This window comes from Vreelandella arcis (assembly GCF_900103865.1).
GTDB classification, from domain to species: Bacteria; Pseudomonadota; Gammaproteobacteria; order Pseudomonadales; family Halomonadaceae; genus Vreelandella; species Vreelandella arcis.
In genome coordinates this window covers 57672-158758 of record NZ_FNII01000010.1, presented here as the reverse complement: position 1 = coordinate 158758, position 101087 = coordinate 57672, and the positions used below count along the sequence as shown (strand labels likewise).

The 101087-nt window shown below is 57.1% G+C and carries 94 protein-coding genes, 5 pseudogenes and 1 riboswitch (1 of these 100 only partly in view); of the genes and pseudogenes, 59 read left to right on the top strand and 40 right to left on the bottom strand.

The window, feature by feature from the left end:
- The 4 genes from BLR97_RS13495 to BLR97_RS13480 form a co-directional block, all read right to left on the bottom strand.
- Positions 1-233, bottom strand: a 233-nt coding sequence (locus BLR97_RS13495; RefSeq protein WP_139172950.1) for a helix-turn-helix domain-containing protein, incomplete at its 3' end; no start/stop codon positions are given.
- An 84-nt stretch (positions 234-317) separates the two neighbouring features.
- Positions 318-800 carry a Tar ligand binding domain-containing protein gene (locus BLR97_RS13490; RefSeq protein WP_089707047.1) on the bottom strand — a complete coding sequence of 161 codons (483 nt, stop codon included), beginning with the start codon at positions 798-800 and terminating at the stop codon, positions 318-320.
- Positions 801-1292: 492 nt separating this feature from the next.
- Positions 1293-4340 (bottom strand): efflux RND transporter permease subunit, encoded by a 3048-nt coding sequence (locus BLR97_RS13485; RefSeq protein ID WP_089707046.1) that lies wholly within the window; start codon positions 4338-4340, stop codon positions 1293-1295.
- A gap of 1 nt (position 4341) precedes the next feature.
- Positions 4342-5436: an efflux RND transporter periplasmic adaptor subunit gene (locus tag BLR97_RS13480; protein WP_089707045.1), complete on the bottom strand. Its 1095-nt coding sequence runs from the start codon at positions 5434-5436 to the stop codon at positions 4342-4344.
- A gap of 185 nt (positions 5437-5621) precedes the next feature.
- Here BLR97_RS13480 and BLR97_RS13475 point away from each other — a divergent pair, with 185 nt between their 5' ends.
- The 12 genes and pseudogenes from BLR97_RS13475 (at position 5622) to BLR97_RS13420 (ending at position 17147) form a co-directional block, all read left to right on the top strand.
- A complete protein-coding gene (locus tag BLR97_RS13475) occupies positions 5622-6251 on the top strand; it encodes a TetR family transcriptional regulator (RefSeq protein WP_089707044.1) in 630 nt (209 codons plus the stop codon).
- A gap of 70 nt (positions 6252-6321) precedes the next feature.
- Positions 6322-6570 (top strand): annotated as a pseudogene (locus tag BLR97_RS13470) (cytosine permease); the annotation flags it as partial.
- Between the two features lie 188 nt (positions 6571-6758).
- On the top strand, positions 6759-7643 hold the full coding sequence (locus tag BLR97_RS13465; protein WP_089707043.1) for a LysR family transcriptional regulator: 885 nt from the start codon (positions 6759-6761) through the stop codon (positions 7641-7643).
- Between the two features lie 268 nt (positions 7644-7911).
- Complete coding sequence (locus BLR97_RS13460) at positions 7912-9066, top strand: ABC transporter substrate-binding protein (RefSeq protein WP_089707042.1); 1155 nt, start codon at positions 7912-7914, stop codon at positions 9064-9066.
- 57 nt (positions 9067-9123) lie between these two features.
- Positions 9124-10206: an ABC transporter ATP-binding protein gene (locus BLR97_RS13455; RefSeq protein ID WP_244511309.1), complete on the top strand. Its 1083-nt coding sequence runs from the start codon at positions 9124-9126 to the stop codon at positions 10204-10206.
- On the top strand, positions 10203-11150 hold the full coding sequence (locus BLR97_RS13450) for an ABC transporter permease (RefSeq protein ID WP_089707041.1): 948 nt from the start codon (positions 10203-10205) through the stop codon (positions 11148-11150). Before BLR97_RS13455 ends, BLR97_RS13450 begins: the two co-directional genes overlap by 4 nt.
- Entirely contained in the window at positions 11140-11952 is an 813-nt protein-coding gene (locus BLR97_RS13445) for an ABC transporter permease (RefSeq protein ID WP_089707040.1), read from the top strand. The genes BLR97_RS13450 and BLR97_RS13445 overlap by 11 nt, the downstream gene beginning before the upstream one ends.
- A 29-nt stretch (positions 11953-11981) precedes the next feature.
- Entirely contained in the window at positions 11982-13457 is a 1476-nt protein-coding gene (locus tag BLR97_RS13440) for a gamma-aminobutyraldehyde dehydrogenase (RefSeq protein WP_340147941.1), read from the top strand.
- A gap of 203 nt (positions 13458-13660) precedes the next feature.
- A complete protein-coding gene (locus tag BLR97_RS20195) occupies positions 13661-13897 on the top strand; it encodes an MFS transporter (RefSeq protein ID WP_211605148.1) in 237 nt (78 codons plus the stop codon).
- A gap of 108 nt (positions 13898-14005) precedes the next feature.
- Entirely contained in the window at positions 14006-15271 is a 1266-nt protein-coding gene (gene codB / locus BLR97_RS13430) for a cytosine permease (RefSeq protein ID WP_089707038.1), read from the top strand.
- 17 nt (positions 15272-15288) lie between these two features.
- Complete coding sequence (gene codA / locus BLR97_RS13425; protein WP_089707037.1) at positions 15289-16542, top strand: cytosine deaminase; 1254 nt, start codon at positions 15289-15291, stop codon at positions 16540-16542.
- 50 nt (positions 16543-16592) lie between these two features.
- Positions 16593-17147: a YbaK/EbsC family protein gene (locus BLR97_RS13420; protein WP_244511308.1), complete on the top strand. Its 555-nt coding sequence runs from the start codon at positions 16593-16595 to the stop codon at positions 17145-17147.
- A gap of 39 nt (positions 17148-17186) precedes the next feature.
- On the opposite strand, the gene BLR97_RS20190 is transcribed toward BLR97_RS13420, so the two are convergent.
- The 3 genes from BLR97_RS20190 to BLR97_RS13405 form a co-directional block, all read right to left on the bottom strand.
- A complete protein-coding gene (locus tag BLR97_RS20190; protein ID WP_211605144.1) occupies positions 17187-17642 on the bottom strand; it encodes a LysE family translocator in 456 nt (151 codons plus the stop codon).
- 231 nt (positions 17643-17873) lie between these two features.
- Positions 17874-18329, bottom strand: coding sequence for a rhodanese-like domain-containing protein (locus tag BLR97_RS13410; protein WP_089707036.1), 456 nt, complete (start codon positions 18327-18329; stop codon positions 17874-17876).
- A gap of 10 nt (positions 18330-18339) precedes the next feature.
- On the bottom strand, positions 18340-18789 hold the full coding sequence (locus BLR97_RS13405) for a GNAT family N-acetyltransferase (protein WP_089707035.1): 450 nt from the start codon (positions 18787-18789) through the stop codon (positions 18340-18342).
- 92 nt (positions 18790-18881) lie between these two features.
- Here BLR97_RS13405 and pdxR point away from each other — a divergent pair, with 92 nt between their 5' ends.
- From pdxR to BLR97_RS13390, 3 genes are all read left to right on the top strand, one after another.
- On the top strand, positions 18882-20372 hold the full coding sequence (gene pdxR / locus BLR97_RS13400; protein WP_089707034.1) for a MocR-like pyridoxine biosynthesis transcription factor PdxR: 1491 nt from the start codon (positions 18882-18884) through the stop codon (positions 20370-20372).
- A 188-nt stretch (positions 20373-20560) separates the two neighbouring features.
- A complete protein-coding gene (gene pcsA, locus BLR97_RS13395; protein WP_422821925.1) occupies positions 20561-21244 on the top strand; it encodes a phosphatidylcholine synthase in 684 nt (227 codons plus the stop codon).
- A gap of 10 nt (positions 21245-21254) precedes the next feature.
- The gene (locus tag BLR97_RS13390; RefSeq protein WP_089707032.1) at positions 21255-21869 is read left to right on the top strand and encodes a DNA-3-methyladenine glycosylase I; all 615 of its coding nucleotides are present in this window, start codon (positions 21255-21257) and stop codon (positions 21867-21869) included.
- 82 nt (positions 21870-21951) lie between these two features.
- Here BLR97_RS13390 and BLR97_RS13385 read toward each other — a convergent pair whose 3' ends face one another.
- A complete protein-coding gene (locus BLR97_RS13385) occupies positions 21952-22503 on the bottom strand; it encodes a fasciclin domain-containing protein (protein ID WP_089707031.1) in 552 nt (183 codons plus the stop codon).
- Positions 22504-22688: 185 nt separating this feature from the next.
- On the opposite strand from BLR97_RS13385, the gene BLR97_RS13380 reads away from it, so the two are divergent.
- From BLR97_RS13380 to BLR97_RS13370, 3 genes and pseudogenes are all read left to right on the top strand, one after another.
- Positions 22689-23252, top strand: coding sequence for a sigma-70 family RNA polymerase sigma factor (locus tag BLR97_RS13380; RefSeq protein WP_089707030.1), 564 nt, complete (start codon positions 22689-22691; stop codon positions 23250-23252).
- Positions 23231-23941: an anti-sigma factor gene (locus tag BLR97_RS13375; RefSeq protein WP_089707029.1), complete on the top strand. Its 711-nt coding sequence runs from the start codon at positions 23231-23233 to the stop codon at positions 23939-23941. Before BLR97_RS13380 ends, BLR97_RS13375 begins: the two co-directional genes overlap by 22 nt.
- Before the next feature lie 81 nt (positions 23942-24022).
- Positions 24023-24223, top strand: a pseudogene (locus tag BLR97_RS13370) (DNA-3-methyladenine glycosylase I); the annotation flags it as partial.
- Positions 24224-24231: 8 nt separating this feature from the next.
- Here BLR97_RS13370 and BLR97_RS13365 read toward each other — a convergent pair.
- Together BLR97_RS13365 and BLR97_RS13360 are read right to left on the bottom strand one after the other, a co-directional pair.
- Entirely contained in the window at positions 24232-24849 is a 618-nt protein-coding gene (locus tag BLR97_RS13365; RefSeq protein ID WP_089707028.1) for a class I SAM-dependent methyltransferase, read from the bottom strand.
- 40 nt (positions 24850-24889) lie between these two features.
- Positions 24890-26332 carry an aminotransferase-like domain-containing protein gene (locus tag BLR97_RS13360; protein WP_089707027.1) on the bottom strand — a complete coding sequence of 481 codons (1443 nt, stop codon included), beginning with the start codon at positions 26330-26332 and terminating at the stop codon, positions 24890-24892.
- A gap of 168 nt (positions 26333-26500) precedes the next feature.
- Here BLR97_RS13360 and BLR97_RS13355 point away from each other — a divergent pair, with 168 nt between their 5' ends.
- On the top strand, positions 26501-26701 hold the full coding sequence (locus BLR97_RS13355; protein ID WP_089707026.1) for a DUF1127 domain-containing protein: 201 nt from the start codon (positions 26501-26503) through the stop codon (positions 26699-26701).
- Positions 26688-27560 (top strand): PhzF family phenazine biosynthesis protein, encoded by an 873-nt coding sequence (locus BLR97_RS13350; protein WP_089707025.1) that lies wholly within the window; start codon positions 26688-26690, stop codon positions 27558-27560. Before BLR97_RS13355 ends, BLR97_RS13350 begins: the two co-directional genes overlap by 14 nt.
- Positions 27561-27640: 80 nt before the next feature.
- On the opposite strand, the gene BLR97_RS13345 is transcribed toward BLR97_RS13350, so the two are convergent.
- The 3 genes from BLR97_RS13345 to BLR97_RS13335 form a co-directional block, all read right to left on the bottom strand.
- On the bottom strand, positions 27641-28045 hold the full coding sequence (locus BLR97_RS13345) for an Hsp20/alpha crystallin family protein (RefSeq protein ID WP_089707024.1): 405 nt from the start codon (positions 28043-28045) through the stop codon (positions 27641-27643).
- A 36-nt stretch (positions 28046-28081) separates the two neighbouring features.
- On the bottom strand, positions 28082-28543 hold the full coding sequence (locus tag BLR97_RS13340) for an Hsp20/alpha crystallin family protein (protein ID WP_089707023.1): 462 nt from the start codon (positions 28541-28543) through the stop codon (positions 28082-28084).
- Between the two features lie 188 nt (positions 28544-28731).
- Positions 28732-29784, bottom strand: a complete 1053-nt coding sequence (locus BLR97_RS13335; protein ID WP_089707022.1) for a class I fructose-bisphosphate aldolase — start codon at positions 29782-29784, stop codon at positions 28732-28734.
- A gap of 232 nt (positions 29785-30016) precedes the next feature.
- Here BLR97_RS13335 and BLR97_RS13330 point away from each other — a divergent pair, with 232 nt between their 5' ends.
- Both BLR97_RS13330 and BLR97_RS13325 read left to right on the top strand, forming a co-directional pair.
- Entirely contained in the window at positions 30017-30592 is a 576-nt protein-coding gene (locus tag BLR97_RS13330; protein WP_089707021.1) for a histidine phosphatase family protein, read from the top strand.
- Between the two features lie 172 nt (positions 30593-30764).
- Positions 30765-31391, top strand: a complete 627-nt coding sequence (locus tag BLR97_RS13325; protein WP_089707020.1) for a LysE family translocator — start codon at positions 30765-30767, stop codon at positions 31389-31391.
- A gap of 4 nt (positions 31392-31395) precedes the next feature.
- Here BLR97_RS13325 and BLR97_RS13320 read toward each other — a convergent pair whose 3' ends face one another.
- Positions 31396-32343 (bottom strand): nucleoside recognition domain-containing protein, encoded by a 948-nt coding sequence (locus BLR97_RS13320; RefSeq protein WP_089707057.1) that lies wholly within the window; start codon positions 32341-32343, stop codon positions 31396-31398.
- A 125-nt stretch (positions 32344-32468) separates the two neighbouring features.
- On the opposite strand from BLR97_RS13320, the gene BLR97_RS13315 reads away from it, so the two are divergent.
- Positions 32469-32939 (top strand): Lrp/AsnC family transcriptional regulator, encoded by a 471-nt coding sequence (locus BLR97_RS13315; protein WP_089707019.1) that lies wholly within the window; start codon positions 32469-32471, stop codon positions 32937-32939.
- A 6-nt stretch (positions 32940-32945) separates the two neighbouring features.
- Here BLR97_RS13315 and BLR97_RS13310 read toward each other — a convergent pair whose 3' ends face one another.
- The 5 genes from BLR97_RS13310 to hmuQ all read right to left on the bottom strand — a co-directional run bounded on the left by BLR97_RS13310 (position 32946) and on the right by hmuQ (position 37452).
- Positions 32946-33401 (bottom strand): nucleotide triphosphate diphosphatase NUDT15, encoded by a 456-nt coding sequence (locus tag BLR97_RS13310; RefSeq protein ID WP_089707018.1) that lies wholly within the window; start codon positions 33399-33401, stop codon positions 32946-32948.
- 26 nt (positions 33402-33427) lie between these two features.
- Positions 33428-34048 (bottom strand): TetR/AcrR family transcriptional regulator, encoded by a 621-nt coding sequence (locus tag BLR97_RS13305; RefSeq protein WP_089707017.1) that lies wholly within the window; start codon positions 34046-34048, stop codon positions 33428-33430.
- Positions 34049-34144: 96 nt separating this feature from the next.
- The gene (locus tag BLR97_RS13300; RefSeq protein WP_089707016.1) at positions 34145-35641 is read right to left on the bottom strand and encodes a CoA-acylating methylmalonate-semialdehyde dehydrogenase; all 1497 of its coding nucleotides are present in this window, start codon (positions 35639-35641) and stop codon (positions 34145-34147) included.
- Positions 35642-35661: 20 nt separating this feature from the next.
- On the bottom strand, positions 35662-37035 hold the full coding sequence (aptA, locus tag BLR97_RS13295) for an omega-aminotransferase AptA (RefSeq protein WP_089707015.1): 1374 nt from the start codon (positions 37033-37035) through the stop codon (positions 35662-35664).
- Between the two features lie 114 nt (positions 37036-37149).
- Positions 37150-37452, bottom strand: coding sequence for a heme-degrading protein HmuQ (gene hmuQ / locus BLR97_RS13290; RefSeq protein WP_089707014.1), 303 nt, complete (start codon positions 37450-37452; stop codon positions 37150-37152).
- A gap of 117 nt (positions 37453-37569) precedes the next feature.
- Between hmuQ and BLR97_RS13285 the strand changes: the two genes are divergently transcribed.
- Entirely contained in the window at positions 37570-39150 is a 1581-nt protein-coding gene (locus BLR97_RS13285; RefSeq protein ID WP_089707013.1) for an FAD-binding domain-containing protein, read from the top strand.
- A gap of 868 nt (positions 39151-40018) precedes the next feature.
- On the opposite strand, the gene BLR97_RS13275 is transcribed toward BLR97_RS13285, so the two are convergent.
- The 3 genes from BLR97_RS13275 to BLR97_RS13265 all read right to left on the bottom strand — a co-directional run bounded on the left by BLR97_RS13275 (position 40019) and on the right by BLR97_RS13265 (position 44125).
- Positions 40019-41020, bottom strand: a complete 1002-nt coding sequence (locus tag BLR97_RS13275) for a hypothetical protein (RefSeq protein ID WP_089707011.1) — start codon at positions 41018-41020, stop codon at positions 40019-40021.
- A gap of 366 nt (positions 41021-41386) precedes the next feature.
- The gene (gene gabT, locus BLR97_RS13270; RefSeq protein WP_089707010.1) at positions 41387-42661 is read right to left on the bottom strand and encodes a 4-aminobutyrate--2-oxoglutarate transaminase; all 1275 of its coding nucleotides are present in this window, start codon (positions 42659-42661) and stop codon (positions 41387-41389) included.
- Positions 42662-42673: 12 nt separating this feature from the next.
- A complete protein-coding gene (locus BLR97_RS13265; protein ID WP_089707009.1) occupies positions 42674-44125 on the bottom strand; it encodes an NAD-dependent succinate-semialdehyde dehydrogenase in 1452 nt (483 codons plus the stop codon).
- Between the two features lie 140 nt (positions 44126-44265).
- Between BLR97_RS13265 and BLR97_RS19970 the strand changes: the two are divergent.
- The 9 genes and pseudogenes from BLR97_RS19970 to BLR97_RS13225 all read left to right on the top strand — a co-directional run.
- Positions 44266-44502, top strand: a pseudogene (locus BLR97_RS19970) (GntR family transcriptional regulator); the annotation flags it as partial.
- An 84-nt stretch (positions 44503-44586) separates the two neighbouring features.
- Positions 44587-45684: an aminotransferase-like domain-containing protein gene (locus tag BLR97_RS13260; RefSeq protein ID WP_244511310.1), complete on the top strand. Its 1098-nt coding sequence runs from the start codon at positions 44587-44589 to the stop codon at positions 45682-45684.
- 62 nt (positions 45685-45746) lie between these two features.
- On the top strand, positions 45747-46427 hold the full coding sequence (locus BLR97_RS13255; protein WP_170833029.1) for a transglycosylase SLT domain-containing protein: 681 nt from the start codon (positions 45747-45749) through the stop codon (positions 46425-46427).
- Between the two features lie 11 nt (positions 46428-46438).
- Positions 46439-47179, top strand: a complete 741-nt coding sequence (locus BLR97_RS13250) for a sulfite exporter TauE/SafE family protein (protein WP_089707007.1) — start codon at positions 46439-46441, stop codon at positions 47177-47179.
- 69 nt (positions 47180-47248) lie between these two features.
- On the top strand, positions 47249-48442 hold the full coding sequence (locus BLR97_RS13245; protein WP_089707006.1) for a M24 family metallopeptidase: 1194 nt from the start codon (positions 47249-47251) through the stop codon (positions 48440-48442).
- Between the two features lie 120 nt (positions 48443-48562).
- Positions 48563-48934, top strand: coding sequence for a hypothetical protein (locus BLR97_RS13240; protein ID WP_089707005.1), 372 nt, complete (start codon positions 48563-48565; stop codon positions 48932-48934).
- 179 nt (positions 48935-49113) lie between these two features.
- A complete protein-coding gene (locus tag BLR97_RS13235) occupies positions 49114-50232 on the top strand; it encodes an alkene reductase (RefSeq protein ID WP_089707004.1) in 1119 nt (372 codons plus the stop codon).
- 123 nt (positions 50233-50355) lie between these two features.
- Entirely contained in the window at positions 50356-50817 is a 462-nt protein-coding gene (locus BLR97_RS13230) for a TspO/MBR family protein (RefSeq protein WP_089707003.1), read from the top strand.
- A 39-nt stretch (positions 50818-50856) separates the two neighbouring features.
- Entirely contained in the window at positions 50857-51459 is a 603-nt protein-coding gene (locus BLR97_RS13225) for a cell division protein ZipA C-terminal FtsZ-binding domain-containing protein (protein ID WP_089707002.1), read from the top strand.
- Between the two features lie 15 nt (positions 51460-51474).
- On the opposite strand, the gene BLR97_RS13220 is transcribed toward BLR97_RS13225, so the two are convergent.
- Together BLR97_RS13220 and BLR97_RS13215 are read right to left on the bottom strand one after the other, a co-directional pair.
- Positions 51475-53064 (bottom strand): ABC-F family ATPase, encoded by a 1590-nt coding sequence (locus tag BLR97_RS13220; RefSeq protein ID WP_089707001.1) that lies wholly within the window; start codon positions 53062-53064, stop codon positions 51475-51477.
- A 122-nt stretch (positions 53065-53186) separates the two neighbouring features.
- Positions 53187-54053, bottom strand: coding sequence for a sirohydrochlorin chelatase (locus BLR97_RS13215; protein WP_089707000.1), 867 nt, complete (start codon positions 54051-54053; stop codon positions 53187-53189).
- A gap of 106 nt (positions 54054-54159) precedes the next feature.
- Here BLR97_RS13215 and BLR97_RS13210 point away from each other — a divergent pair, with 106 nt between their 5' ends.
- Entirely contained in the window at positions 54160-54732 is a 573-nt protein-coding gene (locus BLR97_RS13210; protein WP_089706999.1) for a gamma-glutamylcyclotransferase, read from the top strand.
- Between the two features lie 89 nt (positions 54733-54821).
- On the opposite strand, the gene BLR97_RS13205 is transcribed toward BLR97_RS13210, so the two are convergent.
- Complete coding sequence (locus tag BLR97_RS13205; protein ID WP_089706998.1) at positions 54822-55115, bottom strand: hypothetical protein; 294 nt, start codon at positions 55113-55115, stop codon at positions 54822-54824.
- 188 nt (positions 55116-55303) lie between these two features.
- Between BLR97_RS13205 and BLR97_RS13200 the strand changes: the two genes are divergently transcribed.
- From BLR97_RS13200 to BLR97_RS13170, 7 genes are all read left to right on the top strand, one after another.
- Entirely contained in the window at positions 55304-56974 is a 1671-nt protein-coding gene (locus BLR97_RS13200) for an isovaleryl-CoA dehydrogenase (protein WP_089706997.1), read from the top strand.
- Between the two features lie 98 nt (positions 56975-57072).
- A riboswitch (glycine riboswitch) is annotated at positions 57073-57174 on the top strand.
- A 164-nt stretch (positions 57175-57338) separates the two neighbouring features.
- Complete coding sequence (locus tag BLR97_RS13195) at positions 57339-58601, top strand: D-amino acid dehydrogenase (protein WP_089706996.1); 1263 nt, start codon at positions 57339-57341, stop codon at positions 58599-58601.
- A 74-nt stretch (positions 58602-58675) separates the two neighbouring features.
- Positions 58676-59602: a LysR family transcriptional regulator gene (locus tag BLR97_RS13190; protein ID WP_089706995.1), complete on the top strand. Its 927-nt coding sequence runs from the start codon at positions 58676-58678 to the stop codon at positions 59600-59602.
- 142 nt (positions 59603-59744) lie between these two features.
- Positions 59745-60779: a TRAP transporter substrate-binding protein DctP gene (gene dctP, locus BLR97_RS13185; RefSeq protein WP_089707055.1), complete on the top strand. Its 1035-nt coding sequence runs from the start codon at positions 59745-59747 to the stop codon at positions 60777-60779.
- Positions 60780-60920: 141 nt separating this feature from the next.
- Positions 60921-61412, top strand: a complete 492-nt coding sequence (locus BLR97_RS13180; protein ID WP_089706994.1) for a TRAP transporter small permease — start codon at positions 60921-60923, stop codon at positions 61410-61412.
- Positions 61409-62683 carry a TRAP transporter large permease gene (locus BLR97_RS13175; protein ID WP_089706993.1) on the top strand — a complete coding sequence of 425 codons (1275 nt, stop codon included), beginning with the start codon at positions 61409-61411 and terminating at the stop codon, positions 62681-62683. Before BLR97_RS13180 ends, BLR97_RS13175 begins: the two co-directional genes overlap by 4 nt.
- A 20-nt stretch (positions 62684-62703) precedes the next feature.
- Positions 62704-63465, top strand: a complete 762-nt coding sequence (locus BLR97_RS13170; RefSeq protein WP_211605142.1) for a M15 family metallopeptidase — start codon at positions 62704-62706, stop codon at positions 63463-63465.
- A gap of 7 nt (positions 63466-63472) precedes the next feature.
- Here the strand turns inward: BLR97_RS13170 and BLR97_RS20185 are convergent, their stop codons facing one another.
- On the bottom strand, positions 63473-63667 hold the full coding sequence (locus BLR97_RS20185; protein WP_089706992.1) for a type II toxin-antitoxin system RelE/ParE family toxin: 195 nt from the start codon (positions 63665-63667) through the stop codon (positions 63473-63475).
- Between the two features lie 177 nt (positions 63668-63844).
- Between BLR97_RS20185 and BLR97_RS13160 the strand changes: the two are divergent.
- Positions 63845-64613 (top strand): annotated as a pseudogene (locus BLR97_RS13160) (SDR family NAD(P)-dependent oxidoreductase).
- Here BLR97_RS13160 and BLR97_RS13155 read toward each other — a convergent pair.
- Together BLR97_RS13155 and BLR97_RS13150 are read right to left on the bottom strand one after the other, a co-directional pair.
- Positions 64562-67651, bottom strand: coding sequence for an efflux RND transporter permease subunit (locus tag BLR97_RS13155; protein WP_089706991.1), 3090 nt, complete (start codon positions 67649-67651; stop codon positions 64562-64564). The pseudogene BLR97_RS13160 and the gene BLR97_RS13155 sit on opposite strands and share 52 nt — an antisense overlap.
- Complete coding sequence (locus BLR97_RS13150) at positions 67638-68798, bottom strand: efflux RND transporter periplasmic adaptor subunit (RefSeq protein WP_089706990.1); 1161 nt, start codon at positions 68796-68798, stop codon at positions 67638-67640. The genes BLR97_RS13155 and BLR97_RS13150 overlap by 14 nt, the downstream gene beginning before the upstream one ends.
- A gap of 101 nt (positions 68799-68899) precedes the next feature.
- Here BLR97_RS13150 and BLR97_RS13145 point away from each other — a divergent pair, with 101 nt between their 5' ends.
- Positions 68900-69556, top strand: coding sequence for a TetR/AcrR family transcriptional regulator (locus BLR97_RS13145; RefSeq protein WP_089706989.1), 657 nt, complete (start codon positions 68900-68902; stop codon positions 69554-69556).
- 125 nt (positions 69557-69681) lie between these two features.
- Here the strand turns inward: BLR97_RS13145 and BLR97_RS13140 are convergent, their stop codons facing one another.
- Complete coding sequence (locus BLR97_RS13140) at positions 69682-70575, bottom strand: LysR substrate-binding domain-containing protein (protein ID WP_089706988.1); 894 nt, start codon at positions 70573-70575, stop codon at positions 69682-69684.
- A 184-nt stretch (positions 70576-70759) separates the two neighbouring features.
- Between BLR97_RS13140 and BLR97_RS13135 the strand changes: the two genes are divergently transcribed.
- Complete coding sequence (locus tag BLR97_RS13135; RefSeq protein ID WP_089706987.1) at positions 70760-71095, top strand: hypothetical protein; 336 nt, start codon at positions 70760-70762, stop codon at positions 71093-71095.
- A gap of 111 nt (positions 71096-71206) precedes the next feature.
- Here the strand turns inward: BLR97_RS13135 and BLR97_RS13130 are convergent, their stop codons facing one another.
- Positions 71207-73342 carry a PhoX family protein gene (locus BLR97_RS13130; protein WP_089706986.1) on the bottom strand — a complete coding sequence of 712 codons (2136 nt, stop codon included), beginning with the start codon at positions 73340-73342 and terminating at the stop codon, positions 71207-71209.
- A 210-nt stretch (positions 73343-73552) separates the two neighbouring features.
- Between BLR97_RS13130 and hemP the strand changes: the two genes are divergently transcribed.
- The 10 genes and pseudogenes from hemP (at position 73553) to BLR97_RS13080 (ending at position 82767) form a co-directional block, all read left to right on the top strand.
- Entirely contained in the window at positions 73553-73717 is a 165-nt protein-coding gene (gene hemP, locus BLR97_RS13125) for a hemin uptake protein HemP (protein ID WP_089706985.1), read from the top strand.
- Between the two features lie 107 nt (positions 73718-73824).
- On the top strand, positions 73825-75795 hold the full coding sequence (locus tag BLR97_RS13120) for a TonB-dependent receptor domain-containing protein (protein WP_089706984.1): 1971 nt from the start codon (positions 73825-73827) through the stop codon (positions 75793-75795).
- 31 nt (positions 75796-75826) lie between these two features.
- Positions 75827-76882 (top strand): ChuX/HutX family heme-like substrate-binding protein, encoded by a 1056-nt coding sequence (locus tag BLR97_RS13115; RefSeq protein WP_089706983.1) that lies wholly within the window; start codon positions 75827-75829, stop codon positions 76880-76882.
- Complete coding sequence (locus tag BLR97_RS13110) at positions 76879-77790, top strand: heme/hemin ABC transporter substrate-binding protein (protein WP_244511307.1); 912 nt, start codon at positions 76879-76881, stop codon at positions 77788-77790. The genes BLR97_RS13115 and BLR97_RS13110 overlap by 4 nt, the downstream gene beginning before the upstream one ends.
- Positions 77787-78827 (top strand): FecCD family ABC transporter permease, encoded by a 1041-nt coding sequence (locus BLR97_RS13105; protein WP_244511306.1) that lies wholly within the window; start codon positions 77787-77789, stop codon positions 78825-78827. The genes BLR97_RS13110 and BLR97_RS13105 overlap by 4 nt, the downstream gene beginning before the upstream one ends.
- A gap of 53 nt (positions 78828-78880) precedes the next feature.
- Positions 78881-79582: pseudogene (locus BLR97_RS13100) on the top strand (ATP-binding cassette domain-containing protein); the annotation flags it as partial.
- 126 nt (positions 79583-79708) lie between these two features.
- Entirely contained in the window at positions 79709-80083 is a 375-nt protein-coding gene (locus tag BLR97_RS13095) for a YbaN family protein (RefSeq protein WP_089706981.1), read from the top strand.
- A gap of 143 nt (positions 80084-80226) precedes the next feature.
- On the top strand, positions 80227-80424 hold the full coding sequence (locus BLR97_RS13090; protein ID WP_089706980.1) for a hypothetical protein: 198 nt from the start codon (positions 80227-80229) through the stop codon (positions 80422-80424).
- A gap of 77 nt (positions 80425-80501) precedes the next feature.
- A complete protein-coding gene (gene mgtE, locus BLR97_RS13085) occupies positions 80502-81857 on the top strand; it encodes a magnesium transporter (RefSeq protein ID WP_089706979.1) in 1356 nt (451 codons plus the stop codon).
- A 169-nt stretch (positions 81858-82026) separates the two neighbouring features.
- A complete protein-coding gene (locus BLR97_RS13080) occupies positions 82027-82767 on the top strand; it encodes a sulfite exporter TauE/SafE family protein (protein WP_089706978.1) in 741 nt (246 codons plus the stop codon).
- Positions 82768-82771: 4 nt separating this feature from the next.
- Here BLR97_RS13080 and BLR97_RS13075 read toward each other — a convergent pair whose 3' ends face one another.
- A complete protein-coding gene (locus BLR97_RS13075) occupies positions 82772-83464 on the bottom strand; it encodes an HAD family hydrolase (protein WP_089706977.1) in 693 nt (230 codons plus the stop codon).
- A 328-nt stretch (positions 83465-83792) separates the two neighbouring features.
- Between BLR97_RS13075 and BLR97_RS13070 the strand changes: the two genes are divergently transcribed.
- Positions 83793-85322, top strand: coding sequence for a sensor domain-containing diguanylate cyclase (locus BLR97_RS13070; RefSeq protein WP_089706976.1), 1530 nt, complete (start codon positions 83793-83795; stop codon positions 85320-85322).
- Positions 85323-85366: 44 nt separating this feature from the next.
- Here BLR97_RS13070 and BLR97_RS13065 read toward each other — a convergent pair whose 3' ends face one another.
- From BLR97_RS13065 to BLR97_RS13055, 3 genes are all read right to left on the bottom strand, one after another.
- On the bottom strand, positions 85367-86671 hold the full coding sequence (locus BLR97_RS13065) for a TRAP transporter large permease (RefSeq protein ID WP_089706975.1): 1305 nt from the start codon (positions 86669-86671) through the stop codon (positions 85367-85369).
- Between the two features lie 24 nt (positions 86672-86695).
- Entirely contained in the window at positions 86696-87259 is a 564-nt protein-coding gene (locus BLR97_RS13060) for a TRAP transporter small permease (RefSeq protein WP_089706974.1), read from the bottom strand.
- Positions 87260-87323: 64 nt separating this feature from the next.
- The gene (locus BLR97_RS13055; protein WP_089706973.1) at positions 87324-88307 is read right to left on the bottom strand and encodes a TRAP transporter substrate-binding protein; all 984 of its coding nucleotides are present in this window, start codon (positions 88305-88307) and stop codon (positions 87324-87326) included.
- 297 nt (positions 88308-88604) lie between these two features.
- Between BLR97_RS13055 and BLR97_RS13050 the strand changes: the two genes are divergently transcribed.
- The 3 genes from BLR97_RS13050 to BLR97_RS13040 are packed head-to-tail and all read left to right on the top strand — an operon-like array spanning position 88605 to position 90990.
- Positions 88605-89357 (top strand): 5-oxoprolinase subunit PxpA, encoded by a 753-nt coding sequence (locus BLR97_RS13050; RefSeq protein WP_089706972.1) that lies wholly within the window; start codon positions 88605-88607, stop codon positions 89355-89357.
- Entirely contained in the window at positions 89354-90058 is a 705-nt protein-coding gene (pxpB, locus tag BLR97_RS13045) for a 5-oxoprolinase subunit PxpB (protein ID WP_089706971.1), read from the top strand. The genes BLR97_RS13050 and pxpB overlap by 4 nt, the downstream gene beginning before the upstream one ends.
- Positions 90055-90990, top strand: coding sequence for a 5-oxoprolinase subunit C family protein (locus tag BLR97_RS13040; RefSeq protein ID WP_089706970.1), 936 nt, complete (start codon positions 90055-90057; stop codon positions 90988-90990). Before pxpB ends, BLR97_RS13040 begins: the two co-directional genes overlap by 4 nt.
- Here the strand turns inward: BLR97_RS13040 and hmpA are convergent.
- Positions 90987-92156 carry an NO-inducible flavohemoprotein gene (gene hmpA, locus BLR97_RS13035; protein WP_089706969.1) on the bottom strand — a complete coding sequence of 390 codons (1170 nt, stop codon included), beginning with the start codon at positions 92154-92156 and terminating at the stop codon, positions 90987-90989. The two genes, BLR97_RS13040 and hmpA, sit on opposite strands and share 4 nt — an antisense overlap.
- 224 nt (positions 92157-92380) lie before the next feature.
- Between hmpA and BLR97_RS13030 the strand changes: the two genes are divergently transcribed.
- The gene (locus BLR97_RS13030) at positions 92381-92833 is read left to right on the top strand and encodes an Rrf2 family transcriptional regulator (protein WP_089706968.1); all 453 of its coding nucleotides are present in this window, start codon (positions 92381-92383) and stop codon (positions 92831-92833) included.
- Positions 92834-92937: 104 nt separating this feature from the next.
- Here BLR97_RS13030 and katG read toward each other — a convergent pair whose 3' ends face one another.
- The 5 genes from katG to BLR97_RS13005 form a co-directional block, all read right to left on the bottom strand.
- Positions 92938-95094: a catalase/peroxidase HPI gene (katG, locus tag BLR97_RS13025; protein WP_089706967.1), complete on the bottom strand. Its 2157-nt coding sequence runs from the start codon at positions 95092-95094 to the stop codon at positions 92938-92940.
- Between the two features lie 306 nt (positions 95095-95400).
- The gene (locus BLR97_RS13020) at positions 95401-96411 is read right to left on the bottom strand and encodes an aldo/keto reductase (protein ID WP_089706966.1); all 1011 of its coding nucleotides are present in this window, start codon (positions 96409-96411) and stop codon (positions 95401-95403) included.
- A 27-nt stretch (positions 96412-96438) separates the two neighbouring features.
- Complete coding sequence (locus BLR97_RS13015; RefSeq protein WP_089706965.1) at positions 96439-98205, bottom strand: ABC transporter transmembrane domain-containing protein; 1767 nt, start codon at positions 98203-98205, stop codon at positions 96439-96441.
- Between the two features lie 149 nt (positions 98206-98354).
- On the bottom strand, positions 98355-99797 hold the full coding sequence (locus BLR97_RS13010; RefSeq protein ID WP_089706964.1) for an NAD(P)(+) transhydrogenase (Re/Si-specific) subunit beta: 1443 nt from the start codon (positions 99795-99797) through the stop codon (positions 98355-98357).
- Positions 99798-99813: 16 nt separating this feature from the next.
- Positions 99814-101087: the 3' portion of a Re/Si-specific NAD(P)(+) transhydrogenase subunit alpha gene (locus BLR97_RS13005; protein ID WP_089706963.1), read on the bottom strand. The gene runs 298 nt beyond the window's last position; 1274 of the gene's 1572 nt are visible here — the last part of the coding sequence; the start codon falls outside the window, past its right edge — the gene reads right to left on this strand; it ends in the stop codon at positions 99814-99816.

Sequence of the window (101087 nt, the reverse complement as noted above, 5' to 3'; positions counted from 1 at the left end):
ATCAGGCTTGGCAGGCGCTTCGTCACTTTCCAGGCGCTGCGTCGGCGCTGATCACTTCTCGATTGCGCCTGCTCGGGCGCATAGCCAGTCGTAAGCCCATTGCGCTTTATCTCCCGGCTAATGGTGCTGCTGTGCACCCCAATAGCCTTGGCTATTTGTCGCTGGCTGATGCCGGTCTCAAGATAAGCAAAAATTTGGTATCGTTGGGCTTGGGTCAGCTGTCGGTATCCCATGCTCTGCTTCACTTTGGTCGGTAAAGTCGAGAGGGTACCGGCGCTGGCCCTCCTTCCTCTACTGTGTGATCCAAAGTGCTGCGGTTATTCTATGAATCCAGGATCACTGGCTACGTCCCTCGCATTGTTAAACTCAACTTCATCGTCCGTCTCTAACGACTCCTCTAGCGGTATAAGCCCCTGCTGTACCAAGCTTTCATAGTTTGCCATCACCGTTTCCGCAAGCGCTGACTCGGGGCTGGTTGCTTGAAACTCTGCAAAGTAATCTTGCGCAACCTGTTGAGCGGTTTGCGCCTGGCTTAAGTATTCTTGAGCTGAACGGTCATTACCTTTTTCCGCTTCTTCGAAACTACTGACATAAAAAAGCTGCGCATAGGCAATGGATCGCTGGCTTCGGCTGAGTGCCAAGGTTCGATCACCTGTAAGGTCAAACTGTTGAAGCGAAGTGCTGCCCTCTTCGCCCGCCCGATAACCAAGAAACGCAATAATTATTATTAACAATGAAAAAATGACTAAAACAAGGGTTAACCCCATTTTGACTGAGATATTACTAAGTACACGGTTCATAGTGCGGAATGCCTCCAGGCTACATCCATTAGCTACTGGTAATTTATGTAATCTAGCTAGAAACAGACTAGCGACTTTAGATTACTTAAACTTACCGATATTTTTTAGAGCAAGGTATGTATCGGCCTGAAATGAATAGACTTTAGTCTGAGGTAAAAAAATTATTTTCATTAATTATGCTAATGAAAAATAATCCTTATATAAATTAAAAGCTTATAAAAAATACCTATGTGAAAAATGATAAAAACCCCAAAACTTAACATGAGTTATCGTCTTAAATGATTTTTCTGAATTGTATTCTGATCATAACCCTCCAATTTCTGCCCGATCACTCATTCCTTAAGCGTAGGAAACGTTCTTGGATGTCTAATAGGGAGAGTGATTAGGTGCAGTGAATCTTGGCGGGCAAGGAGCAGTATCGAGCCTGCGATGATCATCACCGCCGTGGCTTGGTTAAGCCACGGCGGTGATGAAAGAGGTAATCTCGGGGGGTTATTTATCCGCGTGAATCTTAATCCGGTAGAGTACGCAGTAAACCACCGGCAACACCACCAGGGTTAACAGGGTGGCGACGCCAAGGCCACCGATCAGCGCGACCGCCATGCTGGCGAAGAAGGCATCGCTGATCAGCGGGATCATGCCCAGCATGGTGGTCAAGGCGGCCATGGCGACCGGGCGAACGCGGCTGACGGCCGCTCGCACCACCGCGTGGTAACGGTCCTGATGCAGCGGCAGCTGTACGTTGATTTCCTCCACCAGCACGATGGCGTTCTTGATTACCATCCCGATCAAGCTCAGCGTGCCGAGCAGCGCCATGAACGAGAACGGCAAGCCGGTCAGCAGCAGCGCGCCCACCACGCCGATAATCGTCAGCGGCACCAGCGACCAGATGGCCAGCGGCTGGCGGAAGTTGTTGAACAGCACCACGGTGATAATAAACATCATCACCAGCCCCAGCGGCAGCGAGGAGAACAATCCACTTTGCGCCTCGCCAGCGGTTTCATACTCGCCGCCCCACTCCAACCGGTACCCCGGTGGTAGATCCAACGCTTCCACCTCCGGACGGATCTCGGCCAGTACGCTCGCCGCCGTTACGCCGCTTAACGGGTGCGGTTCGCCATATACCGCCAGCATACGTTCCCGGTTACGGCGCTTGATCAGCGGGTCAGCCACCTGGGTCGTGATATCGTTGATCACCTGGTCAGCGGTAATATAGCGCCCCAGTTCCTGGCTCCATACGTTGAGCGAGCCAAGGTTATCCGCGTCGTGGCGCTGCTCGGGGATCGCCCGCGCCACCATGGGAATCAAATCGCTGCCATCCCGATAAACGCCCACCTGACTGCCGCTGGTACTCAAGGCGAGTGTGGCGGCCAGGTCTTCGCGGGTGACGCCCAGCCGCCGCGCAGTGTCTTCCATAAATATCGGCTCAATCACCTGCACGCGGTTACGCCAGCTAGTGCGCACGCTGGTCATGTGCGGCGTAGCGCGGAACATGGCTTCAACCTTGTCGCCCAACTGGCGCAGCACCTCGGGGTCGCTACCGTAAAAGCGCGCCTCCAACTTGGCTTTGGGTGCGGGACCGACTTCCAGCGGGGCGATTTTATAGTCGATATCGCTGTGGTCGCGCTCCAGCTCTTTCTCCACCTCGGCCATGCGTGCACGCTGAGTGGCTTTATCATCGGTTTCGACTATCAGTTGCGCATAGCTGGCGTAGCGGTCTTCGGGCGAATAGGTCAGGGTAAAGCGCTGCGCGCCTCCGCCCACCGTGGTGGTCAAATGGCGAACACCTTCCATCTGCATGACGGTGTCTTCCAACTCGCTAATCCGGCGCTGGGTTTCGAGAATATCCGTGCCTTCCGGCGTGCGGTAATCGACAAAAAAGATCGGTGTGTTCGACGCAGGGAAGAAGGCATTTTTAACCGAGCCAAAGCCGACCACTGCGCTCGCTAATATCGCCGCGACCAGCAAAAGCGTGACCCAGCGCCAACGAATGCCGGTAATAATGACGCGGCTAAAAGCGCGGTACACGATGCCTTTATAGGGGTCATCCTGACCATCACCGGGGGCGACGTTGCGGAAAAACAGCTTGAAGTAGAAGGGGGTGAGCGTCAGCGCAGTAATCCAGCTCAGCAGCAACGAGTAGAGCAGCACAAAAAACAGCGAGCCGATAAACTCACCGGTGGTATCCGGCGATAGACCAATGGGCGCAAAGGCCGCAATCGCAATCAGCGTGGCCGCCAGCAACGGCCAGGCGTTTTGGCGGATCACCTGGTGGGCCGAGTCGCGAATCGTGTTGCCGCGTTTTAAGCCCACCAGCATGCCTTCGGTCACCACAATGGCGTTATCCACCAGCATGCCGAGGGCGATGATGAGCGCCCCCAGCGAGATTTTTTCCAGTTGCAGGCCGTGGATACGCATTAGCATAAAGGTGCCGATGATGGTGATCAGCAGGATAAAGCCCATCAACAGGCCGCTGCGCCAGCCCATGAACAGCATCAGCACCACAATCACGATGGCCACCGCCTGTATCAAGCTGACCAAAAAGCCCGATACCGCTTCATCGACCACCTGAGGCTGGTCGTAGACCACGTTCAGTTCCATGCCCAGCGGCGTGCGAGTTTCCAGCTCCGCCAAGCGCTGTTGCAGCCGTTCACCAACCTCGACCACGTTAACGCCGCTTTCAAAGGAGATGCCCAGCGAGATCGCTGGTCTGCCCATATCGCGGTACAGCTGCTGGGGTTGCTCCGCCAGTTCGCGGCTTATATCGGCAATATCGCTGAGCCGCACTAACTCGCCATCGCCTTCGCTGACAATCAGCGCGCGCAGATCATCAATATTCGCCGCGCTGCCGGTAGGCGTAATGCGAAAGCGACGACCATCCTGTTTAAGGTGCCCTGAGTCGGCCACCGCATTTTGCGTGTCGAGCAGCTGTTGCAACCGGGTAAGCGGAATATTCAGCGCGCGCAGCCGTTCGCGGTCTACCTCGATATAAATGCGTTCTGGGTGCTCGCCGCCCAGCGACACCTTCTCGACACCTTCGACCAGCGCCAACTCACGCTTGAGGAAATCAGCATGGTCGGCCAGGTCGGGCATGGAGTAGCCTTCGCCGGTCAGGTTGACCATGAAGCCAAACACATCGCCGAAATCGTCGTTAATGCGCGACTGCCTGGCCCCCGGGGGGAGCGCTGCCTGGGCATCCTCGACCTTGCGGCGCAGCGAATCCCATAGCTGCTCCAGCTCTTCGTTTTGCACCGTGCTTTCAAGCTCGACGGTAATCTGCGAGAGGCCGTCGGAGCTCACCGAGCTGACGCGTTTGATCGACGACATCTCCTGGATCGACTCTTCCAGTGTCGAGGTGACTTCCTGCTCCACCTCCTCCGGCGTCGCGCCAGGGTATTGGGTGGTGATCAGGGCGTTACGGATGGTGAACTCGGGGAACTCCAACTGCCCCATGCCCAGAAACGCCAGCGCGCCGCCCGCGAGCAGCACCACCGTCATTAAATAGCTGGCCGCCCGGTGACGTAAGAAGTAGTCGACCATATTAAAGCCCCTGCTCTTTTACCCACGGGGTGACTTGGGTGTCTGCGGTTAGGCGGTGAGCACCGGCGGCCACGATACGATCTCCCGCTGACAGGTCACCGCTGACCTGCAGACCGTTTGAGGTTAGTGGCCCAACGTCTACCGGCACTGCCTCAAGGTGGTCTGTATCGTCATAGCGCCATACCTGGGCCTGGTCAGGGTCATCGCCGGCGTAGCTCACCGCCTCTGGTGGGAGGTGCCATGCTGGCTGAGTCGCATCGGATTGCAACGCACTCAAATCCAGGCGCACATTGGCGCTCATGCCATCGAGTAGCGTGATGTCATCGGGTTGGGGAAGCGTCAGCGTGATTTCGTAGGCCAGGCTCTGCGCGCTGGCTTGAGTGGTGTAAGACGCAAGTTGGGCAAGGTAGGGGGTATTGCTTCCGCCAAAGCGCACTTCAAACGCCAAGGCGTCGCCGAAGGGCTTGCCGTTGTTGCGCGGCATGCGCTGAACGATCTGCTCGGGCAGGTGAAACACCACGTCTAACTGCCCCGGTTGCTGGATAACCGCGACGGTTTGCTGCACTTGGACAATCTGGCGGTTATCCACCGGCACCTGGGCAATCACACCGTCGTAGGGCGCGCGAAGCTGCGTATGGGTGACCTGCTCTTGGGCTTGCTCAAAAGTGGCGCGGGCCGCCCGCCACTCACTCTCTGCCTCATCAAACCGGGCTTGACTCACCGCCCCGCGCTCCAGTGTATAGCGCATGCGCTCTAACATCGCCTTGGCTAACTCTAAGCGTGAACGGGCGCTATCTAGTTCGCTTTGCGCATTGCGGTCATCAATACGCGCAATCACCTCACCCTCGCTTACCCGTTGGCCGGGGCTGACGTTGAGTTCGAGTAATTCACCCCCCATGCGAAACGACAAATTGCTGCGCGTAGTGGCTTCCACCCGCGCCGGGAACTGCCGCAGCGCCGACGCATTCGCCGCTTCCAGGGTCATCAATTTGACCGGTCGTGCCGAATCGTCGGGCGCTGCCGGGGGTTGCTCACAGCCAACGAGCCATAACAAGGCGATAAGGCCCGGCAGCACACGGATAAAGGTAACTGGCACGAAGAGCTCCTTGCGGGGGTTCAGCGTTGTATCAAAAAATGCTTAAGCGCATTGAGTTGAAATGAGTCAACCGACACTTTCACTGACATACATGAATGTCAGTTACAGTGTAGAATAATCACCCAACGGCGACTTTGCCAGCCATAAATGCCAGAATCCGTATAATTTCAAGGTAAGGAATCGCTATGTCTCGTCGTAAGGCCGATGCCGAACGCACCCGAGAAACGATACTCGACGCCGCAGAGTCCACCTTTCTCGCCCAGGGCGTTTCGCGCACCACGTTAGCGCATATTGCCCAGGCAGCGGGGGTTACCCGCGGCGCGATCTATTGGCATTTTGAAGATAAAGCCGCCTTGTTCGATGCGCTGCTTGAACGGGTGCGACTCCCGCTGGATGAGATTGTCGATGACGCCGCACTTCGCCTCGGCGCAACGCCGATCGACTGCTTGCGTGAGATCGCTCAGCGCTCGCTGGCAGGCATCTGCCACGACCTACCGCTTCAGCGAGCCGCCACCATCGTGCTGCACCGCTGCGAAAAACTCGAAGACGACCACCCCAAAATCTGCATGATCACGCGGCTTTCCGAGCACGCTGAAGCCCAAGTAGAGCAGCTATTTGAACAGATCCAACTCGCCGACAACTTGCGTGCCGACCTCACTCCTGCCAGCGCTCGCCGTCAGTTTCATGGCTTTTTGATTGGTGTCTGCTTTGATTGGCTACAGGATCCCCAGCAATATTCATTGGCGGATGAATACAACGGCGTTGTCGAAACGTTAATACGCGGATTAATCGTCGACAGCCCTTTAAACCACTAAATAATCACTTGGCACGAGGTTTGCCTATATTAAGAGAATAGAGGAGACACTCATCCATTAGGAGCCTGCCATGAACCCCTCTGATTATCCGCTCAGTGAAGTCCCCTTCAGCGCCCGCAAGGGCCTACTGTCCACGTCTGCCGTCCTACTGGGCTTTACGTTTTTTACCGCCACCATGTGGGCAGGGGGCACCCTGGGTCAGGCCTTCTCGATAGGCCAACTGTTGTGGATTATCGTCATCGGCAACCTGCTGCTGGGGGCTTACGCGGCGGCACTGGCCTATATCGCCTGTCAAAGCGGTCTCACCTCGGTGCTGATGGCCATTGTTCTGATGGATCATTATTTGCGGCATCGGGGCAAAATGGGGATGTTTCGGTCGCTAAGCCCATCATTGGCCAGCTCTGATTTCGTTTTAGTTCGGAGTAACGTCGTTGACATTGGCAAGCGGCTGGTCGGCTAAGAGAAAACAGCGCCAGTGAACGGCACGATTCGGAAAAGGCCTGTGACATGAGCTTCTCATTTCGGCAATTGCGCTATTTCGTGGCGGTTTCGGAGGTCGGCTCGATTTCCGGCGCCGCCAGGGATTTGTCCGTGTCCCAGTCAACGGTCACCGAAGCAATCAAGGACTTGGAGGCAGACCTGGGGGTGGTGCTTCTGGAGCGTCATGCCCGGGGCATGGGGCTCACTCACAAGGGTCATGCCTTTCTCCGCCATGCAAATCGGATTCTGGCGGAGGTCAGCTACGCCAGGGGCGTTTTTGAAGATCAGGTTCAGGTCTCCGGCACGCTCAATGTCGGAGTAACTTCCATTGTTGCCGGTTACGCCCTGCCGGATTTGCTGGCCCGTTATCGGCGGGCTTTTGGTGCCACCGCGGTGCGAGTAGTGGAGGACGCGCCCGAATACCTGGAACATTACCTGCTCAGTGGTGAACTGGACGTGGCTATCTTGATCCTTTCGGCCCTGTCTGAGCGCGGTGCCCTCAATACCGCGGTGATGGAAACCTCGCCTTTTCGTGCTTGGCTGCCCAATGGGCACCGGCTGTCGGGTTCCGCTGCGGTTTCCCGGGAAGCTCTGCTGGAAGAACGCTTTATTCTCCTCAATACCGATGAGATCCGTCTTGCCACTGCTGACTTATGGACGGCCGCCAGCCACAAGACGGGGATGGCCATGCGCACCTCCTCCGTGGAAGCGGTGCGCAGCCTGGTGGCTACCGGGGCCGGAGTGTCGGTGCTACCTGATCTGGTCTACCGACCCTGGTCCCTGGAGGGAGACCGCATTGATGGTGTTGCGCTGGCCGAGCCGCTGCCGCCGGTAGAAGTGGGGTTGGCCTGGCGCCGTGGTGCCGCGGTCAGCGAGCCGGCGCGGGCATTTATCGACCTGGCCCTGGAGTAGCCGCCGCTGCAGCACCGTTAAGACACCTGTCCGGGCGATGTGTCACGCCGCTTCCCCAGACTCATCGGATTCCCCGCGATTACTCTCCCTGCCTTGGCTCTGTTATTCGCTGAATTTCTTCTCCTCCCATAATATCGGAAATACCGATATATGTTTTCTGTTTTTATATGTGGCGATATGAGGGTCTCTACCTATAATCAAAAAATTACATGTTGCATGGCATTAGAAGGGCCGATAGCGGCCAGATATTCTGAGCAGGAGAATAATCATGAGAAATGCTTGCACTTCCCTGGTGACGGCTGCCTTTATGGTGACAACGATGACAGCAGCGGCCGATATGAAAAAGTCTGTTGGTTCTGGTGAAGGTCAGGTCAATATTGTGGCCTGGCCGGGTTACATCGAACGGGGCCAGACAGACGAAAACTATGACTGGGTGACTGGTTTTGAGCAGGAGACCGGCTGCAAGGTGCAGGTCAAGACCGCAAGTACCTCGGACGAGATGGTTGCACTGATGAACGAGGGTGGTTTTGACCTGGTCACCGCCTCCGGGGATGCCTCCCTGCGCATCATCATGGGTGAACGTGTTCAGCCCATCAACATCGATCTGATACCCAGTTGGGACACCATCGATGAGCGCCTGAAGGAATCTCCCTGGCACACCTTGGATGGTGCCCACTACGGAGTGCCTTATCAGTGGGGCGCCAATGTACTGATGTACAACACCGAGACTTTCAAGGACAAGCCACCCACAAGTTGGCGCGTGGTATTTGAAGAAATGACACTGCCGGATGGCACATCCAACGTAGGCCGGGTACAGGCGTTCGATGGTGCTATCTACATTGCCGATGCCGCTCTGTATCTGAAGTATCATCAGCCTGAGTTGGGTATCGACGACCCCTATGAGCTCAACCCGGAGCAGTACAAGGCGGCACTCGATCTGCTAAGAGAGCAACGTAAACTCGTGGGCCGCTACTGGCATGATGCTTTTGTGCAGATTGATGACTTCACCAACGAGGGCGTGATCGCCTCCTCCGCCTGGCCCTTCCAGGCAAACATCCTCAAGGCTCAGGGTGAGCCCGTGGCCACGGTGATCCCGAAAGAGGGCGCCACTGGCTGGGCCGACACCACCATGATGCACGCCGAAGCTGCCAACCCCAACTGCGCCTACATGTGGATGGAGCATTCCCTGAACCCGAAACTGCAGGGGGATCTGGCGTCCTGGTTCGGCTCAGTGCCTGTGGTTCTGGAAGCTTGCAAAGACAACGAGTTGCTGGGCGAGAACGGTTGCGAGAACAACGGCCTGCAGAACTTTGACCGTATTAGCTTCTGGCGTACTCCTGTCTCCAACTGCAGTGACCCTGCCGGCTGTGTCCCTTACTACCGCTGGGTGACGGATTACATTGCTATTCTCGGCGGCCGCTAGAAAACAGAGCCCAGCCTCCCGGCAGCACCGCTGTGGTGCCGGCACAGGGAGTTCATTATGCAACAGAATACGGTGTTGATCGCCATGCCAGAAAATGCCCGCCAAGTGTCATCAAGCCAAGAGGCATCGTTTCCAGCCGCAGTTAGTCTGGCAAGTGTTAGCCGGCACTTTGATGCGGTCAAGGCAGTGGATCAGGTGGATCTGACCGTTCATGAAGGGGAGTTCTTCGGAATGCTGGGACCGTCTGGCTCCGGCAAGACTACCTGTCTGCGGCTGGTGGCAGGCTTCGAACAGCCTACCGCCGGACACATTGCCATTTTCGGGGAGCAGGTGGACGGGATTCCCCCCTATCGCCGTTCGGTCAATACAGTGTTTCAGGATTACGCTCTGTTTCCCCATATGAATGTTGTGGACAACGTTGCCTACGGTCTGATGATTCGTGGTGTCGGCAAAAAGGAACGCCGTCGCCAAGCGGAAGAGACACTTGAACTGGTGCGGCTGTCGGAATTCGTCGATCGGGAACCAGGCCAGCTGTCCGGGGGGCAGCGCCAGCGTGTTGCCCTGGCCCGGGCGTTGATCAACCGCCCCAAGGTGCTGTTGCTGGATGAGCCCCTGGGGGCCCTGGATTTGAAACTGCGGGAGCAGATGCAAGTTGAACTCAAGTCCCTGCAACGGGAGCTGGGAATTACCTTCGTGTTTGTCACTCATGATCAGAGTGAGGCCCTTTCCATGAGTGACCGGGTGGCAGTGTTCAATCAGGGTAGGGTGGTACAGGTGGGAACTCCCGTGGATATCTATGAGCGTCCCGAGACCCGCTTTGTTGCTGATTTCGTGGGCTCCTCGAATATCCTGGAGCCGGCTTTCTGTGAGCGCATTGGCGCGCCCTCCGGACTTTGGAGCCTGCGTCCCGAGAAGATACGTCTTGCGCCAGAGGGCCTTTCGGATGAAGCGGGCACCATTGATGTAACGGGCGAAGTGCGCCACGTGCAGTATCAGGGTGCCACCCGCCGCTGTGTTCTCGCGGTCAAGGACACCGAACTGGCCTTGGCGATGCCGGCTGTGGGCGTCGAGCCCGTGGTGGGCAGGACGGCACATGTTCGCTGGCGTCTGGATGACATGCACGGGATGAAGCAGGTATGAACACCCGGGATGCGAGCGTAACCCCGGCTCGCGGCGGGGTTTGGGGGCGTCTGTCGGATCTGTTCTATCGCCGCCCGGCGATTCTGCTAGCGCTGTTGCTGGGCCCGCCCTTGTTCTGGATCGGAGTGGTGTACGTGGGCTCGCTGCTGGCCCTGCTGGTGCAGAGCTTCTATTCCATCGACGAGTTTTCCGGGCGGATCGTCAGGGAGTTCACCTTCAAAACCTATCTGGAGCTGCTGCGGCCATCGAACCTGGACATTGTGCTGCGCACTGTGCTGATGGCGGCGACAGTGACGGTGACTTCCGCCATAATCGCTTTCCCCATAGCCTACTATGCTGCCCGCTATGCCCGGGGCTGGGTGAAGGCACTGTTCTTTATTGCGGTGATGCTGCCGCTGTGGTCCAGCTATCTGGTGCGGGTGTACGCCTGGAAACTGATCCTGGCCAACGAGGGAGTCCTCAACTGGGGTGTCAGTAAGGTTGGTCTCAGTCCACTGATCGAGGCGCTGTTGTCGCTGCCGGTCATTGGTGGGCCGTCGCTAGCCTTCAGTTATATTGGCACCTTTCTGGTATTCCTGTATCTATGGCTACCATTCATGATCCTGCCGATACAGGCAGCACTGGAGCGGGTACCCGTTTCCATGCTGGATGCCTCCAGTGACCTGGGCGCCCGTCCCGGTCAGACCTTCCGCAAGATTATTTTCCCGCTTGCGCTTCCGGGCATTGTTGCCGGCTCCATTTTCACCTTCTCACTGACGCTGGGGGACTACATTGCACCCCAGATCGTCGGATCGTCACGCCTGTTCATCGGTCAGGCGGTGTATGTGCACCAGGGCACGGCGGGCAACCTGCCCATGGCCGCAGCCTTCTCCATGGTGCCTATCGTGGTGATGGCCATCTATCTTTGGATTGCCAAACGTATGGGGGCCTTTAATGCGCTTTAACCGTTCCGGTGCACCCCGGCGCCTGAAACTAGCGGCGATCGCAGGTCTGCTATTTCTGCACCTGCCACTGTTGCTGATTTTTCTCTATGCTTTCACCACGGAAGAAAAAAGCTATCAGTTTCCGCCCCCAGGCTACACCCTGAAATGGTTCTCCGTGGCGTGGGAGCGCCAGGATATCTGGGATGCTTTCATGCTGTCCCTTAAGATCGCCTGCATTGCCACCGGCGCGGCTATTGTACTGGGAACCCTGGCCGCGGCCGCCGTTGCTCGTACCCGTTTCTTCGGACGGGAAGTTCTATCACTGCTGATAATCCTGCCTATTGCACTGCCGGGCGTGGTGACTGGCATTGCCCTGCGTTCGGCCTTCGATATTGCCAGTATTCCTTTCTCTTTCTGGACCATAGTGCTGGGGCACGCCACCTTCTGCGTGGTAGTGGTCTACAACAATGCCGTGGCGCGCCTGCGGCGAACCTCGTCATCCTTGCTGGAGGCGTCTCTGGATCTGGGCGCCAACAGCTTCCAGACGTTTCGCCACGTATTGCTGCCCAATCTGGCAACCGCACTGCTGGCAGGAGGCATGCTCGCCTTTGCTCTGTCCTTTGACGAGGTCATTGTCACCACTTTCACTGCCGGTCAGCAGGAAACCCTGCCCATCTGGATGCTCAGCGAACTGGTGCGCCCAAGGCAACGGCCGGTCACCAACGTGGTGGCAGTATTTGTAGTTATTATAACCTTTCTACCCATTCTGATGGCCTACTACTTCACTCGCGGCAGCGAAACCATCGCTGGCCAAGGCAAGTAGGACGGGGCGGAGACAACGACGAGGAAACCATGATGTCCAATACAACTGGTCAGTTCCGGGGACAGTCTCCCCAAGATATCCGGATGCTCATCGGCAACTCGCTGGTGCACGGAGTCGGTCCCGAGGAACCCATACTCAATCCGCGCACCGGCACCAGAATCCTAGGACTGCAGGAGGCCACCGACGAGCAGGTACACCAGGCTGTGACTGCTGCCCGCAAGGCGTTTCCGGGTTGGTCCAGAAGCACCCCGGGCGAACGTTCCACTCTGCTGCTGCGGCTGGCGGACCGGATTGAGCAGATGAGTGAGGAATTTGCCGCACTCGAGGCCCTCAACTGCGGCAAGCCTTACCACATCGTGCTGGCAGAGGAAATTCCGGCGGTGGTGGATTGCCTGCGTTACTTCGCCGGGGCCGCGCGATGCCTGCAGGGCAGCGCGGCCGGTGAGTACATGGAAGGTCATACCTCCATGATCCGCCGCGAGGCCATAGGGGTGGTGGGATCCATCGCGCCCTGGAACTATCCATTGATGATGGCGGCGTGGAAGATCAGCCCCGCCCTGGCCGCCGGCAACACGGTGGTACTCAAGCCCTCGGAGCAGACCCCGCTGACTTCCCTTCTGCTGGCCCGGGTGGCCGCTGAAGAGCTGCCTCCGGGAGTGTTGAATATTGTGCTGGGGCGGGGGGAAAGCGTGGGCAATGCCCTGGTAACCCACCCCGAGGTGGACATGGTGTCATTGACCGGGGATATTGCCACCGGCAAGAAGATTCTCACGAACGCCGCGAAGAGCGTAAAGCGGACTCACCTCGAGCTGGGAGGTAAGGCCCCCGTCATTGTCTATGACGATGCTGACCTCGATGCGGTAATCGAGGGCGTGCGTACCTTTGGTTACTTCAATGCCGGCCAGGACTGCACCGCCGCCTGCCGGGTCTACGCCGGCGCCGGCATCTACGATCGTCTGGTAGCGGAGCTGACTGACGCCGCTGCCAGCATCGCCTACAATCGCAGCAATGATGACGAAAACGAGATTCCGCCGCTGATTTCTCAACGCCAACGGGAACGCGTGGCAAGTTTTGTGGAGCGGGCGGCGGAGCAGCCTCATATGGAAGTCACCACCGGCGGTGGCAATGGCAAGCCAGAGGGGTCGGGATTCTACTACCGGCCCACAGTCATTGCCGGCGCCCGCCAGAACGATGAAATTGTGCGGCGTGAGGTTTTCGGCCCTGTGGTCTCGGTGACCCGCTTTGATGAGTCCGATGATGTGGTGGCTTGGGCCAACAACTCGGAATACGGGTTGGCCTCATCCATCTGGACCAATGACGTCAGCCGCGCCATGGATGTGTCGTCACGATTGCGCTATGGCTGTACCTGGGTTAACTGCCATTTTATGCTGGTTAACGAAATGCCTCATGGAGGTATGAAGCAATCCGGCTACGGTAAGGACATGTCCATGTACTCACTAGAAGACTACACTACTGTGCGCCATGTGATGATAAAGTACGCCTGACAACACCACCCATTGCATGGAAGTTGGTTACTCCTAGGGTCTAACGGCTGGAGTAAGCCCTCCGGGGGAAGTAGGGCCTTTTAAAATTGGCCATGAATCATCCCTGTAGGGCTTGATAACGCCGCCTCTGGCGCTCCATGTTTTTGTGCGCCCTGCCCAACGCCTGACGCCATGGCTTTTCGATAGTCTGAAAGAGGCTTGCCATTTACTTTCGACTTTTCAATCTCTATTTCTGGTTATTCGCTCTCCTTGGCGGTTTTTTGCCTTATTGCCCCCTGTATCTCGAAGGACAGGGATTTTCCTACCTGCAAATTACCACGTTAATGGCGACCATTCAGGTGACCAAGATCGTTGCGCCAAATGTCTGGGGCTGGCTCGGCGACTGGATCCCAAGCAATATTCATTGGCGGATGGATACAACGGCGTTGTCGAAACGTTAATACGCGGATTAATCGTCGACAGCCCTTTAAACCACTAAATAATCACTTGGCACGAGGTTTGCCTATATTAAGAGAATAGAGGAAACACTCATCCATTAGGAGCCTGCCATGAACCCCTCTGATTATCCGCTCAGTGAAGTCCCTGCCAGGGCCCGCAAGGGCCTGCTTTCCACGTCTGCCGTTCTGCTGGGCTTTACGTTTTTTACTGCCACCATGTGGGCAGGGGGCACCCTGGGGCAGGCCTTCTCGATTGGCCAACTGCTGTGGATTATCGTCATCGGCAACCTGCTGCTGGGGGCTTACGCAGCAGCGCTCGCCTATATCGCCTGTCAAAGCGGTCTCACCTCGGTGCTGATGGGGCGTTTCTGCTTTGGCGAGAAAGGCAGCAAGCTGTCCGATTTTATTCTCGGTTTTACCCAGATTGGCTGGTACGCCTGGGGCACCGCCACCGTCGCCCTGGTGTTGGTGCGCACCACTGGGATGCCGGAATGGCTGGAAATCCCCTTAATGGTGCTATTTGGGTTCGGTTTTTGCGTAACCGCCATGATTGGCTACAAGGGCATGGACTGGCTGTCGCGCTTTGCCGTCCCGGTCATGATGCTGTTTATCGTCATCAGCCTGTTTACCGGTCTGGTCGATGTGCGCGGGTTTGCCGGGCTAAGCCAACAAACGCCTACGGAAAGCATGAGCGTGGCGGCGGCGATTACCGTAATTATCGGCACCTTTATTAGCGGCGGCACCCAAGCGACCAACTGGAGCCGCTTCGCTAAAACACCCAAAATTGCTGTGGTTGCAACATTAGCGGCGTTTTTTGTGGGTAACGGCCTGATGGTGCTCACCGGGGCGCTGGGCACCATGATTTATCAACAGGCAGATATCGTCGATGTGCTCATCGCCCAAGGATTTGTCACCATCGCCGTGCTAATGCTGTTTCTGAATATTTGGACCACCCAAGACAACACCATCTATAACTTCGCCGTGGCGGGCTGTAATTTGCTGCGCACCGAAAAGCGCCGTTTGGTGACGGTAGGCGGTGCAGCCATTGGCACCGTGCTGGCGGTATGCGGCATGTACAACCTACTGATTCCTTTCTTAGTGTTACTGGGCACCTTTATTCCGCCCATGGGCGGGGTGATCATGGCGGACTTCTGGCTCAAACATAAAGGCCGCTACCCCGCGCTGGACTCCGCGGCACTCCCTGACTTTAATCGCCGTGGGTTAGCCGCCTATGCATTAGGCGCCGGGGCGGCCTACTTTTCACCGTTATTGCCCCCGCTGGTGGGTGTTGCGGTGGCGGCAGCCAGCTACGGCGTGCTACTGCGCGTCAAGCACGCTACGCTTGGCGATACGCTTCCTTCCCCCGCTAAACAATAAGTGAGCCCCTTTTTTATATGAGCATGCAGATCATAAACGCCCGTTTGCGCCAATCCCCAGAGCTTTACCGCGTCGAGATAGACAGCGGCACGTTCAGCGCGATTACCGCCCAGGACGCCCCGCAAACCGCAAGCGAAGGACAAATCGACGCGGGGGGCAAATTACTCTGCGCGCCGTTTGTTGAGCCGCATATTCATTTGGACGCGGCACTGACGGCAGGGGATCCCAACTGGAATCAGAGCGGCACACTGTTTGAAGGCATCGAACGCTGGGGCGAGCGCAAGCCCATGCTTACCGAAGCGGATATTCGCGAGCGTGCGCTGAAAACGCTTAATTTGCTGATCGGTAACGGCGTTCAGTTTGTGCGCACCCATGCGGATACCAGCGATCCTAGCCTGGTGGGGATCAAAACGCTGTGCGCCCTGCGCGATGAACTGAAAGATAAGATCGACATCCAGGTCGTCGCCTTTCCGCAAGACGGCCTGCTCTCCTACCCCGGCGGTGACAAACTGTTGGAAGAAGCGCTGGAGATCGGCGCCGATGTGGTCGGCGGCATCCCCCACTTTGAATACACCCGCGAGCTGGGCGTGGCCTCCATGGAGAGGGTAATAGAACTGGCGATCAAGTACGACCGCTTGGTGGACGTACACTGCGACGAAATCGACGACCCCAACTCGCGGTTTCTTGAAGTTCTGGCTTATGAAGCACTGCGTCACGACTTGGGTAGCCGCGTGACCGCCAGCCATACCACCGCCATGCACTCCTACAATAACGCCTACTGCTCCAAGCTGTTTCTGTTGCTTAAACGCTCGGGCATCAACTTTGTCTCCTGCCCGACCGAAAGCATCCACCTGCAAGGTCGCTTCGACAGCTACCCCAAACGCCGCGGCGTGACCCGCGTGAAAGAGCTCAACGACGCAGGCATCAACGTGTGTTTGGCCGAAGATTCCATCGTCGACCCCTGGTACTCGCTGGGTAACGGCAAGCTGCTGCGCACGCTAGATTTTGGCCTGCATATCTGCCATATGATGGGCTATCAGGACTTCAGCCAGGCACTTTCGCTGATTACTGATAACAGCGCCCGCACGCTCAATATTGAGGAGCACTACGGCATTGAGGTGGGCAAACCCGCCAGCTTCAACCTGCTGGACGGCGAGGACGATTACAGCGTGTTGCGCACCCAGGGCGACGTACTACTCTCGGTACGCCACGGCGAGATCATCATGCAGCTCGAACCCGCCAGGATCACCACGCCCCCGTGGCTTGGCTAATGTTCAAGTCCACGTTAGGTTAGTTATTTCGCCGACTTAAAGGAGCCACGATGAGCGTCGAGACCGTTCGCCAGTTTTTTGCCGAGCATGCACCGGATGTGACCATCGAGGAGCTTGAAGCCAGCACCGCCACGGTGCAGCTCGCCGCCGACGCCCACGGCGTAGAACCTGGTCAAATTGCCAAAACCCTGGCGTTTCGAGTGGGTGAAAAGCCGCTGCTGATTGTCGCTAGCGGCAACGCGCGTATCGATAACCGCAAGATTCGCGAGACCTTTGGTGGCAAAGCCAAAATGCTCGACGCCGAGACGGTGATGGAACTCACCAGTCACCCGGTGGGCGGGGTTTGTCCGTTTGGCCTCGCCACCGACCTGCCGGTGTACTGCGATGAATCGCTCCACGCCTTTGACGAAGTGCTCCCCGCCGCCGGCTCGCCCAATAGCGCCGTGCGCCTAAGCCCCAAGCGACTGGCCGAGCTGGTCAATGGCCAGTGGGTGGATGTGTGCAAGCTGCCGGAGAGTGATTACTTACTCTGCTCTCAAGCCAACGCAAAACATTTAGAGACATCAATTGAGCAGTACCATTCTGGGCAGGAAAAGCCACGTTAACTATTTGAAACTACACTCCAACACTGTCACTTAAAGTTATTAAATAATATGATAAATATTCTGCATTGCAAATAAAACCAAGAACAAAGACAACCCCCTATCTATTGAAACCCTGTAACGATTAAACACACCTCTAACCAATGAACTACCGAACAACAAAGCAACCAGAAAATACCAAATGAACTCTAAGCTACTGCAAACAACCACAATGAAAATTTGCTCAAAAATAGAACGAGGAACCGCAAGAAAACCGGAGTAAATGCTTACCATAAACGCTATGGTTTTCATGTTAAATAAATTCGTCAAAACACCGACGCGATACGAATTAAAAAATTTAAAGGAATCTTTCTCAGACACCCGAGCCTCTCCGTCCGTTGACCTTTCATCCTCAAGAGTTCCCTTAAATATAACGCATGCTATAAATATCAAATAACCAGCGCCTAAGACCACAGATACATTAGTAAAATACGGAAAAGCGCGAAGAACACTAGCCAAGCCTAATAACTAGATTACCGAGAAGAAAATACTGACAGTACAAATACCTAAAGTGACTGCAAAACCGTACTTAACGTTTCCCAAAGAAGAATAACGGCTAACCAACACAAAATTAGGGCCTGGACTAATCACAGCCAACAAATAGATAAAAGATGCATAAATCATTGAAATGCGGATTCCAAATTCACTTTTCCCAACATAGAAAAGTCTATTTTAAATAATTTTAATTACCTAACACCCACATTTCGCCGGCTCTGTATTGACTAAACTTCCTCGTTGCTCACCTGCTTGGATGGGATGCTGGTCACGACGCCAAAAATCCAACCCGCCCAACAGCTCTTTTGCCTGAAGCCCTGCACTTGCCAGCTTCCACGCGCCTTTGGTAGAGCCGTTACAGCCAATACCATCGCAGTAAGTGATATAAACATGGGTATTATCCAGCTCTGCCAAGCGCTCTGGTGTCATTTCCTTATGCGGCAAGCTGATCGCCCCTGGAATATGCCCGGCACAGTAGTGCTCAAAGCTGCGTGTATCGATCACCACAATAGCTGCAATACCATTAGCCAAATCCTGCGCCACGTCCCAGGCATCCGTGTGGTAGCAAAGCTTGTCATACATTGCCGCGGCCATGGCGGCGGGCTTCGCGGGAGGAAATGCCAGCACCGCAGATTGATCATCGTTAGTCATCGCTTGCCCCTTATTTGATATCGAGTAAATAGCCGTAAAAAGCGGTGTTACGCTGCCAGCCCAATGACTCATAAAGGTGCTGGGCGCGCTCGTTCTCTACTTGCGTCATTAATATCAAACGTGCCACACCATGCTCTTGAGCCAGTTGTGTAGCGGCTTCCATTAATGCCCTTCCGGTGCCTTTATCACGACAATCGGGCAGCACAAAGAGGTCATTCAGCGTCCAGCGGGCATTTAAGCCCACCGTGGAAACCCCAGGGTAGAGCTGTACAAAACCGGTGAGCGCTCCTCCACTGTTTTCGCTAACCAGAATAAATGAATCTCCGAGCCCCATGCGCTGATCTAAAAAATCACGCGCCGCGTCTATATCACTCGGTTGTTTATAAAACTGACGATAGCCATCGAGTAAACCACTGAGTGGTTCCAGGTCATTGAGTACCGCCGAACGAATGTTAACCATAACGATTGCTCCAACTGGGTGGTGATTCAACACAGATTGCCGCTATAGTGGTCTACGATAAAGAGCCAATTAACGCTAATTTGAGGGAACCAGTGAAACGACATGATGCGGCTGGCGACTGGATTGCGGAGGCGCTAGCGCTAAGGCTAAACCCGCACGAAGCGGCTACGCTGGTTCAGCAGCTGTACCGCTCGCTAAAGGAGTGGATCCAACACGGTGAGTTGACGGCTGACGATGCGCTTCCTTCTTCCCGCTACTTGGCCCGCACTTTGGGCATTAGTCGTAACACGGTACTGGCTGCCATGGATCGGCTACTCGCGGAGGGATTGCTGGTTGCCCGACAGGGAGCAGGGCTCTACGTGGCGGCGCTACCCACGCTGTTAACCAGGGAAGCGCTTCCACCCCCGCCGCCCGTTCGCTACTCAAACCGTGGCAACAAACTATTAACGCTAAGCGGAACGTTAAGCCACGGTCATCGCGCCTTTGCGCCTGGCGTCCCTGCGCTCGACCTGTTTCCCCGCGAGCAGTGGCAGCGGCTGTTACGGCGACACTATTATCAGGCGGAACTGTCATGGATGGATTATCAAACCAGCGGTGGGCTACCTGCACTCAAAGCGGCCCTTTGTGACTATCTGCGGCTTTCCCGAGCGGTGCGTTGCCGGCCAGAGCAGATCGTCATCACCCAAGGCGCCCAGCAAGCGTTTGAACTGATTACCCAGCTCTTCACCGATCATGGGGATTCGGTTTGGATGGAGGAGCCGGGATACGGCGGCGCCCAGGCCTGCTTTCTGGCGTCAGGTTTAGCGGTCACGCCCATACCCGTCGACCAACAAGGACTCAACCAGTCGCTCGCCCCGGAGGATGCGCCAGCACCTCGGCTAATTTACGTTACACCCTCTCACCAGTATCCCAGTGGCGTTACCATGCCAGTGCCCCGGCGACTGGCGTTACTTGAGCATGCGTCTCGCACTGGCAGTTGGATCATTGAAGACGATTACGACAGTGAATTTCGTTACGACACGCCACCAACGCCCTCGCTCCAGGGCCTCGATGAACAGGCATCGGTTATTTATGTAGGCACCTTCAGTAAAGTGCTCTATCCCGGCTTACGCCTGGGCTATCTGGTCGTGCCTGAAGCGCTTGCCGAAGACGTCAGACTGGCCCACGCACGCCTGCACCGAGAGGGTAACTACCCTGTACAGTCGGCCCTCGCCGAATTCATTGCCAACGGGCACTTTACTCGCCACATCGCCCGGATGCGGGCCGCTTACCGCCAGCGCCAAGCCTGCTTGCGAGCAGTATTAGCGCCTGCAGTGGCCGCAGGGCTTCGGCTTTCTGACGGCCATGCGGGCATGCACCTGTTAGCCGAACTCGACACCATCGAAGAAGAAAACATGCTTGTAAGACGCGCCGAGGAACAAGGTATTACGCTTTCGCCACTTTCCCGCTATTACCTCGCCGAGAACAGGCGCCCTGGTTTAGTGCTCGGCTATGCGGGCTCAACGGAAAGCGAGCTTACCAATGCCGGTGCATGGCTTAGCGATGCTTACATGGCCCTAAAGCAATCGGTGACCATTACCTAGCAGTGCATGACAGCAAATGTCGCCCTCCATCAATAGATGGCCTGCCGCGTATTCTCCGAGTACCTTCCTGTAGTAGGGTAATGCTCTTTACGCACGCATCTTTCTATCAACCAGCAAGGGGACAACGCGTTCCCGATGGGGTCAACGTGGTTCAACCGTTCTCTTCGCAAACAGAATCCCGCGCTTCGATAGGTAAGGCTTGGGGCGTGCATGCCTTTACGGCCATTGGCGTTCTGCTCGGCACGATGGCGATGCTCGCCCTGGTCGACAATAATCCGGTTGGCTGTCTTCTCTGGCTAGGCGCGGCGATGCTGGTCGATGGTTTCGATGGCACCCTGGCCCGCAAGTTCGACGTCAAGACCGTGCTGCCCCATTTCGATGGCTCAACCCTCGACATGGTCATCGATTACCTTACCTGGGCCTTTATCCCGGCGCTTTTCATCTACTTCTTCATTGAGCTGCCGCCCAACCTCGGGCTTTTGACAGTGTTCATCATTCTGCTGTCATCGATGTTCTGTTTCTGCAACGTCAATATGAAAAGCCAGGATAACTTCTTTGTCGGCTTTCCTGCCGCCTGGAACGTCGTTGCGGTCTATGTCTATATCCTTGATCTGCCGCCCTGGTTCACGTTTGCCGTGATTGTCTTGCTGGCCGCCCTCACCGTGACACGGATGAAGTTTCTTCACCCGTTCCGGGTGCGCCTGTTCATGCCGCTCAATATCGCCGTGACGCTTGCGTGGTTCGTCTGTGCCACGTCACTGGTACTCTCCACCCCAGAGCACGCGGCCTGGGCACTATGGGGCTGGGGCGTCACCTCTGTGTACTTCGTCGGTATCTGCCTGTGGCGTACCGCGAAAGAATGGTTCGATTGACAGGTCACTGATGGCTAACGACTTTATCGCCCCCGACGGATACCCCCGCTGCCAGTGGTGCGGCGGCGCGCCGGAATTGCTGCCCTATCACGATAATGAGTGGGGGTTTCCGGTAGCGGATGACCAGCGGCTGTTCGAGAAGCTATGCCTGGAGAGTTTTCAGTCGGGCTTGAGCTGGCGCACCATTCTTAACAAACGCGAAAACTTTCGCGCTGCCTTCCACCACTTCGACTTTCATCAAGTCGCCCGCTTTGGCGACGATGATGTGCAACGCTTGCTGCAAGACGCAGGTATTATTCGCCATCGCGGCAAGATCGAAGCAACGATTAATAATGCCAAGCGAGCCCAAGAAATGGTCGAGCAGGAAGGCTCTCTGGCTGCGTTCTTCTGGCGCTACGAGCCTCCCTCCGATGCACTCGCTGCGCCACAAACCCAGACCACCTCGCCTGAATCCATTGCCCTGGCAAACGCACTAAAAAAACGCGGCTGGAAATTCGTTGGCCCAACTACCGTTTTTGCGTTTATGCAGGCAATGGGGCTGGTTAACGATCATGCCGAAGTGTGCGTCATTCGCGACAAAGCAGCTCGCGCCCGAGAAGGTTTTTTACGGCCAACTGGTCAGTAAAAAACCACCGCCTGGCAAGCCAAGCGGTGGTTAAACGTCACCTCAAACGAATAACGGTGATTATTCGATGTGAGTTGAACCGTTAGGGCATTAACACGCTATCGATGACGTGGATCACGCCGTTCGCCTGCGCTACATCCACGACGGTCATGTTGGCGCCGTTTCCTTGGGCATCCATGACCATCAGGTTATTTCCATTGCGTGTGACGGTAAGATACTCGCCTTGAACGGTCTGGAGCGCGACGGCGCCATCTTTCTCCATCACTTTTTCCCACAACGCGTCCCGGTTCATGTTGCCGGGTACCACGTGGTAAGTCAGGACTGTCTGTAACTGCTCTTGGTTTTCAGGCTCAAGAAGCGTATCGACGGTGCCATCAGGAAGTTTTGCAAAGGCATCATCAGTCGGCGCGAATACGGTAAAAGGACCTTCGCCTTGCAACACCTCAACCAATTCAGCCGCCTGCACGGCAGCTACCAGGGTTTCATGGTCACCTGAATTAACAGCATTTTCGATAATATTCCGCTCAGGAAGCATGTTGGCGCCGCCTACCGTGGTAGGGCCATGATCGGCAACAGCAACACCGCTAAAGAGGGCAGCAGCACAAAGGCCAGCAGTAAGAAGTTTGAGTTTCATTGGGGCATCTCCAGGTTGTCAGTAAAAGAGCTCAACAATGCAAGCTCACTAACACTTACGCGGCTGATGCCCAGGTGGATGCAAACTTTTCAAAAAAATTTACTAGCCGCTGATATGGCGTCTATTGCCTTCAACGCCAAGCTACCCAAGACTGATGGTTCGGTTTACCGCGCAGAGATGTCTGAATGCAAGATGCAACGCAACGCCAGCAGTATCTTATTGAGCAACTAAACGGCTGCGCCCAGGGCGACCGCCACGCATTCGAACGTCTCTATCGTATCTCCAGTGCGCATCTATATGCTCAACTGCTGCGTATAGTAAGAGATGAGAGTGCCGCACAGGATTGCCTGCAAAGTGTTTACATCAGAATCTGGCATGCTGCCGATCAATATGACGCCACGCGAGCCAAGCCGATGACCTGGCTTTCAACACTCGCCCGCAATATTGGCATTGACTGGCTGCGCCGCCAGAAACCACAGGACACCACCACCGATGAACCCTTGTTAGCCACGCTATTGGGCACCGACGACCCTGAAGATGACAGTATCAATCATCAGCAAAACGATAAGCTGAACGACTGTCTCGACACACTCAGCCGTCGTCAGCGCCAGTTAATGGAAATGGCCTACTTTCAGGGGATGACTCACAGCGAGCTTGCTCACTCTCTGTCCCAACCGCTGGGCAGCGTCAAAAGCTGGATCCGCCGTGGACTTGAGAGGTTAAAAACATGCCTAACCAATGGGATTTAAGCGACCCTGACGATCGCCACCTGGCGGCTGGCGAGTATGTACTGGGCGTATTGGATAGCGATCAGAAAGCACGCTTTGAGGCGCTGCTGGCTGTCAGCCATGATCTACGTAATGACGTGGAAGAGTGGCGAGAATACCTGCACCTGTTCAACGAGCAACTGGACCCTAAAACACCGCCCAAGGAGGTCTGGCAGCGCATTACCCAGGCGACCGGCGCGTCACCCTTGCGCTGGTGGCAACGCCTGGGTGCTTGGCAGACCATGGCGACCAGCTTTGGAGTGATCGCGGTGGCGCTGGGCCTTCTTTGGCAACAAGCTGAACGGACCCAGCTACCAGACGGAGAAGCCGTCTTCGTGGTTCAGGACGAATCACGCACGCCAAGCTGGATCATTAGCGCGACTCAGGAAGGAGAGCTGATCGTGCAAGCGGTTCAACCGACCCAAGTCGGCAGCGAACAGACCGGTGAGCTTTGGTTGATTGCTGATGGCACACCCATTTCGCTGGGCCTGTTACCTGAGCAAGGTAGCCACCGTCTGGAACCCAGTGCCGATCTGCGCGCCCAGCTATTCAACGCCGATTTAGCCGTCAGTATTGAACCGCAAGGCGGCGCCCCCGAAGGCCAGCCCACTGGCCCAATCATCGATCATGGGCGTTTAATACCGATGCGCGGAAGCACCCTGAACTTATGATGCTTAGGATATTGCCAAGTTGCGCTCAATGCCCGGCTTTAGCGCCCCGATGGACACCCCCGCCGCCAGTAGTGTGGCGGCGCGCCGCAAACCCAGACCACCTCGCCTGAATCCAACGCACTAGCCAGGGCGTTAAAAAAGCGAGGCTGGAAATTCGTTGGGCCAACTATCGTTTTTGCGTTTATACAGGCGATGGGGCTGCTCAACGATCACTCGCTCGGCTGCTTTACGCGTGAACGTATCGAGCACGCAAGGCAGCAATTTCAACGGCCTGTTAAATGAAGGCGTCGTTACATCATTTTCTTACAAAGGCAGTATATAAACTTTTGTTCACTGCCATCAGGCGTTTGGTGTGACTCTTTTTCGTGACCGATAAGCTCGAACGGTTCACCAAACTCTGAGTGCAATTCGCCAGCGCTGTAGCGCATCACGGGGAGCCCGCTGCATTGGGTTGGGCCATCTTCGGCAAAGGTAGCCACCATCACAAGACCGCCCGGTTTAACAGCCCCCATCACTTTTTGTACATAACGATGACGCTCTTCCTCACTCGTGAGGAAATGGAAAACGGCGCGATCGTGCCAAACATCATAGCCATGCTCACGAAACTCAGCCTCCAGCACATTTTCTTCACGCCATATGACGTGTGAGGCACGCTTGCCAAGGCGTTCTTTTGCTGTGGCCAGCGCGGATGAGGATAAATCCAGCACGGTAATTTTTTCATAATCAAGCGCTAGCAAGTCATCCACCAGCGTTGAGGCACCACCACCTACATCAATGATTGAAGCTGATGTGGGAATGTCAGCATTGCGAATGAGCTTTACGGAAAGTGCCGCATGCTCCTGAAACCAACTGACCTCTGTGGACGCCTTCTTGGTGTATACCCCTTCCCAGTGTTCTTTGGATTGCATGATGGCTCTCCCATGGTATTAAACAGCTAGTGTTGCCCCATCACCCTACCTCCACCGCATGCTCCTGCGCTTCTTCCACCATCTCGGTAGCAAGCTCGCCGACAATGCGCACGCCGTCTTCGATGGCAGGTGTTAGCGTAAACGCATAGTTCAGGCGCAGACACTGGCGAAACTTACCCGAGGCTGAAAATAGCGACCCCGGCGCCACGTGAATAGCACGCTGCGCCAGGCGTTCGTTCAGGCGCACACAGTCCACGGCAGCGGGTAGCTCTACCCATAGCAAGAAACTGCCCTGTGGGTAGCTGATACCCGTTCCCTGGGGAAAGTAGCGCTGCACCCAACTGATCATGATATCCCGCTGACGCTGATACTGGCGGGTGGCGTAACGGACGTGTCGCTCATAGTGACCTTTGGCGACGAACTCCGCCACTGCCAACTGCGGCAACGTAGCCGAGGCGCCGGTGGAGACATACTTCATATGCATCGCCTGATCGCGATAACGCCCCGGCGCCAGCCACCCAACCCGCAGCCCTGGACCCACCGTTTTGGAAAAACCGCTGCATAGCATCACGCGCCCATCGTCATCGAAAGATTTCACCGTGCGCGGCCTAGGCAGAGTAAATGACAAGTCACCGTAGATATCGTCTTCGATAATTGCTACATCGAAGCGTTGGGCGAGCTGGAACAGCGCTCGCTTGCGTGCTTCAGGCATGGTGTAGCCCAGCGGATTGTTATAGGTCGGCGTGACTTGTATCGCGCGAATCGGCCATTGTTCCAGCGCCAACTCCAGCGCCTCCAGACTGATGCCGGTTTGCGGGTCAGTGGGGATTTCCAGCGCTTTTAAACCGTTGGCTTTGAGGATCTGCATGGTGCCGTAAAAGCTGGGCGAGTCCACGGCGACGACATCGCCGGGCTGGGTAAGGGTGCGCAGCGCAATGGCCAGCGCTTCCTGACAGCCGGTGGTCACCATGATGTCATCCGGGTGCAGCAGGCAGCCGGAGGCGATGGCCAGCCGCGCCACCTGTTGGCGAAGCTCGGGGCTGCCGTTCAGCTTGTCGTAGTTGAATCCGTTCAGGTCAGTACTGCGATGCAGGCCAGCGAGGATTTTCGACAGCGGCCGCAGCGTCTCATACTCAAGATTGGGTACACCACGCCCCAGCAGCAACCGGTCGTCGTCGCGCTGAGTAGCGACGAGCTCTAGCACCTGATCCCATTGGGAAATATCCAGCGGGCGCTGGGCAGGGCGAGAGACCGACGGCAACACCGACGGCACCCGGCTGGGTAACACGAAGTAGCCCGATTTGGGCCGAGACTCGATCAACGCCACGTCCACCAACTGGCGGTAGGCCTCCTGGGCCGTCGAGATACTGACGTCCAGCTCCTGACACACCGCCCGAATTGAGGGCAGCCGATCACCCACGCGGTAAATACCGTGCTCAATACGCTCGCGTAGAATGCCAGCGACCTCTTCATAGCGTGTCATACCACTGCCCTCCCTCTCGCCCAAAAAAGATACAGATGTGCTGCCCAACCACCATACAGAGGTATAAAACACTCACTCTGTATCTTAAAAATAGAAAAGTCTATATCTGTATTGTAGCGGCGGCGCTGAGTAATCTGGTTAGGCACATAGCACTCAAGGAGAACGGCCATGCCACGCTTCCGCCTTACCCAGCTTCGCTATCAGCTGCAACACTACCAACAATGCCGCCGCAGCCGCCGCCAGCTACTGGCGCTTGATGACCGGTTGCTAGAAGATATCGGTATTACCCGTGCCCAGGCGCGAAAAGAGGGACATAAACCGTTCTGGCAGCAGACATCGTTTAAAAGGGGCCCCGATGAAAACCGCTGAGTATTACCTACTCGACGTCTTTACCAACCAGCCGTTTACCGGCAATCCATTGGCAGTGTTTCTAAACACCGAAGGACTAAGCACCACCACCATGCAAGCATTGGCCAATGAGCTTAACCTTGCCGAAACGGTGTTTTTAGGTGCCGCCACTGAGCCTAATCACTACCCCATGCGAATTTTTACGCCGACCATGGAGCTGCCGTTTGCCGGCCACCCCACGATTGGCACCGCGCACCTGCTGGCAGAGTTAAAGCGAGTCAACCCTGAGCACACCTTGGTGCTACAGCCACCGGTCGGCGAGTTAGCGGTTAGCTTTGCGCAGGGAAGCGCAACCTTTATCACCGCCCAGCCCGCCACGGTGATGGATAGCCCGCTTGGGCACGATACCGCCGCAACGTTGTTAGGGCTTGAAAAACATCAGGTGGTGGGCGACCCGGTGGTTGCCTCCTGCGGGTTGCCCTACCATTTGATTGAGCTGGCAGACGTAGCGTCTTTAGCGAGCGTTCAGATATCACCAACCACTTGGGCAGAAACTGTGGCAACCAGCGCCGCCGAGCAGATCTACCTTTACGTGACGGATATACCCAACAAGACGGAAACCGTGGTGCGCAGCCGTATGTTCTGTATGCACAACAGTATCGGTGAAGACCCTGCCACCGGCAGCGCCGCGGCGGCTTTGACCGGCTACTTGGCATCAAGGCAGTCAAACGCTTTGCGCTGCACGATTCATCAGGGCGATGAAATGGGCCGACCCAGCGTTATCCACACCGCCGCCAATGGCAATATCAAGCCCGGTTTGGTGACGGTGGGTGGTAACGCGGTGGTGGTGGGTAAAGGCGCGTTTTACCTGGGACGATAGCCAATCGACTCGCAAAAAAGAGTGCCCGCCATTTAGCGGACACTCGGCTTTTTGCTTAGTTTTTACTCAGAGGCCAGGCCTCAAGCTGCCTGAACTTCGATACGCCGCGCGCGGTGGCTATCTTTTTTGGGCAGCGTTAGCGTCAGCACGCCGTTGACGATACTGGCCGTAATGGCATCGCCATCAACTTCGTGACTGAGGTTGAAACGCCGCGCAAAGCGCTGGCCGCGTACCTCGGCATGCAACGCGCTCAGCCCTTCGGGCATATTCAAGGCTATTTCACCCTCCAAGCTCAGCACGTTATTGTCGAGCTCTACTTTCAGCGTTTCATGCGTTACGCCGGGCATATCGGCCACCAGCTTGAGGGCATTAGGCTCCTCGATGATATCCACCGCTGGTAACAGGGTTTCGGTTTCCTGTTGGCGTTGCTCATCGCCACGCTGTTGGAGCGGGGAACGGTTAGATGAACGAACGACGTTATTCATCGTTTATCCCTCCTTATCAAGGTTAATAAACAATCATCAGGCCGCTTGAACATCAATACGCCGCGGCTTGAGCTCCTCGCGTTTGGGCAGCACGATCTCGAACACGCCATGAGAATGGCGCGCCTCTGCCCGCTCTGCATCCAGGCCGTCGGGCAGCGCGATGGCACGCACAAACTCGCCGCTGGCGCGTTCACGACGGAATATTGGGCGCGCGCTTCCATCCTCGTTGCTGCCCATCACAGGCTCGCGCTTGCCACGCAGAGTAAGCACATTATCCTGAACATCGATAGTCAGATCCGAGGGCGCCAGCCCCGCGGCAAACACATACACCCTGACCGTATCGTCGCTACGGGCGACGTTGATCATGGGAAAACTGCCCCGTGGCACCGCGCGAATATCCGCTGCATTACCGTCAGGCAAGAAGCCATCCAGTAGCTGACGGAACCAGTCCAACTGCTGAGGTGAACCGGTTTCGAAACGCTTAATATCGTCAAACATAGCGAACACCTCCTAGCTTAAACAGATGGCCGAAAGAGGCAGCTACATCAGAGAGCAGCGCCTCCTTAATCTGCAAAATAGGAGCGTTCAGACGGTTTTCAAGGGGGTCAATCGCCATTTTTTTGGCTTTGTTTGAGCTGCCAATGGCGACATCAAGTCCAGTTTAGTGGCCGGTGCTATCGCGACTATCAGGCAACCGTTACTTCTTTAGCGAGATAGACATCCTGAACCGCATGCAGCAGCTCAACGCCCTCCGGCATGGATTTTTGGAACGCCTTGCGTCCGGAGATCAGACCCATTCCCCCGGCGCGCTTGTTGATCACCGCCGTTCGCACCGCTTCGCCGAGATCCGAGTGGCCTTTGGAGCCTCCACCGGAGTTAATCAAACCCGCGCGGCCCATAAAGCAGTTGGCTACCTGGTAGCGGGCCAGATCAATGGGGTGATCAGTGGTCAGCTCGCTATACACTTTATCGTGGGTATGACCAAAGCCTACCGCACGGTAGCCGCCATTGTTCTCAGGCAGTTTCTGTTTGACGATATCCGCTTTAAGCGTTGCCGCCATGTGGTTCGCTTGGCTGGTGAGGTCGGCTGATACATGATAATCAGCGCCCTCCTGCTTGAAGGCTGGATTGCGCAGATAAGCCCACAATACCGTCACCATGCCTAACTGGTGAGCGCGCTCAAAGGCCTCGCTAATCTCCATGATTTGCCGACGGCTCTCGTGAGAGCCAAAGTAAATCGTTGCCCCCACCGCCACGCATCCCATGTCGTGGGCCTGCTCGACATCGGCAAATAGCGTCTGATCGTATATCGCCGGGTAGCTAAGGGTCTCGTTATGGTTGAGCTTGAGTATCATCGGAATTTTGTGGGCATAACGCCGCGCCACTGATGACAGCACACCCAGCGTTGATGCCACACCGTTGCAGCCACCTTCGAGCGCCAGCTCAACGATGTTGGCCGGGTCGAAGTAACGCGGGTTAGGTGCGAAAGAGGCACCTGCTGAGTGTTCAATGCCCTGATCCACCGGCAGCAGGCTTAGGTAACCGGTGCCCGCCATACGCCCATGATTAAACAAGCTCTGCATATTGCGCAGCACGGCGGGGCTGCGGTCGCTATCCGCCATAACACGGTCAATAAAATCTGGGCCCGGCAGGTGCACGCTATCGCGGGGCACGCCCTGGCAGGTGTGATTAAGCAAACTATCGGCGTCACTGCCGAGTAAAGCGGCTATATCAGTCATGATGCGCTCCTCTGTCCCTGTATGTAGTACAAAGTAAGTGTACGCCAAATACTGTGACAATAAAGTCTAGCGCATCAATTGAGCATAGCGGAGGCGCCACAGCAATCAGGGCAGGTGGCCACCATGAAAAGGTGGGCTTACTCTGGTGAGCATATTATCCAAGCAGCTACATTACGAGGCTGGTCACCGACCCGGCCACTTCCTGACCCGAAAACCGAAAGGACAAGCCCTTATGTGTGCGAAACGCGTTCATTTTATCCGCCACGCCCAGTCAGAACACAACGCCCGGGTCGCCGATGCCCTAGACGAAGACTTAGTGCGCAGCGACCCAACTCTGCGCGACGCACGCCTGACGGCATTAGGACACAGCCAGGCAAAGGCGCTGGCCGAGGACGTGGCGGCCCTACGCGACATCGAACTTGTAGTCGTATCGCCGCTAACCCGCGCGATCCAGACCACGCTCGCGGCGTTCGAAAATCATCCCGCACCCCGGCTGATCGAGGCACTACACCGCGAGAAACAGGAGAGCTACTGCGATATTGGCCGGTCGCCGCCGTTGCTCGCCGCTGAGTTTTCGGCCTTTCACTTCGACCACCTCGACGATCCATGGTGGTTTGACGGCCCTCTGGACGGCTATCCCTATCCGCGTGAGTCGCTGGATGCCTTCGAGGCGCGCGTTTCCCGCTTTGCTGACTGGCTCTCGGCCCGCCCCGAGAACTGCATTGCGGTCGTGGGCCACGGCACCTTCCTCAACCACCTGACCGGGTCAAACTTTGCCAATGCACAGCGGGTCGAGATGACGTTCTGAGCTGAGCGCTTTGCTTTCAGACTCTCGCTCATCGTAAGCCATCGCGCCAGGGCAATGGGGAGATTATGTCGGTCGGAGGCTCGCCTTAAACACGCTTCTGAGTCGTCTAGACAGGCGTTATCCATTAGGATTAACGCAATGAGTCACTTCAACCCCTTCAGGAGATGCGCCCATGTTGCTTTCCACTTGGCTGCTTTTTGTTGCTGTGGCCCTGGTCAGTATTGCTAGCCCCGGGCCCGCTTTTCTAGTCGCGGTGCGCAATGGCATGGCAGGAGGAGTCAAGCGCGTGGCACTATCATCGCTGGGCAATATCACTGGCTTACTCATTCTGGCGAGTGCGGCTGTATTGGGGTTAGGTGTGGTACTCAATGCCTCAGAGGTGCTGTTTAACCTACTTAAGCTGGGCGGCGCGGCTTACTTGATCTATCTGGGCATTCGTCAGTGGCGTAGCCGAGCCTCTCTTGCGGTCTCTGCAATAGCAACCAAACCAACCCCCAGATGGCGCACCTTTAGTGAAGGCGCACTGGTGGCCATGAGTAACCCAAAAGCGATCCTATTCTTTACCGCTTTGTTTCCGCAGTTTCTGGATACACAGAGCGCTTTACTTCCCCAGTTTACCATCATGGTTGGCACTTTTATGACGCTCTCTTTCGCAACCTTGATGATCTATGGTGGACTCGCTAAAAACCTCTCCCGTTGGCTTAGCAACAAATCACGCGTTAAGTGGGTCAATCGCATGATGGGCAGTGCTTTTATCGGATTAGGCGTCTCTATTCTACGTTTACGGCAGCCTGTTTAGTTGCCTATTTAATATTCGCCGTGGCGTTGGGCCAGCGGGCAATCATCGCGGTGACAACAACAGCAAACAGCAGCCGTGCCCATAAGATGCCCGCTATATCAGCCCCGAGCATTAAGATCAGCAGCGTATCTTCTATAACGCTATGGCAAAGACTGAGAAAACACAGCGCTAACGTGCTGTCGCGCTTGCTAAGCACCCCGTTTTGCACGTCACGAATCAGCAGTCCTGCGCCATAGCTTAATCCCAACGTAAAACCAATCACCGTTACATTAGCAGCCGAACGGCCAATACCTAATAGCTTGAGTAGCGGTAGCAAGCCAAGATGAATCCAGCGCTCCAGGCCGAGCTTTTGCAGAAGTTTTAGGAACACAATCAGCGCTAAAATAATCACAAAAATAAGTGCTAACGTTTCAAGCTGTTCAACCGCCCAACCGCTTAGCGTTGGCGCTGATGAAAAACTTGGCTGCCATACCAATTCAACAGGTGCTTGTAACAAACTAAAATACGAATAGAAGCAGTGTAAGAGCCAAGCAAACAGCAAAGCCCCACCTACACGCAGGACTAACGTAGCCCACCAGGGTACGCCAGCACGCTTGGCAACAGCTCCCTCAACGGGAAGCGAATGACCTACCAGCATCAACGCACCCAGTACCGTTACCTGCTCAACACTCAAAGGCGTTTCACCGACGACTTGAAAAAATACCGCAATAGCGGTGTACAAGTTGGTAAAGAGCGCCGCCGCCCACACAACGCCCATCTGCTCGGGCAAGCCGAGTACGCTCATTAAGGGGGCTAATATCCTTCCCAGCCAGCCGATAACACCCAAGAGCTCTAACCCTTTGACCACGAGCAACGCCGGAATCAGAATTTTTAGAAGCGTCACGTACACGCGTAGCGCGTCTTGCAGTACGCGACTTACTCCAGCAAATAAGTGATAGCTTTTTATTCGCATCAAGCCCCCGTTGCCATCGTTTAAACAACGGTTATGATAATGGGGTTGACGCAAAATCTTCTTTCCAATACTGCACTAACAATCACTATTCGTTCTTTATTAGCGCAGAAAGGACATTTTATTTCATGGACGCCATTGATAGACGAATCCTTGACCAACTTCAGCGTGACGCCAGCCTAACCAACCAAGCATTAGCGGATGCGATAGGGCTTTCACCCTCTGCCTGTTTAAAGCGCGTTAATCGATTACACGACGCTGGAATCGTTGAGCGGGAGGTAGCACTGCTCAATCCTGACGCCTTGGGGCAGTGCTTTCACATGGTGGTAGAAGTCACCATGGAGCGGGATAACAAATCACTCTACCAGCGGTTTTTAACAACAGCGCTGAGCGCCCCTGAAGTGAAGCAGTGCTATCAGGTAACCGGCGAGTGTGATTTTGTATTGATCGTGACAGTCGCTGATTTAGATGAGTACGACCGCTTCTGCGATCGTGTGCTCTATGCCGACGACAATATGCGCAAGTTCCGCACGCTACTGTCGCGTAAGCGGCATAAGTTTGATACGTCTGTGCCGATGGAAAGCTTGCGCTCTACATAGCAAAATTCACTCTGCTTGAGCGATGGGATATGTCTCCCAGCCGGTTGGCGACTCATCGCCAAGCCAATATGCCAATACCGCCTGACTTGCCGCGAATAACGGCGAGGGAAGAGCGTCGGGGCTAAACCAGCGCCATTCAGTAAACACCTCTGGCTCAAGCAATACTGCTTCGGCATCCTGCTTCACCGTAACTAACACTGCACCTGTCACTGTAGAGACTGAGCTACTCAGGTGTTGGGTTATCGCCAGGACCTGCACGCGTTGCCACTCGGTAATGCCTGTTTCTTCTGCCATTTCACGGATGGCTGCTGTCTCAAATGACTCCCCCACATCAACATGACCGCCGGGCAAGCACCAGCACGGCGATTCTCCATGTTTATCGCGGTATCCAAGCAGCACGGTTCCATCCGGGCGAAGCACAATAGCGCCCACCCCGATAACAGGCTGTCCGTTATTGCCCATTAGTAGCTCCTTCCTAGTTCAGCTAGTTAAGCCGTCAGCCCAATGCCTCTTAAAATCACCGAGGTAACCGATTGAACGGCTTTTTCGAACTGTAGATCGTCCAGCGGTTGGTCGTCGTTGAGTAGGTAGATCTGGTAGTCAAAATCAGCGTAGTGCTGGGTGGAAGCCCAGATCATGTAAAGCAGGTAGGAAGGCTCGACAGGGTTGATCTGGCCCGTCTCAATCCATTCGCTGATCTTGGCCTCCTTGAGCTTGGCCCACTCGTAAAGGTTATCGCGCAGACATTCTTGAAGAATCGGTGCGCCCTGCATCACCTCGGCCGCCCATACTTTCGAGCCGTGGGCGCGGTTTCGCGAGTGGTTCATCTTGGCGCGAATATAGCTGGTGAGCACCACGCGGGGGTCATCGTAGAGTTCAAAGCACAGCGCGTCCTGCTTCCACACCTCCAAAAGCTCCAGCAGTACATCCTGATAGAGGGCTTTTTTGGTCGCAAAGTAATAGTGCACGTTGGATTTAGGGATATCAGCCAGCTGAGCGATCTCCCCCATGGAGGCACCTGCGTAGCCTTTTTCGGCAAACAGCTGCTCCGCCGCCTGGAGAATCTTTTTTACGTTGGTTTGCCGAATTTCGTCCTGGGTTCTCGCCACGCTGTCTTCGTCCCTTTTACGCCTGAAGTACGCACCAAAAAAAAGCACCACCGCCGGGCGATGGTGCTGAGAAGATGTCTTAGTTACCCCAAGACGTCAACTCTGATTGGCAGGGAACGAGAACTCGGCCTGGGTCGCTTCACTGACCGATGGCCAGCGCTGGGATACCGCCTTGCGGCGGGTATAGAAGCGCACCGAGTCAGGCCCATAGGCGTGCAGGTCGCCGAACAGCGAGCGCTTCCAGCCGCCAAAGCTGTGGTAGGCCACGGGCACCGGTAGCGGCACGTTGACCCCGACCATGCCAACTTCGATGCCATCGGTAAAGCGGCGGGCGGCTTCGCCATCGCGGGTGAACAGGCAGGTGCCGTTGCCATACTCGTGATCGTTGATCAGTTGCATGGCATCATCCAGACTGCCCACCCGAACCACGCAGAGCACCGGCCCGAAGATCTCTTCCTGGTAAATGCGCATCTCCGCGGTGACGTTATCGAACAGGCAGCCGCCAACAAAGTAGCCCTCTTCATGGCCGGCCACTTTCAGGCTGCGACCATCGGCGACCAGCGTTGCCCCGGCGCTCACGCCGTCCTCGATAAAGCTCATCACTTTATCGCGGTGCTCGGCGGTGACCAGCGGCCCCATATCCAGGCCTTTCTCGGTGCCCGGGCCCACTTTGAGGTGGGCGATTTTGGGCAGCATGGTTTCCACCAGCCGATTGGCGGTCTCGTCGCCCACGCATACGGCGACCGAGATCGCCATGCAGCGCTCGCCGCAGCTGCCAAATGCCGCGCCCATCAGCGTGTTGGCGGCGTTTTCCAGGTCGGCGTCCGGCAATACCACGGCGTGGTTTTTCGCCCCGCCCAGTGCCTGAACACGTTTGCCAGCCGCCGAGCCACGGCTATAGATCTTCTCGGCAATCGGCGTTGAGCCAACAAAGGAAATGGCTTTAACGGCTTTAGCATCCAGCAGCGTTTCTACCGCTTCGCGCCCGCCGTGCACTACGTTCATCACGCCATTGGGGAGCCCTGCTTCCAGGAGCAGTTCCGCCACCGCCATGGCCGCCGCGGGATCTTTTTCCGAGGGTTTAAGGATAAAGGTGTTACCGCAGGCAATCGCCATGGGGTACATCCACAGCGGCACCATGGCGGGGAAGTTAAACGGGGTAATGCCCGCCACCACCCCCAGGGGCTGGAAATTGGACCAGGCATCGATGCCCGGCCCTACGTTGTGGGAGTACTCACCTTTCAACAGCTCCGGCACGCCGCAGGCGTACTCGACGTTCTCGATGCCACGCTTGAGCTCGCCCATGGCGTCTTCGGGGGTTTTGCCGTGCTCTTCGCTGACCAGCTGCACCAGGCGGTCGGCGTTATCTTCGAGCAGCTGCTTGAAGCGGTACATTACCTGGGCACGCTTGTTGGGCGGCGTATCGCGCCAGGCGGGAAACGCCGCCTGGGCGGCGGCAATCGCGCGTTCCACGTCGGCAGCATTAGCGTCCGCCACCTGACGGATCACCTTGCCCGTTGAGGGGTTAGTAACGTCCAGCGTGCGCTGACTTTCAATTAACTCACCGTTAATCAGGTGGGAAACAACACTCATGTTTTACTCTCCGAAATAATTTATGCCAGCGAATCCAGGGTGGTCGCCACCGCGTCGAACAGTCGTTCCAGCTCGGCCTCGGTGGTGCCAAACGGAGGGCCGAACTGCAGCGTGTCGCCGCCGTAGCGCACGTAGAACCCTGCCTCCCAGAGCGCCATGTGCGCATCGCGAGGGCGGATCGTTGGGTCGCCGTCGCGGGGCGTTAGCTGAATCGCCCCGGCCAGGCCGTAGTTACGAATATCGACAATATGATTGCGGCCTTTCAGGGCGTGCAGCTTCTGCTCAAAGGTGGGCGCAATGGCATTCACCTGAGCGGGGAAGTTGTCATGTTCCATCATTTCAAGCGCCGCCAGCCCCGCGGCGCAGGCCACCGGGTGGGCGCTGTAGGTATAGCCGTGGGGGAATTCAACCGCGTGTTGGGGGCCGCCCGCGTGCATGAAGGTGTCGAAAATTTCGCTGGAGGCGATCACCGCGCCCATGGGGATGGCACCGTTGGTGATCTGCTTGGCCACGTTCATGATGTCCGGCGTCACGCCAAAGGCCTCGGCACCGGTGGTGGCACCGCTGCGCCCAAAGGCGGTGATCACCTCGTCGAAAATCAGCAGAATATCGTGGGCGGTGCAGATCTCGCGCAGCCGATCCAGGTAGCCTTTGGGCGGCACAATCACACCGGCTGAGCCGGACATCGGCTCAACGATGACCGCGGCGATGGTGGAGGCGTCGTGGAGCGCGATCTGATCGAGCAGCGCATCGGCGAGCTCAGCGCCGGTGTCCGCCTGGCCTTTCGTGAAGGCATGGCCCGCCTGGAGCGTATGCGGCAGGTGCGTCACATCCATCAACGGGCCGTAATGTTTACGATTAGGGCCGATACCGCCCAGGCTGGTGCCGCCGATGTTCACCCCGTGATAGCCCTTGGCCCGGCCGATCATGCGGGTTTTCTCCGGCTTGCCTTTCAACCGCCAGTAGGCCTTGGCCATCTTGACCGAGGTGTCCGCCGCTTCCGAACCGGAGTTGGTAAAGAAGACATGATCCAGACCAGCCGGCGTGAGGCTTGACACCTTTTCTGCCAGCTTGAAGGCCAGCGGGTGGCCAATCTGAAAGCCGGGAGCAAAGTCGAGGCTGCCCAACTGCGCCGACACGGCTTTCTGGATTTCTTCGCGGTTGTGGCCCGCGCCGCAGGTCCAGAGGCCGGACAGCGAATCGAACAGCTTACGGCCCTGATCATCGATGTAGTAGCGGCCTTCCGCCCCGGTAATCACCCGTGGGTTGGCGCGAAAATCGCGATTCGAGCTGAACGGCATCCAGTAATGCTGGTTAAGCTCGGTAGTGGAGGAGCGCTCTTGAGTCGCGTCCTCCGAGGCTTGCGGGGGTGTTTTGCTTGTTAGTCCAAACATGTGTCCAGCTCCATCGCTATGCGGCATTACCTCAGCATGCGCCACTGAACACGTTTATAAAATTACGCTTTTCTTTTGTTCACGTTAGAGAATCTATACGTAATGCCAGGCGCCTTACAGCACCACCTCATAGCCCTCGAACTTGGGCGGCCCCAGATAAATACCTTCGGGCGCCTTGGCGTTGGCATGAGCCTTGCGAAACGCGTCTGACTTGGTCCAGTCGCGGAAGGCCTCTTCCGATTCCCACACGCTGTGAGAGATAAACACGGTGTGATCGTCCTGGCTTTCGCCCTGGAGCATCTGGAACTGCTTGAAACCCGGCACTTCATCCAGGTGAGAGTCGCGGTTGCGCCACACTTCTAAAAAGTCTTCTTCGCGGCCTGGGGCAATCCGAAAACGGTTCATCGCGATATACATCAATACTCTCCCGTTGATAAATCCGCCTGTTGATAAGGGACAGCGCGCTTACGCCTGCCGTGGCTTGATGGTAACGTCATGGCGTAACGGCGGATAGCCCTTTCCCCACGGCGAGCTATGGCGAATACCCACCTTCACGTTGTCTGGTTCAAGCGCGACCTGCGAGTGCATGACCATGAACCGCTAGCGAATGCAGCCGAGGCGGGCCCTGTGCTGCCGGTTTTCGCGATCGAACCCGGCCAGTGGCAGGCGCCAGACAGCGCGCTGCGCCACTGGCAGTTTGCCGCTGACTCGCTTATCGACCTTTCCCATGCCCTAGGGACACTCGGCCTGCCGCTGTGTATCTGGCAGGGTAATATGGTCGATCTGCTGGACGCTCTGAAAGCCCATTACGGCTACATCACCCTGCACTCCCACCAGGAAACCGGCAACGCCTGGAGCTTTGCGCGCGACAAAGACGTTCATAGCTGGTGCCGACAGCACAACGTTACCTGGCAGGAAGCCCGCCAGCACGGCGTAGTGCGCGGGTTGACCAGCCGCACAGGCCACCAGACCCGCTGGGAGTCTCATTGGGAAGCGCTGATGACGGCACCGACCTTCCCTGCGCCGAAAAACGCCCAGGCGGCTCCCGGTTGGCAGGCTTTCCACCATATTGACGCTGGAGAGCTGCACGGCCTGACGCAGGGGTTTGACACCACGCCCTGCCCCGAGCGCCAGCCCGGCGGTCGCCGTGAAGGGCGTGCACTATGGCGCAGCTTTGTCAGCCAGCGCGGGCGTCGCTACCGTGGCTCGCTCTCGAAGCCATTGCTGGCCTGGGAATTCGGCTCACGGCTGTCGCCGCATCTGGCCTGGGGCACGCTCTCCATGCGCGAAGTAGTGCAGTCGCTGCGCCGCCAGCGGGCAAAACATGCGGAAGATTCCCAATGGTCTCGCTCGCTGCGCGCCTTTACCTCGCGGCTTTACTGGCACTGCCACTTTATCCAGAAGCTGGAAAGCGAGCCGAGCATGGAGCATCAAACGCTGCACCCCGCAATGCGCGGCCTGCGCGAACGCGACCCCGACCACCCTAACCTGACCGCCTGGAAACGCGGCCAAACCGGGGTGCCGTTGGTGGATGCCTGCATGCGCAGCCTGACCGCCACCGGCTGGCTCAACTTTCGCATGCGCGCGATGCTGATCTCCCACGCCACATTTGGCCTGGGGCTGCACTGGTACGAGCCCGCCCTGCATCTGGCGCGGCTGTTTACCGACTTCGAGCCGGGCATTCACTACCCCCAGGTGCAGATGCAGGCAGGTGCCACGGGCACCAACGCGCTGCGGGTGTATAACCCCATCAAACAGGCGGAAGATAACGACCCACATGGTGAGTTTGTCGCCCGCTGGGTGCCGGAATTAACCACACTGCCTTTAGAGTGGCGCGCCAAACCCTGGGCCCTGCCGGAAAGCCTGCGCCAGCGATTCGGCTTTCAGCCCGGCGAGCACTACCCGCTGCCTCACGACTTTGAACATGAGGCGCGGCACTGGAAGAAGATGTTGTATGAGCTTCGCCGTACACCGGATGCAAGAGAAGCCAGCCAGGCCATTGTGGATAAGCTCGCCAGCCAGCGAAGACCACCCGCTCAGCGCGCTAAAAAAGCAAAACCCGCCAATTGTCAGCAGCTTTTGCTGTTTGATGAGGGCGGGTTGGAGGATATGTAGCGGTTGTGCTTGGCTAGGGCTCACTAATCTCTTCGCCAGAAGGCGTGGCTGGATTGGGGATGCAATACGGCATGCCATATGCGCTATGAGTAGGCCCCTGTCGCTTCCATATTACTGATGTTCATAGCGAATTGCTCCAGTAATGGCGTCAGACGCTGCACATCCTGCATCTCGCGTGAGGGGTGGCCGACATGTGCTTACTCAGTTGATAGGAAAGTGCCTAACGCCGCCAGCATCCCCGGCTTTGTAGTGGAGGCGAAGCCGCAACGAAAAAGGCGTCGCCGTGCCTGGCCTGGCCTGGTTAGAGCGGCTACTGCCCCGAAAGTGAGGACAATAGTCGGCAGGCATATTGTTTTGGCCCCCATGAAAAGGCAAATGTATCTGACACTTCGTGCCATCGTCCTTGTGGATGCCCCGTCCCATGGCGGGCACCCATGCACGAACATTCGCAGTGTAGCCCTTTCGCATTCCAGCACGCAGGGGCGCATTTTTGATGTTTTTTGTATAGCTGAATTACGTAGGCCTTACCAAAACGCCTGAGCACTTTAGCGGTGATTTCATCGAACCAAGCAACGGGGACTTCCCATGCCGAAAACTGCGAGTTCCACTTTGGCTTGTGCCGGCGATCTCCTCGAATCCACTCAAAATTATCAGTAGCGTATGGGAGTCGAAGTAACAATGGGTCTGGACTCGACCTACGAAAAACCACGGGTATGTTTTTTTGTTTCCACAGCTCCCGCAATCTGGGATCACGCCAATCCATGTTACCTCCACTGCATGTTGATAGCCGCTTTAACGCCGCCATAATTTGCCGCCTGAATCGCAGCGTAAGTCCACGGTCAAGTTGATGGCCTTGTTAGCTGCTGGCCTATGTACAATCCAGCCCCTCTGGATCTATACGTGCAACTCGCTCGAAGCCCTTAGTTTTTTTGAACGACATATTATGCTTAAAGTTATCCATAGAATCTGATGGGTCAATAGTTTCCAAATTAAGACGTTCTATCGTGCTACGTGACATCGCAACAGACAAAATTGGGGCTTCTTCTAAATGGCCCGTCTTAGAATTAAGCAACTCGTCTACCGCTGTAACAATAACAAGATTATCAGGAATAGCTGAAAACAACTCATTACCTATACGCAACACACAACCACATACGTAGTCTTGATATATTTCGTTAAACTTTCCTTTTGGCATATTTTTAACAGACAGCTTACCGCTTTTAAGCAAACTTTTTGTTTCGGATGGTACTATTTCAGCTCCATGAACATTTATTGTTGCCTCTAAAATCCCATTGTCGTAGACAGAGATTGACAAACTTGATCCGAGATTAGAGATTTCTGAGAATGGCTGGAGATTGTCAATTACTTCAATTTTGGCTTCTGCCTTGCCATCTAAAAGGGCATTAGCTATGCTTACACTTTCTGTCCACTCCTCTACATCTTTCTCCCACCTTAAAATACTAGATTTATAGTTAGCCTCATCTTTCTTAATGGCCTCATCAATTTTTTGGGAAAGAAACGCTCTTTTCTTTTCTTCTCTCTTGAATAGACGATCTATAAGCCCAGGCTTATAAGACTCTAATGATTGACGCGCCTCCGATTCATCATCATTATTCATTTTGGGCTCGATAGGCTGCTTAGATGAAGCAACTTTATTCCAGTCTATTGGAGGGCTGCACTCTTTGTGGGTTGATTGAATCACATCAATATGATTTTCATAGACTTCCACTTCATAGGTAGCCTGCTCTAGATCTTGCATTTTTGCATATTGCTGTTGCTGCCTTTCAAGATCTCGCTGTCTTCTTTTCGCATCTCGTTCTGCAGCGCGAACTGCTGCACCAATCGAACGAACTGTTCCTTTCCATCCCATCTTCGATATCCTTCTAATTGGTTACAGCTAAAAGGTGTTAGAAAGCGTGTCCTATGATTGGATGAACGCGCCGACATGATCACCCAAAAAATGCAGCCTGAAAAACTCTTCAAAATCTATAATTTTTTCTAATTATTACCAGGTTGCATATCCAAAACTCACGCTTCTGCTGAATTTGCCAGCACCTCCACGTTGGGAGGTTACCTGCCTTGCTATTTTCTGCTCCAACCTACCAAACCCAGCTTAGCACAAGGCGATTAGGGCAAATGATCACCATAGGTATGAGATTTCAACGCCCATAAAAAACCCGCCCATCGCCAGCAGCTTTCGCTGTTTGACGAGGGCGGGCTCGATGACGCTTAGATGCTATTCGCTAAGCGCCTCCAGCGACTGCTCGATAATGCTCAAGCCTTCTTCCAATACCTCTACAGACACCGTCAGCGGCACTAGAATGCGGATGCTGTTGCCGTAGAAGCCACATGAAAGCAGGATCAAGCCTTTTTCGCGAGCCTTGGCGCAGAGCGCGCCGGTCATCTGCGCGTCCGGCTTACCGTCACTGTCGAGAAGCTCGAACGCTGCCATGGCGCCGAGCTGGCGGCCGTGGGCCACGGCGGGGAAGCGTTCTTCCCATACCGCGAAACGCTCGGCGAGCATCTTGCCCATCTGCTCGCTGCGCTCAAGAATATTCTCTTCCTCGATCGCCTCGATGACTGCCAGCGCCGCGGCACAGGAGAGCGGGTTGCCGCTGTAGGTGCCGCCTAGGGAGTTGGGGCCGGAGGCGTCCATCACCTTGGCGGAGCCGACCACCGCCGAAAGCGGCATGCCGTTGGCCAGGCTCTTGGCAGTGGTGAGAATATCCGCCTCAACGCCGCTATGTTCGAGCGCAAACAGCTTGCCGGTGCGGGCAAAGCCGGACTGCACTTCGTCAGCGATCAGCAGAATGCCGTGTTCGTCACACAGGGCGCGCAGCGCTTTCAGGTAGTCCGGTGAGGCAATGTAGAAACCGCCTTCGCCTTGTACCGGCTCAATCACGATGGCCGCCGTGCGGTGCGGGGCAATGTCGGTTTTGAACAGGGTGCGAATGGCTTCAAGGGACGCCTCTTCGCTGATGCCGTGCAGCGGGTTCGGGAAAGGTGCGCGGAACACATCGCCCGGCATCGGGCCGAAGTCGTTCTTGTAGGGCAGCACCTTGCCGGTCATCGCCAGGGTCATCATGGTGCGGCCATGGAAGGCGCCGTCAAAGGTGATAATGCCGGTACGGCCAGTGGCGGCGCGGGCGATCTTCACGGCGTTTTCAAGCGCTTCGGCACCGGTGTTGACCAGCATCGCCTTGCGCTCGGGGCCGCGTACCGGGGTGAGGTCGCAGAGCTTTTGGCATAGCTGCACGTAGGGCGCGTAGGAGATCACCGCCGCGCTGGTGTGCATGACTTTCTTGAGCTGCGCTTCGACGGCGGCCACGATTTTCGGGTGGCGATGGCCCAGGTTCAGCACGCCAATGCCGCCCGCAAAGTCGATCCAGCGGTTGCCGTCGGCGTCCCACAGCTCGGCGTTTTCCGCGTGCTCGGCAAACTGGGTGGTCGGCGTGGCCGCACCGTTGGCCACGTAGCGGTTTTTCAGGTCATTCAATTCTTGGTTAGTCATCATCGCTTTCCTTTATAAACCGCCAACGCAGACGTACTTCAATTCAGTAAACTCATCGAGCCCGTGGTGGGAGCCTTCGCGGCCCAACCCGGACTCTTTCACGCCGCCAAATGGCGCCAGCTCGGTGGAGATCAGCCCTTCGTTGACGCCGACCATGCCGTACTCCAACTGCTCCATGGTGCGCCAGATGCGGCGGTAGTCGGTGGCGTAGAAGTAGGCGGCCAGGCCGAACGGCGTGTCGTTAGCCATTTGGATGGCCTCTTCATCGCGCTGGAAGCGGAATACCGGCGCTACCGGGCCGAAGGTCTCCTCGTCGGCCACCGCCATCTGCGTGGTGACGTCGGCCAGTACCGTCGGGGTAAAGAAGCGCTCGCCGGCGGCGTGAGGCTTGCCGCCGCACATCAGCGTTGCCCCGTGATTCAGCGCGTCATCGATATGGCGCTGCACCTTATCCACCGCCGCCTGATTGATTAGCGGGCCGATCACGCTGCCTTCCGTCAAGCCGTCGCCGACGTTCAATGCGTTCACGCGCTCGGTCAGCTTGGCGACGAAGGCATCGTAAATGCCGTCCTGCACCAGAAAACGGTTGGTGCATACGCAGGTTTGTCCGGCGTTGCGGAATTTGGAGGCGATTGCGCCATCCACGGCGGCATCCACATCGGCGTCGTCAAAGACGATGAACGGTGCATTGCCGCCCAGCTCCATGGCGGTTTTCTTCACCGTACTGGCGCACTGGGCCAGCAGGTGTTTGCCCACCGGGGTCGAGCCGGTAAACGAGACTTTGCGCACCCGCGAATCCGAGGTCAGCACATCGCCCACCTCGGCCGGCTTTGAGGCGGTGATCACGTTGATGGTGCCCGCGGGCAGACCCGCTTCCAGTGCCAGGTAAGCCGCGGCAAGGGCTGTGAGCGGCGTGGCTTCGGCGGGTTTGATCACCACGGTGCAGCCGGCGGCCAGGGCCGGGGCGCACTTGCGGGTGATCATCGCCAGCGGAAAGTTCCACGGGGTGATCGCCGCGACCACGCCTACCGGCTCGCGCAGCACCAGCAGGCGCTTGTCGGCGCCGTGGCTGGGCAGGGTTTCCCCGGCCATGCGCTTGGCCTCTTCGGCGAAGAACTCGATAAACGAGGCACCGTAGGCGACTTCTCCCTTGGCTTCCGCCAGCGGCTTGCCCTGCTCCAACGTCATCAGACGAGCCAGGTCGTCGGCATGTGCATGGATCAGTTCAAACCAGCGGCGTAGCAGTGCCGCGCGCTGTTTGACCGGCGTGGCACGCCAAGCGGGGCCCGCGTCGTAGGCCGCAGCGACGGCATCACGGGCATCGTCGGCGCCCATGTCGGCCACCTGGGCAATGCTTTCGCCGGTGGCGGGGTTATCCACCGCGAAGGTGGTCTGGCCTGCGCGCCACTCACCGCCCACCAGGGCGGGAACGGCATCGTGCAACCACTGTTCGATAAAGCTCATGACATTCTCCAGGTTAACAACAATACGTGCACGCTAGCAGTAATGTGGTTACAGGCGAATGCACCACTTTTTTGTTCAACCAGACCAATTTTCTGTTTTACTGAAAAAATGGAGAGCACTGAGGCGTTGAGAGGATAAAAATGGATGGCCAGTCAGCTTTACAACAACTTGTAAAACACTATGCGCAGCAACCTGAACGCTTAAGTAAACAAGTACGCATAGAGCAGGCTCTTAGGCACACGATCACCCAAGAGTGGCCGGATCAAACTCGCCTGCCGTCCCACCGGCAGCTTGCGTTAGCCTTGGGCGTTGCTCGGCATACGCTATCTCTGGCAGTGGCGACGCTGCTGAAAGAAGGCTTGCTTACTACGTCCCATGGCCGGGGTACTTGGAGCTGCAGGACGAAGGCTTCCACTACCCCCTCGCCAACAAGTGTCCAGTTATCAAAACGTGCACAACGAGTGTTGCGTTGGCCGGGTGCGAGTACTGTTCAAAGCGGCGCCTTCGTGCCGGGAATCCCCGACATCGCCCAGTTCCCGATGCGTAAATGGCGGCAGCTCTACGCTAGCGTCACAGTGCCTCAAAACGCCCTACTGCTGTCTTACTCTACCGGCGGCTACGGGCCCTTAAAGCGCGCCATCAAGGAGTTTCTGGAACGCTGGCGGAACATTCGCTGCGACACCGAGCAGATCATCATCACAGACGGCACCCATAACGGCATCGAACTCTGCGCCATGGCGCTGGCGGATGTGGGCGACACCGTCGCCATGGAGTCGCCCTGCTACTGGGGGGCGCGCAACGTGTTTACCGCTGCAGGGCTAAACATCAACATGGTGGCCTGGCACCCCGGCCAGGGGCATGTATTACCCGATGCCCCTAGGAAAACCAGGCTTGCCTACCTGACCGGCTCGCAGCACTACCCGCTCAGCGTCGCCACCAGCGCGACCGACAAGCAGCGTTTGTGCGATGCCCTGTCGCCCGACTACGTGGTGGAAGATGACTACGAATTTGACCGCGACGACCACACCAACCTGCTGTTCGATCCGCAATCAACGCGCCACTTGCTGGTCGGCTCGTTTTCCAAGATGATGTTTCCAGGGCTACGGCTGGGGTATCTGGTAGTACCGCATCATCTGGCGGGGCCGATGAACCGCCTGCGCAGCGAACTGTTTCGCGAAGGCCGCATGCTTGATCAGGCGGTACTGGCGCAGTTTATTTTCGACGGTGACCTCGACGCCTGGTGTCGGCGTATTCAGCGCGATTATCTAGGCCGCCAGCAGGTACTGCACGACCAGCTTTGCTCGCTATCGTCGGTGCGTAGCGTCTCGCCGCCGAGTAGCGCCATCAGCCTGTGCGTTGAGTTTGAGCCGCCTGTCGATGACGTGCAGATCGCCCAGGCGCTGTTAAACGAACACCTGATCGTGCGCCCGCTGAGCCCGGTGTGTGCCAGCCACGATCCGCGCGTTGGGCTAGTGCTGGGGGTGGGCATGCTGTCTGGTGAAACGCTTTCGCGCGAGTCCCAGCGCCTGCGCCGCTGCCTGGAAGCGCTACTGCGCTAGGCCCAGGCCACAACGCTTACCACGCTGCTGTCGTTATCAGCACTTATCCACAAGGACTTGTCATGCGTCGCCCTGTTGATTGTTTTTCCGTTAGCGCTTCACCTGCTTTCGCTACCCTTCGCCGATGGGCGGCGCTGAGTGTCGTGCTGCTACTTTCTGGCTGCGCCACGTTCGCGCCCAACCCGCCCGAGGATCAAAGCAATATCTGCGAGATTTTCCGCGAGCAGCCAAGCTGGTACGACTACGCAAGAGAATCGGCGGAGACCTGGGGCACGCCGATCGCCACGCAGATGTCGTTTATTCAGCAGGAATCGTCGTTTCGCAGCCATGTTCGTCCGGACCGCAAATATTACCTCGGTTTTATACCCGGCCCCCGCCCGTCTTCCGCCAAGGGTTACGCCCAGGCCCAGGATCCCGTGTGGGGCGAATATGAAGATCAGGCCGGAAGTCTGTTTGCCCGGCGCACCCACATGAAACACGCCACCGACTTCATCGGCTGGTACAACCAACGCACGCGTGAGCAGACCGGCATTTCACTCAATAACCCCGAGCACCTTTACTACGCCTACCATGAGGGCGCAGGGGGCTATCAGCGCGGCACCTACCGCGGCAAGCCTCAAGTCTTGCGTGCCGGTCGGCAAGTAGCGGCCCGCGCCAGCCGCTACCAGTCGCAGCTCAACAGCTGCGAGGCGGAGTTCCAGTGCCGCAAGTTTTATCAGGTATGGCCGTTCTGTCGTAGTTAAGGAAAAACGTTATGAGCCTATGGATAGGCATTGCCTTGGTGAGCGTGGTGTTTTTCACCTCGATGCTCTCTGGCGTGTTTGGTATGGCAGGCGGCTTAGTCTTGCTGTGGTTTCTACTGGTGATCTTTCCCGCGGGCACGGCGATGGCGGTGCACGGGGTTATACAGCTCACGGCGAATGGATCACGAGCATGGCTATCGCGGCGCTATATTGCCTGGCCTATCGTCGCCTTTATGACGCTTGGCGTGCTCAGTGCTGCTGGTCTGCTTCTGCTATTCAACTACAGCCCCAACGCCGCCAGCGTATCGATTTTGATTGGCCTAATGCCGATTCTGGTATGGATGCCCAAGCGCTGGTTTCACCTGGATGCCAACCGAGCCAGCCACGCGCTGTGCTGTGGCATCGCCTCTGGCGGTTTAACGATTGCCGCTGGGGTTTCCGGGCCGCTAATTGATATCTTCTTTGTGCGCTCACGCATGGATCGCCGCCAAGTCGTGGCGACCAAGGCAATGATTCAGGTAGTGGCTCACAGCATTAAAATCATCTTCTATCTCGGCGCCGCCATGGCGCTTAGCACCGGCGAATGGGGTATTGTGCTGCTAGCGGCGCCGTTTGCGATCTTTGGCACCCACACCGGCAACAGCATTTTACACCGCCTCACTGATGCCAACTTTCGCACCTGGACGCGCTGGATCGTGACCGGTATTGGGGTTTTCTATTTCCTGCAAGGGCTCTTTCTACTCACTCGCTAGCGTTGAGGGAGATAAAAGCGAGCTTAAAGCAGGTGCCTATACTGACCTTACCAATTGATGGAGGTCGTTATGGATTACCACCACTACCGCGAAGCCCTTGCGGAAACGCTCGCCCAAAGTGAGCTGCCTTTTCCCGCTACCGAATACCAGGCGCGCTTGGATAAAGTGCGCAATGGCATGGTAGAGCATGGATTAGACGCGCTGCTGCTCACTGACCCGGCCGATATCAATTATCTGACCGGCTACCATACCTTTGAAGTCTCAGTGCATGCCTGCCTGGTCTGCACGCCGGAGCGGTTAGTCCTTCAGGTCGCCTCGATCGAGACGGGGGCTGCCGTGGTGACCGCGCTGGTGGATGAGATCATCGGCTACCGCTGGGAAAACCTGGATGAAATCATCACACCGCTGGCGGATCTACTCGCTCCCTGCCAGCAGATCGGCATCGATGGCTGGGGCAGCGGGCTGCGCGTCGGCGTGCTGGAGGCGCTGGCGCAAACCATCGGCCGCCAGCGGTTCAGCGAAGCCGGTGGGGTACTGGACGCCATCCGGATCGTCAAACGCCCCGCGGAACTCGAGATGCTGAAAGAAAGCGCGCGCATTACTGCCGCCGGGCTGGAGGCGGCCATCCAGGTGATTCGCGCCGGCATGACCGATAACGATATCGCCTCTGCAGGCGCCCAGGCGTTGCTCGCCAACGGCAGCGAATTCATGAGTCTGCAACCCATCGTCACCAGCGGGCCGCGTATCGGGGTGATTCACGTCAACCACAAGCGCCATATCATTCAGCCCAATGAACCGGTCTTTCTGGAATTCGGCGCAGCGTATCAGCGCTATACCGCCCCCATGATGCGCACTGCCATCACTGGTACTCCCAGCCAAGCCCACGCGGCGACCCGCGACCTGTGTCGCGCGCTGTTTGAAACGCTGTGTGACGCCATGCGACCGGGCAACACCTTTGACGACGCCGCCCGTGCCGCCGATGCGCTGCTCGACCCGCAGCGTGACCGGCTGTTCTTTTCAGGCGTGTTTGGCTACGCCGTGGGCGCGCAGTTCCCGCCCAGCTGGGTGGAAGGCACAGGCTATATCGCCAAGGGGCAGATGCGCCCGTTTGAAGCCAACATGGTCTTTCATCTGCCCCTCTGCCTGCGCGTCCCCGGTCAATGGGGCGTTGGCTTAAGCGACACCGTCGTGGTGACCGAGCAGGGCGGTCAACCGATCACCACTAACGACTGGCAGCTGTATCAGGCGGCGGACACGCCCTGAAAGGCGCTCTCATAGACGCTACATTGACAGCCCGATTGTCTGGCGCTATCGTCACCAAGATGAAAATGAGAAATACTATCTTTTGTATTTAACCCTTTGTGACGACGTCAGGTTAGCCACATGAACAGTGAGCAGCGGCAGCTTCGCCAAACCATCGTGTTTCTTCGCACCTCGTTCGAAGCGATCCAGCACTCAATTGCCGGACGCCTGGACGACCCGCTGCCCTGCTGGCTGGATACCTGTATGCTGACTATGCTCTCCCGCGAACTGAACCGCTGCTGCCAGCAAGCCAAGCCACTGTTTGCCCCAGCCGTCCCTGAGCAGTTGTATGTCGCTTCCCAGCAGTGCGAGTTGCTGCTTAAACAGTGCCCTGGGGTAATGAGCAGTGCGGTCTGCCATCGCCAATTAGCCGCTATCATGCTGCCACTAACCGCAGCTCTCCAGCATATCGATACCCCCGTTAAACGCCGTTGGCCGTGGCAGCGGGGGTAAAACAAAGCCTTCCAAGCATCCCTTCATTAAACCCCGCCTTGTATCGTCAGGTGGGGTTCGTTTTATCGTGAGCAATTAAGCCGTACATGTGGATTAAGCGTAACCGTTGGCACTCACTAGTAAACTGGTCTATTCTAGTCACCACTACTTAATCATTGAGTTCAAAAGGAGCTTGTTTAATGGCTTACGAAACGCTTTTCACTGCCACGCAGCTTGGCAGCCTGTCGATCCCCAACCGCGTGATCATGGCGCCGCTGACCCGGGCACGCACCCCGGACAGCGTACCGGGCAAGATGCAAGAAGCCTATTACGGCCAACGCGCCGGGGCTGGACTGATCATCAGCGAAGCGACCAATATCTCTGCCACTGCGCGGGGCTACGTGTATACGCCGGGTATTTGGACCGACGAGCAGGAAGCCGGCTGGAAAGGCGTTGTCGATGCGGTGCATGCCAAAGGCGGCCGTATGGCGTTGCAGCTATGGCACGTTGGGCGTGTTTCCCATGAAATGGTTCAACCCAACGGCCAGCAGCCGGTTGCGCCCAGCGCGCTGAAAGGCGAAGGCGCCCAGTGTTTCGTGGAGTTTGAAGACGGCACCGCCGGTCAGCATCCCACCAGCACGCCCCGCGCGCTGGAAACCGACGAGCTCCCGGGTATCGTGGAAGACTATCGTCAGGCGGCTAAACGCGCTAAGCGGGCAGGCTTTGATATGGTCGAAGTTCACGCAGCCAATGCTTACCTGCTGAACCAGTTCCTGGCCACCGGCACCAACCAGCGTACCGACCAGTACGGCGGTTCACTGGAAAACCGGGCGCGCTTCCCGTTGGAAGTGGTCGATGCGGTGATTGACGTTTACGGCGCTGACCGGGTCGGCATCCGCATGACGCCGTTTATCGAGCTATTTGGCCTGACCGACGACGAGCCGGAAGCCATGGCGTTTTACATGGCCGAGCAGCTTTCCAAGCGCGGTCTTGCCTACCTGCACCTCAATGAGCCTAACTGGGCCGGTGGCGACATCACCTTCCCCGATGGTTTCCGCGAGCAGATGCGCGAGCGTTTTAACGGCAGCCTGATGTACTGCGGCAACTACGACGCCCCCCATGCAGAAGCACGCATTGGCGACAACACCGCCGACACGGTGGCCTTTGGCCGTCCTTATATTGCCAACCCTGATTTGCCCGAGCGTTTCCGGGTCGATGCGGCGCTCACTGAGCCCAATCACGACACCTTCTACGGCGGCGACGAAAAGGGCTACACCGACTATCCGTTTATGGATAACGGTCACGACCGTATCAGCTAAGTTGCGCCCGCTGGGTAACCCTTAACAAAGAAAAGCATCACTTAGGTGGTGCTTTTTTTATGTCTGCCCACCGCAAAACGCTGGTAGGCTATTGATTGTTTAGTTTGAATACACAGGTGATAAATGCTCGGCTCGCTGTTAGCTTTGTTGGTATCGTTGGCATTGGTGGGCTTGGCGGCCAGTACCGGCGCCCGTTTTCGACCCGATGGCTGGTACCGCGAGCTCGACAAACCCGCCTGGACACCCCCTGATATCGCCTTCCCCATCGCCTGGGGCATCTTGTATTTGTTAATGGCGATTGCCGCGTGGCGCATTTACATGGCGGACGACTCAGTTTGGCGCACAGCCAGCCTGTGGGTGTATGTTATTCAACTGCTGGCGAACGCGGCGTGGTCGTGGCTGTTTTTTGGTCGCAAGCAGATTGCCGCCGCGCTTGGCGATATTGCGCTGCTGCTAGGGCTGATAACGCTCGCTATCATTGTGTTTGCGAAGGTCAGTCTTTTAGCCACGTGGCTGATAGTGCCTTACTGGCTCTGGGTAGCCCTAGCCCTATCGCTTAATGCGACTATTTGGCGACGTAATTAACGCGCGGTTGGCGCGAAAAGATATAAGGATAAAACCACCATGGAGACAACACCGTTAGTCACGTTATTGGCATTCTGTTCTATCGCATTAGCGCTAGTTGCCTTAGCGCTGTTCATTTACGTTGTGCGACGGCAACGCCGCCAGACACCAGTGGACGACGATGCTTCCACGATGGAACGCACCACTAATCAACCCTCCTCTTCGCCGCCGCCTGAAGAAACCGCCTCAAAGGCATCAGCCAAGCGCTCCAGCAAAGTGGTTCAACATTCGCTGTTCGTAATTTTCTCTCATCCCGATGAACAAACCGACCAGCGCCTGGCCGATTGGCTGCGCGAGAAGCAGGCCACCTTCGACCCAATCAAGAAAGTCTTTCACATTGCCGGTGAGCAGCCCTCTAACCCGGTTACCATCGCCAACGCTTTTCCGCCCGGGGAAATGCCCGACCTGCTGCACAATGAAACCCACGAACCCATCAAAGGTATCAGTCTATTGGTGAAACCGCCGCTGCGTAAGCGGCGCAATCAGCAAATGCACGTCTATGTGGCGCTAGCCAAAGAAATGCAGACCCTGTTTACCGGCGATATGCTGGATGGGGATCGCCAGCCCGCCACCGACACCACCTTTGAGCGCATTATTGGCTAGCAACTATTTGACCCGTTACGCCACGCCTTGGCTGCGCAGGTAATCATCATAGCTGCCGCTGAAGTCGACAATGCCATCGGGCTGCATATCAAGAATGCGCGTGGCGAGCGATGAGACAAACTCACGGTCGTGGCTAACAAACAGCAGCGTGCCGGGGTAGTTTTCCAGCGCCAGGTTCAGCGCTTCGATGGACTCCATGTCCAGGTGGTTGGTCGGTTCGTCCATCAGCAACACATTAGGCTGGGTAAGTATTAACTTACCGAACAGCATGCGCCCCTGTTCGCCACCGGAAATCACTTTGACCGACTTATCAATGTCATCGCTGGAAAACAGCATCCGCCCGAGCGCACCGCGCACCACCTGTTCACCGCCTTGCGTCCACTGGCCCATCCACTCGAACAGGGTGGCGTCCACGGCAAAGTCGTCGGTGTGTTCCTGAGCAAAAACACCCAACTCGGCGGCTTCGGTCCACTTCACTTCCCCGGCATCCGGGTGTAATTCGCCTGCCAGGGTTTTAAGCAACGTGGTCTTACCAATACCGTTAGGGCCGATAATCGCAATGCGCTCACCCGCCTCGACGGTCATCGACAGGCGCTCGAACAGTGGTGCCTCACCGTTGTAGCCTTTGCTGATGCCGTCCACATTCACCGCGTTGCGGTGAATCTTTTTGTTCTGATCAAAGCGGATAAACGGACTTACCCGGCTAGACGGCTTGATATCTTCCAGCTTGATTTTGTCAATTTGTCGCGCCCGTGAGGTGGCCTGCTTGGCCTTCGAGGCGTTGGCTGAGAAGCGGCTGACGAACTGCTGCAGCTCGGCGATCTGGGCCTTTTTCTTGGCGTTGTCTGAATGCTGACGCTCGCGCGCGGCGGTGGCGGCGGTCATGTAGTCGTCGTAGTTGCCGGGGAACAGGGTAATCTCGCCGTAATCCAGATCCGCCATGTGGGTGCACACGCTATTCAGGAAGTGGCGGTCGTGGGAGATAATCACCATGGTACTGTTGCGCGCCTTGAGCATGTCTTCCAGCCAGCGGATGGTATTGATATCCAGGTGGTTGGTCGGCTCGTCGAGCAGCAGGACATCCGGATCGGAAAACAGCGCCTGAGCGAGAAGTACGCGCAGTTTCCAGCCAGGTGAAACTTCACTCATCGGGCCGGTATGCTGTTCGATGGGAATGCCCAGGCCAAGGAGCAGTTCGCCAGCGCGGGCTTCGGCGGTGTAGCCGTCCAGTTCGGCAAAGCGCACTTCCAGATCCGCGACGGCCATGCCATCCTCTTCGCTCATTTCCGCCAGGGAATAGATCCGTTCGCGTTCGGCGGTGACCTGCCATAACTCATCGTTGCCCATGATCACGGTATCGATCACGCGCTCATTTTCGAAGGCAAACTGATCCTGACGCAGCTTGCCCAACCGCGTGCTGCTGTCCAGCATGACCTGGCCGGACGTCGGCTCAAGCTCGCCGCCGAGAATCTTCATAAAGGTGGATTTGCCGCAGCCGTTAGCGCCAATCAAGCCGTAGCGATTGCCGTTGTTAAACTTAACGGAGACGTTCTCAAATAGGGGCTTGGCCCCGAACTGCATGGTGATATTGGCGGTTGCGATCACAGAAGGGCCCTAGTGTGCGTGTACATTGCGCATCGCACTGGAAATAGTACGTGGCGAATAGAAAGGCTCGCGATTCTACGCGCTCTTGGGCAACGTTACACCCATCGTCTAACACCCACTACCTAGGACGTCGCGTCGCCAGGGGCCGGCAAGTCCAGCAGAAACCTTTCGTCATCAAGCGCTTGGCGCAGGCGAGTATGCAAAATATCGACAATCCCCGGTTGCTCGCCCACCAGGGCCGTGGTGGTGACGGTCATGCCCGGATGGCGCTGCTGCGCGGCGTGGCAAATCTCCGCAATGTCGCCGCCTTCACCGGCATGACGCCCCGGCGAGAGAAACAGCATCGCCAAAATCACCGGCCCGGTATGAAAATCAGGGTTGGCCAGCAGGTTTTCGAGCAGCGGTTCGTTGAAGCGATATTCGTCGCCCTCGCGGCGCTCCATCGAGGCGGCGGCCACGCAGGTGGCGTCACTGCCGAGCAGCACACTTAGCTGCCCCGCTAGACGATTGCGTACCGCCGTCACCTCGGGAATCGGGCTGCCGTGATCCACCAGCGCCACTCGGGGCGTTGCCTCTGGAAGACACTGCTCGCGGACGTTATCAGCCAGCAGTTCGGCCAGGCGCAGGTCGTTATCGCCCTGCTCATCGACCAGCGGCTGCGCCACGCGAACCTTGACGTCGGGAAAGCGCGCCTGCATCTCGGCCATGCGCTCGGGCAGGTAACCGGTCAGCGCTTTGCTGGGGCCGAAGAAGAACGGCAGCACGATAATCTCGGTCGCGCCCTGTTCGGCCGCTCGCTCGGCAGCCGGTCCAAGCGTTATCGCCGGAATGCCGTCGACCTCCTCTGCAGGTATTTTATTGGAATGGAGCAGCGAGGCAGCCTGCACGGTTTCGCCAAGGCCCTGGCTCAGCAACGACGCGACACGGCGCAAGTTATGCGTTGCCTGGGGCCTCAAAGAGCCATTATCGACCAGAAAAATCGCGCGCATGCTTGCTGCCTCCGCTAGTGGTGAAAGCAATCAGATCAGTGATCACCAGTGACATGGTAAGATGGTTGTTTTAAAAAGTAGTCACTCACTATGTTGCTTGATAACGATGCTTGATACCACTGCCCTTAACCAACAAAGAAACTTCTTCGAAGGCCATTCGGCTATATGGCTATTTGGCTATGGCTCGTTGATTTGGAAGGCTGATTTTGCCTACTTAGACCGTCAACCCGCCTATATTACCGGCTGGGCGCGGCGCTTTTGGCAAGCCTCCCACGACCATCGCGGCACGCTCGATGCCCCAGGGCGTGTCGCCACGCTAATCCGCGCGCCAGGTGCGGTGTGCCACGGCATGGCCTACCGCATTACCCCCGATGTACTTGCGCCGCTGGATGTGCGCGAAAAAAACGGCTATCTGCGCGAAAAAGTACCGCTCACCTTTGTCAATGACAACGGTGGTGCGGCGGGGCAGAGCGAAGGTCTAATCTATCTGGCGACCGAGGATAACCCGGCCTTTTTGGGCGACGCACCGCTTGTCGAGATTGCCCAGCAAATAGCCCGGTCGCATGGGCCCAGTGGCTCCAATAAGGCGTACTTGCTGAACTTGGCCCAGGCACTACAAGAACTAGGGGTCGAGGATGCGCATATCGTCGCGCTAGCCGAAAAAGTTCGCGATTTATAACGCCCACAGCCAGACATTCTTAAGCGATTATCCAACCACTGATATGACCGCGAGCGGCGTGTTACCGGTATGGATAGGGGGGAGGCGGGCTACATCATCAGCCAGGAAAGGATAAACAGCCCTACCAAGGTGCGGATAATACCGCCGATAAGGGAACCCCGAAAAAACGCCCGAAATCCACCCCACAAGAAGAACAGTCCAATCACCAGCACGACAATGCTTAGAAACGAATCATTGATTCCCAGCGAGCGCGTCAAGCCATCAACAAAATCATCGAACGCGCTAAACAAGTTAGTGAAAATGCCTAATAAAAACTCCACCACCACGCGGATTGCTTCGCCGATGGTCTCGCCGATGTCGTCAAAAAAGCCGTTTGCCTGCATTGGTAGCACCCAGGGCTGAAAAGATAAGCTGAGCATTGTCGGTTAAATACGCTGGTTGAGCAAAGCTGAGTGACGCTAATTTACCCACAACGTCATATTCGCATCTTTGCCAAGAACAGCTAATCTGGTAGGTATAAAACGATCGTTTAAATAAGTACAACCCTATCACTACGATCCAGGTTCTCGACATGTCACAACGCTATCCTCTCTCCGACACGCTTCAGGCCAGCACCCATCAGGTGGAAAACCAGCCGCCGCCGCTGGAAAACTACAACAGCTACACAACTGATCGAGCACTTCAAGAAGGCGTTCAACGCGAAGGCGGCACTGATGATGCCTCCCTCAAAGCATTTGGTAAGTGGGCGGGCTCTGCCGAGGCGATCGCGCTCGGGTTTGACGCCAACCGTTACTCACCCCAGTTGGTGACCCACGACCGGCAAGGCCATCGGGTCGATTTAGTCGAATTTCATCCCGCTTACCATCAGCTGATGCAAACGGCGGTGGAGCATGGCCTGCACGCCAGTCCCTGGCGGAACCCTAAGCCTGGCGCGCACGTCAACCGGGCGGCCAACTACTATCTGCACACCCAAGTGGAAGCGGCGCATGGCTGCCCGATCACCATGACGTTTGCCGCTCTGCCAGCGCTTCGCCATCAACCCAGCCTGCTTGAGAGCTGGGGCGAGAAAATTACCGCGCCCCATTACGACCCGCGCAACGTGCCCTATTTTGAAAAACAGGGCGTCACTCTCGGCATGGCAATGACCGAAAAACAGGGTGGCTCCGATGTGCGGCTGAACACCACCCGCGCTTATCCGATTGATCAAGGCAGACCAGGCGACGCCTTTGAACTGGTGGGGCATAAATGGTTTGTTTCGGCGCCCATGTGCGATGCTTTCCTGGTGCTCGCCCAGGCGCCAGGTGGTTTGAGCTGTTTTCTACTACCGCGCTGGCGGCCCGATGGCAGCAAAAACCCGCTCCACATTCAGCAGCTAAAACGCAAAATGGGAAACGTGGCAAACGCCTCGAGCGAGACGGAGCTACGCGGCGCCTTTGCCTGGATGGTCGGCGAAGAGGGCCGCGGCGTGCGCACCATTATTGAGATGGTCGCCATGACGCGCTACGACTGCATGATTGGTTCATCCGCAGGAATGCGCCAAGCCACCGCCCAGGCGATTCATCACGCCACTCATCGCCATGCGTTTGGGGCGACCCTCAGCGAGCAGCCGCTGATGCAAAATGTGCTCGCCGATCTAGCCATTGAAAGCGAGGCCGCTACTACCTTAATGCTGCGCATGGCCCGGGCCATGGATCACCAGGACAACGAGCACGAGCGTTTGCTTTCGCGTATCGCCACCCCCGTTGGCAAGTACTGGATCTGTAAACGCACGCCCCACCATGCCTATGAGGCGATGGAGGTGATTGGCGGTAGCGGCGTAATGGAAACTCATATCATGCCGCGCCTGTTCCGCGAATCGCCCATTAACGCCATCTGGGAAGGTAGCGGTAACGTTCAGTGTTTGGATATTCTGCGCGCGATTGAAAAGCAGCCCGAGGTGCTCGATGCCTTCTTTGATGAACTCGCCAAGGCCCAAGGAGCTAATGCAAACCTTGACCGCTTTGTACGCAATTTAAAGCAAGATTTGCAGGATACCCAAGCGCTCCAATATCTTGCCCGCCAGTTGGCGGATGGCATGGCGCTGGCGTTACAGGGTGCCCTACTGGTGCAGCATGCGCCCGATTACGTGGCCGATGCATTTTGCGCTGGCCGGCTCATTGAGCGAAGCGCTCTCAACACAGGGACGTTACCCACCGGACTGGATTGCGCGGCGATCATCGAGCGTGCTCAGCCCTTGGAGTGAGCCCCGTGGAATAAACGTTCACGACCTTGGTCGTATTTCATCGTGAAGCTGATAACGTTAAAAACACAAACGTTTTATAAAGACGCTTTACCAAGAACAACGTAATAGCGGGAGAGCTTGGCGCATCAGTAACCGATGACGCCAGCGCCGAAGGAGCAACAACCCCGGAAACTCTCAGGCAACCGGACCGCTATCACCATCACTTTCCGAAGAGCGGCTGATGACTGCGTCACTCAGCCCACCGAAGGAGCAAGCGCGCCAGCGAGTGCGTGAATCTCTCAGGTTCCATGACGGAAGGGGTACGCCCAGCAGCAGTTACGCCGTTAGGTGGTATTCCCGACGCTCATACAACCTGGAGAGACTTATGCAACGCATTGCCGTTATCGGTGGTGGTATCACGGGCATTACCAGCGCCTATGCCCTGGCCAAACGTGGCTATGACGTCACCGTTTTTGAAAAGCATCGCTACGCCGCCATGGAGACCTCATTCGCCAACGGCGGTCAGCTCTCGGCCTCCAATGCCGAAGTGTGGAACCACTGGCCAACCGTGATCAAGGGCCTGCGCTGGATGCTCCGAAACGACGCCCCGCTGCTGGTAAACCCCCGCCCGAGCTGGCACAAGCTCAGCTGGTTCGGCGAGTTTATCGCTTCAATCCCCCGCTACTCTGCCAACACCACCGAAACCGCGCGCTTGGCCATTGCGGCACGCGAGCACCTGTTTCAGTGGGCGCAGGAAGAACAGATCGATTTCGACTTAAAGCAGAAAGGCATCTTGCATATCTACCGCGATAAAGCGGGCTATGACCACGCCGCCAAGGTCTCCAAGCTACTCAGCAAAGGCGGCCTCGAGCGACAGCCGGTGACGCCCGACGAGATGCGCGCCATCGAACCCACCCTGGCGGGCAACTACTACGGCGGCTTCTTCACCGAAAGCGATGCCACGGGCGACATCCACAAGTTTACCCATGGCCTGGCACAAGCCGCTGAACGCCGCGGCGTAACGCTTAAATATGGCCACAGCGTTCAGGATGTCGGCGCCAATCAACAGCACTCCTGGATCACCGCCGATGATCTCTCTGAGCTCGGCGGCGAACCCGTGCGCGAAACCTTCGATAGCGTGGTGGTATGCGCCGGGGTGGGCAGCCGCGCCTTGGCCGCCAAACTAGGTGACCGTGTGAATATTTACCCGGTAAAAGGCTACTCGATTACCGTGCAGCTCGATGACGAAGCCTCTCAACAGGCAGCGCCAACCGTTAGCCTGCTGGATGATGAAACCAAGCTGGTCACCAGCCGCCTTGGCGATGACCGCTTCCGTATTGCGGGTACCGCCGAGTTTAACGGCTTTAATCGCGATATCCGTGACAACCGCATCCGCCCGCTGATCCGCTGGGTCGAAGAGTGCTTCCCCGGCGTCAGCACCCGCCGCGTGGTGCCCTGGGCTGGGCTGCGCCCGATGCTCCCCAACATGCTGCCCAAAGTCGGCCCCGGCAAGTTACCCACGGTGTTCTACAACACCGGACACGGCCACCTGGGCTGGACGCTCTCTGCCATCACCGCCGACATGCTGGCGGATGCGGTGGAGGCGAAAAACTCACAAAGCGAGCGATCGACACAACCACTCGCTTAGCCTTACCTACATCAACTGCACTTGCTAAGCGGTCATCCGTTAATATGTATGACACCTTATGATCAGGTGTATTTATGCTTAATCAGCGTGCATTAACTTACCTCAATGAAGTCATTCGCCGAGGCTCGCTCAGGCGCGCCGCGGCCCACCTAAATGTCGATGCCTCTGCCGTTAGTCGCCAATTAAAAGCACTTGAAGAAGAACTGGATACCCAGCTATGCGAGCGGCACGGGCGCGGCATGCGCGCAACCGCAGCGGGTCAGCTACTGGTGCATCATTTCCATGCCCAGCGGGCATCGGAAGAGGCGGTGCTATCCCAAATCATGGCACTGCAGAGCCTGGCGAAAGGCGAAGTTCGTATTGCTGTGGGAGAAGGGTTTATCGCTGACTTAATTGCCGCACCGTTAGGCACTTTTATGTCAGCGTTTTCAGGTATCAATGTCGAAATCCGCATGGCGGGCGTTAATGAGGCGATGTCGCTACTAAAAGATCGTGAAGTGGATATAGCGCTACTTTACGCACCACCGGTAGACCCACAGCTTTACTGCCATGTGGAAACGCGCCAGCCACTCGATGTCATTGTGCCTCCCAATCATCCGCTCAGTGAGCTGCAACGCCCAGTGACACTGCATGACTTAAAGGATTGGCCGCTGGCTTTGATGGATAACCCATTCGGTATGCGGCAGATGGTCAATATGGTGGCTCACCAGGAGCGTATTCATCTTGAAGCACGCCTACATACCAACTCTGTTTCAGTTTTAAAGAATTTTGTTCGCTCAGGCATTGGCGTTACGTTTATGCCCGAAATCACGGTAGCGGATGAGATTGAGCGAGGTGAGATCTTCACGCTGCCCATGCAGTACCCGGTAATGAACGGTACGCGGGCACAAATTGTTAGCCTGAAAGGACAGGAACTTACGGTCGCCTCAACCACTTGTATCGATCATTTGCACACAGGCATGCGCTTTTTCTCGGCCGATGCGCCACGGCTGTTGCAATAAAAGCCACAGCTTGGGTATTGCATAGTCAACACATCAATACCTAGTCTTCCAGTAAGGCGCTCCTTATAAATCCAATAACGCGCCCTTAGCGCCTCATAGCTCACGACAATAAACCAGGAGACTTACTATGTTTACTCACCCTATGTTGACTCAACGCTTTTCACCCAAGCGGCTCCTCTCGGCTTGCCTGATCGGCTCTGCCCTAATGACTGGCAATGCCATCGCCGAGACCACTATCAATTTGGGTTACAACGGCGCCCCCGACCCCGAAAAGAATGCCGTACACGTCTTTGCCACTAACCTAAAGGAACTGGTTGAGGAAAAAACCGACAACCAGATTCAATTAGAGCTATATCCCAATAGCTCGCTGGGCGAAGAGCAGGAGCGCATGGAACAGACCATGAGCACGCCGATGCTCAACGTGGCGTCCTTTGCGGGTGTCTCGCCTCTCGTCGATGAGATTTTCGTCAGTGCTATTCCGTTTCTGTTCGACGATTTTGATGCGGCCCGCACCTTCTTCGATGAAGGTGAGTATTGGCAAGAAGTCAGTGAGGCGCTGAAGGAGCGTGCCGGCATCGATATGCTGGCAGTCGTGGAAGAAGGCGGCTTTTTAGCGTTCACCAATAACGAAAGGCCTATCAGCAGTCCTGACGACTTTGAAGGGCTGCGTTTTCGGGCCATGGATCCCAGCCAGGTTGCTCTCTATGAGTCCTTCGGCGCATCAGGCACGCCCGTGCCCTGGACAGAAACCTACATGGCACTGCGCACTGGGGTAGCGGACGGCCAAATGAACCCGCCGATGTATATCATCCTGGGCAGCCTTTACGAAGTGCAGGACTACCTTACCCTGGCCAATATCCAGTACTCGAACCAGTTCCTGGTGGGCAACAGCGACATGATCGCTGGTTGGGATGACGAGCTTCGTGATGCCTTTCAGGAAGCCGTCGCCGAAGCTAACCACAATGCCCGTGAGCATAATGAAGAGCAGGTCGATTCACGTATCGCCTACCTGGAAGAACAAGGTATGGAAGTGATTCGTCCCTCTGAAGAGGAACTCACCGCTTTCCGCGAGATTGGTCAGCCCGCTTATCTTGAATGGCTCGAAGAACGTGATATCGAGCAACGCTGGATCGATATGGCGCTGGAAGATGCGGGCATGAGCGATCTGCTCGAATAACGGCTGTTAACACCGTTGTAACCATTGCAACGATGGCAACAACAGGGGCTGGCACCTTACCGGTCCCCTATTTCCAGTACTTAATATCCCAGTACTTAATGTTCTAGTGCTTAACGTTTCTGTGCTTCATGGAAGGCTGACATGTTTAATACGCTTCGATCCCGTCTTTTGGCGATCAGCCGCCCTGTTACCCTAACGATGGCGGGCGCGCTGCTAACCCTCAATGTTGCGGCCATATTGTATGGCGTGTTTGCCCGCTACATCGCCGGTGGCGCGCCTATCTGGACAGATGAGCTATCCCGCTTCTTGATCATCGCCACCGTGATGCTCGCCGCTGGCGCCGTCTGGTCGGAAGGGGGTCACATGCGCGTTGGCCTGTTGGAGAAGCTGCTGCCAACTTCCTTCGCTCGTTTGCTGAATGTGTACCAGTGGCTACTCACCCTACTGATTGCAGCGGGGGGCGCATGGGTAAGCTATCGCTATGCGCTCTCGGTCAGCATGTTTACCACATCAGGGCTTGGCATTAGCCGCACGGTGCCACTCCTCTCGCTACCCGTTGGCTTTTTACTACTGACTTGGCATGTACTGCTTTATGGCCCTGCGCCACTCAAAACCGTAGAGGACAACCTATGACGCTTACTATGCTGGCGGTTTTCCTCGGCCACGTTTTGCTTGGGCTTCCTCTTTTCATCGCGCTACTGACCACCGCGATAGTGGGATTTCTGTTTGTCGACCCTTCGATGATTCCACGTATGCTGCCCCAGCAATTCTTTGGCGGTATCAATGTGTTCTCCTTGATGGCTATTCCGTTATTCATCTTCGCTGGCAACCTGATGAACGTCAGTGGCTTAACAGAGCGCCTGATGGGATTCGCTCGCCTGATAGTGGGGCACTTGCGGGGAGGCATGGGCCACGTCAACGTGGTGTCGAGCGTTTTCTTCGCAGGCGTCAATGGCTCAGCGGTGGCGGATACTTCGGCACTGGGGTCGCTGTTAGTACCGGCCATGGAGAAGGAGGGCTACTCAAGAGCCTTTGCCGCTGGGTTGACCGCCGGTAGCTCGCTGATCGGCCCGATTATTCCCCCCAGTATTTTTATGATCCTCTACGCTTCACTGACGAACACCTCAGTAGGCGATCTATTTCTGGCGGGTGTCGTGCCGGGTCTGCTGCTGGGTGTTGCCTTTATGGGCATGAATGCCTGGTATGCCTGGCGTCACCGACTCCCCAAAAGCGGTCAGCTGCCTTCCATTGGCCAGCTAGGCATGGCCTTCGTCACCGCTCTCCCTGCACTTATCGCTCCCTTTATAATCGTTGCCGGCATCGTCCTTGGCTTTGTGACACCCACAGAATCCGGCGCGCTGACAGCGCTTTATGTCGCCATATGTGGCTTTGTGTTGGGTGGGTTACGCCTGAAAGAGTGCTGGCGAGCGATTGTCGATACAGCGCGCTTGACCTCGGCGATTTTTCTGATCATGGCGGCTTCTGCGACGATCAGCTGGCTGCTCTCCTATGCCCAGGTGCCGGAGCAATTTGTCTCGCTGTTAGCGCCCTACGTGGACAATAGCGTGATTATTTTGTTGCTGCTCAGCGCGGTCACCTTTGTCACCGGGATGTTTATGGAAGAAGTATCGGCATTGATGCTACTCACGCCTATCTTTGCGCCGGTGGCCATGATGGCGGGTATCGACCCGATCCATCTGGGTATCATTATCACGCTGAACATTACCATCGCTTTGATCACGCCACCGCTGGGGGCCTGTGTGTTCGTGGCCGCCGCGGTCAGTCGGCTAGAGATAGTGTCGCTGTTCAAAACCATTTGGCCCTTTGTGCTGACAGCGATTGCGGTGCTTATTCTATTAATCTTATTTCCATCGCTGACGCTGTGGTTGCCTACTCAGTTTTGATAACCAGCTTGGATAACATAATGCCTTTAAACACACTACTGAAGACTCTTCCGCCTATACCCAGCCACCCAGCCCCCTGCTGGGAGCAGCTGCGCCGAGCGCCTATTGAAGATAACGGTGAGCGCCTGGTACCGATGAGTCTCGCCCCCGCACCGGTCAGCGTCTACCCCGCCTACGCTCGGCTGGGTATTCCCGGCGCGATCCCGGAGTGTTTTGTGCGTGAAGGGGTTTATCGGGCATTGCTCACCGCGGCGCGCAGCTTACCCGAGGGTATCGGTTTAATCGTACTGGACGGCTGGCGGCCATGGCGGGTGCAGCAATACTTGTTTGATACCCTGCAGGAAGCCATCCACCATCACCAGCCTGACCTCAGTGAAGCGGAACTACTGGAAAGGACAAGGGAGTTTGTCTCAGTACCCAGCCGCGACCCTTTAGCCCCCAGTCCGCACCTCACCGGCGGCGCCGTCGACGTCACGCTCTGTGATGCCGATGGCCTGCCGCTGGATATGGGCACCCTGTTTGACGAGGCGCTACCGGCGTCTCACAGCGACTATTTTGAGCATCTGGAAACGTTAACGCCGCAGCAGCATAAGGCGCGGGATCACCGCCGCTTGCTGTATCACACCATGCACCAGCAAGGCTTCACCAACCTGCCCAGCGAATGGTGGCACTTCGATTACGGCGACCAATTATGGGCGTACTACGGGCAGCATGACCATGCGCATTACGGCCCGGCAGAGTTGGATACCATTGAGAACCGCTGGCGCCGACAGTTGGGGTAATGATTAGCTAAGGATATTCCTGGCGTGCGTGCAGGACGTGAACGATCTCAATAAAGCCTGCTGCTAAGCGGATATAGTTGGGGTTTACCACGTCTTCTCGCGTACCTACAACGCGACCTGGGCGATACAGGTAGGGATGCTGGGGTAGCGCCTCAGTCGCTTCTTCAATGGCTTGATAAAGCGCTTCGGCAGCGTATGGGATTCGGCAATAGTTTACCGATCAGCCTAGTGATATCTACTCGTCCTTCTATAGAGCCAAACATGCCTCGCAGGTAGGACAGTCGATGTCACAGTTGATCAAATTAACTGGCCCTAAGCGCGTTACTTCCCGCACTATAAAGTGAACGCAATGTTGACTTGATTAGAAAGGAGATCCCTCATGCCTAGCGTATTAATTACCGGTGCAACATCAGGATTTGGTAAAGCGGCGGCGCGGCGATTTGCCAAAGCTGGCTGGTCGCTAATCCTGACTGGCCGCCGAGAAGAACGACTCGCCGAATTGAAGAGCGAACTGGCTCCTCACGTCACCGTGCTGACAGTGCCGCTGGATGTGCGATAGCGACGCGGTCACCCAAGCGCTGAGTCAACTCCCCGAGACGCTGCTGCCGCTCACTTGCCTGATCAATAACGCCGGGCTGGCGCTCGCACCGGAGCCGGCGCCTCAAGTATCGCTGAGCGACTGGCATACCATGATCGACACCAATATCACCGGGTTGGTTAACGTCACCCACGCGGCCATGCCTCACCTGCTGGCCGCTGGAGAAGGTGCCAGTATCCTCAACTTGGGGTCGGTCGCGGGGCAGTGGCCTTACCCAGGCAGCCATGTTTACGGCGCATCGAAAGCCTTTGTTCAGCAGTTCAGCTACAACTTACGCTGCGACCTACAAGGAACGGGGGTGCGTGTCACTGACCTCGCCCCCGGCATGGCGGAGACCGAGTTCACCTTGGTACGCACCAAGGGCAACAAAGACGCTTCCGATGCGCTCTATAAAGGCACCACACCGCTTCAGGCAGAAGACATTGCCGAGCAGCTTTACTATTTGGCCACGCTACCAGCACACATCAATATCAACCGTCTCGAGATTATGCCGGTACGTCAGACATGGGCCCCGTTTGCCATTGAGCGCGACGACACCCAGAGTCGATAAAGCGCAGGGGTAAAGAAAAACGATACTAGCGTCGCTAAGAGCAGCCCAAATCCAACGGTTTGCGCGAAGGGCGGCCATAGGCCGCCGGTGGCAACCATCAGCGGTATTAAACCCGCAAAGGTAGTGACCGTGGTCGAAACGATATGCCGGCTGGTGGGGCCACTGATCACCGCCAGCATGGCATCGATATCGCCTCGGCGGGCGGCTTCATCGTCATCAAAGGCAGCAATAATGATAATGGTGGCATTAATCGCTACCCCTACCAGCCCCATAATGCCGACGATAATCACAAAGCCAAACGCATGCCCACTGAGCAGCAACGCCACAATGCCCATACCCATCGCCTGGGCGCCGGCAATAAATACGATGGCGGCCCGCCGAAAGGAGTTAAATGCCAATACCACGGTGGCCACCATGGCTATGACCAGCAGCACCACAGAGGCAAGCAACTTGCCCACGGCTTCATCTCGCTCGGCGGCTTCACCACCGGTTTCGATTCGGTACCCCGGGGGCAATTGAAACGCCTCGGACTCCAACGCTGCCTGAAGCTTGTCATCCAGTTGGGCCATGGAGACCGCCGGAAGAGCGTCGGCCACCAGGTACCCTTGCACCAACTGCACCCGTTCCGCGTTACGGCGAGTAATCACACTCCAGGCAGGCGTGAGTGATACCTCTGCCACCGCCGCCAGTGGCAGGCCCTCAGCCACTTGATCGCTGACCAAGCGCAGCGCCGCCAGCTGTTCAGCATTAGTGCGCCACTCATCGGCGTAGCGTACCCGCACAGGCAGTTGCTGCGTATCCTCCAGCAGCATGCCTGCCGATTGCCCCGAGAGCGCGGCCCCCACTTGTTCCGCTAGACGCTGCGGCGTTAGCCCCGCATCACTCAGTGCGGTGTGGTCGATATCCAGGGTTAACCTGGGCAAGTCACGCTGCATGCCAGCGCGCACATGGGTAACCTGAGGCAGTTGATGCATTAGGCCCGCTAGCTCAAGTCCCAGCGATGACAGCTCCGCTAGATCATCACCATAGACACGTAGCTCAATCGGGGCTTTAAACGGCGGCCCCTGTTCATACTTGCGCACAACGCTTTGGGCCTGGGGGAACCGCTGATCAAGCGCCTGTTGCAGAGCGGGCACCCGTTGGGTAGTGACCTCTAACGATGTGGTGTCCACGATCAGGTGCAAAAATGCCGGGTTGTCATCCTCATTGGTAAGCACGTTGTAGTACATCATCGGCGCACTTTCACCCACAAACGCCGAGACGCGGGTGATGCCCGGCAGCTCACGAATCATGGCCTCGATCTCGTGGGCCAATGCTTCGGTGTTGGCCATGCTGCTGGCGGGAGGCAGGCGCACCTCGATGTGAAACTGGTCGCGGTCTGCGGGTGGGAAAAACGCCACGTCCAGCGTGGGCATTAACGCCATGCCGCCCACCGGCACGCACAAGGTGATAATCATGGCAGCCCAAGGGTGACGCAGCGCGCTGCGTACCGTACGGCGAAAGCTGCGCTTAACTCTATTGCTGATGCCGCTACCACTTGGCGTTGGCGGTTTATTGGCGACCTTGGCTAACAGCATGGGTGACAGTGCAGGCACCAGCAGCAACGAAACCAGATAAGAGCTTACCAGCGCGACCATCACCGCCATGGCCAAGGGCCCCACGAACTCCCCCGCAGGGCCTGGCATCAACACAATCGGCATAAACGCCAATATGGTGGTTAAGGTGCTGGCCAGTAGCGGCACCGCTAAGTGGCGCAGCGTGTCACGAGTAGCGGCAAGCGCTGAATCGCCTTTCAAAAAGCGCTCGCGCAGGGCGTTGGTCATCACAATGGCATTGTCGACCATCAGCCCTAGCGCCACGATAATGCCGGTAATACTCATCTGGTGGATATCGATACCCAGCGGCTTGAAGAGCGCCAGGGTGAGCAGGGCCGTGCCAGGAATCGCCAGCCCCACCGTCACCGCTGAGCGCCAGCCCATGGTGAGGAACAGGATCGCCACCACTAGCGCTAGCCCTATCAGTAGGCTGCCGGCCACGTCGCTTAAGCGCTGGTTGGTGTAACTGGCCTGCTCGAAAACCTCTTCAACCGCGATACCGACAGGCAACTCGTCAGCAAACGCCGCCAACTGCTGCTGAGCTTTGTCCACCCAGCTATCAATTCGCTGGCCAGGCGCCATGCGTGCACCGATAAACACCGCTCGCTCGCCGTTAAGCAGCGCCACCGCGGCTGGCGGGTCTTGCACGCCGCGGCGTAGCTCAGCCACTTCGCCAAGCCTGACTGTTTGCCCCTGACGAGCCGCCACTTCTATATCACGTAGCCTATCGAGCGCATCGAACTCACCGCTTAGCCCCACCGTCAGCCGGTGGCCGTCGGTGATCACTTCACCTGCGGTGCGACGACCATCGTTTGCCTCAATAATGGCCGCCAGCTGGCCGACGGAAAGCCCCAGGGCATTGAGTTCAAGCGGGTTTACCTTCACCTCTACCAGCTCCCCCGCCACGCCGAAACGGTGGGTATACTCCGTGCCAGCGACGTTTCTAAATTCTGCTTCCAAGCGCTCGGCGTAGCGCTCCATCAGTTGGGCATTGGGTGGGGAGTCGAGTGTCCAGCGCAGTGCGGCCACGATGCTAAATGCGTAGCCTCGATCATCCAGCAGCTCCGGCGTTTGTACATCGTCAGGCAGTGTCGGGGCCACGTCGGCCAGCTTGTCTCGTACACGACTCCACACCGGTGTCACGTTGGTCACGGCGTCCTCAAGCTCAAGGCTAATCACCGCAATGCCCTGGCGTGAGGTGGATTCCAGCACGCTAATCTCTGCAATGGTGCGTAGCTCATCCTCAATGGGACGCGCCACCAAGGCTTCGACCTGCTCGGGGGTGGCGCCTGGAAAAGGCACTAACACGGTGGCCATGCGCGCCACCAAATGGGGGTCTTCCGCACGTGGCAGCGTTTGAATGGCCGACAGCCCAGCAACAACGAGAAGACCCAGGGCGAGCGCTAACAATCGCCGGTTAAATAACCACTCAAGGCGCGTCATGGGCCACGTCCTCGCTCAGCGTGACCTGCTGACCTGGCGTAATCCGGTGGGTGCCACTGGTGATCAGCCACATACCCGGTGCCAGCGTGCCGCGCACAAAGGCTTGGTCGCCTTCACTATGCAGCAGCTCCACACTGGCCTGGGCCACACGGTAGTGATCGTTCTCTAGCGGCTCGGCCACCAAGATGTTCCACTGGCCACGGTCAGCTGCTTGCAGAGAGTCCAACGGCACCCAATATCCGCTTGCGGGCTCGGTGATCGTGTAGCGCAATTCTGCCAGATCGCCGGGCACGGCGTGGTCTGGGGCTTCCAGCGATACCACCAGCGTCTGGGTACGGCTGTCACGGTCAACCTGGGGAAGCCGAGCGCGCACCTCTCCGTTGACCTCCTCGCCATTGACGCTCAGCTCAACGGTTTCGCCTGGGGTAAACGTCTCGGCCAGCACTGCAGGTAGGCCAAGATGTGCTTCTAACTGCTCGACATCGATAAGATCAAAAGCGGTAGTGCCGCTACTCACCAAGCTGCCGACACTGACATGGCGCTCGATCACTCGTCCGGCAAAGGGCGCTTTTAACGTGCTGTCATCCAAATCGGCGGTAAGGCTATCGCGCTCGGCTGCCAGCGCCGCCAGGCGAGCCTGAAGGGTCAGTCGATCTGTCCGGGCCTGATCCAGTGCGGTGCGGCTGGCAAAGTTATTCTGGTTTAGCTGTGCTTCACGCTCCTCCTGGCGCTGAGCCAGGGCGAGGCTGGCACGGGCTTCTTCACTCCGCGCGGCTACCTCCGCTAAGCGGCTTTCCAATCGGCGGGTATCCAGCGTGGCAAGCACATCCCCCTGCTCAACCGCATCGCCTCTGTCTGCTGACACAGCAATAACCCGACCCGCGGGTTCGAACGCCAGTGATACCGACTGGCGCGCCACCACACGCCCGGTTAAGCGTACATCGCGCTGCAGCTGTTCGGCTTGCTCCAGGGCCTCGGTCGTCACCTGCAGCAGAGCGTTATCAGCGCCTTGCTGGCGGGTTTGCTGAGCAATGCTGTGCTGGCGGGTCAGGAAAAACACCGCTGCCAGTGTGGCACCTACCATCAGCAGCGCCACCAGCGTGCCGCGCACTCGGTGGCGCCAAGAAGACGCTAATAGCCTGCCCATAATGGCCTCGAAATAGTTTATTCTTGAACGATACCGTTCACTATAATATCTGTACGTGAACGTTCAATATTTATTTACTCAATGGGCACGGATTGCACCAGATGACAGACTCTCAACATACCTCGCCTGAACCAAAGCGCCGCGCGGGCCGACCCAAGGATATGGCTAAACGGGATGCCATGATGGATGCAGCGACAAGTCTGTTTTTTCGTTACGGCTTAGAGGGCGTAACGATGGAAGCCGTTGCCCGAGAAGCGGGTGTTTCCAAAGTCACAGTCTACGGCCACTTTGTGACCAAAGAGGCACTGTTTGGCAGTGTGATCCGTCGTGAAACCGTCACCATCCGCCGCGGGTTAGATAAGCTGCCCGATACCCACGAGGCGGCGCGCCAGTCGCTGATCGAGGTCGGCTTGAGTCTTGTGCGTTTTTTATTAGAGCCCCATGTGCTGGCGGTCGAGCGGGTGATGAATGCTCAGGGTGAGCAGTACCCGGAGTTGCTACAGGCTTATTTCGAGGCAGGCCCCTGGGCAATGCAACAATGGCTGGAAGATAAGTTAACAGGGTTAGCCAGTGCCGGGCACTTAACGCTTGGCACGCCCTCACTTGCTGCCGACCAGCTGTGCAGCATGTGGCAAGGCATGCTGGTCACCGAAGTCAGCATGGGTGTACGTCAATCGCCCAGCGATGAGGAGCTTCACCGCCAGATCAGTAGCGCCGTGGATGTGTTTTTGGCGGCGTATGGGAAGCCCGAGCGATAAACGTGAATCACAAGGGTTTTATTACCCCCCCCCCACCACTCGGTGAAGCGCATCCACATTAACCAAGCGGGCGTCGGCCAGGACACTCATCGAAGAAATACTTCCGTTATCTTAAACTTATGACTTTATCCTTCCCGAAACGCCTCTACCACGCGTTCGGCCAATACCTCGCTGGCATCACTGCTGCCTGCACGCTTCACCAGCGCCACTTGATAATCCCCTAGTGGCGGCAATGAGTCGTTGTGGAGGCGTTTGAGCGGCGACCGGATCAAGCTTTTCGGGAAGGCCGTCACGGCCAAGTCGGCCAACATAGCGGCTTCCTGCCCGGCGCAGTGGTCGCAGGAGTAGGCGATCCGGTAATCAATACCTGCATGATCAAGGGCGTTCAGGGTAATTCTACGCCACGCGCACCCCTGCTGGGCCAAGGTCACCGGCAGTGGCGTTCGCTGTACGGCAACACCATCCTCACGGCCCGCCCACACTAACGGTTCGCTATGCACAATGTCGCCGCGTGTCGCCTGACCAGGCTCTACGCTCATCACCAGCGCCAGATCCAGCTCCCCATCATCCAACTGGGCGAGCAAATCTTTGCTGCGCCCCACCACCACATCAACCTGCACTGCTGGATGCGAGCGGGCGAACTGGGCGAGCACCGTAGGCAGGATACGCCCTACGACGTCGTCCGTGATTCCCAGTCCCACGCGCCCTTCTATGGTGGGGGCTAAAAACTGGGTGACGGCTTCGGCATTGAGCTTAAGCAACCGCCGTCCGTAGCCCAGAAGTACTTCACCCTCGGAAGTCAGGCGCACATAGCGCGCCTCGCGCACAAACAGCGTTTGCCCGAGCGTTTCTTCCAGGCGTTTGATCTGCATGCTCAGCGCGGAAGGGGTACGAAATAGCTGCTGGGCGGCACGGGTGAAGCCTCCACTCTCCGCGATTGTCACAAAGGTGCGCAGCACCTCGCTATCCAGTAGCGGTAAGGCAGCCCGGCTGGGAGCTATGGTAGAGAGTTGGTTCATCACGCCTACCTTTCAGAAAAACTTAACACCCAGTGTAGATCTTTTCGTTTGATTGATCCAAGTCAAAGCGCCAAGCTGATAACCAGAGGTCGCGACCCTCCACGTATTAACCACAGATCACCGCTGTCCAGCCGGTGCCCAGGCGCCGCTTATTGCACAGTCGTGGTGAAAAAGGAGGTGCGCGATGAAGTGTGAAAATCCGACCCAACATGCCCATCATGCATGGAAAAAAGCGAGCCAATTGGCACCGCCGCCCAAGCCGCCACAATTGCATTTTTACATGCCTGCCATGCCGTCAATGCGATTAATTCGCGCGATAGATATGCGCTGGTGGCGCTATCGGCGTCGGCGGCTTTTCCGCCGCCATATACTGCCGCTACTGGCCTACGACGACCAGATTCTGCTGGATATTGGCCATTGTCGTGAAGATATTCTTTGGGCCTACCGACTCCCATTGAAGGTCGATGCCCTTCACGCGTTAGAAGCCCGCCAGAAAAGCGGCAAGTTCAACAGGCCCTAAAAGCAAAAAAAAGCTTCGAACCCGGGAGAGGTTCGAAGCTTTTAATGAAGCCCTTAATAGCGTTTTAAGCGCCTAATATAGCGTCCAGGCTTTGTGCTCATCGCCTGCTTTTTACACCCCTATCGGCCCGCCATCGCTTTTTTGAATGACAACGGTCGATGCCCGAGGGCGAACCTGACCGCTAGCGGCGACAGTGGCGTCTTGCACCAATGCATCGCCATCAGCTGGCCAGTTACCCGGATGCTGAATGTTAATAAACAGCGCCGTTTTATCCGGCGTAGCAAATATGCCAGTGACTTCACAGCCGTTGGGGCCTACTGCAAAACGTTTAAGCTGCTGCTGGTTACTGCTGTTAACCACTGGGCCGGTGCCTTGAATATCGTCCAGCCCGTTAGGTACCACCGCGAGCAGCTGGTCGTTGGTGTGCTCCGTAACACCTTCGTAGCCGTTATCGGTTTGGATCCAGAGGATACCCTGGCCATCATCGCGCTCGTCGAACCAGAGTCCGTCGGGGCTCGCAAACTGGTTCATCTCACTTAAGCCCGAGTGGTTATCTGCATCGTCAGCAGCCGCACCAAACACAAACACTTCCCAGGTGAAGGCGTTGGGCAGCCGGCTTTCCCGCCAGCGGATAATATGCCCTTGCTCGTTATTAGCGCGCGGATTAGCCGCATTAGTCGGTGCCAAATCGTAACCCACGCCCGTCTGCTCAAGGCTATCGCCACCGTTGGTATAGGTTGGCGATGCACCTTCTTCGATGCGCTGGGAATTATTGGTGAGTGTGAGATACACCTCGCCTGAGGCGGGGTCAACGGATGCCCACTCAGGACGATCCATTGGCGTGGCTCCCATTAAATCCGCTGCATCGCAGGTGTTGATGATAATACCCGCTCTATCGTCGTCGGCCAGGCCCAGTGCCGCTGCCAGCGTGCGGCCACCGCGTGTTTGAGCGCTTGGCGTCAATGGCAACCACTCACCGCTGCCGTCGGCATGAAAGCGCGCCACATAGAGAGTGCCGTTATCCATATATTTATTGCCAATGGCAAGGCGGTCGTACTTCTCACCGGGGCGGTTAGCATCGGCGGGATCCCAGGCAGCGTCAGACACGTATTTATATACGTATTCGTTACGAGCATCGTGACCTGAATAGAACACCACCGGCTGGCCCGCTTCCAGCTTGCCTAGCCAGCAGCCTTCATGGCGGAAACGGCCAAGTGCTGTGCGCTTAACCGCGAGGGCATCGCTATATGGATCAACTTCCACCTGATAGCCGAACGTGCGCGCCTCGTTGCGGTAATCGTCTACGGCGCGATCGCCGCGCGGGGTGATATCAAAGCGGGCAAACTCGTCATTCTCTTCAGAGGCATCGCCTGCCGAGGTGTCCCAGCCATAGCGGCTTTTATCGGTAGGAATCCCGATACGTGCGTCGTCCTGGAAACGCTCACCATGATTCACAAATATGTTGGGCCAGTTCTCTTCGCAGGCAATATAGGTTCCCCAGGGCGTTACCCCATTACCACAGTTGTTATTGGTGCCACGTGTTTGAGCGCCCTCAGGCGAAAAGCGTGTTTTGACGTAGTCACTGCCCGCCACTGGCCCAGAAAGCGCCATCACCGTCGCGCTGGTAAGGCGGCGGTTATAGCGCGACCCAGGCACATGCACCCATTGGCCATTGGCGTCTTTTTCAACCTCAACAAGGGTGACACCGTGAGCGTTGATCTCAGTGCGCGACTCATCCGCAGGCCGCTGGCCCTCTTCCACGTTAGTGGGGCCGCCCTGAGGGGCCCAGAGCGCCGCCTGGTCGATATATTCATTGTTTAGCGCCAGCACAAAACGCTGCGAGGCGTTGTCGACATCCAGGGCAAAACCGGCCATGCCGTCGTGATGCATACCTACGCTCTCTAATTGGTGTTCCGGGGTCATGGGTTGGTCAGGCTGCCACGAAATATTTTGATTCAACGGGGTGCCCCATGGCACCAACACCTGAGCAACGTAACCTTCCGGCACCACGACGGCATCGGTAAGCGACCCATTCACCGCCTCAAACGCCAGTGTTAAAGGCGTTTTTTGCGCCCCGCTTGAAGCGAGCGCTTGGGCAGCCCCGCCAAAGCTAAGCATTGAGGCGGCCGCCACGCCCAACCCTCCACGCATTACATCGCGCCGGGACACATGCCGCGCCAACACCTCAGCAAAAGGTTCGTTGCCACTGTGGTTAAACAGACGATGATCTTCGATCTCTTTGCTCATTTTAGTCTCCCCCTGATCGCTTTTACGCTAACGACTTCACAGAGGGGTAGGCTAACTAGGCTAAATGTCAGTGCGATGACGGCGTGTCTGCATTTATATGAATAATGGCGAAAGCCATCACACCTCTGTCTGCCAAATTCTGTTGAGAGAATTGCTCAACTTTGCTAGATTATCGCTAATAGTTATCATTAACATAAGGAATTAGATCTTATGCCGCTGTCCGATCAGCGCGCTAGGGGCAGCACGCCTACCGCTCCACAAGAGGTGGATAGCCATGATCTGTTGGGTGATGCGGGGCAGTTGGTTATTCACCATGAACAGCGGCGCTACGTGCTACGCCGCACCAAAAGCGGGAAACTCATCCTGACCGCTTGAACGTTTTATCTAGAGAAATTCTAGAGACAATCGCCAGCCAGGTCGCGGGGCAACCGCACTCAGCCAGCCATTTTCAATCATTTCTGTTAGTTGGAACCGTCTGGCTCATGACTTATACACGCTCTCTCAGTGGCCTTTGCCTGGTTTTTCTTCCATTGCTTTCAGTACACGCAGCAGACCTCGATCCTGTCACGGTCACCGGCACCCGAGCACCAACCGATCTTTCCCGGGCGCCGCTGATTATCGATATTATCGATCGCGATGACGCCGTGCTGGCCACCGCCAGCCGCGTTGAAGACGTGCTGAGCCGCCAGCCTGGTCTCCACGTTGCTGGACAAGGCCGCCGCAACGGCCAAACCCTGAGCATGCGTGGCTTTGACCGCAAAGGCGTACTGGTGCGTTTGGATGGGGTTCGTCAGGACATCTCTACCGGCCACATCGGCAACTTCTTCCTCGACCCGGCGTTGATTCAAGAGGTACAGATCGCCCGGGGTGCGCTCTCCAGCCTATATGGCAGCAATGCCATGGGCGGTGTGGTCAGCTTCACCAGTGTGGATGCCGATGATCTGCTTGCCCCAGGCGAAGACAGTGGCGTGCGCTTGTCAGTGGGAGGCGCCACGGCCAGCGACGAGCTGCGCGGCAGCCTGACCACCTTTGGCCGCCGCGACACCGCCAACGGCCAAGTCGATGGACTGTTTTCCGTGGGCCGCAGTGAATCCGGCGATATTCGCCGCGCCGGAGGCGATGAAGCCGAAGAGGATGCCGCCCTCAATAGCCTGCTGCTAAAAGGCGGTTGGGAGCCAAGCGACGACCAGCGGGTATTTATGAGCTGGCAGCATTACGACGAAAGCGCCACCCAGCCCGCCAACCCACAGCAGCTTTCAACCGATGCCAGCAATCCGCTGCGTGACCGCGATGTGGAAAGCAACAACGTCCAGTTGGGCCACCGCTGGCAGCCCAGCGGGGTAACCGAAATCACCTCTCGGCTTACCTTTAGCCAGCAGGCTATCGACGAGCCCCAGGCCAACCGCACCCTAGAGCGGGTCGGGCTACAGAGCGACGGCTACCACGCCATGGATCATGGTTGGCTCTCGCAAACGCTGGTGTTCGGTGCCGAACTGGAGCAGGCCCGCCAACGGCCGGATGGCGACGCCAATGGCTTCCCCGACGCCGATATCGACACCCAGTCAGCTTATCTCGACACCACCCTTACCGCTGGACGCTATCTAGCCGACGGCGGCGCCGGGCAGTTTGATGTTGGTTTGGGAGCCCGCTACGACCGTTACGACGCCAGCGGCCAAAACGATGCCGATAGCGTCCACGACCAAGTGTCACCGCGTTTTCGCCTTGCCTGGCGGCCCGATGACGCTTTAATGCTGTTCTCGGGCTACGCCGAAGCTTTCCGGGCTCCCAGCCTTTCCGAGCTTTACGCCAACGAGCGCCATTTTGCCGGTTTCTGCGCCGGGCCCTTCTTCTGTACACCGGATAACTACTGGATTCCCAATCCCAACCTCTCGCCTGAATCCAGCCACACCTGGGAGAGCGGCGTGGTGTGGCACCAAGGCGACTGGCAGCTGCGCGCCAGCTACTTCGATACTCGCGCGGACGACTTTATCGACACCCAAGTCGACATTATGGCGGGCACCACCCAAGCGGTGAACGTACAGCGCGCCCAGCTGTGGGGCTATGACGCTCGCGTAACTTGGCAGCCCAGCGCCTTCCCGCTACTCACCAGCTTTGTGGGTCTTTCGGAAGTGTCCGGCAAAGACCGCGACACCGGCGAACCGCTGGGCAGCCAAACGCCGCAGGAAGCCACGTTGGGGAGTGACATTGCGCTTCACGGTGGCGATGTCCGCTTAGGCTGGCAGGCCCGCTTTGCCCGCGCGTTTGACAAACAAGGCGATGACGAACGCCTGCCCGGCTACGGGCTTCACGATGTGCATCTCGCCTGGCAAGTCACTCCGGCCGTTGATACCTCGCTGCGTCTCGCCAATATTGGCGACAAGGTGTGGTACCGCCCCGACGGCAGCCTGGGCGATGGACGCAGCCTGTTCGCCACCCTTAACTGGCAGTGGTAAATCCATGCAGTGAACCCTATCGAGGTACGTCATGATTCCATCCCAACAGATCGCGATTATCGAAGCTTTTGACGCGGCACGCGCCGCGCAGCCGCGGCTACCCGCGATTGAAATTGCCGAACGTTTAGCCATCAGCGAAGGCGAGCTTCAGGCTGCCCGCCTGGGCCGTGACGTCTGGACACTGCCACTCGCGCCCAACGATCTCGCCGCCCGCCTGCCACAGTTGGGGCAGATTAAAGCACTGACCCGCTCGCGACTGGCCGTGCTTGAGCAAACCGGCGACTACCCAGAACTAAGCGGCGGGGAGCATACGGGGCTGCTGCTCGATCCCGGCGGCCTGGACTTACGGCTACTCTACGCTCACTGGCACTGGGCCTGCTTGATTCGCGACCCGATGCCTTCCATCAATGAGGAAGAAGCGCAGTGGCGTTGGAGCCTGCAGATATTCAATCAGCATGGCTGCGCCGTTCACAAATGCTTTGCCCTGGAGCATCCGCTGCCGCGCCCCTGGGGCACTTTGGCGGCCTTGAGCACTCGGGACACCCCGGCATTTACCCAGAGCATGCCGCGCCTAAAGCGCCCGCTCCCCGACGTGCCCACGCTTGCTAGCGAATGGGGCACGATGCGCGATGTACACCAGTTCTTCGCGCTCCTCCAGCGCCATCATCTTGAGCGCATTGAGGCCAACCAGTTAATGGAAGGCCGCTACAGCCGCTCATTGCCCGTGAATACTCTGGAAACCCTGCTCAATCAGGCCAGCCACCGTGCGCTGCCGTTGATGCTGTTTGTCGCAAGTCCCGGCTGCGTGCAGATTCGCACCGGCACATTGCCCGCCCCGCAACGAGCCCGCGGCTGGCTGAACCTTTTCGGCGAGCAGTTCACGCTGCACCTGGATGACGCCACGATTGACCAGGTATGGCAAGTCAGCAAACCCAACCGTGACGGCGGCGTGACCAGCATCGAAGCCTTCGATTCAGAGGGCTCTCTAGCGCTGCAAATTTACGCGCAGCGCCAGGAAGGCCGCGGTGAGCGCCCCGAGTGGCGGCAACTGCTGGATGAACTCGACAATCAAGAGGCAGTGGCATGAACCCTTCAAAAACTCGCCTCTTGGCAATGATGGCCTTAGGGTTGCTGCTGGCAGGCACACCACTGGCTCAGGCTGAGGAGCGCGAACAGACTAGTGAACGCTGGGTGGTACTGGGGGGCGATATAGCGGAAACCCTGGCCGCCCTGGAGGCTGATATCAACGTTATCGCCCGGGACGACACGGTAGTGCATCCGCCCGCCATGGCGGCGCTACCCTCGGTGGGTTACCTGCGCCAGCTCTCGGCGGAAAGCGTGCTGTCGGTTAAACCTGACCAAGTGCTAGCCGCCGGATCAGCAGGCCCCAGGGAAGTACTGGCACAGTTGGAGGCGGTGGGAGTCAACGTCGCCACCATCAACGCCCCACCCAGCCTTGATGCCATTGCCGATAAAGTCCGCGCCGTTGGCCAATTAACCGACCGTCAAAACGCCGCAGAAGCCTTGGCAAATGACTTGAACGACAAACTTAACCGGCTGGCCAGCATGCCCGTCCTACCGCCAACCCGCGCGATGTTTATCATGCAGCATAGCGGCTTAACCCCTCGGGCGGCAGGCAGCGACACCGCAGCGCATAGCGCGCTTGAAGCGGTGGGCCTGGACAATGCCTTCGCCGAGATGCAGGGCTACCACAGCGTGGGCGCCGAAGCGCTGGCCCGACAATCGCCGGACGTGGTGATTGTCTCCGAACGGGGCCTGGCAGCAATGGGCGGTAAAGCCGCGCTATGGCAGTTACCCGGCTTGGCGTTAACCCCCGCAGGCCGCAAGCAACAGCTGATTGTGGTTAACGTTCAAGCCCTGCTCGGCTTTGGCCCGCGTACCCCCGATCAATTACTCGCTTTGCGCCAGGACGTCGAAACACTCCTGGGCGCATCGACTAATGCTCAGAAAAGCACCGCCAAGATAAGCCCATGATTGCCATCCTCAACGCTTACCGCTTTCGAGCGCGGCTGCCGATTAATCGAGCAGTCCGAGTGCTCGTCGGATTAACCGCCGCGCTGCTGCTGGCCTTGGGCTGGTCAGCCGCCTCCGGCGCGCTGGGCATTTCCCCCTGGGGCTTACTCAGCGGCCAGGCCGACCCGCTCAGTGTTCAAGTGTGGTGGCAGCTGCGTCTGCCGCGCTTGCTACTCGGCGTGGCGGTGGGCGCGATGCTCGCCGGTAGCGGCGCCGCCATGCAGGGGCTATTTCGTAACCCGCTGGCCGACCCGACCCTGCTCGGCCTTGCCAGTGGCGCCGGGCTCTTTGTGGCGGTGTGGATTGTGCTGTTTCAGGATAGCGGCGCCGGCAGCCTATACGGCCAGTTTGCAGCAGGCTTTCTGGGCGCCTTATGCGTCTGTTTGATTGTCTTTGGCATCGCCAAGCGCCAAGGCGGCGGCAGTGCTGCCGTGATGACCCTGCTGCTGGCTGGCTTGGCCATCAATACCCTGGCTGGGGCTGGCGGTGGGGTTTTAGCCTTTATCGCCAGCGATGAGCAGCTTCGCCAGCTTAGTTTATGGGGCATGGGCACGCTGACTAACGCCCTGTGGCGCACCACAGCGCTCGCCCTGGTGCTCATTGCCATTGCCCTGTGGCTGTTAATGCGCAGCGCGCGCGAACTTGACCTGCTGCAGCTAGGCGAGTCCACCGCTCATGCGGCGGGGCTGGATGCGGCGCGTTTAAAACGCCGGGTGGTGGTCGCTACCTCGCTGGGCGTCGGGCTTTGCGTGGCGCTCACTGGGGTGATTGGCTTTTTGGGTCTGTTGGTACCCCACTGCCTGCGGCTCTGGCTGGGGCCTGGCCACCGGTTGCTACTCCCCGCCTCGATGCTGGGCGGCGCACTGCTGCTGGTCGTCGCCGATACGCTCGCCCGCACCGTCGCCGCCCCTGCGGAAATCCCCGTCGGGTTACTCACCAGCCTGCTGGGCGGCCCCTACTTCCTGTACCTACTGATGCGCAGGAACCGAGCATGCTAACGCTTCACCAAGCGGGTTTAACCACCACGCCCTCCATCGCTCCATTGGACGGTACCATTCGTCCCGGCGAGCTGCTTGCCATTGTCGGCCCCAACGGCGCGGGCAAGAGCACGCTGCTCAGCATGCTGTCAGGCTTTCGCCGCGCCGAGCAGGGCGAGCTACGTTTAGATGGAAAACCTCTAAACGAGTGGCCTATCGCAGAACTTGCCAATCGCCGAGCGCTAGTCGCCCAACAGGAACTCCCCGGCTTTGACTGGCAAACCGACGAACTGTTGAGTCTAGGCAGTAACCCGGCTAAATCACTGGTAGCGGCGCTATTGGACGACCTGGATCTAACCCATCTCGCCAAGCGTAGCGTGCTCTCGCTTTCCGGCGGCGAACGCCAGCGGGTGATGATCGCCCGCGGCGCCTGCCAGCTTCTCTCAAGAGGTTCTCCTACCGCCAAGGACGGCGGTCTTTTATTGCTGGACGAGCCGACCAGCGCCTTGGATATCGGCCAGCAGCAGCGCCTGATGCGCCAACTACGCGCCTGGGCCGAGCAGCATCGCATAGCGATTGTTTGCGTACTCCACGACCTTAATCTCGCCAGCACCTACGCCGACCGGGTATGGCTGCTGCATCAAGGAGAGCGTATTGACCACGGTTTACCTAACCAAGTGCTTAATCCCCAGATCATCGCGGATATTTATGGTGCAGAGTTGCAGCATATAGAGGGGAGACGCCACGGTAAGCCCTTACTCGCCCTGATGCCTTGATCATCCATTGAGCCGCTTTTTCCCTCACCATGGCATTCGGTTGACAAACAAGCTCATATTTACCTGCTAGCATTAACCGCGAGCACGGCGTGTTAATCCGTTTTGCGTGCTAAGCCAGGAGTAAGGATGAGAGTTATACGCGCCCTATGGATAGCATTGGCGGCGATCAGTTTCAGCATTGGTGTGCTAGGGGTTTTTCTGCCTCTACTACCTACCACCGTGTTTATGCTGATGGCCGTTTATTGCGCCTCTAAAGGCTCTCCCCGTTTTGAAACCTGGATCCGCTCCCGCCACTATGTAGGGCCTGTGCTGGTCACCTGGGAGCAAGAGCGCGCCATACCCCGGCGCGCAAAGCTGGCAGCCGTTAGCACGATAGCATTGAGCGCGCTGATCACCGCTTGGTCACTTGGCCCCGGCTGGACACGCTGGGGGGTAATCGCCCTACTGATGCTGATTGCGCTATGGCTGGCCACCCGGCCGGAGCCTTCTTCCTCGCCTTAATCTGCTTCTCTGTCACAGAGTCATAAAATCAGGATCTAGCGCCTCAATGCCGCCAATCAAATGTTTCAGCCCCAAAATTACTGTAAAAATGCAGGGCAGAATTTAGACTCGGCGTATAAGATTACTACTAATGAGGATACGCCATGTCTTCAACACTTCCCGCTTACCTCACCTTTGACGATCTTGTTGCGCAATGCACAGCCCCGCTGGGCTTCACCCAAGGCACGCTGACCTGGGCCGACGCCGCCGATGAAATGATGGGTACTGATGTGCCGCCCGTTTCCGCTCAGCAACGCTTGGCCGACGGCGTTCGCGTGGCTTTCAGCCAAGCCAGTCTATAAAATCAACAAAGCGAGCCGCCAAGAGTTTTCAATTTTTCTGCCTTAAGAAGGCCTGGTTTCCAAAAAGGACGGATGCTATGCGCGATGATGATAAATATACTAATACCGAAGAGCATCTCCTGTACTTACAGAAGCTTCTAGACACCCCAGATACGGCGGCTCTACAAGATTTTTTCACTGAACTAGACACCTTACACATTGCACGGACACTTGAATCTTTTCCGGCTAAAACACGCGATTTTCTTTGGGAATTTATTCCTGAAGATTTAATCGGCGAGGTTCTCGCCGAAGTCGACGAAGACATTCGTGCTGACTATATCGAAGGTTTGTCGGCCAGCGATATAGAGAAAATTGTTAAAGGTTTGGATGCTCAAGAAGTTGCCGAGGTATTAGATGTTGCTGATGAAGAAATAAAAACCAGCGTTTACGCCAGCCTGGATCAAGATATACGCGCCCATGTTGAGAATCTTCATGCCTATGAGGAAGATGTGGTTGGGCGCTACATGGACCCTGAGACGGTTAATGTAAAGCAAGGTGTGTCGTTAGAGGCCGTGCAACGCTATATTCGAATCCATCACCTGCTCGACGATGAATCGCAGCAGATCATGATTACGGATAAGGATAAGCGTTTACTTGGCACTTTGACTCTAATTGATTTAATAAAACAACCACAAGACGCCGTGGTTGATGATTATATGGATGATTTTTTTACCTTAAATGATCAAATGAAAGTCAGTGATGCTGCATCTTTATTACGCTCTAAAGAACTCCCTTTTGTACCTGTATGCGATAGTGATGGGTTATTGGTGGGGCAGCTAAATTCCGCCGACGTATTAGAAATCACCCAAGAAGATGCTGACATGACGTTAAAACATATGTCAGGCGTCAGTAACGAAGAAGAAGTATTTACCCCGATTACACGCAGCGCGAAAAGTCGCGGCATTTGGCTGGGCATTAATTTGTTAACGGCTTTTTTAGCGGCTTTCGTGATCGGGCAATTTGAAGCGGCATTAGACCAAATTGTGGCGCTGGCCATTTTGATGCCAGTCGTGGCAAGCATGGGGGGTATTGCCGGCAGCCAAACCCTCACCGTCGTTATACGCGGCTTGGCGCTGGGCCAGCTCGCCGGTAACAATATAAAATGGCTTTATAACAAAGAGATGTGGGTAGGCATGAGTAACGGCCTGGTTTGGGCGTTAGTCGTCGGCCTAATTTCCCACATTTGGTTTGGCGACGCCATGATTACGCTCGTCATCACACTGGCCATCTTTATCAACATGAGTCTCGCCAACTTATCTGGCGTATTAATTCCCATGGTATTGAAAAAGCTCCAGATTGACCCCGCGTTATCCGGCGCAGTGATTTTAACCACGGTTACCGATGTGGTTGGCTTTTTATCGTTCCTGGGGCTCGCGACGCTGATTATCCTTTAACCTTATCCTCTTTGGCTGATGCTAGATCGTTTGCCAATGCTTCAACCAGCGTCTTACATTAAAGCAACAGGACATTCGCCCGCTAACGTTTATCTAATGCTATGCTGATGTGCCTCGCTTCTGCGGGGCTTTTTTGTGCTTCACTCTTTTACAGCATACAGAGGCGACCATGCTCCCCGATTACTCCGTCATTGCTTGGCTGTTGATCGTATTTTCCGTTTACCTGACCGGCGTTTCCAAGGGCGGTTTTGCAGGTGGTTTTGGTACGCTGTCGGTACCGCTGATGGCGCTGGCGATTAGTCCAGCTCAGGCAGCGGGCCTTCTATTACCGCTGTTACTGGTGATGGATGTGTTCGCGGTGAAGGCATGGTGGGGCAAGCAGGCAGTGGCCGAGGTATGGCGCTTTGTGCCGGGGCTGTTTATCGGCGTGGCGGTCGGTACGCTGCTGTTTGACAGCTTAAGTGAGCAGGGCTTGCGCCTCGTGCTCGGCGTGATCACCTTGCTGTTCGCCACTTATATGTTGTTGAAGCCTGTCGCCAGGAAGCCTATTTCGACCCGCTGGGCGTTGCCCGCGGCGAGTGTCTGCGGCTTTACCAGCTTTATTGCCCATGCCGGTGCGCCACCGCTGAACGTGTACCTGCTACCGCGCAAACTGTCCAAAGAAACCTTTATCGCCACCTGCGCGGTGTCCTTTGCGGTGGTTAACGTGATCAAACTCGCGCCTTATATGTGGCTTGGCGAGATCAACGTGACCAGCGCCTGGGCATCGCTGCTGCTGGTTCCTATCGCCTGGATCGGTGTGCGCAACGGTCTCTGGTTGCAAAGCCGCGTCAACGAAGTGCTGTTTTACCGATTGGTGATCCTGGCGATGTTTTTAGTCGGCCTTAACTTGATTTATCAGGCTATTTAGCCGGTTAGCGGCCGCCGCTGTTTTTTTTGCCACGCCAGTCTAAGCGCCGCCATCCTTCAACGCTCGCCACCTCGGCCAGCACGGGGTCTGGATTAACCGCGACAGGACAGTCCACATACTGCAGCAAAGGCAAATCGTTGCGGGAATCTGAATAAAACGTGGTGTGGCTGGGCGTAACCTGCTGCTCGGCAAGCCACTGTTGAAAGCGCAGCACTTTGCCGCCCCGGTAAGAAAGCACCCCTTTGCTTTGACCGGTATAACATGCGTCGTTGCCGCTATCATCAACAATGAGCTCAACGGCTAGCACATGGGGGATGCCCAGCATCGCGGCGATAGGCGCCACCAAGTGGCGTGACGAGGCGGATATCAGCAACAGCGTATCGCCTGCCTGGCGATGAGCGTCCACACAGGCCAAGCCGTGGGTAAAAATACGCGGTTGCAGATGGGTGGCGACAAACCGCTCGACTTCCTTTTGCACATCCACCACACGCCTGCCCTGCAGCGGCGCCAGGGTCATGGCAAGGTACTCTTCAAGCTTGAGCTTGCCAGCGTGATAGGCCCGATGCATCTGCTCGGCGCGTGCCATGAACGTCTCAGCATCGCTGACCCAGCCTTGCTCTATCATCCATAAATTCCAGCGGTCGCTGCAGTCTCCATCCAGAAGCGTATCGTCTAGATCAAACAGGGCTAGGCGCATGAAGTACTCCCTCCGTCGCGGTTTAGCGGCGGCTAGGGTACCCAACGGCCATGACATAACGATGACGTGCTGAGGGTTGCCCGTTAGTGGTTCCCCCATTCTGCGGACGACTCATCCGCGGTCGCTTCGCCCCCTCTGCCTGCATGGGTCTGCTCACTACTACTTTATTGAAATCAGTGTCTCTGGACGTTCTTTGAGGTTGAAGCGTCCATACTAAACGCTGATGTATTACCCGCTAAGATAAACTAGTCCATTAGCTAATTTTCTAAGAATATAAGATGAAAAAAAATAGCTAGCGCTCTAAGCTGAAGGCATAAAAGGAGCCAATATGACGGGCATAATAATTAGTGATAACACACAGCATCTGGCTATACCGGCCCTCCCCGAGTTTTTGCGGAGTGATTTGACCCAATGCGCCAACCTGCCATCGCTACCCTCAGCGGCGGTACGCGTGTTGGAGGTCGCCGGTCATCCCGATGCCACTTTGAACGATTATGCCCATGCCATTGAACAAGACCCAGCGTTAACCCTACGGCTAATCTCCCTGGCCAATAGTGCCTTTTACGCGCGTCATCATACCGAAACCCATTCATGCCTGGAGGCCACCTCGCGGCTTGGCTTGGATGCCACGCTGGCAGCGGTTATGAGCTTTAGCCTATGGCGTGGCTGCCGATCAAATGACCAGCTGCAGCGAATTTGGGGGCGTTCTTTCGTTGCGGCCCTCGCGGCGCGTTACCTCGCCGAGCAGCTTTGCCCCGCCCAGGCGAGTTTCGTGTTTACCGCCGCACTGCTCCAAGACATCGGCATGCTGGCCTTGCTCGCAGTTTACCCTGCCGATGCTCATGAGCTTTACAACTCTGCTCCGGTCAATCACCTGCAAATCAGCCAAGGAGAGCATATGCGTTTTGGCTGTGACCATCCGTCGGTGGGCGGCTGGCTCGCGGCAAGATGGGGCGTGCCCGTCTCGCTGGCCCAGGTGATTAGCGACAGCCACGGCGAACTAACCTCGCAAGACGAAACGGATCTGTTCTGCGTACGCTTATCAGGCATGATTGCCGATGCGTGGCTATCGACCAACCCAAGCCAATCGTTGTCCGTGCTCATGCGACGGCTTAACCCGATAGTGACCACGCCCTCTATTTCGCTACGCGACTTATTGAACAGCGTACAGCGCCAACTACCCCCTCTCGCTGATCTGTTCGATCTCACCGCGCCTTCTGCGTACGATAACGAGGCGCTGATCATTCAAGCGCAGCAGTTGCTTTTCCAGCAAACACTTTCCCTCAACGCTCGCTTAGACGCCCAGCAGCATGAAATTGACGATCTACAGCAACGCCAAACCGAGCTGGAGGAGCGCAGCCGACGCGATATATTAACCGGGCTTTCCAACCGCGCCTGGCTGGAAGAGCAGCTGCACGAACGTTTTGAATACTGCAAAACACACGGCTACACCATGTCGGTGGTGTTTATCGACCTTGATCATTTTAAAAAGCTGAATGACCGGTTCGGCCATCAAACGGGTGACCGCGTGTTGGAACGTTTTGGGCAAGTACTCAGTTCATTGGTTCGCGAAGGTGATTTAGCCGGTCGCTACGGCGGCGAAGAATTCTTGATCATCCTACCCAATGAGTCCGCCACTGGGGCGCAACGCTTCGCCAAACGTATCGCCAAACGGCTTTCCGAAACGCCTATGGAGACGGTCGATGGCCAAGCGCTTTACGTGTCGGTTTCAATTGGTATTGCCTGCCTAAGCGACGGTGGTTTTGGCAATGGCCGAGAGCTCATCGATGCCGCTGACCAGAGCATGTACTTCATTAAACGCACCGGACGCGGCGGCATCTCGATGTACGGCCACTAGCCGTTGCCTTAACCCAGCGGAGGCCATGCCGCCGCACGCCAGGGTTATCGGTTCATCGCGTAGGGTAAATACAGCGCAATATTGGGGAACAGGTGCATTAAGGCCACCGCCACCAGCATCAGCAGAAAGAACGGCAGCGTGGCTTTGGTGATGGTCACGATATCCTTTCCGGTCAGGCCCTGAATCACAAAGAGATTGAAGCCCACGGGTGGGGTGATTTGCGACATCTCGACCACGATCACCAGGTAGATGCCAAACCAGATCAGATCGAAGCCGGCGGCGGACACCAACGGCATGATGATCGACGTCACCAACAGAATCAGCGAAATGCCGTCCAGAAAACAGCCCATCACCAGCAACAGCGCCGTCAGCGCGACCAGCAGCATCGTCGGCGACAGCCCCATCTCACCAATCGCCTGCGCCAGCTTCATGGGCACCTGAGTGAAGCCCATGGCCGAGGTAAGAAACGACGCCCCGGCAATGATGAAGGCGATCATGCACGCCGTGCGAACCGCTGCGAAAAGCGAAGAGTGGAAGATCTCACGGTTGAAATGGCCGTTCCAGCGCGCAATCACGATCGACAGCACGACCCCGACCGCGGCCGCCTCGGTGGGCGATGCCAGCCCGCCGTAGATCGACACGATAATCCCGCCAATAAGCAGCAAAATGGGAATCAGCGACCAGGTATTACGCAGTTTTTCGGCAAAGCTCATGCCCGACTCGTCCTCGCCGGTCAGCCCTTCGCGATTACCTTTTAGCAGCGACCAGAGCACCAGATAGCCCATAAACATCGCCAGAATCATAATGCCGGGTCCAATGCCCGCCATGAACAGCCGCGAGATGGATTGCTCGGTGACCACCCCATAGACAATTAGCACGATGGAAGGGGGAATCAATAGCCCAAGCGTTGAGGCGCTCGCTAGCGTACCAATCGCCATTTGCGGGTCGTAACCACGCCGCTCGAGCTCCGGCAGCGTCATCTTGCCCACCGTGGCACAAGTTGCCGCCGACGAACCGCAGACCGCCGCAAACATGCCGCTACCGATAATATTGGTGTGCAGCAAGCGGCCGGGAAACCGGTTTAACCAAGGTGAAAGCCCACGAAACATGTTGTCGGCAAGTCCCGAGCGAAACAGGATTTCTCCCATCCAGATAAACATCGGCAGTGCCGTCAGATCCCAGCCATAACTTGCCCCCCAGAAATCAGACGCCAGCACCGGGCCGGGCGGGAACGAGCTGAACATCGCCAGCGCTATCCAAGCGGTGCCGATTAACGCAAAGGCAATCCATACGCCGCTGCCCAACAGCACCAGCAGGGTCACAATGGTGACTAGGCTAAGTAATAGCACAGAGTGCCTCCCTCATAACGAAGGTCAAGGTGTGTCGCTTTCATCGCTGGGCATCAGCTCGCGAAAACGCGAAGGGTCTTGGAATGCAATGCGCAGCGCCATCCACAGCGCCTCAATCAGCGCCAAGCACAACAAGGCGACGCCGACTATCAGTACGGTTTGTGGAATCCACAGCGGAATCGACAAAAAACCAGAGGAGACATCGTTATACGCCAGGCTCTCTCGCACCAGCGTTATCAGCCCGTAGCAAAGCAGCACACTCAATATGATGGCAACACTCAGCCCAAATACCTCGAACCACACCCGCCATGCTGAGGGCATCCGCGTAATCAATAACGTCACACGAATATGGGCATGATGCACGAAGGTATACGCTAGACCTAAAAACGTCGCGCCCACCAGCAGGTAAGACGCCATTTCAGATACCCCGGTAATGTTAATGCCCAGCCGCTCGAAACCCACCAGCACCAATAGCGCATCCACCAAGCGAGAAAACACCTGACTCGCGACCAGCGCACAAATCGCGATCATACACAGCGCAGCGCCCCAGGCTCCCAGTCGATAAAGCTTATCGAATTTGAACGTCATGGGTTCAACCTCTTAACGCGCACAGCGGTGCAAAGGCTGCGCCCCTGCACCGTTGAAGGGATATTCAATCGTCGAGTTGATCACGGTAAGACTGCAGCGCTTCCTGGGCTTGGTCGTTGGCCCGCGATTGCCAATCGGCGAACAGTTCTTCACCTGCTTCCTGAAGCGCTTGCGAAACCTCCTCGTTGGGCTCGGAAACGGTGATGCCGTTTTCTTCCAGTACCGCTAGGCTTTCCTGGTTATCTTCTCGGCTCATCTCCCAACCACGCTCTTCAGCTCTTTCAGCCGCATTCATTAGCGCTTCCTGAGTGTCTTCGTCCAGCTGGTCAAAGCTGCGCTGGTTGATAAACACGATGTTCTTGGGCAGCCATAGATTGGCATCGGTGTAATGCGAGACATAATCCCAGGCGGCCATCGAATTACCCGTGGAACTTGAAGTAATCATGGCGTCCACGCGGCCGGTGCTAAACGCCGTAGGAATATCGGACTCTTCCGTCTCGGTGGGGCTGCCGCCCAGGTTTTCGATAAACCGCTGGGTATTGATATTGGGTGCCCGAACGCGCAAACCCTCGAACTGCGCCGGGTCGGTTAGCGCCTCGGCGGTATAGATCCCCTGGGCGGGCCAAGGCACTGCGTACAATGGCATTAAACCCTCTGCCGCAAAGCGTTCGCTGATAACCGGCTTGGTGGCTTCCCAAAGCGCGTAGGCTTCATCGTAACCCCCCGCCACACCGGGCAACGTATCCACTTCAAAAATCGGATCTTCGTTGGAAAGCACCGAGAGGAATATTTCCCCTGCTGCAATGGTGCCACGGCGCACCGACGGCTTGATCTCATCGTGGGACACCAGCGCACCACCGCTTTGCACGTTGATGGTCAAGTCGCCATCGGTCGCCTCGGCGACATCTTCGGCAAACTGCTTGGTGTTTTGGGTATGGAAGCTGGCATCGCCATAGGGCGTGGCCATGGTCCATTCGGCGGCTTGAGCGGTCGCGGCGAGGCTACACGCCGTGGCTAGAAGAAGTGGCGTTGCAATGGAAGTACGCATGCTAAAAGCCCTCTTAATCAATATATGGGTGTCGTGCTGTTTTATTATGAGCTTGACGTGGGCGGTGCTTTATTATCACCTTTAAACGTACAGCGTAGTTACGTTGATAATCCTACTGTGTTTTATCGTCAACCCTTTTTCCACGACATAACAGCGCGATAGATTATGCTGCAAGTAACATTGCCAAAAACGCCAACGACTCCATATATTAAATAGAGGATTCATTACGCCTTGAAAGACGCTCAATAGCTGGTCATCAACACGTCAGTACCCGATTGAATAACAACAGGAGGCCACATGACCCTTCCGCTGCTTAACTGCGATATGGGCGAAAGCTTTGGCAACTGGTCGCTTGGCCTGGACAACGAGGTCATGCCCCACGTCGACTGTGCCAATATCGCCTGCGGCTATCATGCCTCCGACCCCCACGTGATGCGCCGCACGGTCAAGCTCGCGGCTCAACATGGAGTACGCATCGGTGCGCACCCCGCTTATCCGGATTTGATGGGTTTCGGACGTCGTTCGATGGCCTGCTCGCCAAGCGAAGTCGAGGATATGGTGCTGTATCAAATCGGGGCCTTGGCGGGTATCTGCCAGGCAGAGGGCACCCAACTGAGCTACATCAAGCCCCACGGCGCGCTCTACAACGACATGGCCGCCAACCAAGAACTTCTCGAAGGAGTGATGCGCGCGGTCAGCGCCTTTGATGCCCGCCTACCGCTGATGGTTATGGCCACCGCCGACCCTGAACCGCACCGCGAACTGGCCGACAAGTTGGGCCTCACCGTTTGGTTTGAAACCTTTGCCGACCGGGCCTACGAAGCCAACGGCCACCTGGCGTCGCGGCGTCTGCCCAATGCAGTCCACCACGACCAAGCCACCATCGTTGAGCAGGCGGTCATGCTGGCCAAAGGCGAGTCGCTCACCGCCCTGGATGGCACCGCATTGTCGCTGCCTTGCGATACGCTGTGCGTTCACGGCGACAACCCGGAATCCGTGGCCGCCGTACGCGCCATTCGCGACGCGTTTAACGCCCTGGAGTCGGCGTGAAGCTGCGCATTGAAACCGCCGGTATGGAAGCCTTAATGGTGCGGCTGTTCGACACCATCGACGTCGCCAACATGGCCTGGGTTCTGGCGGCCGACCAAGCGCTACGCGAAGCCTTTGGCGATGCGCTGATCGACCTGGTGCCGTCTTATACCACGCTGCTGCTGCACTACGATTGCCGCAAGCTAAGCCACGCAGAGGCGCAGGCGTGTATCCGCCACGCCCTGAGCGACTTAACCCCCGCCGATACCCAGCAAGGCCAGCGCCATGACATCCCGGTGTGGTACGACGAGAGTGTCGGGCCGGATCTTTCCCGGGTGGCGACGCGCGCCGGCATCAGCATCGCACAGCTCATTGAGCAGCACTGCCAGGACGAGTACTGCGTGTTCGCGCTGGGTTTTGCGCCGGGGTACGGCTTTATGGGATTGGTCGATGATGCCATTGCCACGCCGCGCCTTACCACGCCAAGGCGTCACGTGGCCGCCGGGAGTGTAGGCATCGCGGATCGCCAGACGGCCATTTATCCACTGCCTTCACCCGGTGGCTGGAACCTCTTGGGGCGCACGGCCGTGCCGCTGTTTGAACACGCCAAGCGCGGTGAGCCGTTATTGCGCCCAGGCGATAGCGTACGCTTTCGGGCGATTTCACGTGAAGAGTTTGAAGCCCAAGGCGGCGATACCACGCCAATGGAGGAGCGCTCGTGAGCCAAGCGGCACTGGAGATTAAACAAGCAGGCCCATTGGCGCTGATTCAAGACGCAGGTCGGTTTGGCGTCGGGCATTTGGGGGTAACCCAGGGCGGCGCCGCCGACTGGATCGCGTTTTACTGGGCCAACTGGTTATTGGGTAATCCGCTTAACAGCCCAGCGCTGGAAATCGTCATGGGTGGTGGACTGACGTTAGAAGCCCACGGCGAGGTGCGCCTGGCGCTTACCGGGGCCGATTTAGCCGCCACCCTTGATGGCCAACCGCTGGCCCCTAACGCCAGTTTTATCCTGCGCTCAGGGCAGCAGTTGGTATTTCAACAACCGCGTCACGGCCTGCGTGCCTACCTCGCGTTTCCTGGCGGCCTCGACGCACCCAGAGTGCTGGGCAGCCATGCGTGCACCGCCCGCGAGCAGTTGGGCGGCCTGCAGGAAGACGGTCAGCCGCTCAAAGCGGGCGAGCGTTTAACTTGGCAGGGCAACACCCACGAGGCTCGCAAGCTGCCTGAACACCTGGTGCCCAGCATGCCAACATCCGGCTGTCGCCTGCCCTTAGTGCTAGGCTCACAAGCGGCCAGCTTTTCCGGCAGCAGTCTCTTCAAGGCATTCAACACGCCCTGGCAGGTCGATAACCGTGCCGACCGCATGGGCGTGCGGTTAACCGGTCCGGTACTTAACGGCTCGCTGACCGGCATCATTTCGGAAGGCATACCACTGGGGGCCGTGCAGGTTCCGCCCGATGGCCAACCCATCGTGTTGATGAACGACCGCCAGACCATTGGCGGCTACCCACGCTTGGGAGCATTAACGCCGTCCGCCTGTGCTGCCTTAGCGCAATGCTTGCCCGGCACCGAAGTGTGGCTGACGCCCATTAGCGCCAGCCACGCCCAGGCCGATTACCGCCGGCAACACGCCCAGTGGGCAACTGATTAGGCAGCGTTGAGGGGCATAGCAGGGCCGAAGTGCTCATAGTGGCGGTGCGAATCGGCCACGCCCAGTTGCTTCAATGACTGCTCGACGGCTTCCATCATGCCGTGAGGGCCGACAAAATAGCAGTGCGCGCCTGCGGGTAAGTAGTCGGCCAGCAGCGCCTTGTTAATCCGCCCTTGATGGTCACCTTCAGCGCTCTGCTCAAACACAGTGACCAGCTTGAACTGCGCCGGGTAGGCTTCTTCAAGCGCGCGCAGCTCATCGGCGAATGCCCAATATTCGGGCGTTAGTGCCGCGTGTAAGTAAACCACCTGACGCCCCTGACCGAGCGCTTGTTTGGCCATTGGCAGCAACGGTGTTTGCCCCACGCCGCCACTGATCAGCATTAGCGGTGCATCGCCCGGCACCAGCGTCATTTCGCCCGCCGGGGGAAGCAGTTCAACCACACCGCCATTGGCCAGTTGGTCGTGGAAGTAACGACTGACGCGACCGTCGGCCTCGCGCTTGATCGACACCCGATAAGCGCGGCCATTGGGCGTTGCCGACAGGCTGTAGTGGCGGTGCACCGGCTCGCCGTCGATGGTCACCTTAACGCCGATGTATTGGCCAGGCGTATGCGCCGCAACGGGGCCACCGTCTTCGGGCTCCAGAATAAACGAGCGAATCACTGCACTTTCCTGCTGGCTATCCGCCACATGGAAACGCCGCGTACCGCGCCAGCCGCCTTCACGCTGCTCAAATTCCTGGTAGCGGTTTTCTTCCAGGTCGATCAGTAAGTCGGCCAGCTCTTGGTAGAGCGCGCCCCAGGCATCGGCAATATCCGGCGTTAGCGCATCGCCCAATACTTCGCCGATCGCCATCATCAGGCATTCGCCAACAATCGGGTACTGGTAGGGCTCAATACCCAGTGAAACGTGCTTGTTAACGACTGTTTCGAGTGTTTCGCGTGCCTTGACCGGATCTTGGCGCATCCCCACGTAGGCCAAAACAGCCCCTGCCAACGCCCGCGGCTGCGCGCCGTTTTGCTGGTGAACTTGGTTGAACAGCGGCTTCACGCTGGGGTAGCGCTCAAACATTAGCGGGTAAAAACGCTGGGTAATGGTATTTAAATGTTCGGCTACTACGGGGGCAGTGGCGGCGATTAACGCTTCTTGGTCTTGAGTCAGCATGATGAGCCTCGCGGTTTGGGTGATACGACAAACGTTTCTTGTTAAAGTAGTATCTATAATACATCTTTAAGCAAAGACGCCAATCCCCAGCGACAATCTGCCACATCCATTAGATATCCTGGCCTAGACGCTCGCCTTGGACACGCTTCGCCTAAACCCCGATAAACCGTACAATAGCGGTTATCTAACTGGCGCTCCCCCTCTCGACCCGCCGCGGACTGTTTATGCATCTGACCAGCTTTACCGATTACTCCATTCGCGTGCTGCTTTATCTCGCGGTAAAAGGCGAGGAACGCGCGACCATCGACGAAATTGCCTCGACCTATAACGTATCGCGCCATCACGTGATGAAAATCGTCCAGGAGCTCAATCAAAAGGGCTATCTCACCGCCCTGCGCGGCAAGCACGGCGGTTTGTGGCTGAAACGCGACCCCGCCACCATCAGACTAGGGGCACTGGTGCGCGACACCGAGCCCGAATTTGGCCTGGTGGAATGCTTTCGCGATCAAAACGCCTGCGTGATCACCCCCGCCTGTCGCCTTCCCCCGGTGTTGAACGAGGCCCTAGAGGCGTTTTTTGCGGTGTTGGATCGCTACACCCTGGCGGACTTACTGGATGAGCGATTGCCGCAGCTACGCCAGCTGTTGCGCATCCCCGCGCTGGACGTGACGACCTAGCCAGATGCAGGGCACTACCTGAACGGGGAAACGCAGCAACAAACATTAGCGACAAAAAAAAGGGCGCTGCCTGATGGCAGCGCCCTTATCGATCACGGGGTCACTTAGACGATGAGGTCGAAGCGATCCGCGTTCATCACTTTCGTCCAAGCGGCAACGAAGTCGTTCACGAACTTCTCGGCGTTGTCGTCCTGAGCATACACTTCCGCGTAGGAACGCAGCAGCGAGTTGGAACCGAATACCAGGTCAATGCGCGAGGCGGTCCACTTGACGGCGTCCGTTTTGCGGTCACGAATTTCGTAAGTGTTGTTGCCCGCTGACTTCCAGGCGTTACCCATATCGGTCAGGTTCACGAAGAAGTCATTGGTCAACTGGCCTTCGCGGTCAGTGAAGACGCCATATTTGGTGCCACCATGGTTGGTGCCCAGGACGCGCATACCGCCGACCAGAACGGTTAGTTCCGGCCCTGTCAGCCCCATCAACTGGGCACGATCAAGCAGCAGCTCTTCCGGCTTGACCACGTAGTCTTTCTTCTGCCAGTTGCGGAAACCATCGGCCAGCGGTTCGAGCGGCTCAAAGGAGTCAGCGTCGGTCATCTCGTCGGAAGCGTCGCCGCGGCCCGGCGTGAAGGGCACAAGAATATCGTAACCGGCTGCTTTAGCCGCTTTCTCGATACCTACGCTACCGCCCAGCACGATCACGTCAGCAATGCTGGCACCGGATTCAGCCGAGATCTTTTCGTAGACCGACAGCACCTTGGCCAGACGCTCGGGCTCGTTACCTGCCCAGTCTTTCTGCGGCGCAAGGCGGATGCGGGCACCGTTGGCACCACCGCGCATGTCAGAACCGCGATAAGTCCGAGCGCTATCCCAAGCGGTGGTGATCATGTCGCTGGTGCTCAGGCCGCTTTCGGCAATCTGCTTTTTGACTTTCTCGATGGAGTAGTCGGTGTTACCGGCCGGAATGGGATCCTGCCAGATCAGATCTTCGGCGGGTACTTCCGGACCAATGTAACGCGACTTCGGACCCAGATCGCGGTGGGTCAGCTTGAACCACGCTTTGGCGAAGGTCTGCTTGAAGTACTCCGGATCGGCCATGAATTTTTCACACAGCGCCCGATACGTCGGATCCATCTTCATCGCCATGTCCGCGTCGGTCATGATCGGATTGTGACGGATGGACGGGTCGCTGGCGTCGACCGGCTTGTCTTCTTCCTTGATGTCCACCGGCTCCCACTGGTGAGCACCGGCAGGGCTTTTGCGCAGCTCCCACTCGTAGCCGAACAGCAGGTCGAAGTAGCCCATGTCGAATTTGGTCGGGTTCGTGGTCCAGGCCCCTTCGATGCCAGACGTGACGGCATTGCTCGCCTTACCGTCCATGCTCGGATTGCCCCAGCCAAAGCCCTGGTTTTCAACGTCAGAGGCTTCCGGCTCAGCACCCAATGCCGCTGCATCGCCATTACCGTGACACTTACCCACGGTGTGGCCACCGGCGGTGAGCGCTGCGGTTTCTTCGTCGTTCATCGCCATGCGGGCGAAGGTTTCACGGATCTGCTGACCGGTTTTCAGCGGGTCGGGCTGGCCGTTAACGCCTTCGGGGTTAACGTAGATAAGCCCCATCTGTACCGCCGCCAGCGGATTTTCCATGGTTTCAGGCTTTTCGACGTCGTCGTAACGCTCGTCGGAGGGCGCCAACCACTCTTTCTCGTCGCCCCAGTAGATGTCTTTTTCCGGCTCCCAGATATCTTCGCGGCCGAAAGAGAAGCCGTAGGTCGGTAGACCCATGGATTCATAAGCAACCGTACCGGCCAGAATCATCAGATCGGCCCAGCTGATTTTGTTGCCGTACTTCTTCTTAATCGGCCACAGCAGACGACGCGCCTTGTCCAGGCTGACGTTATCGGGCCAGGAGTTAAGCGGCGCAAAACGCTGGCTGCCGGTACCACCGCCGCCACGACCGTCGGCCAGACGGTAAGTGCCCGCAGAGTGCCACGCCATGCGGATCATCAAGCCACCGTAGTGACCCCAATCGGCCGGCCACCAAGCTTGGCTATCGGTCATCAGCGCGTGAACGTCTTGCTTGAGCGCATCGAAATCGAGCTTTCTGACTTCTTCTCGATAATTGAAGTCGGGATCCATCGGATCCGATTTTCGATCTTGCTGGTGCAGGATATCCAGGTTGATACCCTCCGGCCACCAGTCCTTATTGGAGGTGCCTGTGGAGGTATTGCCACCGTGCATTACCGGACATTTGCCGCTCATATTTCTCTCCCCTCAATTGCTTTCGTACTTGGTAGACACCAAGACGACCATCAGTGGGTGCCCGCTAGCCGACGCTGGCCCCGCGAACACCGCATTTTTCTTATTAATGTTTTAAAGCACTAACGCCATAGTCACAATTTGCATTTAATGACTGCTTTAATAGCCTCGGACTATAAATACTTATTTTGTCTCAATCCGGTACAAAACAGCGTGAAAAGCAACTAAGCGTATCGATTTTGTACACGACTGGTCGCGCACTGTCCACGCAGCGATAGCATGCGACGTCAGCAAGGCCGTAAGCCTAGGCTACCGGGTCGACGTAAATTCCTCGGTATCGATATCGGCCTGCTGGGCCTCGCTGTAACGCCCCCCAGCGACTTGGTCGTGCGTCATCATGGCCGTCAGCTGTTGGCACGTAACCGCATCAAGCGTTAGCGTTTCGGCTGCCAGGTTATCGCGAATATGCGCCATCGACGTTGAGCCAGGAATGGGGATCACATCGCGCCCCTGGGCCTTTACCCACGCCAATGCCAGTTGGGCGGAGGTAACGCCCAAGGTTTCGGCAAGGCGCGTCACACCCTCAAGCAACCGTTGATTGTGGGCGAAATTTTCCGGGCTGAAGCGTGGCATCTGGCGGCGCATATCGCCTTCGGGTAAGCGAGCAGGGTCGCTAACCGCCTCTGCTAAAAACCCGCGCCCAAGCGGACTAAACGCCACCAGGGCCGTGCCCGTCTCGCGGCACGCATCAATCAACGCGATTTCCGGGTTGCGAGTCCACAGCGAATATTCGGACTGCACCGCATCGACAGGATATTCAGCCACCGCACGGCGCAATGTCGTCGCGGAAACTTCAGAAAGTCCCACGCCCCCAATCTTGCCCTCTTCCACTAGGCGCCCAAGCGCCCCAACGCTTTCTTCGATAGGTACCTGGCGGTCGAGTCGATGTAGGTAATAAACGTCAATATGATCGGTTTGCAGGCGTTTAAGGCTGGCATCGCACTGGCGACGTAGGGTGTCGGGGCGCCCATCGATCACCCGCTTGGCTGAGGTGGGGTCAATCGCCATGCCGCACTTGCTGGCCAGCAGCACCTGCTCACGCTTTCCCTTCAACGCGCGGCCTAGCAGGATTTCGTTGGCCGTGGCGCCGTAGAGCGTTGCGGTATCAAAGTGGCGATAGCCCATGTCAAAGGCGGCATCAAGCGTGCGCAGCGCGTCTTGTTCGGGCACTTGCTGGCCGTAACCGTGGGAAAGGTTCATGCAGCCAAGCCCAATAGAGGGAGCGTTAACGGCGTTAAGGCGCTGAAAAAAACTCGACATAGACATTTCCATTTTTAAAAGACCGTTTTATAACGTTTCGCCGCCAAACTGCAACGCGGCCAAATGGCGATACAACGCGCTGGTGGTGATCAGCTCGCTGTGCGTTCCTTCCGCCACAAGCTGGCCGCCATCGAGCACCAGGAGCCGATCTGCAGCAACCACCGTGGCAAGCCGGTGGGCGATCACGATGCTGGTGCGCCCGACCATCAACCGATCAAGGGCTTGCTGAACCAAACGCTCGCTCTCCGCATCCAAGGCGCTCGTCGCTTCATCCAACAACAGCACCGCCGGGTTTTTAAGCAGCGCGCGGGCAATGGCGAGCCGCTGACGCTGGCCTCCGGAGAGCTGCACCCCGCCCGGGCCAAGGGGCGTATCAAAGCCTTGAGGCAGCGCGTCGATGAAGTCGAGGGCGCTGGCATCCTGGGCGGCGTTGCGCAATCTCGCGATATCAGCCTCGGGGTCGCCGTAGCGCAGGTTTTCGGCCACCGAGCCGCTAAACAGTACCGGCTCTTGCGCCACCAGCCCCATGGTGCCGCGCAAGGCAGCAAGATCCAGGGTACGGATATCACTGCCATCGAGGGACACGCGACCTTGGCTAGGATCATAAAAGCGCAGCAGCAGGGTCAGCAACGTACTTTTGCCCGCCCCTGAAGGTCCCACCAAAGCGATCCGTTCTCCCGGCTGGATATGCAGACTAAAACCCGCAAGCGCTGGGGTTTCCCGGCCGGGGTAGGTGAAGCTAACGTCTTCAAGACTAATCTCGCCATGTGACGGATTGGGGAGATCTTGCGAGTTAGCCGGTGATTGGATAGTCGGCTGGGTATCGAGCAACTCCAGCAGCCGTTCCGCCGCACCCGCTGCTCGTTGCACATCGCCCGCCACTTCGGCCAAGGTGGCGATGGCCCCCGCCGCCAGTACAGCGTAGAAAATAAACGCCGATAACTCACCCGGGCTCATAGTGCCGGCTAATACGGCTTGGCCGCCCTGCCAGAGCATCAAGCCAACCGCGGTAAATACCACCAGCATCGCCACGCCGGTTAGCCAAGCGCGCTGCTGGGTACGCTCCACCGCGCTGCCAAACGCCTGCTCCACGCGCTGTCCGTAGTGCGCTTTATCCACCGCTTCGTGGGTAAACGCCTGGAGTGTCCGAATACCGCTAAGCGCTTCTTCTGCATAGCGGCCAAGCTCGGCTACCCGGTCTTGACTGGTGCGTGAAAGCCGCCGCACCCGACGGCCGTACCACACGATTGGCAGCAAGGTCGCCGGGATACCAATCAACACCACAGCCGACAACCACGGTTGGGTGACCAGCATTAGCACCACGGCGCCCACCAGCATGACCAGGTTACGCAGCGCCAACGAGACCGAGGAGCCGAACAGGCTCTGCAATATGCTGGTATCTGCCGTCAGTCTTGACGCTATCTCCCCCGCCGCTCGGCCGTCGCTGGCGCTTTCAAAAAAGCTTGGCTCCAAGGTAAGTAAATGATCAAACACGCGCTGGCGGAGATCAGCGGCCAAACGCTCACCAATCCAGGTCACTTGGTAATAGCGCAGCGCCGAGGCCATCGCCAGCACCGCCACCACGACCAGCATCAAACCGAGCGATTGGGCTAACGCCTGCTGATCCGCTGCCAGAAAGCCGCGATCGATGACTAAGCGCAGCCCATTCCCCAGCAGCAGTACGCTCCCTGACGCCAATAACAGCGCCAGGCCAGCCAAGGCTAGCCGCAGTCGGTAAGGACGAAGTAGACCCAGTAAGCGCAAAAGCACACGGGGGTTAGGGCGTTGGTTCATAGTGGGTACGTTCAACACAAGAATAGGCTAACGACCATAGCAGGCGGGTTAACCGCCTGCAGCTGTCAATGGGGTGGTAACGATAAAAAAGCCCGCGATATCTCGCGGGCTTAGTACTTAATGGCTTAGCGGCCAGCTGAGTCGTCTAACTACTCAACCAACGGCAACAGCGTATTGAGGCTGTCCCGCGCATCACCATAGAACATGCGGCTGTTTTCCTTAAAGAACAGCGGGTTTTCGATGCCCGAGTAACCGGTACCCTGGCCGCGTTTGCAGATAAACACCTGCTTGGCTTCCCAGACCTTCAATACCGGCATGCCGGCGATCGGGCTGTTAGGATCTTCCTCGGCCGCCGGGTTAACGATGTCGTTGGAGCCAATCACGATCACCACGTCGGTAGTGGCGAAATCATCGTTAATTTCGTCCATTTCCAGCACGATATCGTAAGGCACCTTGGCTTCCGCCAGCAGCACGTTCATATGCCCTGGCAAGCGGCCCGCGACCGGGTGGATACCGAAGCGCACGGTTTTGCCCGCTGCACGCAGTTTACGCACCAAGTCGCTCACCGCCGTTTGTGCCTGAGCCACCGCCATGCCGTAGCCCGGTACGATGATTACGCTATCGGCGTCGTTCAGTGCGCTGGCCACACCACCCGCATCGATGGCCACCTGCTCGCCTTCAATCTCGGCTGCTGGCCCTTGGGTGCCGCCAAAGCCGCCCAGAATGACGCTCACAAAGTTACGGTTCATCGCCTTACACATGATGTAAGACAGAATCGCACCGGAAGAACCAACCAGCGCGCCGGTGACAATCAGCAGATCGTTAGACAGCGTAAAGCCGACGGCCGCCGCCGCCCAGCCGGAGTAGCTGTTGAGCATGGAGACCACGACCGGCATATCCGCCCCGCCGATCCCCATGATCAGGTGGTAGCCGATAAAGAACGCCAACGCCGCCAGCAGAATCAGCGTCCAGAAGCCCGCGCCGTTTAGGTACAAAATCGCCAACAGCAGCGAAAGCGCCGCCGCTCCGGCGTTGAGCAAATGCCCGCCGGGCAGTTGGCGTGGTTTGCCATCGACCTTACCCGCCAGCTTGCCAAAGGCCACCACCGACCCGGTGAAGGTCACCGCGCCGATAAAGATAGCGAACACCACCTCGACCTGCAGAAACATCAGCTCATCGGGTGCTTTGGTAGCTACAAGCGCAGCAAACGCGGAAAACGCTTCCGTGGAGGCGTCTGCCGCTTGCGCGGCCATTACCCGGCGGCGCTCTAGGTCGGCGCTCCAGGCGACAAATACCGCCGCTAAGCCGACAAAGCTATGCAGCGCCGCCACTAGCTGGGGCATTTCGGTCATCTCGACTTTTTTAGCCAGATAGACCCCAATAGCCGCCCCAATCACCATCATGGGAATCAGCCACCAGTAGCCACCGATCCCCGGTCCAAAGGCGGTAAAAAATACCGCCACGGCCATACCGACGATGCCATACCACACCGCCCGTTTGGCTTTTTCCTGGTTACTCAATCCCCCAAGCGAGAGGATAAATAACACGCTCGCCGCGATGGCCGCAGCAGATACGAATCCTTGACCTAACATAGTCTCTCTCCGCCGCTTAAGATTTTTGGAACATCGCCAGCATCCGGCGTGTCACCAGGAAGCCGCCCACGATATTAATGGTCGCAATCAACACCGAGATCGCCGCCAATATACCCACCACCACGCTGCCGGTGCCGATCTGTAAAATCGCCCCGAGAATGATGATGCCCGAGATCGCGTTGGTCACCGCCATCAACGGCGTGTGTAGCGAATGACTAACGTTCCAAATGACCTGGAAGCCAATAAAGCAGGCCAGCACGAACACAATAAAGTGCTGCATAAACGAGACCGGTGCCACTTGGCCGAGCAGTAGCATCAGCAAGCCACCTACCGCCAGCAGCCCAATTTGGCGTTTGGATTGCGCTTTAAACGCCGCGAGCTCGGCGGCTTTTTTCTCTTCCGGCGTGGGCTCTTTTTCTTTTTTCTTCGGCTTGGACGCGCCTATTGCTTTTACCTTGGGCGGCGGTGGTGGGAAGGTCACTTCGCCCTGGTGGGTAACTGTCGAGCCACGGATGACGTCGTCATCCATGTTGTGGTTGATCACGCCGTCTTTCTCGGGCGTCAGATCGGTCAACATGTGACGAATATTGGTGGCGTAGAGCAGCGATGACTGCGTCGCCATGCGCGAGGGGAAATCCGTGTAGCCAACCACCACCACGCCATTATCGCTTACGATCCGCTCGTCGGGCTTGGTCAGATCGCAGTTACCGCCCTTCTCGGCCGCCAGGTCGATGATCACCGAGCCAGGCTTCATCTCGGCGACCATATCCTCAAGCCACAGCTTAGGCGCGGGCTTACCGGGAATCAGTGCAGTGGTGATGACGATATCGACATCCGGCGCTTGCTCACGGAAGCAAGCAAGCTGCTTCTCGCGGAACTCCGGGCTTGAAGGCGCGGCGTAGCCACCGCTTTCGGAGCCGTCCTGGCTCTCGTCAAACTCGAGGAACAGGAACTCAGCGCCCATGGATTCAATCTGCTCGGAGACCTCGGGGCGAACGTCAAAGGCGCGAACCACAGCGCCCAAGCTGGTGGCCGTGCCAATCGCGGACAAGCCCGCCACACCAGCGCCTACCACCAGTACTTTGGCGGGAGGCACTTTGCCTGCTGCCGTAACCTGCCCAGTGAAGAAGCGGCCAAAGTTGTTGCCCGCCTCAATCACTGCACGGTAGCCCGCGATATTGGCCATGGACGACAGCGCGTCCATCTTCTGCGCCCGCGAAATACGCGGCACCATGTCCATCGCCACCACGGTGGCGCCTTGGGCTTTACAGGTTTCCAACAGCGCTTCGT

Bases quoted from the DNA above. Each gene is read 5' to 3' on its own strand.
- BLR97_RS13490 (WP_089707047.1), bottom strand. From the start codon at position 800: ATGAACCGTGTACTTAGTAATATCTCAGTCAAAATGGGGTTAACCCTT.
- BLR97_RS13485 (WP_089707046.1), bottom strand. From the start codon at position 4,340: ATGGTCGACTACTTCTTACGTCACCGGGCGGCCAGCTATTTAATGACG.
- BLR97_RS13475 (WP_089707044.1), top strand. From the start codon at position 5,622: ATGTCTCGTCGTAAGGCCGATGCCGAACGCACCCGAGAAACGATACTC.
- BLR97_RS13465 (WP_089707043.1), top strand. From the start codon at position 6,759: ATGAGCTTCTCATTTCGGCAATTGCGCTATTTCGTGGCGGTTTCGGAG.
- BLR97_RS13460 (WP_089707042.1), top strand. From the start codon at position 7,912: ATGAGAAATGCTTGCACTTCCCTGGTGACGGCTGCCTTTATGGTGACA.
- BLR97_RS13455 (WP_244511309.1), top strand. From the start codon at position 9,124: ATGCAACAGAATACGGTGTTGATCGCCATGCCAGAAAATGCCCGCCAA.
- BLR97_RS13450 (WP_089707041.1), top strand. From the start codon at position 10,203: ATGAACACCCGGGATGCGAGCGTAACCCCGGCTCGCGGCGGGGTTTGG.
- BLR97_RS13445 (WP_089707040.1), top strand. From the start codon at position 11,140: ATGCGCTTTAACCGTTCCGGTGCACCCCGGCGCCTGAAACTAGCGGCG.
- BLR97_RS13440 (WP_340147941.1), top strand. From the start codon at position 11,982: ATGATGTCCAATACAACTGGTCAGTTCCGGGGACAGTCTCCCCAAGAT.
- codB (WP_089707038.1), top strand. From the start codon at position 14,006: ATGAACCCCTCTGATTATCCGCTCAGTGAAGTCCCTGCCAGGGCCCGC.
- codA (WP_089707037.1), top strand. From the start codon at position 15,289: ATGAGCATGCAGATCATAAACGCCCGTTTGCGCCAATCCCCAGAGCTT.
- BLR97_RS13420 (WP_244511308.1), top strand. From the start codon at position 16,593: ATGAGCGTCGAGACCGTTCGCCAGTTTTTTGCCGAGCATGCACCGGAT.
- BLR97_RS13410 (WP_089707036.1), bottom strand. From the start codon at position 18,329: ATGACTAACGATGATCAATCTGCGGTGCTGGCATTTCCTCCCGCGAAG.
- BLR97_RS13405 (WP_089707035.1), bottom strand. From the start codon at position 18,789: ATGGTTAACATTCGTTCGGCGGTACTCAATGACCTGGAACCACTCAGT.
- BLR97_RS13390 (WP_089707032.1), top strand. From the start codon at position 21,255: ATGGCTAACGACTTTATCGCCCCCGACGGATACCCCCGCTGCCAGTGG.
- BLR97_RS13385 (WP_089707031.1), bottom strand. From the start codon at position 22,503: ATGAAACTCAAACTTCTTACTGCTGGCCTTTGTGCTGCTGCCCTCTTT.
- BLR97_RS13380 (WP_089707030.1), top strand. From the start codon at position 22,689: ATGCAAGATGCAACGCAACGCCAGCAGTATCTTATTGAGCAACTAAAC.
- BLR97_RS13375 (WP_089707029.1), top strand. From the start codon at position 23,231: ATGCCTAACCAATGGGATTTAAGCGACCCTGACGATCGCCACCTGGCG.
- BLR97_RS13365 (WP_089707028.1), bottom strand. From the start codon at position 24,849: ATGCAATCCAAAGAACACTGGGAAGGGGTATACACCAAGAAGGCGTCC.
- BLR97_RS13360 (WP_089707027.1), bottom strand. From the start codon at position 26,332: ATGACACGCTATGAAGAGGTCGCTGGCATTCTACGCGAGCGTATTGAG.
- BLR97_RS13355 (WP_089707026.1), top strand. From the start codon at position 26,501: ATGCCACGCTTCCGCCTTACCCAGCTTCGCTATCAGCTGCAACACTAC.
- BLR97_RS13350 (WP_089707025.1), top strand. From the start codon at position 26,688: ATGAAAACCGCTGAGTATTACCTACTCGACGTCTTTACCAACCAGCCG.
- BLR97_RS13345 (WP_089707024.1), bottom strand. From the start codon at position 28,045: ATGAATAACGTCGTTCGTTCATCTAACCGTTCCCCGCTCCAACAGCGT.
- BLR97_RS13340 (WP_089707023.1), bottom strand. From the start codon at position 28,543: ATGTTTGACGATATTAAGCGTTTCGAAACCGGTTCACCTCAGCAGTTG.
- BLR97_RS13335 (WP_089707022.1), bottom strand. From the start codon at position 29,784: ATGACTGATATAGCCGCTTTACTCGGCAGTGACGCCGATAGTTTGCTT.
- BLR97_RS13330 (WP_089707021.1), top strand. From the start codon at position 30,017: ATGTGTGCGAAACGCGTTCATTTTATCCGCCACGCCCAGTCAGAACAC.
- BLR97_RS13325 (WP_089707020.1), top strand. From the start codon at position 30,765: ATGTTGCTTTCCACTTGGCTGCTTTTTGTTGCTGTGGCCCTGGTCAGT.
- BLR97_RS13320 (WP_089707057.1), bottom strand. From the start codon at position 32,343: ATGCGAATAAAAAGCTATCACTTATTTGCTGGAGTAAGTCGCGTACTG.
- BLR97_RS13315 (WP_089707019.1), top strand. From the start codon at position 32,469: ATGGACGCCATTGATAGACGAATCCTTGACCAACTTCAGCGTGACGCC.
- BLR97_RS13310 (WP_089707018.1), bottom strand. From the start codon at position 33,401: ATGGGCAATAACGGACAGCCTGTTATCGGGGTGGGCGCTATTGTGCTT.
- BLR97_RS13300 (WP_089707016.1), bottom strand. From the start codon at position 35,641: ATGAGTGTTGTTTCCCACCTGATTAACGGTGAGTTAATTGAAAGTCAG.
- aptA (WP_089707015.1), bottom strand. From the start codon at position 37,035: ATGTTTGGACTAACAAGCAAAACACCCCCGCAAGCCTCGGAGGACGCG.
- hmuQ (WP_089707014.1), bottom strand. From the start codon at position 37,452: ATGTATATCGCGATGAACCGTTTTCGGATTGCCCCAGGCCGCGAAGAA.
- BLR97_RS13285 (WP_089707013.1), top strand. From the start codon at position 37,570: ATGGCGAATACCCACCTTCACGTTGTCTGGTTCAAGCGCGACCTGCGA.
- BLR97_RS13275 (WP_089707011.1), bottom strand. From the start codon at position 41,020: ATGGGATGGAAAGGAACAGTTCGTTCGATTGGTGCAGCAGTTCGCGCT.
- gabT (WP_089707010.1), bottom strand. From the start codon at position 42,661: ATGACTAACCAAGAATTGAATGACCTGAAAAACCGCTACGTGGCCAAC.
- BLR97_RS13265 (WP_089707009.1), bottom strand. From the start codon at position 44,125: ATGAGCTTTATCGAACAGTGGTTGCACGATGCCGTTCCCGCCCTGGTG.
- BLR97_RS13255 (WP_170833029.1), top strand. From the start codon at position 45,747: ATGCGTCGCCCTGTTGATTGTTTTTCCGTTAGCGCTTCACCTGCTTTC.
- BLR97_RS13250 (WP_089707007.1), top strand. From the start codon at position 46,439: ATGAGCCTATGGATAGGCATTGCCTTGGTGAGCGTGGTGTTTTTCACC.
- BLR97_RS13245 (WP_089707006.1), top strand. From the start codon at position 47,249: ATGGATTACCACCACTACCGCGAAGCCCTTGCGGAAACGCTCGCCCAA.
- BLR97_RS13240 (WP_089707005.1), top strand. From the start codon at position 48,563: ATGAACAGTGAGCAGCGGCAGCTTCGCCAAACCATCGTGTTTCTTCGC.
- BLR97_RS13235 (WP_089707004.1), top strand. From the start codon at position 49,114: ATGGCTTACGAAACGCTTTTCACTGCCACGCAGCTTGGCAGCCTGTCG.
- BLR97_RS13230 (WP_089707003.1), top strand. From the start codon at position 50,356: ATGCTCGGCTCGCTGTTAGCTTTGTTGGTATCGTTGGCATTGGTGGGC.
- BLR97_RS13225 (WP_089707002.1), top strand. From the start codon at position 50,857: ATGGAGACAACACCGTTAGTCACGTTATTGGCATTCTGTTCTATCGCA.
- BLR97_RS13215 (WP_089707000.1), bottom strand. From the start codon at position 54,053: ATGCGCGCGATTTTTCTGGTCGATAATGGCTCTTTGAGGCCCCAGGCA.
- BLR97_RS13210 (WP_089706999.1), top strand. From the start codon at position 54,160: ATGCTTGATACCACTGCCCTTAACCAACAAAGAAACTTCTTCGAAGGC.
- BLR97_RS13205 (WP_089706998.1), bottom strand. From the start codon at position 55,115: ATGCAGGCAAACGGCTTTTTTGACGACATCGGCGAGACCATCGGCGAA.
- BLR97_RS13200 (WP_089706997.1), top strand. From the start codon at position 55,304: ATGTCACAACGCTATCCTCTCTCCGACACGCTTCAGGCCAGCACCCAT.
- BLR97_RS13195 (WP_089706996.1), top strand. From the start codon at position 57,339: ATGCAACGCATTGCCGTTATCGGTGGTGGTATCACGGGCATTACCAGC.
- BLR97_RS13190 (WP_089706995.1), top strand. From the start codon at position 58,676: ATGCTTAATCAGCGTGCATTAACTTACCTCAATGAAGTCATTCGCCGA.
- dctP (WP_089707055.1), top strand. From the start codon at position 59,745: ATGTTGACTCAACGCTTTTCACCCAAGCGGCTCCTCTCGGCTTGCCTG.
- BLR97_RS13180 (WP_089706994.1), top strand. From the start codon at position 60,921: ATGTTTAATACGCTTCGATCCCGTCTTTTGGCGATCAGCCGCCCTGTT.
- BLR97_RS13175 (WP_089706993.1), top strand. From the start codon at position 61,409: ATGACGCTTACTATGCTGGCGGTTTTCCTCGGCCACGTTTTGCTTGGG.
- BLR97_RS13170 (WP_211605142.1), top strand. From the start codon at position 62,704: ATGCCTTTAAACACACTACTGAAGACTCTTCCGCCTATACCCAGCCAC.
- BLR97_RS13155 (WP_089706991.1), bottom strand. From the start codon at position 67,651: ATGACGCGCCTTGAGTGGTTATTTAACCGGCGATTGTTAGCGCTCGCC.
- BLR97_RS13150 (WP_089706990.1), bottom strand. From the start codon at position 68,798: ATGGGCAGGCTATTAGCGTCTTCTTGGCGCCACCGAGTGCGCGGCACG.
- BLR97_RS13145 (WP_089706989.1), top strand. From the start codon at position 68,900: ATGACAGACTCTCAACATACCTCGCCTGAACCAAAGCGCCGCGCGGGC.
- BLR97_RS13140 (WP_089706988.1), bottom strand. From the start codon at position 70,575: ATGAACCAACTCTCTACCATAGCTCCCAGCCGGGCTGCCTTACCGCTA.
- BLR97_RS13135 (WP_089706987.1), top strand. From the start codon at position 70,760: ATGAAGTGTGAAAATCCGACCCAACATGCCCATCATGCATGGAAAAAA.
- BLR97_RS13130 (WP_089706986.1), bottom strand. From the start codon at position 73,342: ATGAGCAAAGAGATCGAAGATCATCGTCTGTTTAACCACAGTGGCAAC.
- hemP (WP_089706985.1), top strand. From the start codon at position 73,553: ATGCCGCTGTCCGATCAGCGCGCTAGGGGCAGCACGCCTACCGCTCCA.
- BLR97_RS13120 (WP_089706984.1), top strand. From the start codon at position 73,825: ATGACTTATACACGCTCTCTCAGTGGCCTTTGCCTGGTTTTTCTTCCA.
- BLR97_RS13115 (WP_089706983.1), top strand. From the start codon at position 75,827: ATGATTCCATCCCAACAGATCGCGATTATCGAAGCTTTTGACGCGGCA.
- BLR97_RS13110 (WP_244511307.1), top strand. From the start codon at position 76,879: ATGAACCCTTCAAAAACTCGCCTCTTGGCAATGATGGCCTTAGGGTTG.
- BLR97_RS13105 (WP_244511306.1), top strand. From the start codon at position 77,787: ATGATTGCCATCCTCAACGCTTACCGCTTTCGAGCGCGGCTGCCGATT.
- BLR97_RS13095 (WP_089706981.1), top strand. From the start codon at position 79,709: ATGAGAGTTATACGCGCCCTATGGATAGCATTGGCGGCGATCAGTTTC.
- BLR97_RS13090 (WP_089706980.1), top strand. From the start codon at position 80,227: ATGTCTTCAACACTTCCCGCTTACCTCACCTTTGACGATCTTGTTGCG.
- mgtE (WP_089706979.1), top strand. From the start codon at position 80,502: ATGCGCGATGATGATAAATATACTAATACCGAAGAGCATCTCCTGTAC.
- BLR97_RS13080 (WP_089706978.1), top strand. From the start codon at position 82,027: ATGCTCCCCGATTACTCCGTCATTGCTTGGCTGTTGATCGTATTTTCC.
- BLR97_RS13075 (WP_089706977.1), bottom strand. From the start codon at position 83,464: ATGCGCCTAGCCCTGTTTGATCTAGACGATACGCTTCTGGATGGAGAC.
- BLR97_RS13070 (WP_089706976.1), top strand. From the start codon at position 83,793: ATGACGGGCATAATAATTAGTGATAACACACAGCATCTGGCTATACCG.
- BLR97_RS13060 (WP_089706974.1), bottom strand. From the start codon at position 87,259: ATGACGTTCAAATTCGATAAGCTTTATCGACTGGGAGCCTGGGGCGCT.
- BLR97_RS13055 (WP_089706973.1), bottom strand. From the start codon at position 88,307: ATGCGTACTTCCATTGCAACGCCACTTCTTCTAGCCACGGCGTGTAGC.
- BLR97_RS13050 (WP_089706972.1), top strand. From the start codon at position 88,605: ATGACCCTTCCGCTGCTTAACTGCGATATGGGCGAAAGCTTTGGCAAC.
- hmpA (WP_089706969.1), bottom strand. From the start codon at position 92,156: ATGCTGACTCAAGACCAAGAAGCGTTAATCGCCGCCACTGCCCCCGTA.
- BLR97_RS13030 (WP_089706968.1), top strand. From the start codon at position 92,381: ATGCATCTGACCAGCTTTACCGATTACTCCATTCGCGTGCTGCTTTAT.
- katG (WP_089706967.1), bottom strand. From the start codon at position 95,094: ATGAGCGGCAAATGTCCGGTAATGCACGGTGGCAATACCTCCACAGGC.
- BLR97_RS13020 (WP_089706966.1), bottom strand. From the start codon at position 96,411: ATGTCGAGTTTTTTTCAGCGCCTTAACGCCGTTAACGCTCCCTCTATT.
- BLR97_RS13015 (WP_089706965.1), bottom strand. From the start codon at position 98,205: ATGAACCAACGCCCTAACCCCCGTGTGCTTTTGCGCTTACTGGGTCTA.
- BLR97_RS13010 (WP_089706964.1), bottom strand. From the start codon at position 99,797: ATGTTAGGTCAAGGATTCGTATCTGCTGCGGCCATCGCGGCGAGCGTG.